Below are 113,446 nucleotides of genomic sequence, written 5' to 3'. Positions count from 1 at the left end.
TCGTGGAATCCCTGACGGGCCGCGTCGCGATTGAACATCTCTCCGAGAATACTCTTGGGTCCTTGAACCCCAATCAAGCCTATCTGACGCTGAAGCACGCCATCGATTGCATATTCGCGGTCGCCGTCTTGGTTTTGCTGTTCCCCTTCCTGCTCCTGGTTGCTGCTCTTATTTGTCTGGAAACGCGAGGGCCGGCTTTGTTTCTCCAGCAGCGCGTCGGATTCCACGGCAAAGTGTTCACCATCTATAAGTTCCGCACGATGCGTGCGGCGCCCGTGCCCGGCGCAGATGATCGAGAGCGTGCCATCACTGCCGATGGAGATCCGCGCGTTACCCGGATAGGTCGTTTCCTGCGGCGGACCCGGATCGACGAACTTCCGCAAGTTGTCAACATTCTGCGTGGCGAGATGAGCTGGGTTGGGCCGCGCCCTGAAGCCGTGCCGCTTTCGAAGTGGTATGAAGAAAAGCTCCCATTTTATCACTACAGACATATCGTCCGGCCGGGAATTACAGGGTGGGCACAAGTAAATCAGGGGCACGTTGCGCATGTTGAAGATGTAAATCAAAAACTTCAATATGATTTCTATTACATAAAGAACTTTTCTCCGTGGCTCGATATTGTAATTTACATAAAAACTGTCGTTACATTATTGAATGGCTTCGGTGCCAAGTGAAGTATTGGGGGTTGCTTTGAGCATTTTTCATGTGATCGGTCCGTCTAAAGGACCGGAAATTCGAGCCGGGCGAGCAATGGACCGCTTTGCGGACGCCGCTGTGATTGGCGCGGCATACCGGTTGGTCGGTGGCAACTGCCCGATGTCTTCAGGGAGTGCATTTTGATGAGGCTACTTGTGACAGGAGGGGCAGGGTTCATTGGATCGGCTGTCGTGCGCCTTGCCGTTTCCAGGGGACATTTTGTGATCAATGTCGATGCATTGACCTATGCGGCATGCCTGAAGAATGTGGAGTGCGTGGCCCGTAGCGCCCTCTATGCCTTCGAGCACGTCAACATCCTCGACAGGCCGGAGCTTGATCGCGTTTTCGAAACATACGAACCCGATGCGGTGATGCATCTGGCCGCGGAATCCCATGTGGATCGCTCCATCGACGGACCTGGTACGTTCGTCAACACTAACATTCTCGGTACTTTCAGCATGCTGGAAGCCGCCCGTTCCTACTGGGTGCGCAGCGGCAGGCCGAGCGATTTCCGGTTTCATCATATCAGCACGGACGAGGTTTTTGGTTCTCTTCCGGCCGATCCTGGCATCAAGTTCACCGAAAGCTCGCCGTATGAGCCACGCAGTCCCTATTCCGCATCAAAGGCAGCCTCCGATCACCTCGTGCGGGCCTGGCACGAGACCTACGGCCTGCCCGTCCTGATTACCAATTGTTCCAACAACTATGGCCCGTTTCATTTCCCGGAAAAGCTGATCCCGGTCGTCATTCTCCGGGCCTTGGCGGGTGAAAGCCTTCCGATCTACGGCGACGGCTCGAATGTGCGTGACTGGCTCTATGTCGAGGATCATGCCGATGCGCTGTTGACGGTGGTCGGAAAGGGCGACGTCGGCTCCAGCTACAATATCGGCGGCGCAAACGAGCGCACCAATCTCGAGCTCGTGCGTACACTGTGCGCCATTCTCGATGCGAAATGCCCGAAGGCGAGTGGCAGCTACGCCAATCAGATTGTTTTCGTCACCGACCGGCCGGGCCATGACGCCCGCTACGCTATCGATGCGTCGCGAATTCGCACGGCCCTGGACTGGGAACCATCGGTGACGATTGAGCAGGGACTGGAGAAAACGGTCCAATGGTATCTCGACAACGAAGCCTGGTGGCGACCGCTGCAGGCCCGCGGTGAGACGACCAGACGGCTGGGGATCGTCGCATGACCGAGGCTGCTTTCGCAAAGGCTGAAAGCCTGTCTCGCCTATTGCGCGACATCGAACCGGAGCGGTTTTCAAACGCAATCATTACATCGCTCGATTCTGGAGTGTTTTCATGACGCTACGTAAAGGCATCATCCTCGCTGGCGGGTCGGGCACGCGGCTCTATCCGATTACTGTCGGTCTGTCGAAACAATTGCTGCCGCTCTACGACAAGCCGATGATCTACTATCCCATTTCTGTGCTGATGCTGGCCGGTATCCGGGAAATTGCCATCATCACCACCCCGCACGACCGCGATCAGTTCCAGCGGGCCTTGGGGGATGGCAGCCAGTGGGGTGTTGAGTTCACCTGGATAGAGCAGCCATCGCCGGATGGCCTTGCGCAGGCCTATATCCTCGCCGAGGAATTCCTCAACGGCGCCCCGTCCGTGATGGTCCTGGGCGATAATGTGTTCTTCGGCCATGGACTGCCCCACCTGCTTGCGGAGGCTTCGGCCCAGGCCGGCGGCGCGACGGTCTTTGGATATCGTGTATCGGACCCGCAACGCTATGGCGTGGTGTCGTTCGATGCAGAAGACCGCGTCTCCAGCATCGTCGAAAAGCCGCAGAAGCCGCTGTCCGACTATGCGGTCACCGGGCTCTATTTCATGGACGGAACCGCTCCTGCCAAAGCACGCGCGGTAAAGCCTTCGGCCCGCGGCGAGGTCGAGATCATCTCAGTCCTTGAAATGTACCTCGCGGAAGAAACGCTGACGGTGCAGAAAATGGGGCGCGGTTATGCATGGTTTGACACCGGCACCCATTCCAGCCTGCTGGATGCGGGCAACTTCGTTCGCACACTGCAGAGCCGGCAGGGATTGCAGGTCGGATCGCCTGACGAGATCGCCTACGAACGAGGCTGGATCGACAGGGACGGGCTCGGCGCGCGCATCACGCTGTTCGGCAAGAACGACTACGGTGATTATCTCGCGGGGCTTCTGCAATGATCGTCGGGACGGAAGTCATTCCGGGGCAGGTTGATCGCCGTTCGCACACGCTGCTTGTCGCTGGCGAACCGCGAGGACTGCGGTGCGAGACTCTCTCACCAGCGGGAGATATGCGCACATGAGCCTGGGGCAGTCGAGCATTGCAGGACGGCAAGCCGCGGTTTCCGGGTCCGGAACGATCGAGACCTTGCACATGGATCGGGCTGGAAGCCAGCCGAAGACAAAAACGCGTTCGCTGGCGGCGAACACCCTGATCATGAGTCTGCGGACCGTTTTGACCATGTCCGTATCCCTCTATTCTTCGCGCATCGTTCTCGCCGAATTGGGTGCCGTTGACTATGGGATCTATTTTGCCGTGGCGGGCGTGACTCTCGTCATCTCGTTCTTGAATTCGGCGCTGGCAACCAGCACGCAACGTTTCCTGAACGTCGAACTGACCGGTCGGGATCACGAGCGCCTGCGTTCGGTTTTCTGCACGTCACTGCAGATCCATGTTGCCATTGCGCTGCTGACCATTCTGGTTTCGGAAATCGTCGGCCTGTGGTTGCTCAATACGTATCTGGTGATCCCCGGTGTGCGCATGGATGCGGCCAGGGTGGCGTTTCACTATGCGGTCTTTGCAACGGCTCTGACCATCATTCAGGTTCCCTATAACGCCACATTGGTGGCGTTCGAGCGGTTCACCGCCTATGCCGTCTTTGATATCCTGCACGCCGTGCTGCGCCTGTCGGTAGCGTGGATCTTGATCGCAGGAAGCGGTGACCTGCTGGAATTATTCGCAGCGCTGATGTTCGGCGTGACCTTGCTGGTGACCGTCGCCAAGGTGGTCTACTGCGTACAGGGCTTTCCTTCCTGCCGCTATCGCGTCTGCCGAGACCGTGCGCTTCATTCCAGTCTCAGCGGGTTTGCCGGCTGGAGTATTCTGGGCGCAGCCGCATTGGTACTCAATATCCAGGGCGTCGGCATTCTGCTTAACCTGTTTTTCGGCCCGCTTGCAAATGCGGCGCAGAATATCGCGTTGCAGGTGACCAATGCCACCTCGACGCTCGGTTCCAATCTTCAGATCACCTCCAATCCTCCGATCGTCAAGGCCCATGCGGCTGGCGATCATGAGCGATTTCATGCGCTTGTGGAGCAGAGTGCCCGTTACTCGTTCCTGCTCATGCTGGTGTTGACAGCGCCGATCATCTCAAGCGTCGAACTGGTGCTGGCATTCTGGCTGACGTCCGTGCCCGATCACGCTGGCGATATCACGCGCCTTCTGCTGCTGACTGCCCTGGTCAACAGCTTTTCCTTTCCGCTCATGGCTGCGGCCCAGGCCACCGGAACCATTCGCCTTTATCAGGCTCTGGTCAGTGCTGTGATGCTCAGTGCTATCCCTCTGGGCTACCTTCTGCTCACTTTCGGGGCCGGGCTGCTGTCGGTTTTCCAACTGCTGCTGGGTCTGTCCTGCCTCGCTCTTGGCGTTCGACTTGTCATTCTGCGCCGCCTCGTCGGGCTGGATATCGGACGCTTCCTTGGCGCCGTCGTGTTGCCTGCCGCGGCGATTGGCGCCGTATCCCTTTCCTCGGGTTGGGCCATACGGATTGTCTCTTCCCAGAGCCAATTGACCGAGTTCGCGGGCCTGGTGGCAACTGGCGTCGTCACGCTCGTAGCCGTTTATTTTTTCGGTGTGTCCGCCGTCGAACGAAGACAGATGAGACAGGCGATACGCAACCGGCTCAATGTCGGCGGGAGGCCTGCATGACCATCCACACGCCCACCATAGGCGAAAATCAAACGCCGGCTGCGAAGTCCTTCCTCAATCGGGTCTTCTCGACGCTGGAAAGCCGTCTCTGGCCATTCCGTGTCAGTTGGACCAGGACCGTGTATTTCAACCTGCGCAGCATGCCCGTCTCCGTCGCGGTGAAGCTGCCGGTCTACATCTATCGTCATACGCAGTTTTCCAGCCTGTCCGGCCGGGTCGAGATCGTCGGCCCGGTAAGGCGTGGCATGGTGCGGATCGGAAAGCGTGAAGACCGCGGACAGGGCGTTACCAATATCCGCAATCTCGGCCGCATCGTTTTCCACGAGGGCGTCACCATCATGCAGGGCTGCGATCTCTATATCGGTCCCCAGGGGCTGCTCGAGATCGGCGCGCGCGCCCGCATCCGCGAAAATGTCTTCATCTATGCCAGCCACTGTGTGCGTATCGGCGCGCTGACGGGTATCGCCTACCAGACGACGATAGCCGACGATGATTTTCACTATGTGCTCGATACGCAAACCGGCAGGGCTGGCGATTGCAAGGCAGCGATCATCATCGGTGCGCGGAACTGGATCGGCAGTCGCAGTGTGCTCAAGAAGGGCACGGTGACCCCCGACGACATCATCGTTGCGTCTTCCTACAGTGTGCTGTCCAAAGACTATACCGGCAGTGTTCCGCCATTCTCCGTTATGGGCGGCATACCTGCGCGCCTGTTGAAGACGGATGTCCGAAGGGTCTTCAACCGAGCATCGGAGACGGCGCTCCACCGTCATTACGCCAATGGCGGCGATGCTTTTGTGCTGGATCTCGAAACGCAGGATGTCGAAGCCTTCTGCGTTCGGAAAGCCGCCCAGGAGGCCTCATGCTCCTGAGCGAAACACCACGCAAGCGGCAGGGGCGCGTCTCGGTCGCCATGGCGACCTATAACGGTGCGGCCTATCTGCGTGAACAGGTCTACAGCCTGTTTGCCCAGACACGCTTGCCGGATGAACTTGTCGTCTATGACGATGCCTCCAGTGATGGAACCCAAGCCCTTCTCCGTCAGATCGCTGCTGAGGCACCGTTTGACGTGCAGATATTGGAGGGTGCCGACAATCGCGGTGTTAACGCGGCTTTTCAGGCGGCATTGGAGCATTGCCGCGGTGATACCGTCTTCTTTTGCGATCAGGACGATATCTGGCTTCCGCGCAAGATCGAGGCATGCCAGGACGTCCTCGACGCTCTGCCTCAAAGCGGGTTTGTGTTCTGCGACGCGTCCCAGTTCAGTGCACGGGCCGGCGATCTCGACACGTCGCTCTGGGAACTGGCGCGGTTTTCGCCTCGTCGGCGCGCAGCCTTTCGCCGCGATCCCCTCGGCACCATGTTGACCGGCGGCAATTTCGTCTACGGCATGGCCTGCGCCTTCCGGCGCGACGTCCTGACGCTTTTCCAGGAGATCGACTGCGACCCTGCCGGCATGACCCACGACACATGGTTTGCGCTGCATGCCTCGGCCTTGGGGCTGCCCGGCGTGGCGCTGCCCGAACAGTTGGTGCGCTACAGACGCCACGATCTACAGGCGAGTGTTGTGCTGGGCGGTGTTGATACCAACGCTCAGTCCCGCATGCTCAAGGCACAATCCAGGGCAGCGGCGCTGATCGCGGCTCTGCGAAACGTCCGGAATAACGTCCTGAGTGCCGCTTCGCTGACGGGACGGGACGTTACCATCTCGCTTGCTTGCTTCGACCGGAAGATCGCGTTTTTGGAAGCCCGAGAGAGCCTGCGCCGCGAGCGCAGCCTCAAGGGCATGCTGCGGGGACTCGTCGATCCGGATTACTGGGCTCTTGCCACCGGCCCGGCCAGTGCGCTGCGCGACTACAGGGGGATATGGTGAGCCTCGACCTGTATCTTTCCCAGCCATTGTCTGTCGGACCGTTCGAGGAGTTCCTCGGCGATATGGCGGCCGTCGGCGTTGTTCCGGTCACTGCCGGCGGTGTTGCGTATGGTTTGCTTAGAGCCCGCACCAATGCCCGCTGGTGGCTACTGCCAACCGCACAGGGACGCGCGTCCTGCGCCTCCATGGCCATGTACCAGCCGGCTTCGGCGAGTGCACGTTTGGCGCGGCTGTGGATCCGGACGGCGTTGCGCTTCGGCCTGACCGCCGGCTGGGCATCGGGCCAGATCCGTTTCGATCGCTTGCCCCGCCTGCCGGGCGGCGTGCTGCCGGCGCTGGCGACCTGTTCCTATTTTACCGGCACGGATGGTCCGCACCGCAAGACGGCCATCCAGCTTATGGACGCACATGGCGGCATCCTGGGATACGCAAAGCTCAGCCGTCGCGCGTCGGTCAGGCCATACCTGTCGCAAGAGGCGCGAATGCTCGACCGAATGGCGACGTTGCGATTGACCACCGCTGAAGTGCCGAAGCTGTTGGCCTTCGCTGACCCGGAGGGCGAAGAACCGTCGATACTGGTGACCGACAGTCGCAAGGTCGCCGGCGTAGCAAGTCCGATGTGCGTGGCAAGCGAGCATCTCCGTTTCCTTGCCGAAATGGTCCGGCGGACCGGCAACACGGGCGCCGAACGTGCCTATCGGGAGCTTCAGAGTATCGGCAGCGACCCCCGTCTGCCCGACGATTGGAAACGTCGTTTTGGCCGTGGTCTGGAGCGCCTGAAGCCTGTCGTGCCGATCATGCCGGTCGCACTTGCACATGGCGATTTCACCCCATGGAACAGCTTTATCCTGAGGGATCGCCTCTACGTGTTCGACTGGGAATATGCCGCCGAAGATCGACCCGTCGGTTATGATCTGGTGCATTACATGCTCGCAGCGCGGGGGGCCGAAAACCCTGGATTGATCCTTGATCCGCTGGTCGACCAGGTTGCCAGAGCCCTCCTGCAGGGCGACAGGGCCACGGCCCAGGCCTCCGTGTTGATGTCTTTGCTGCTTCACGCCGCCTTTTACCTTCATCGGGCGATGGAAAACGGCGCGGATGCTTGCAGCTGGGCTGACGCACCAGCGCGGGCACGCCTGATCGATGCTCTTTTGGACGCGAGAGGTTAGATGCCGATGTCGAGATTGGCTGCCGTCATCCTCACCTACAATAGCGACGACGATCTGCCGGCGTGCCTGGTGGGATTGTCTGCCCAAGAGGGCATTCAGCTTGACGTCATCGTCGTCGACAATGCGTCCGACGCCGCACGCCGAGAACGGATGCGCACTGCATTCCGTTCGGTGTTTCCGTCCGGCCACATGATTGAAGCCGGTGCCGCTCTGCCTGTCCTTTACCGTAGCGGCGACGGCCTTTTTGTCGAAAACGGCACGAATGCGGGCTACTCGGCCGGGAACAATATCGGGGCCAGGATTGCCACCGCGATTGGTTGCGCGGCCATTCTGATCATCAATCCCGATGTTCGCATCGCCGCACCCGATTATCTTGTGAATCTCTCCGATGCGCTCTTTCGAGATGACCGAAACGCGATCGCGGGCTCTTCCATCCGCAATCTTTCCGGCGCGAACGAGAACCCGATGTTTGAGCCGAGTTTCCTGCAGGAATTGCTGCTGCCGGCAAGAATGATTGCTGCAGCTTGGGGCATGGGCCGTGACCGGCCACGCGCAGCATCCAGCAGACGGGTCAACGTCACGAAGTTGAGTGGCTGCTGCTTTCTCATCCGCGGTACCTTCCTCCGGGATATCGGTTTTTTCGACCAGACCGTCTTTCTCTACTGCGAAGAGGCCATTCTGGCAGCCCAGGCCAACCAGGCCGGACAAAGGCTAGTCTACGTCGCCGATATCGAGGCCGTCCATGCCCATCGTCCTTCGAGCAAGGGCGATCCGGTGCGGCGTCAGCGGCTGTGGAGCCGAAGCCGCAGATATTATCATGCCCGTTATCTCGGATATGGCGGCATACGCCGGGCTGCTCTTGCCGCGTCACATGGCCTGATCATTGCTCTGACATGGGCGCAAAGCCGGGTCTTGGGAGGGGTATGATGATGCGCTCCTATCCTTATATGGCCGTAGCCGCTCCGCAGCAGGCTTGGCATCATGACGATCATCGGTTGCGTGTGTCGCGGCAGTGGGTGACTGCCTGCATTATTCTTGTCGTGTTCGGCACGGCGCTTTCGCCTTTCATCCTCAGTGACCAGCGCAATGTGCTGGTCATCCTCGTGGCAGCGTTCGCCCTGCCGGTCATCGTCATGCTCCGCCTGCCCATGGGCAATGATCTCGGATGGTCGGCGGCAGTGGTTGCGTACCTGATCGTCGTCGAGCTTTTTCATGGCGGGGCGAGCAATTTTTCGAGCCTTGGCTACACAGGCATGTTCGTTCTTGCCTACATTGCCTTTTGCGGGACCCTTTGTTCGGGGGCGGTGACGCGCCAGCGGCTTCTTCTTCTGCTGCGGCGGCTGGTCCAGGCCTATGCCTTGGTGTCGGTGCTACAGCTGGCTTGTTCCCGCCTGGGCCTTCCGGTCCCGAACCACATTCTGTCCAAAGAGGCGTGGAGCTACAATTCGCTCGGTGTCGAGCCGTCGCATGCCGCCCGTGCGGTGGCCTTCACCTTGCTCGCCTACCTCATCCTCGCCCGCTGGAACGGTCCGGCACCAAGCGTCGGAATGATATGGCGACGCGAAAAATCGACAATTCTCGCATTTGCGGTATCGCTCCTGCTGACCGGAAGCTCCCTGGCGGTCGCGATCCTGCCACTCACGATCGTGATGGCGCTACGATTGCGCTGGCTGCTGGTCGGCAGCGTCATACTCGCACTGGCCTGGCCCTTCCTACAGACAGTCGAGGTCGAATCCATTCATCGCGTGATTGCGTTCCTCACCGCACTGCCGAGTATGGATATCACTGCGATGGTGCATGCCGATCATAGCGGTGCACTGCGTGTCATGCCGCTTATCATCTTCCTTCAGAGTGCCAGCCTGGGCGATCCCTCCGTCTGGTTCGGTGGCGGATATGAGGCTATCACCCACTATATTCAGGGCAATCTGGTCGGTGTCGCAAAAGATGTCGCCGTGGCCGGGTTCATCCCTGGCTATGTGATGGTCTGCGGCATCTTCGGAGCGGCGTTGTTTTGTCATGCCTTTCTGTTCCGTTTCATGAACAGACAGACCATGCCGCTGATCCTGCTGTGGATTCCCATTCTGGCGAACTCCGCGTGGAACAGCCAGATCTTCTGGTACAGCCTGGTCCTGTTGCGGGCTGTCTATCATTTCAGCCAGCAGCCTTCATCCCCTCGGCAGCCTGTCATTGCGAGGTTCGGCCGATGAAGATTCTGGTGTCGGCCTATGCCTGTGAGAGTGGAAGAGGCGGCGAAGGCGAGATCGGCTGGCGCTTGGTGCACCATATTGCCGAGCATCACGAGGTCTGGGTCATCACCAGAGCCAATCTGCGCGCCGCCCATGAAGCCTTGTTCCGCAATGAAGCCAAGCCCTTGCGGCTGCACTTTGTCTATTTCGACCTGCCGTGGATTTTCCGCTTCTACAAGCGCGGAAAGCGCTTCTTCCTGGTCTATTACTACCTCTGGCAGATCGGCGCCGGGCTGCTTGCGCGACGACTCAGGACCACGGAGAGGTTCGATCTTTCCCACCATCTGACGGGTGGAATGGATTGGATGCCTGCCGGCGTCGCATTGTGCGGCGGCCCACTTCTCTGGGGGCCGGTCGGCAGCGAAGATACGCACCCTGTCATCCTTGGCAAACTGGGCCTGGCGTCACGGGCGAAGGACCGGCTTCGCACTTTCGTCCGCAGTGCCATGCGGCATGTCGATCCATTGGTGCGGTTGTCCGGAAGGCGCGCCTGCACCGTTCTCAGTCATACGCCGGAGACGATGCCGCGCCGTCTGGCGAGCAAGCTGCAGCCATTTACGCAGACAGGCATTGAGAACGTTCCCGCCCTTGCGCGTCCGAAGACGGATATCGCCCGACACGGCCCGCTCCGCATTCTTTTCGCTGGCGAACTGAAAGACTGGAAGGGTGCTCTTTTGGCACTGCAAGCGACGCTGAACTATTTCGAACGGGGCGACCTCTCTGCCGTCATGAGGATCGTCGGTGATGGTCCGTTGCGGCTTGAAATGCAGGCCATCATTGCAGCCCATCCGCAGGGGCACCGCGTGGTCATGATGGGCCGCGTGCCGATGGAAAGCCTCGTTGACCTGATGCGGGAAAGCGATGTCTTCCTCTACCCGTCCTTTCATCACGGGCTCGCGACCGTTGTCCTGCAGGCCATGCTGACGGGCTTGCCCGTGGTTTGCTTGGAAGGGGACGCGACGGGCCGAACCGTGGGGCAGGAGGCCGGCATAACGGTTTCGCTTCGCCGGGAGCGCGATCCGGTCGCAGACCTCGCCGACGCCCTCGAAACGCTTGCCGGTGACGAGTCCCTTAGGCAGACGCTTGCTCGCGAGGGGCAGCGGATGGCGCGCGAGCAATACACCTATGCGGCGCTCGCCGGGGCAATCGAACAGGCCTACCAGACAATCCGGAGTGATCCACGATGACCAGCACAAGTGCCGTTTCTTCACCCCTGCCGATTACGGTTGTCGTGTGCTGCTACAATGCCGAAAGCACAATCGCCGAAACGCTATGGACACTTCAGGACCAGACCTGCCCGGCGCAGGAAATTCTTGTCATTGATGACGGTTCCCAGGACCGGTCCATCGAGATTGTCTCGCAAGTTGCTGCGGGTGCCAGCCATATCCGGTTGATCCGTAACGGGGCCAATCGCGGGACCGCCTACACGCGCCATCGCGGTCTGCAGGAAGCCAATACGGAGGCTGTCATGTTCTTTGACGCGGACGATCTGGCCGAGCCTCGCCTGCTGGAAAAACAGGGACGGATGCTGGCTGAAAACCCGGATATTCTGGGTGTTGGATGCCACGCCTATTATGTCAGTGAAAACGCCGGGCAGCAAAATCTCGGCAGGCAATGCGTGGGGCCGACCGACCGGAATGCCGCATTGCAGCAGTTCCGCTCCAATAAGCTGACCTTCATGCCGCCGGTCACTCTGTTCTGGCGACGCGATGCGCTGGCCGTGGGCGGCTACCGGCAGCGGATCATGCCGAATGCCGAGAATATTCGCTACGAGGACTTTGCGGAGGATCTCGATCTGTGGTGCCGCATGTCCGATTTCGGTTCGCAAGGCCGCCATTTCCTCACCATAGCGGAGCCTCTCTTTCGCTATCGCAAGCCCGCCGGTTCTCTCTCGACCCGAAATGTTCGCATGATGCAGTTGAAGATGCGGTGGATCAAGGATTGCCTGCTGCGCCGGCGCAGCGGTGAGGTCGAGCGAAGCCTTGCCGATTTCATCGCCTCGCGCAGCATTCTGGACCGCGTCAATGACTGGCGCTCGGACAAGGCCGCGGGCTTCTACAAGCAGGCTGGGTTCTCATACAGCTCCCGACGCTACGTCAGGCTGGGCGCCTTCCTGCTTCTGACCGCACTCGCCTCTCCCAAACTGATCCGCCAAAAACTCAAGACCCAATCGGTGCGCCCATGAACGTCGTTTCGTCAGCCGCAGCACCGCTCACGTTCGAAGCTGAGGTGTTGTCCCGCTTTTTTGGTGAACTTACCCGTGCCGATCTTGGGTATGCCGTGTTGCGCAATCACGAGCACCTGCCGTTCCGGCTCGGAGCCAGGGACATCGATATTGTCGTCTTGCCTGAAGACTTGCCAAGGGCAATCGACATTGTCGTTCATCTGGCGCGCGATTTCGGTTGCCTCTTCGCCAATCACTACGAGGACGAGCGTATGACCCAGCTGGCTCTCTTCAGCCGAAGGGAGAATGGCGTTTTCGACCTCAAGATCGACTTTTTCACGTCCAGTCAGGTTTTCGGGATCAAGTTGATGTCGGCCCGGGACATGCTTCGCGATCTTCGCTGGCATAACGGCATCCCGGTGGTTTCCGAGGTTGTTCTGCTGCTCGACAAATGGCTTTTCCACCTGGTCGTCGGAAAGCCCCTCCACCCGAAATATAACGGGCTTTTCGGACGCATCGCGCGCGAACAGGCACCCCGCTTGAGGGAAGCGGTCGCCCCTTTGCTCGGCGATGCGGATGCACACGCGCAGCTTACGGCAATCGCTGCAGATGGCGCGTCGCGGATCGCGGTTTTGTCTGCCGGCCGCCGGCTACGCCTGCTCAGCCGAATGTGGAAAGGGCAGGGGGTGCGAGGGCTTTCCCTCATGGCGCGTTTTGTCATCGAACGGCTTCGTAACCGGCTTTGCCCGCACGGACTGCTGGTCTCGGTCAGCGGACCCGACGGCTCCGGCAAGACGACGGTCATCGATCTGGTCCTGGCGCAACTGCGCCAGGGCTATGGTGCCGATAGTATCGAATACCATCACTTCCGTCCCACCGTGTTGCCGCGCATCGCCGAAATGGCCAAAGCGACCGGTGCCGTCGGGGCGGTGGACACCGACTATTCCCGTCCTCACCGCGCCGCGCCGTCGGGTCTCCCGGGTTCCCTTGTGCGGCTTGGCTACTACGGCATGGACTACATGCTGGGCTATGTCCGCAGGGTTCGGCCTGCCCTGATCGACCGCAAGATCGTTGTTTTCGATCGCTATTACTACGACATGATCTGCGATCCCGGACGCAGCCGGATTCGCCTGCCCGGCTGGTGCCTGCGGGCAGTGGGGCGCCTGCTGCCGCTGCCGAAGTTTGCCTTCTTCATCCGGGTGGAGCCCGCAGTCGCCCATGCCCGCAAACAGGAACTGACGCGTGACCAGATCGCGATGCTCAACCTGCGTTATGGTGATCTTGTGCGGCGGGGCTGGATGATCGAGATCGGCAATGATGGCCCGGCGGAACATGCCGCTACCGCCATCGTCGACCATATCGTCGCACACTATGACAAGGCGGCCCGTCGGGCGCTGGGGGCGGCAATCCGATGATCGTCTTCTGCCATCTCCTCAACGATCGATCCGGTAGTCCGCGTGTCCTGTGCAGTGCGATCGAGGTGCTCGATGCGACAGAACGGTGCAATCTGCTGTATGTTGGATCGCAGGGCCGGGGTCTGCTCGAGAACGCGGCGGCGTCGAAGCGCCGCTACTGGTACAGCCGCAGCCGGTTCCGGATCGTGACGCTGTTCAATCTGCTGGTCAGTCAGGTCGGGCTTTACCGGGAGCTGAGCCGGGCGACGGACATCTCGTCTGACGCGATCGTCTATATGAACACGTTGCTCCCCTTCGGTGCGGCGATCTGGGCAAAGCTTAACCGCCGGCTCTTGATCTGCCACGTTCATGAGGTCTCCATATCGCCTGCGCCGCTGCGCCGGTTTCTGACCAGTGTTGCCGCACGCACAGCAGACCTGCTGATCTACGTCTCTGCCGATCATCTGAAGAGACTGCCGATTGCCGAGCGACGCGCCGTGGTGCTGGCCAATCCGATCACGCGCACCCTTCAGGAAAAAGGTCGAACGACGCCTTTTTCCCCGCGGCGCAGTGGCCAGTTTGAGGTGTTGATGCTTGCCTCAGCTCGCGACTTCAAAGGTGTGCCGGAATTTCTCAAACTTGCCCAGGCAATGGGTGACCGCTCCGACATCGTTTTCAAGCTCGTGCTTAATGCGGACGGGCCTGAGATCACGCGGTATCTCAAGCGGTTGACCGTTCCTGTGAATGTCCGGATCTATTCTCGCACGGACGATCCTGCTTCGTTTTATGCCTCAGCCGATCTGGTGGTGAATCTGTCGCGCGTCGATCTGTGGATCGAGACCTTCGGGCTGACGCTCGTTGAAGCCATGTGCTTCGGCATCCCGGTGATCGCGCCGCCTATCGGCGGGCCGGTAGAGGTCCTGGACGGCGGCGTGGAGGGTTTCCTGATCGACTCGCGCGACCTTGCGGCCCTGGCCGCGGCCGTCAGGTTGCTGGCTGACAATCCCGCGCTTTGCCTGAGGATGTCGGCGGCGGCCCGAAGACGGGCGGAACGATTCAGCCAGGAGGCTTTTGCCGCTGGTCTGCAGGGCCATGTCGATGCCGTGCGGAAGGGAGGTAAATGCTGATGAAGATCGCTATTCTGGGAACGGTCGGTGTGCCGGGTCGTTACGGCGGCTTTGAGACCCTTGCTGAGAATCTGGTTCGCCAGCACCATACAGGCCGTTGGGACGCCGGACTAACCGTTTATTGCAGTGCCGAGGCCTATCCTGATCGCGCGCCGCGCTATCTCAGCGCCGATCTGCGATATTCGCGGTTCAGGGCGAACGGTATCCAGAGCATTCTCTACGATGCATTCACCTTGCTGGATTGTGCCCGGCGTGGCCACGATGCCGCCTTGCTGTTGGGCGTGTCCGGTGCGGTCGTTCTTCCCTTTATTCGTCTGTTTTCGTCGATGCGGGTTGTGACCAATGTCGACGGGATCGAATGGCGCCGCGACAAGTGGACAGGAGCCGCGCGACATTTCCTGCGTCTGTCGGAATGGATGGCCGTCCGGTTCTCACATCAGGTCGTCGCCGACAACCAAGGCATCGCCGACCATTTGCAGGAGGCCTACGGTGTCGAGGCCGCCGTCATCGCCTATGGCGGAGATCACGCGCTGGATTCTGCCGGACAGGTGCCGGACGATGATCAGGCCGCGACTTTGCCGCCTGGCTATGCCCTCGCCCTCTGCAGAATCGAACCAGAGAACAATATCGCCATGATCCTGGAGGCGTTTGCCTGCGCCGGCAAGCAACTGGTCTTTGTCGGCAACTGGGACAATAGCGAATACGGACGCACGCTCCGGGCGCAATACTCCACGCAGAAGAATATCCTGCTTCTGGATCCGATCTACGAGGCCGCGGCGCTTTATCGCGTCAGGGCGGGGGCGGGCCTTTATGTCCATGGGCATTCGGCGGGCGGAACCAATCCCTCCCTGGTCGAGATGATGCATTTCGGGGTGCCGATCCTGGCGTTTGACTGTGTCTACAACCGCTACACCACGGAGAACCAAGCCAAGTATTTCCGCACGGCTGGTGACCTGGCTTGGATTGCAGGCCTGCCGACCGAACCGCCGGACATCGGGGCCAGGCTTCGCGAGATCGCCGAGAGGGCCTACACCTGGAATCGCATTGGGAAAGAATATTTCACAATTTTGGGAGCTGACGCCGAATTTATGGAGTTTGGCGAAGTATCTCATGGAGAAAAAAGTTATATTTATTGAAATGAATAATAGAAATGAAGATGAATTTCACTGAGTGATTAGTCTCGGATGAACCTTGATTTACTTGCAAAGGAGAATGCTATGAGAAGATTATATGCCGCGTTGGGCTTGAGCCTTATCGCGTTTGTTCCGATTTCTGTGACAGCGGCAGATCTGGTGATGCCGACTTGCGCCTGCAACGTGACTGATGAATCGGAGGGGCTGGTGCGGACCGTTCTTGGAACGGTGTTCGTTTCTCGGGAAACCGGGCTGGCGCCGGCGCATGCGGAGACCCGGTTCAGCCTGCCTGGCCGTGTTCTCGTCGGGCCGCGCTCGTCATCGACAGTCGAAATCGGTGCGGGGTGCAGGATCTCGATTGCGGCAAATCAGTCCCTGGAAATCGACAAAGATTCCGGAAACTGGTGCGTGCAGGTGGTCGATGGTCAGGTTGCTCCCGTCGCAGCCCCGGCAACTGCAGCCGCAGCCGCAACCGGTACTGCGACTGCCGGGGTTATCGCCCCGATTGCCGTAGGCGGTCTGGCGTTGGGCGCGGTGGTGATTTCGATCGCGCGGGAAGACGATCGGGTCAGTCGATAGGGTGACATCGATGCCGATCATCCTGGCTGCCAGTATTCCTGCGCGGGTGGGGCGAGCCGTGCCTTTTCGGATATCGCATGATGGTTGCGGTGAAGTGAACCGAGTTTCGCAATGAGCCTTTTTGTATGATCGATCTTCATTCACATATACTGTTCGGTCTCGATGACGGTGCCGACACACTGGATACCTCTGTCGAAATGGCTCGAATGGCTGTTGCGGACGGCGTCACCCATATGGCGTGCACGCCTCATGTCTTGCCGGGCCGTTACCCCAATTCGAGTGCCACCATCCTGCCGGCCGTCGCGGCCTTTCAATCGGTCCTGCAGGCTTGCGGCATACCCCTGACGCTGGTTCCTGGAGCCGATGTCCACATCGCCTGGGACTTGCCCGCCAAGCTCGCGAAAAACGAAATACCGACGCTCAATCGAACCCGCTATTTCCTGCTTGAGCCTCCTCACCAGTTCCTTCCCCCCAGGCTGGAAGATCTGGTGCGGCGCTTGTTGCGCTGCGGCTTCATCCCGATCATCACGCATCCAGAGAGGCTGGGATGGATCACCAGGCATTACGACATCGTACGTCGTCTGAATGCGATCGGATGCCCGCTTCAGATCACGGCCGATTCTCTTCTCGGGCGCTTCGGTTCGGAAGCAAAGGAGGCCGCCATACGCATCCTTGATGACGGCCTGGATTGTTTTGTTGCGAGCGACGCACACGGAACCGGACGACGTAATCCGGTGATGTCTCATGCCATGCGGATCGTGGCGGAGAGGTGGGGGGAGGATGCCGCTGACAACATGTTCGTGACGATTCCCGGGATCATTCTGGCGAACGGCGATCTGCCGATATCCCCGGAGAAACGGGAGCTCCGGCGACCTGTCCGGCCGCATCGCGAGGGGATGAAAAAACTGGTCGAACTGCTGCGTGCGGGGCATTGAGATGAATTACTTCAAAGGCATTGTCCGGGTCATCGCTCTGTTTGGGCTGGCTTTGTCCACCGGTGCATGCAGCAGTTCGCGAACGCCACAAATGCTCTCCGCGCAGAATTCGGCGGCCGGCTTCGGCAACCTGCGGATCGTGGATGTTCTTCCTCCTCCGGCAAACAGCGATGGTGGCCTGGAACAACCGCTGATGCCGGGCGATGTTCTGGCTGTCGACGTATTTCAGGCAGACCAGCTCAGTCGCACGGTGCAGATCGACTCCAGGGGGCGGCTATCCCTACCGCTGATCGGCACCGTCCTTGCTGCCGGCAAAACGGTGCGGCGCCTGGAACAGGAGATCAAGGAGCTCTATGGCGCACGCTATCTTCAGAACCCGGATGTGACGGTATTTCTGAAGGAATCCGCGGGCCAGCGCGTCACGGTCGACGGTGAAGTGGCGAGAGCGGGACTTTTTCCCGTTTCGTCCAATACGACGCTGTTGGACGCGGTGGCGTTGGCGGGCGGCTTTCGCGAGCTCGCTGATCAGAAGAAAGTCTACATCTTCCGCTCCGTCGGCGATCAGAGACTGGTGGCCAATTACGATGTCGCCAGCATTCGCGACGGTCGCGCAGCAAACCCAAGCATTTATGGCGGCGACGTCGTTGTGGTGTTCACGTCGAAAAGCCGTGTCGCGATGGACAACCTCAAGGACGCGCTTGGCCTGTCGGCACGTGTCGCAGCCGGAGCCGCGGCTCTCTGAGGGCCGAGACTTGGAGGAAACAATGAACGGATACATACATGTTTGATCGCAACCAGCAGTTAGCGTCAGGACAAATGTTCTCTCCGTCCGCGCCAGGAGACGGCTATTACGGCGGCTATTATGCAGGCTCCGAATTCGGCTACGATTCGGCTCGGCGCGCAGGGGCTATCGACGCGATTGGTCTGCTTTTAAGAGTGCTTGAATACCGTTGGATCGTCGGCACTATCGTGGCTGTCGGCCTGATCGTCGCGCTTTTTACAACGCTGCTTCAGACACCCAAATATCAGGCCACAGCAAAGCTCGAGGTTGTGGTTCCCTCTGCAAGGGTCTTCGAGGATATCGAGGTTACCGTTGAGAGCAGCGATATTCGCGCCTTTCAGACGGCACGCGAAAAGCTGAAAAGCCGGGCATTGGCACAGCGTGTCGCCTTCGATCTCAACCTCATGGAACGCGATGACTTCCTGTTTCCGCGAAAGACGTTTTCGCCGGAAAACCTTTTTTATCGTGCCTTTGGTGCTGGTGGCGCCGTCCAAAAGAGCGATCTTCCGCAAGAGACCCGGATGCGTATCGCGACAAGCCGGATCATGGCCAACCTGAAGGTCGATCTCGTTCCGAACACGAGTCTGCTGACCATCGATTATCGTGATCAAAACCCGACATATGCCCGCGATATCGCCAATCAGTTGGCTCAAAGCTTCATAGACCAACGGGTCGATCAGAGCGGCAAGACCTCGTCTCAAGCCCGCCAGTTCATTCAGGAACAGGTCGTGCAGGTCAAGGATAAGCTGCAGGAGTCGGAAAAGGCTCTCGTTGAATATGCAAAAGCGGCCGGCATTACCGTCACCGGAACCGAAAACTCTCTGATCGGCTCGAATCTGACCGACATCAACAAGGCGCTCTCGACTGCAATCCAGGAGAATTTGGACTACGAACGGCTGGTCAAGCAGATCGACGCGGGCCAAGGCGCCAGTCTGGAACAGGTTCTGCAGAGCCAAGGCCTCGACAAGCTTCGCGGCATGCTCGCAGAGGTCAAAGGAGCATATCAGCTGAAGCTCCTGCTCTACAAACCCGATTTTCCGGAAATGCGGCAACTGCATTCGCAAATGAACGAAATCCAGAAACAGCTCGATCTGGGCGTCTATGCAATCACGGACTCGATCAAGCTCAAATATGAGGAGACGGTATCGAAGGTTGAAGATCTTCGGCGGAAATTGTCAGAACTGGAGTCCGATCAGGCCGCATATCAGGACAAGAGCATCAAGTACACGATCCTGAAACGGGAAGTGGATTCCAACCGTGCCCAATATGACAGCCTCATTGGAAAGCTCAACGAGGTTGCCGTCGGCGCCGAACTCAAGATGCAGAACGCAGCCGTTGTGGATCTGGCAGTGGTTCCGTCCGATCCGTATTCCCCGAAGCTGCCGATCAACCTGGCGATCGGCTTGGTGATCTCGTTCGCTTTTGCCGGGGCCGTCATCTACGTTCTTGAACTCGTCAACAACGCTTTCGGTAACCCTGACCAGGTCGAAAGCGAATTGGGCCTGACCATTCTTGGCATTCTTCCATTGGTGGAGGACGGCGAGTTGGAACAGCAGCTGAGCAATCCGCAATCCGCACTGTCGGAATCGTACCTGTCGCTTCGAACATCGCTCCAGTTCTCCGGCGTCAATGGAGCGCCCGCCACGCTGCTCATTACCAGCGCCGAGGCATCCGAAGGAAAATCCACAACGGTGATCAAGCTCGCGGAGGATTTCGCTTCGCTCGGTACCAAAGTCCTCATCATCGACGCCGACATGCGCAAACCCAGCGTCCATCGGATCTTTAACGAAGACAATGCTGTGGGATTGAGCAATCTCCTGACGAATACGGCGCGCAGGGAAGATCTGCCGCGGCTCATTCGTCCGGGAAAGACGCCGAATGTCTTTTTCATGTCGGCGGGAACCGTTCCGCCCAATCCCGCCGACCTGCTTTCATCGGCCCGGATGAGCATGATCGTTTCCAATCTCAAGAAACGCTACGACATGATCATCATCGATGCGCCACCTGTCATTGGCATTGCAGATGTACCAATTCTAAGTCGGCTGACAGAAGCGACGATGCTTATAATCTCAACCAACAAGGTAACTCGGAAGAGTGCGAGTATGGCTCTAAAGAGACTGAAGTCGGCTGGGGCAAATATAGTTGGCGTTGCCATGACAATGTTTTCTGTCGGCAAATTTGATTACAATTATAATTACGGACACCTTCGTTACAAATATTACACGTATGCCGATCCGGCCCTAAAACTGGCGGATGCGGCCGAGAGCGTGGGAAAGCAAAGCAGATATGTCTCGAATGGGCCTTTTGATTCTGTCGTTTCTGGCCTTCGGCGCTATCTCGGCAATTTCGTTGATCGGCTTAAGCCGGTACCTTGAGCAGGACAATCCCGAAATGGCCCTGGATCTCTTTCCGTTCAATGTCGAGGCATTGCTCAACACGGCGTCGAAGCAGTTCGCGGCGGGCGCCTCTCGTGGTGCGCTCGATGTCCTGGAGAAACAGGCAGTGCGACTGCTTTCGTTCAATGCCGGCGACGCGCGTCTCTATAGTCTCCTCGGAGAGCTGGAAATGCGCAAGGCATCGCCTGACACGGCGATGGCAGCCTTTGAGAAAGCTTTGGCATTGGCCCGAACCGAGATCCATGCCTCACAACGGGTATTGTTCCACGCGGTGGAGAGCGGAAATACAGCCGACATACTGGACCGTCTCGATGCATTGTTCCGGCGCTGGCCGGATCGCATTGCTGCATATGCGCCGTTGATTCCCCAGGTATTTTCGCAGCCTGAACAGTACGAGATGTTGGTTCGCCGCGTCAATGCGCGCCCCCCCTGGACGAGCACGCTGATCAGCAAGCTTGCTGACAACGAAGAGACTTTGCCGTTTTCGGCGCAGCTCATCCAGGATCTTGCTGCGACTGCATTTCCTCTTCGGCTTGAGGATATATCAAATGTGACCAATGGCTTGATAAATGCCCAGCAATATGACCTGGCTTATCGGACGTTCTTTTTGACGCTGTCGCCCAAGCAACAAGACCTGATGGGGTATGTCTACAACGGGCGTTTCCGGTCCGCTCCGACCGGACGACCTTTTGACTGGCAGATACGCAGCCATCCCGGTGTCGTTTTTTCCTATCCGGCCACGGAAAACGATGCTTCGACCCATGGATTGGCCCTGGAATTCCAGCAGGCTCCGGTGCGGGATCTGCAGGTTCGACAATATCTGCTTTTGCCGGCCGGACACTATTCCTTAAGTCTGCGCGCCTCGGCCGTTGCTGCCCGTTTGCCGAAAGGGCTTTTCTGGAACGTTCGCTGCGTCGACTCCAATGCTCGTCTTGCGCAAATACCCCTGAAGGATGGCACCTATCGGGACATCGCGTTTAAGGCCGATATCACCGTCCCGCCGACCAGGTGTCCCCTTCAGTCGCTGCATCTCTCGACAAGCGCCCTTTCTGAGAGCTGGAACGACCGGTACGGCGGCACCATGGTTTTCGATGATATTGAGATCACGGAGCGATCCCAATGACCCGGATTGAGGCAGCCGATTGCCGGTTTCTACTGGGTGCCGCGACGTTTGCTTGTCTCGTCATGGGCGGGGGCACCGTGAGGGGGGTAGCGATCGACGCGCTCCTGCAGATTTTCATCATCTGCGCGGCAACATATACGATCATAAGGTTACGGAAGTCGCAGACTTCATGGCTTGGCGTGACACTCTTCGTCCTGGTGCTTTGCGCCGGTCTTGTCCAGGTCATTCCGATTCCAACAGAGCTGATTCACAGCCTGCGGCCCGAGATATTCCTGCCCTATCTCCCTGACAGCCAGATGGAGCAATCTCTTTCTACCATAAGCCTTTCAACGTCTCGCACGCTGCCAGCGATCATCATCGTTTTGAGCGTGATCTCCATGTTTATTGCGTTCTCCAAACTGTCTGAGAGAGACATCGCCGGGATATTGCCTTTTTATATACTGGGGCTGGTCGTCATCATGATCGTATTGGTTTTGAGATATTCCAATGTAATATCAGATAAGTCTGATCATTATCTTGGATATTTCGCCAATCTCGGTCTTTTTGCGAACGAAAATCATTTATCTATTTTGCTTTGCGCCAGCATTCCGCTTTTGGTTTACTTGGCATTTTTTCGAACACGGTCGTATTTTCCGGTTTTTTTGGTCGCTTTTGTTTTGCTATGTTTGCTTGCGATCGGATCCAGGGCGGGAATCCAGATCGGATTTGCGGTCCTCGTGATGTCTATTTTCGTGCTTGCCCGGCGCGCACGCCTGGCCGGCAGCGTTATTCTCGGCTTACTGATCACGCTCGTCGTCTATGGCTATGGCGCGTTCGTCAGGATAGGCGGGGACGAGGTACAGACAGGGTTGGAGCGTCGCGACTTCGCACTGACGACATTGCGTGGCATTGGCGACAACTGGATCCTGGGAACCGGATACGGGTCCTTCGATCTCATATATCCGCATTACGAAAGGCTGGAGGACGTCTACTCCCCCTATGTAAACCATGCCCATAACGACGTCCTCGAGATCGTTCTGGAAGGGGGCGCCATGGGGGCTTTCATTGTCCTCTTCTACCTTATGGCACTTCTGCTCCGGCTCGCGAGAAGCCAAGCTAACCAATTGCAATTGCTATCGTTTCTGTCAATCGGCGTGATCCTGGTTCACTCCACCGTCGATTACCCCCTCAGAACTATGGCCGTTGCTGCCTCCTTTGCATTTTTCAATGCCATTTTCTTCGCAAGGCTAAGTGCCGTGCGGCCGGTTTTGCCGTCTGGGACGACTGAGGACCACGGGCAGGCGGGAGTGGCTCCAGGCTGATTAGAACCAGCCCGTGAATTTCTGAAAACAGCATTCCTGGATCAAGGCGGCCTGGCGGCCGGGATGCGGATACGAACAGGCTGGCGTGAACGAAAAAGGGAATTAAGATGTGTGGAATCCTGGGGATCGTCGGAAATGTCGATGTGGCTCCGCTGATCGTGGACGCATTGAAGCGGCTGGAATATCGCGGTTATGACTCCGCCGGTGTCGCCACTCTTTCCAATGGCACGCTTGACCGGCGCCGAGCCGAGGGCAAGCTGGTCAATCTCCAACGCAAGCTGCAGGGCGCGCCGCTGGGCGGCCATATCGGGATCGGCCACACCCGCTGGGCAACCCACGGGGTTCCCAGCGAAACCAATGCACACCCGCATTTCTCCGCGGGCGTGGCTGTCGTACACAATGGTATCATCGAGAATTTCGCCGAACTGCGCGAAGACCTCAAGCGTGACGGATATGGTTTTGCTTCGCAAACCGACACCGAGGTGGTCGCGCATCTGGTGGCGCGGGAACTTGGGTCTGGAAAGACGGCTTTGGAGGCTGTGCAGGCGGCGCTTAAGCGGCTGCAGGGCGCCTTTGCGTTCGCAATCCTGTTCAAGGACGATCCTGATCTGATTATTGCGGCTCGCAATGGGCCACCCCTGGCGATCGGTCATGGCAAAGGCGAGATGTATCTCGGCTCCGACGCCATCGCATTGGCGCCGTTCACAGACATCATCACCTATCTGGAGGATGGGGACAGTGCGGCGGTACGCCGCGCCGGCATGCAGATTTACGACGTCGACGGCAACCCTGTTGAACGTCGCTGCCAGAGATCGATCGGTACCGGCTATCTGGCGGAGAAGGGCAATCATCGCCACTTCATGGAAAAGGAAATCCATGAACAGCCGGAAGTGATCTCCCGCACCCTGTCGCATTATCTTGATTTCGCCAATGACGCCTTGCGCCCTCTGAACCTGCCGTTGGATTTTGCCGGAATTGACCGTATCGCCTTATCGGCCTGCGGCACTGCCTATCTCGCTGGATTGGTGGGTAAATACTGGTTCGAGCGCTATGCGCGACTGCCGGTGGACATCGATGTCGCTTCGGAGTTCCGCTATCGCGAGATGCCTCTATCGCGGAACAGCATGGCTTTGTTGATTTCCCAATCGGGTGAGACGGCCGACACCCTGGCCTCGTTGCGCTGTTGCCGCACACAGGGGGTGCCGATTGGCGCCATCGTCAACGTGCAGGAATCGACCATTGCCCGGGAATCGGATGTGACCTTGCCAACGCTGGCCGGTCCTGAAATCGGCGTGGCCTCAACGAAAGCCTTTACCTGCCAGCTTGCCGTGCTGGCATCACTGGTGCTCCACGCCGCAATTCAGCGTCGGACACTGACGCCGGACAAGGCCCGTGACCTGATCAGGACGCTGTCCGAAGTGCCGCGTTATGCAAGTGAGGTATTGAAGCTGGACTGCAAGATCGAGAAGCTCGCACGGACGCTGGCAAACTATAAGCATGTGCTTTATCTCGGCCGCGACACGAATTTCCCGCTCGCCATGGAAGGCGCGCTGAAGCTCAAGGAAATCTCCTATATCCACGCCGAGGGCTATGCGGCCGGTGAACTCAAGCACGGGCCGATCGCGCTGATCGATGAGAACATGCCTGTGATCGTGATCGCGCCCCACGATCGCATCTTTGAAAAGACAGTTTCGAACATGCAGGAAGTCGCGGCGCGGGGCGGCAAGATCATCCTGATTACCGATGAAAAGGGCGCTGCCCGGACGACCATTCCCACCTTGGAAACCATCATGCTTCCAGATGTGCCGGAGTTCATTGCGCCTATCGTCTATGCCCTGCCGATTCAGATGCTGGCCTATTTCACGGCTGTTCACACGGGCTCCGACATCGATCAGCCTCGCAACCTGGCCAAGTCGGTCACGGTCGAATAGGGCGCGATGTCTTATCCTCCCCGCTTGGCGTTCTCCCAATGGTTACCTCTGGGAGTTCCTGAGCATCAATCCACTCAAAGCAGAAGCAACGGAGACAAGGCGATGCCAACCGAGCTCAGGCGAGACCCCCTGATACTGATAGCGCATATCGTGGCTGCCTATGTGGCCAATAACCGGCTTTCGGCCAAAGAGCTTCCCGCATTGATCGCCAGCGTTCGTGCATCCATGCGTGATTCCGGGAGTCGAGTCCCGGAGATCTCGGACCTCTCTGTCCCCTCGATACCCGCTGTCAATCCCAAGAAGTCAATCCATGAGGATTACCTCATATGTCTGGAGGACGGCAAGAAGTTCAAGACGCTCAAGCGGCATCTCGCCGTCCGCTATAACCTTACGCCCGAAGGGTACCGGCAAAGATGGGGCCTGCCGAAAGACTACCCCATGGTTGCATCCAGCTATGCGGCACGCCGATCGGCATTGGCGAAAAAATCCGGGCTTGGAAAGCGAGAGACCGATCGTGGAGCAAAGCATTCCTCAGCGTCAAGACGCCGCGCGGCCGACGCCCAATAGCCGACATGCGCCGATGTGGCTGGACCTTCCATTTGTCTATTGAGATTGAAAAGGAGTTACGATGCAGTTCGAGCGGCTTGCCATTGCGGACGTTATATTGATCACGCCGAGCCGGTTCGGGGACTCCCGCGGCTATTTTATGGAGTCGTTCCGGCAAGACTTGTTTAGCGAGAATGTCGGCGACTTCACCTTTGTCCAAGACAATCAGTCTCTTTCGGCTGATCGCGGTACGGTGCGCGGGTTGCATTTTCAGCTTGAGCCCAAGGCTCAGGGAAAGCTGGTGCGTTGTATTGCCGGCGCTATACGCGATGTCGCGGTCGATATCCGTGTCGGATCACCGTCCTTTGGGCAGCATGTGGCTGCCGAACTCAGCGAGGCCAACGGCAGTATGCTTTGGATTCCCCCGGGTTTCGCCCATGGTTTTTGCACGCTTACCGAAAACACCCTCGTCAGCTACAAGGTCACCGACTATTACAGCCCGGCGCATGATCGGGGGCTGTTGTGGAACGATCCTGCGCTTGCCATCAACTGGCCGGTTGAGGACAATATCGTGGTCCTCTCGGAGAAAGACCGCCGTCAACCGCGTCTCGCGGACTTGAAGGAAAGCTTCGCATACGATCAGAGCGATGCGACGAAGGTTCGGTCATGAGCGCGCGGCCGATGCGCATCCTGGTGACCGGATGCAGGGGACAGGTCGCCATGTCGCTCATCGAACGTGGCGCGCTTCATAACGATATCGAGATCCTTCCGCTCGGCCGACCCGATCTCGATCTTGCCGAAACGGACACGATCGCTGCCGCCATCATGGCGGCAGAGCCCGACGCGATAATCTCGGCAGCGGCCCATACCGCGGTCGATCTCGCCGAAACGGAGACGGAAGCTGCAGCAAGGATCAATGGGTTCGCCCCCGGTGAAATCGGCAGGGCCGCCGCGGTGCTCGGGGTGCCGGTCGTACATCTGTCGACCGACTATGTCTTCGATGGCAGCAAGCCGTCGCCCTATGTGGAGACTGATCCGGTTGCCCCCCTTGGCGTCTATGGCCGCACCAAGCTCGACGGTGAGCGGTTGCTCGCCGCCGCCACAGGCAACCATGCAATTCTGCGCACTGCCTGGGTTTACAGCCCTTTCAGCAAGAACTTCCTCAAGACCATGCTGTCTCTTGCGGTGCAACGGAAACTGCTAACGGTCGTCGGCGACCAGGTCGGCAATCCGACATCTGCTCTCGACATTGCCGACGCGGCCATTGCGGTTGCTCGTAACCTCTTGTTCGATTCCGATCCGAACATGCGCGGCGTCTTCCACATGGCGGGAACCGGACGGGCGAGCTGGGCCGATTTCGCAGCCGAGATCTTTGCTATCTCACGCACTTTTGGTGGCCCTTCGGCGGAGGTCAACCCTATCCCGACCAGCGGTTATCCGACGCCGGCAAAGCGCCCTGCCAACTCACAGTTGGACTGTACGAAATTGGCAGAGGTGCACGGCGTGCAACTGCCCGATTGGAAGGTTTCGACCAAAGACGTCGTGCGCAGAACCCTCGCCCAGGAAGGAGGGGCGGGTGCCCTTGGACGACAGTCGGATGGCCTGACCTAGCGCAGCATGAAACCGGCCGGGCTATAGACGCCGCGTTTGTCGCCGAAATCGCCCGGCGAGGTCCAGTTGCCGACGTCACGCCGTTGACCTCCAGGAAAATGTCGGAGGGCCAATCCGCCGCCGTATCGGGCACTTCGGAACTGAGCTCCATCGAGAACTCAAGCGCCCGCGGCCTGGCCTTCTGGCTCTCCGTGATGATCAGCCCCACATCCTCCAGGATCTGCAGATTGGCGGACACGGTGGACTGCGGCTGCCCCGAGTTCCTCGGCGATCGTGTTGACATTCTTGGCGCTCCAGAGGATCGATTGCGAGAACTTTTCCTGTCATATTCCTGAACCATTCCGCCATTCGGACATGAATATCGGGAAATCGGATGGAAACGCAATTGCGATGACACTCTCGTATAAGCGAACCCTCACTTTCGCGGCGATGTCCGCCGCGCCGTACAGACTGCGTGCATTTTGGAACTTTCCCAGCGGAAATATCTTATGAAGTTCGGCCGCAACAATTGCGGTCACCGCAGTTGCCCGGGTCGCGGCAACACAGCCTGCAGGACAAGACATGGCCTTTTCAACCACCGTTTCGCTGACCGTCAATGGCGAGCGCCACGATCTTGATATCGACAACCGGACGACCCTTCTCGATGCCCTGCGCGAGCATCTGCACCTGACCGGCACGAAGAAGGGTTGCGATCATGGCCAGTGCGGTGCTTGCACCGTGATCGTGAGTGGCCGTCGCATCAATTCCTGCCTGACGCTGGCTGTCATGCATGACGGCGATGATGTCACGACGATCGAAGGTCTGGGCAAGCCGGGACGGCTGCATCCGATGCAGGCTGCCTTCGTGAAGCATGATGGCTTCCAGTGCGGCTATTGTACCCCGGGGCAGATCTGTTCCTCCCTGGCCGTGCTGGAGGAGATCAAGGCCAATATTCCGAGCCATGTTACTTCTGATCTTACCGCAAGGACCGAGGTGACGCCTGAGGAACTGCGCGAACGCATGAGCGGCAATCTCTGTCGATGCGGCGCCTATTCCAACATTATCGATGCGATAACCGAGGTTGCGGAGATGGACGCATGAGGGCCTTCAGCTACGAACGTGCGATAAGTGTCGAGGCCGCAGCGAAGGCCGTTTCGGCCAATCCCGACGCCAAGTTTATCGCCGGCGGGACCAATCTTCTCGATCTGATGAAGCTGGAGATCGAGACGCCGACGCATTTGATCGACGTCAACGGCCTGGCGCTCGACACGATCGAGACGATGTCCGATGGCGGTCTGCGCATCGGCGCGCTGGTGCGCAACACCGATCTTGCCGCCAATGAGACTGTGCGGCGGGATTATGGCCTGCTGTCGCGCGCTTTGCTGGCCGGTGCATCCGGCCAATTGCGCAACCGGGCGACGACGGCGGGAAACCTGCTGCAGCGGACGCGCTGTCCCTATTTCTACGACCCCAATCAGCCCTGCAACAAACGCGAGCCCGGCACCGGCTGCTCGGCCATTACAGGCTTTTCGCGCCAGCATGCGATCGTCGGCGCCAGCGATGCCTGCATTGCCACCCATCCCGGGGACATGGCGGTCGCCATGCGTGCCCTGGATGCCCGGGTCGAGACCGTCACTGCGGAGGGCCGCACGCGCTCCATTGCGATTGCAGACTTCCATTGCCTGCCCGGTGATACGCCGCATATCGAGACGGTGTTGGATAGGGGCGAATTGATCATAGCGGTCACGCTGCCGGCACCGATTGGCGGGCGACAGATCTATAAGAAGGTGCGCGACCGCGCCTCCTATGCTTTTGCGCTTGTCTCGGTCGCGGCGGTCATTCAGCCGGATGGCAGCGGAACGGTTGCTATCGGCGGCGTGGCCCACAAGCCGTGGCGGATCGAGGCCGCGGACGACGTGCTTCGCGATGGTGCAAAGGCCGTGGCATCTGTCCTTCTGGCCGATGCAAAGCCTACCGAACAAAACAGCTACAAGGTCGATCTCGTCGAGCGCACGCTTGCCGCCGTGATCCGAGACGCTAGGGACTGACATCATGCAATTCGACACACCAGCCACCACAAATCCCATCGACCAGCTCAAGATTGTCGGCAGGCCGGTCCGCCGCATCGACGGCGAACTCAAGGTGACGGGCAGGGCGACCTACGCCTATGAGGGGCGCGAGCCGAACCTGCACTATGCCTATGGCTATCCGGTCGGCTCTGCCATCGCCAAAGGCCGCATCACGGCAATGGATGTCACCGCCGCGCAGGATGCACCCGGCGTGCTCGCCGTTGTCACGACGCTGTCGGCGGGTGAGGGCGAGAAGGGTGAGTACAATACCGCCCGGCTTTTCGGCGGCGACAGGATCCAGCACTATCACCAGGCGATCGCCGTTGTCGTGGCCGAGACCTTCGAGCAGGCCCGCGCGGCAGCCGCTTTGGTGAAGGTTGATTATGCGCGCGAAGAGGGGAGCTATTCCCTTCACGACGTAAGACAAGCGGCCGTCAAGCCTGAGGATGCCGGTGGTTCAGAGCCGGATACCGCGGTTGGTGACTTCGAGGGTGCTTTTCGTGCTGCGGCGGTGACGCTGGACGAGGACTATACCACGCCCGACCAATCCCATGCGATGATGGAGCCCCATGCCTCGATCGCCGCCTGGAGCGGTGACGAGCTGACGGTCTGGACCTCGAGCCAGATGATCGACTGGTGGCGCTCGGACTTGGCCAAGACGCTCGGCATCGACAAGGAGAAGATCCATCTGATGTCGCCGTTCATTGGCGGCGGCTTTGGCGGAAAGTTGTTCCTGCGGGTCGACGCGGTGCTGGCCGCGCTTGGCGCCAAGGCCACCGGGCGCGCGGTCAAGGTGACGCTGCCACGCCCGTTCGTGGCCAACAACACCACCCACCGGCCGGCGACGATCCAGCGTATCCGCATCGGCGCCGACAGTGACGGTGCGATCACGGCGATCGGCCATGAGAGCTGGTCCGGCGACTTGCCGGGTGGTGGACCGGAAACCGCCGTCATGCAGACGCGGCTGCTCTATGCCGGCACCAACCGGATGACGGCCATGCGGCTTGCGACGCTCGATCTTCCCGAAGGCAATGCCATGCGCGCACCGGGCGAAGCGCCTGGATTGATGGCGCTTGAAATCGCCATGGATGAACTGGCCGAGAAGCTCGGCATGGACCCCATCCAGCTCCGGATCTTGAATGACACGCAGGTCGATCCCGAGAACCCCGAACGGCCCTTCACGCAGCGCGATCTCGTCGGTTGTCTGACGCTTGGTGCCCAGCAATTCGGCTGGGACCAGCGACGCCCTCCGGCGTCGCGTCGCGAGGGCAACTGGTTGATCGGCATGGGCGTTGCGGCGGCCTTTCGCAACAACATGTTGATCTCGTCCAGCGCCCGCGTCCGGCTGGACCATGCGGGCATGCTGACCGTCGAGACGGACATGACCGATATCGGCACCGGCAGCTACACCATCATTGCGCAGACGGCGGCGGAAATGCTTGGCCTTCCCGTCGACAAGGTTTCCGTCAAGCTGGGCGATTCCCGCTTTCCGGTGTCGGCGGGTTCGGGAGGGCAGTTCGGCGCCAATTGTTCGACATCGGGGGTCTATGCTGCCTGCGTCAAGCTGCGCGAGGCGGTCGCCGCCAAACTCGGCTTCAATTCGGACGATGCGGTCTTCGAAGGCGGCGTGGTGTGTTCAGGCAACCGGTCGATCGCGCTTGCCGAGGCCGCCGGTCCCGAGGGGCTTGCCGGTGAAGACAAGATCGAGTGGGGCGATCTTTCGGATAGCCATCAGCAATCGACCTTCGGCGCACATTTCGTCGAAGTAGCAGTCGATCTGGCCACGGGCGAAACGCGCATCCGGCGGATGCTGGCGGTCTGCGCCGCCGGCCGCATCCTCAATCCGCTGACAGCCCGCAGCCAGGTCATCGGTGCCATGACCATGGGCGCCGGCGGGGCGCTGTCGGAGGAGCTGGTGGTCGATACCGCCAGGGGCTATTTCGTCAACCACGACCTTGCCGGCTATGAGGTGCCGGTGCATGCGGATATTCCGCATCAGGACGTACTGTTCCTTGATGAAACGGATCCCTATTCCTCGCCGATGAAGGCCAAGGGGATCGGCGAACTTGGCCTCTGCGGCGTATCGGCGGCCATCGCCAATGCGATCTACAACGCGACGGGCGTCCGGGTCCGACACTACCCCATCACCCTCGACAAACTCATCGGCGGTCTTCCAGGGCTGGCATGAGCGACGCCCATGATAGTGCTGCGCTTTTCAGATGAACGGCCTGCAATCGACGTGATCGCCTGCTTGCGCAAACCCGGCATGCCCGAACAGACACATGACAGGGCAAGGTCGATCCTCCAATCGGCAAGTGGTAAAACTCCTGGGCAATGATTGCGGCGGACTTGCTTTAAGGGTTTGACACTGAACCAAACCTGCGCTGATCCGTTACCTTGCAGGTTGTCCCGATCAGATGCTCGTGGATCTACGATTTTGGCTGGGGGATTGGGCACGGATGGATAGTTCAAAGAAAAGTGGTCTCGACCCCATCGGCAATCTGCCCCGCAGTAAGACGGTGGCGACCGCCAAGGTTTCCGGTTTCACCATCCTGATCCTGATCGGTATTGCCGTGATCCTGCGCATTGGCCAAGAGGTTCTCGTTCCTCTCGCTCTGGCGCTGCTGCTCACCTTCGCGCTGGCACCCATTGTGTCTTTCCTGCGCAAGCGATCCGTTCCAAAAGTCGTGGCTGTGCTTTTCGCAGTCATCTCGGCCTTTTCGGTGATCGCCTTGTTCAGCGTCCTGGTCGCCACCCAGGTGGCGAACCTTGCGGAAAACGTACCAACCTACCAGCGCAACATCGTGGCAAAGGTCCAGGCTCTCAGCCAGGCAGGATCCGGCAACGGGCTGCTCAGTCACCTGAGCAAGGTCGTCGAGCGGGTCGGCTCGGAGATGCAGACGAGCGCGGCGGTCAGCCAGGATCCCTCCGCCTCGCTGCCGCGTGACCCGTTGCCGGTGGAGATCGTGACGCGGTCCAATCCGATCCAGACCCTGGGCAATTTCATTCTTCCGTTGATCAGTCCCTTTGCCACGGCGGGCCTGGTCGTCATTCTGGTGATCTTCATGCTCTTCGAGCGCGAAGATCTGCGGGATCGGTTCATCCGCCTGGTTGGCCTGGGGGATCTGCATCGCACCACGGCGGCGCTCCAGGACGCCGGAAAGCGCGTCGGAAAATATCTGCTTATGCAACTGGTCGTGAATACGCTTTACGCGGTGCCGATTGCCTTGGGCCTCTGGATGCTCGGCATCCCGAACGCCATTCTCTGGGGCTTGTTGACGCTCGTCCTGCGTTTCGTCCCCTATATCGGGCCGGTGATCGGCATGGTCCTGCCGCTGTTTCTGGCGCTGGCGATCGCCCCGGGCTGGTCCCTGGTGCTCTGGGTCATCGCCCTGTTCGCGACGATCGAACTGATCAGCAACAATGTGATCGAACCCTGGCTTTATGGCGCACATACGGGCCTGTCGCCGCTCGCCATCATCATCTCCGCTATCTTCTGGTCCTGGCTGTGGGGTCCGCTCGGCCTGATCTTATCGACGCCGCTCACCGTTTGCCTGGTCGTGCTTGGTCGCCATGTTCCGCAATTCGGTTTCCTCGACGTCCTTCTTGGCAATGAGGCGGTTCTTGAACCCCATGAGAAGCTTTATCAGCGACTGCTGGCCGGCGATCCCAGCGAGGCAACGGACAATGCCGAAGACTATCTGGAGGATCAGTACCTCGTCGAATATTACGAAAAGGTCGGCCTGCCAGCCTTGATGCTCGGCGAGATCGATCGACAACGCGGTGTCATGACGGAAGAGCAGATCGGCCTTTTCGCCTTGAGCTGCCGGTCCCTGGTGGAAAACCTCTCTGATATCGCGGAGGAAGAAGAGGCCGACGATACTGAAACGACCGAGGACGTCGGCGGCAGCGAGCCAGGCGGGGCTGTCGAACTTCCTGATGGTGAGGGGCGATCTGTCCTCTGCGCCGGCGGTCGCGGCGAAATGGACAATGCCGCGGCGGCCATGCTGGCGCAGGTGCTGGCGGTTCAAGGTGCGACGGTCAGAACCGCGTCCTATGCGCAACTTGTCGCGCGGGCGCCTGTCCCGCTGCCGTTGGAGGATATCGAAACTGTCATCGTCGCCTATCTGAATGGCAATTCCAGATCGCATGCCCGTCTTCTGGTCCGGCGGATCAAGCGGATGAAGCCCACTCTGCGCGTCGGGCTGTTTGTTCCGGCGGCAAACGGACTTGATTACCCGCTGATCGAGGCAACGGCCATGGGCGCGGATTTTGTTTGCCAGAGGGTCTCGGAAACGATCATCGGCGCCTTGGCGATTGCCCCGCCGACATCAATCAAGGCGCCGGTCCGAAAGGTCCTGCGCCCGCGGCTGAAACTGGCCGATGTGGCCAGCTGACCGGATTGATTTGCGCAACGGAACGGGGCATTTCCCATCAGCCTTTGAACTCGCCTTCGTTTACCTTGCGATCCTTGTGGTTCACCTCCCTTTCCTTGCCGAGAGCTTTCTGTCCTGGCGGCGTCTTGTGGTCTCACGGTCGCTGAGCGTCCGACTCTAAGGTCGGGGCAGCTCACGGGTGGATGTTCGGACATGCGTCGCCACGTTCTGCAGGATCAGGGTTGTATTTCCCTTTTTGAGAGGCGTGTCATCATCGACCTGACAGCGATCCGCTTTCATATCTTTGAAACGCCCTATGGATTCTGCGGTCTCGCCTGGAGCGCTGCCGGGGTGACGCGGTTCCAGCTGCCCTCGGAAGGCGCTGATGCCACCGAACGGCTGCTGCTGCGCCGGTTGGCGTCTGCCCGAAGCGCTGAGCCGACGCCCGAAATGGCGGCGGTCATCGCGGCCGTCCAGCGCTATTTCTCGGGGAATAAGATGGATTTTTCCGAAGTCCGGGTCGACCTGGGTGTCCAGGACGCATTCTTCACACAGGTTTATGCGGCAGCCCGGCAGATTGCCTGGGGCCAGACCACGACCTATGGCGCGCTGGCCCGCCAACTGGGTGCCGGGCCGGAGGCAGCCCGCGATGTCGGGCAGGCCATGGCCAAAAATCCGGTGCCGCTGATCATTCCCTGCCACCGCGTGCTGGCAGCCGGCGGCAAGATTGGCGGCTTTTCGGCTCCCGGCGGTTCAAACGCCAAGCTGCGCATGCTGGAGCTTGAAGGGGTTCGGATGGCGCCACCCGAACCGCTGCAGCAGTCCCTGTTCTAGCCTCAGCCGTTCAGCTTCGCAGGCCCGGCGCTTCATGGCCGGTGCGGGCCACATATTCCGTATAGCCGCCGCCATATTGGTGGATGCCATCGGGCGTCAGTTCCAGCACGCGATTGGAAAGTGCTGCGAGGAAATGCCGGTCGTGGGAGACGAACAGCATGGTGCCCTCGTATTCGGACAGGGCCTTGATCAGCATTTCCTTGGTGTCGAGGTCGAGATGGTTGGTGGGCTCGTCCAGCACCAGCAGGTTGGGTGGGTCGAACAGCATGATCGCCATCACCAGCCGCGCCTTTTCGCCGCCGGACAGAACCCGGCATCGCTTTTCAACGTCGTCGCCTGAGAAGCCGAAGCAGCCGGCAAGCGAGCGCAGCGCTCCTTGCCCTGCCTGCGGAAAGGAGTCTTCCAAGGACTGGAAGACGGTGCGCTCGCCATCGAGCAGGTCCATGGCATGCTGGGCGAAATAGCCCATCTTGACGCTGGCACCCAGCGCCACGCTGCCCTGGTCGGGATCGGTGCTGCCGGTCACCAGCTTTAAAAGCGTGGATTTCCCGGCGCCGTTGATGCCCATGATGCACCAGCGCTCGCGTCGGCGCACCATGAAGTTCAGCCCTTCATAGATGCTGCGGCTGCCATAGCTCTTGTGGACGTTCTTCAGGTTGACCACGTCTTCGCCGGAGCGCGGCGCCGGCTGGAATTCGAAAGCGACCGACTGGCGGCGCTTGGGCGGCTCGACCCGGTCGATCTTTTCCAGCTTCTTGACCCGGCTCTGCACCTGGGCGGCATGGCTGGCGCGCGCCTTGAAACGCTCGATGAACTTGATTTCCTTGGCCAGCATGGCCTGCTGGCGCTCGAACTGCGACTGCTGGTGCTTTTCGTTCAACGCCCGCTGCTGCTCGTAAAATTCGTAGTCGCCGGAGAAGGTGGTCAGCGTGCCGCCGTCGATCTCGATGACCTTGGTGACGATGCGGTTCATGAATTCGCGGTCGTGCGAGGTCATCAGCAGGGCGCCCTCATAACCTTTGAGGAACTGCTCGAGCCAGATGAGGCTTTCGAGATCCAGATGGTTGCTCGGCTCGTCGAGCAGCATGACATCCGGTCGCATCAGCAGGATGCGGGCGAGAGCGACGCGCATTTTCCAGCCGCCCGACAGCTTGCCGACATCGCCGTCCATCATCTCCTGGCTGAAGCTCAGGCCGGCCAGCACTTCGCGGGCCCGTCCCTCCAGTGCATAGCCGTCGAGTTCCTCGTAACGGGCCTGCACTTCGCCGTAGCGCTCGATGATTTCATCCATCTTGTCGAGTTGGTCGGGATCGACCATGGCCGCTTCCAGTTCGCGCAATTCGGCGGCGACAATGCTGACGGGGCCAGCGCCATCCATGACCTCGGCGACGGCGCTCTGGCCTTCCATCTCGCCGACATCCTGGTTGAAATAGCCGATCGTCACGCCCTTATCGACGGAGACCTGTCCCTCGTCGGGATTTTCCTGGCCGGTGATCATCCGGAAGACGGTGGTCTTGCCGGCACCGTTGGGGCCTACAAGGCCGATCTTCTCGCCGCGGTTGAGGGCTGCGGAGGCCTCGATGAAGAGAATCCGGTGGCTGAGCTGCTTGCTGATATTCTCGATACGAATCATGTGGTGACGGGTCCAAAACGTTGCGGCGCCCTTATGCCACGGGTCGTGCAGCCTGTCGCAGATTTTTCAGCGGCGCGCCAGCGCCACGGCTTCCTACATGTATTTGGTCGGCAGGGCCGTGGTGAACTTCATCTCTTCCATGGAGATGGAGGCGCTGAGGTCTGAAAATTCGATGCGGCTGATCAGGGTCTTGTAGACCTGGTCATAGACGTCGATATCCGGCACGACCGTGCGCAGCAGATAATCCTTCTCGCCGGTCAGGCGATAGGCTTCGACGATTTCCGGAATGTTCTGGATCTCCTTTCGGAACGTGTTCAGCCATTCCGAGGTATGGCGCGGCACCTTGACGGAAATGAAGACCGACATCGGCACATTGGCCATGCGGCGATCGACCAGGGCGACACGGCTGCGGATGAGGCCCATGTCCTCCATGCGCTTGATCCGCCGCCAGCATGGCGTATGGGACAGGCCGACCGCCTCGGCGATATCGACAACCGACCGATCGGCATTCACCTGCAGGATTTCGATGATCTTGCGGTCTATCTCATCGAACATTTTTGATTCCGTCATTGCTGGTTTCCTCTTGTCCTGCCGCTGCGCCGGATTGTCGGAGCGGTAGTCGACGATATCTCGCTATCTCGATTATTCATCCTACTAGGTTTCATCATAATAGGATAAATCCTCATAATCTACGTTTTCAGCGCACAAAAACGCAAAACATTCGCCTGTTCCTGCCGCTACAATCCTTTCCAACATCGCAAGAGAACAATCGAGGACGGGAACATGAAGCGTATCGGCATGATTGGCGGAATGAGCTGGGAAAGCACCGCGGTCTATTACAAGCGGGTCAACGAGCAGGTGCGGGACGCGCTGGGCGGCCTCAATTCTGCCGATGTGGCGCTGCGCTCGGTCAATTTCGAGGAGATCGTCACGCTGCAGAAGGCCGGGGCCTGGGACGAGGCCGCGGCGGTGCTGGGTGCTGTGGCGGTCGAGCTGGAACAGGCCGGGGCAGAGATGATCCTGATCTGCACCAACACCATGCATCTGCTGGCGGACCAGATCCAGGCCGCGGTCGGCATTCCGCTCATCCATATTGCCGACGTGACGGGCAGAGCCGTGCGCGATGCCGGATGCCGCCGTCCGCTGCTGCTGGCGACGCGCTATACGATGGAGCAGGATTTCTATCGCAACCGCGTCGAAACCAGCTTCGGCCTTGAGGTGCTGGTGCCGGATGCGGCCGACCGCCAGGATGTGCACGACATCATCTTCAACGAATTGTGCTGCGGCATTGCCAAGGCGTCGTCGCAGGCGCGCTACAAGGAAATTGTCGCCAAGGGCGTGGCGGCAGGTGCCGACAGCGTCATTCTCGGCTGCACGGAAATCGGCCTGCTGGTGAATGCCGGCGACTTTGACATCCCGACCTTCGATTCGACCTTGCTGCATGCCGATGCGGCCGTCCGCCTGTCGCTGCAAGCGGTTCTGCCGAGGGTTGCCGCCGTCGCCTGATCTTTGAAGATCGTACCATCGCCGGTCTGCAGCCGGCGATGGTGCTTATGGGTAAGGCTAGGACCAGATCTGCACGAGGACGATCTTGCCATCGCTCTCGTTGTTGACGAGACTTGGACTGTCGCTCCTGTCGCAGAGAGCCATGTCATAGCGCCCGAGCGATACGGGCCCCTGCTGCATTTCGAGAGTGATCGGCTCCAGAGCCAGAAACATCCGCAGATCGGCGTCGGTGTCGGGCTGCAGCAAGTCTGACAGATGGCCGCGGACGACACGATGCCGGCTGTTGCGGCGCGTCATGACGTTGAAGTCGACGATCGGCCCTTCGGATAATGTCGCATGGACAGCAACATCGCCGGGAAACGCCATGGGGTCTGAGGTGCTGCCAAGGTGCACCATGCCCATGCCGGCGATCTCCAGGGTCATGCCCTGGCCCTCCAGCACGGTCAGGGTCCGATCGATGCCGGCAAAGGCCGAGAACGGCCCATCGGTTGCCACCGTCGCCATGCTGATGCGCCAATCGAAATCTTCGACAGAAGACCCGGTTGGCGAAACCGCGATCTCCACGGTTTCGCCACCGCCGTTCTTCCACGGCATGCGTTTGCAATCGGCAATGCGCACCACCTTCATCGGCTAATTCCCGAGAATGCCGGGGAGCCGCAGCCCTTGTTCCTTGGCGCACTCGACAGCAATGTCATAGCCGGCATCGGCATGGCGCATGACGCCGGTGGCCGGATCGTTCCAAAGCACGCGCTCGATGCGGCGGGCTGCATCTTCCGTGCCGTCGCAGCAGATCACCATGCCGGAATGCTGGGAGAAGCCCATGCCGACGCCGCCGCCATGATGGATCGACACCCAGGTGGCGCCGGAGGCGGTGTTGAGCAGCGCGTTCAGCAGCGGCCAGTCGGAGACCGCATCCGAGCCGTCCTTCATCGCTTCGGTCTCGCGGTTCGGCGAGGCGACGGAGCCGGAATCCAGATGGTCGCGGCCGATGACGATCGGCGCTGACAGTTCGCCATTGGCAACCATTTCGTTGAAGGCAAGGCCCAAACGATGGCGATCGCCGAGACCCACCCAGCAGATGCGGGCCGGCAGGCCCTGGAAGGAGATGCGCTCGCGCGCCATGTCCAGCCAGTTGTGCAGATGGGTGTTGCCGGGGGTCAGTTCCTTGACCTTGGCGTCGGTCTTGTAGATGTCCTCCGGATTGCCGGACAGGGCGGCCCAGCGGAACGGACCGATGCCGCGGCAAAACAGCGGGCGGATATAGGCCGGCACGAAGCCCGGGAAGGCGAAGGCGTTTTCGAGGCCCTCGTCCTTGGCGACCTGGCGGATATTGTTGCCGTAGTCGAGCGTCGGGATGCCGGCGTTCCAGAAATCGACCATGGCGGCGACATGCACCTTCATCGAAGCGCGGGCAGCAGCTTCGACCGCTTTCGGATCGCTTTCCTGTTTGGCGCGCCATTCGGCAACCGTCCAGCCGAGCGGCAGATAGCCATGCAGCGGATCATGGGCCGAGGTCTGGTCGGTGACGATATCGGGGCGCACGCCGCGCTTGACGAGTTCCGGAAAGATCTCGGCGGCATTGCCGATCAGTGCGATCGACTTGGCCTCTCCGGCCTTGGTCCACTGGTCGATCTTTGCCAGCGCCTCGTCGAGGCTGTCGGTCTTCTCGTCGACATAACGGGTGCGCAGCCGGAAATCGGCGCGGGTCTCGTCGCATTCGACAGCCAGGCAACAGGCGCCGGCCATGACGGCGGCAAGCGGCTGGGCGCCGCCCATGCCGCCCAGGCCACCGGTCAGGATCCACTTACCCTTGAGGCTGCCATCGTAATGCTGGCGGCCGGCCTCGACGAAGGTTTCATAGGTGCCCTGGACGATGCCCTGGGCGCCGATATAGATCCACGAGCCGGCGGTCATCTGGCCGTACATGGCCAGGCCTTTCTTGTCGAGTTCGTTGAAATGGTCCCAGGTGGCCCAATGGGGCACCAGGTTCGAATTGGCAATCAGCACGCGCGGCGCATCCTTGTGGGTGCGGAATACGCCGACGGGCTTGCCGGACTGAACCAGCAGGGTCTCGTCGTCGTTCAAGGTTTTCAAGGTGGCGACGATCGTGTCGAAATCGGCCCAGGTGCGTGCCGCACGGCCGATGCCACCATAGACCACCAGTTCGTGCGGCCGTTCGGCGACATCTGGATCGAGATTGTTCATCAGCATGCGCATCGGCGCTTCGGTCAGCCAGCTCTTGGCGGTGATCTCGTTGCCGGTGGCGGCGCGGACATCGCGGATATTGTGGCGCGGATCGGTCATGGCAGGTTCCCCTTATCGTTTCTTGTCGAGCGCAAATGTCTCGATGCGCGTGAGAATGTCTTTCAGATGCGCCCGAAGCGTCTCGGCCTTCCCCTCATCATAGGCAAAGGGCGGCGCTTCGGTCGTCAGGTGGGTGGACTGGGCCAGTTCCATCTGGATGGTATGCACGCCGCTGTCCGGCCGGCTATAGTGGCGTGTCGTCCAGCCGCCCTTGAAGCGGCCATTGAGGACGCTGGAGTAACCGGCGGCGGCAGCGGTGGTCTCGACGACGGCGCGTTCGATCGCCGGATCGCAGGTTCTTCCGCCGTCGGTGCCAATGTTGAAATCCGGCAATCTGCCTTCGAAGAGAAACGGGATATGCGAGCGGATCGAATGGCAATCGTAGAGGATGACGATGCCGTGAATGGATTTCACCCGCTCGATCTCGGCGGCAAGGGCTACATGATATGGCGCATGAAAACGCTTGAGCCGCTCGGCAATATCCGCCTGCACCGGCTCGGCGCCGGTTTTCCAGATTGCAAGCCCGTCGAAATCGGTTTCGGGGATCAGGCCGGTGGTGTTCTGGCCGGGATAGAGGCTGGTGCCCGCCGGATCGCGATTGGCGTCGATGCAGTAGCGATGGAATGTGGCGCGCACCGTGGTCGCATCCGGCAGCAGGCCGGCATAGAGCTCATGGATATGCCAGTCGGTATCGGCCAGCACCTGTCCAGTGTCGTTCAGCCGGCCCCAGATCTCGGGCGGCACCGAGGTGCCGGTGTGGGGGAAGGCGAGGATGACGGGGGAGGCGCCTTGGGTGATTTCGAAGGTATCGGTCATGATGCATTTCCTCGGGTTTTCAGCGCGTCGTGGCAAGTGGCACCCCCCTCTGTCCTGTCGGACATCTCCCCCTCAATGGGGGAGATCAGGGATGCGCCCGTTCGGCCAAAACCTATCTCGCCTACTGCGGAAAACCGCCGCAGAAACCTAGCCGTTGAAGCGAATGGTTTCGATTGTCCGATCTCCCCCCTTGAGGGGGAGATGTCCGGCAGGACAGAGGGGGGTATGGCAGGAAAGCAGGTCCGCATCATCCTCACCCCTCCAATCCCGGCAACAGCCCGGCCGAAACGCTGGCGTTCAGCGCCCCGCTCGCCACGAGATCCGTGGCAGCGGCAAGGTCAGGGGCCATGTAGCGGTCGACGTCGAGCGTCGGCACCACGGCGCGAAGTGCTGCGATGGCCTGCTGCAATTGCGGGCTGGTGGTCAGCGGTGCGCGGAAGTCGATGCCCTGTGCTGCCGTCAGCGCTTCGATGCCGATGATCGAGAACAGATTGTCGGTCATCTGCAGCAGGCGGCGGGCGCCGTGGCAGGCCATGGAGACATGGTCTTCCTGGTTGGCCGACGTGGGCGTGGAATCGACAGAGGCCGGATGGGCCATCTGCTTGTTTTCCGACATCAGGGCGGCAGAGGTCACCTCGGCGATCATCAGGCCGGAATTGAGGCCCGGTTTCTTGGCCAGGAATGCTGGCAGGCCATAGGACAAGGCGGGGTCGACCAGCAGCGCGATGCGGCGCTGGGCGATGGCGCCGATCTCGCAGATGGCAAGGGCGATCTGATCGGCGGCAAAGGCTACCGGTTCGGCGTGGAAATTGCCGCCGGAGACGACGGTGTCATCGGACAGAACAAGCGGATTGTCGGTGACGGCATTGGCCTCGATTTCGAGCGTCCGCCCGACCGCGCGCAGCAGATCGAGGCAGGCGCCATCGACCTGCGGCTGGCAGCGGATGCAATAGGGATCCTGCACGCGCTCGTCACCGTCGAGATGGCTCTGGCGGATGACCGAGCCGTCCAGCAGGCCGCGCAGCGCCGCGGCGGTGTCGATCTGGCCCTTATGGCCGCGCAAGGAGTGAATGTCCGGGTGGAACGGCGCCGACGAGCCCATGGCGGCATCGGTGGAGAGGGCCCCGGTGATCAGCGCGCTCTGGGCGGCGCGATGGGCGCGGAACAGGCCGGCCAGCGCGAGAGCGGTGGAGACCTGCGTGCCATTGATCAGGGCCAGGCCTTCCTTGGCGGCCAGCACGACCGGGGTCAGTCCGGCCTTTTCGAGGGCAACGCGGCCGGGCAGTTTCTCGCCGCCATAAAAGGCTTCGGCCTCGCCCATCATTACCGCTGCCATATGGGCAAGCGGGGCCAGGTCGCCCGAAGCGCCGACGGAGCCTTTTTCGGGGATGACCGGTGTCACGCCTTTTTCGAGCATGGCCTCGATCAGGCGGACGACTTCGAGCCGCGTGCCGGACGCGCCGCGGCCGAGCGAAATCAGCTTCAGCGCCATGATCAGCCGGACGATGTTCTCTGCCAAGGGTGCCCCGACGCCGCAGCAATGGGAGAGGATAAGATTGCGCTGCAGGGTGGCGACATCGGCAGCATCGATCCTGATCGACGCCAGCTTTCCGAAGCCCGTATTGATGCCATAGACCGGCTCATTGCCGGCCGCGATCTGGGCAATGCGAGCAGCCGCCTTTTCAATGCCGGCATCATAGCTGCGGTCGAGCCTGGCGGCGGCGCCTGTCCAATAGATCTGCGCGAGTTCGGACAGTGGCACACGGCCGGGGTGGAGGGTGATGGTCATGGGCGGACTCCTGACGCGTATGAGAATGAGATGACCCCCCTCTGCCCTGCCGGGCATCTCCCCCTCAAGGAGGGAGATCGGTCCGGGGTAGGCGGACTGCGTCCAATCTCCCCCCTTGAGGGGGAGATGTCGGCGTAGCCGACAGAGGGGGGTACCAGTGGAGCGATCCTCACATTCCCCTCCAGACACGGGTGTGCAGCGGGTTGAAACCCATGCGGTAGACGAGTTCGGCCGGGTCCTCGATGTCCCAGATCGCCAGGTCGGCCCATTTGCCGGGCTCCAGCGTGCCGGTTTCATCCTGCAGCCCGAGGGCGCGGGCGGCGTGCCGTGTGGTGCCGGCGATGCATTCGTCGACCGTCAGGCCGAACAGGGTTGCGGCCATGTTCATGGTGAGGAGCAGGGAGGTCAGCGGCGAGGTGCCGGGATTGTTGTCGGTGGCAATGGCCATGGCCACGCCATGCTGGCGGAACAGGTCGATGGGCGGCTTTTTCGTCTCGCGGATGAAATAGAAGGCGCCGGGCAGGATGACCGCAACGGTTCCGGCCTTGGCCATGGCAATGGCGCCAACCTCGTCGGTATATTCCAGATGGTCGGCCGAGAGGCCGCCGAATTCGGCGGCAAGGGCGGCACCATGCAGGTTCGACAATTGGTCGGCATGCAGTTTCACCGGCAAGCCAAGCGCGGCGGCTGCCTCGAAGACGCTGCGGATTTCCGTGACGGAAAAGGCGATGCCTTCGCAAAAACCGTCGACCGCGTCGGCCAGACCAGCCGCATGGGCGGCCTTGAGACCGGGCAGCACGACCTCGCGGATGAAGTCGGCGTTGCGGCCCTTGTATTCGGCTGGCGTCGCATGGGCGCCGAGATAGGTGGTGCGGATGGTCACCGATCGCTCGTCGGCCAGCCGGCGGGCGGCGCGCAGCATCTTCAATTCGTCGTCGACGGTCAGGCCGTAACCGGATTTCACCTCGATTGTCGTCACGCCCTCGGCCATCAGCGCATCGAGCCGGGGTAGGGTTTCGGCCAGGAGTTCCTCTTCGCCGGCGGCGCGGACCTGACGCACCGAAGAGATGATACCGCCGCCGGCGCGGGCGACTTCCTCATAGGTCGCGCCGGCCAGGCGCATCTGGAATTCCCTGGCGCGGTTGCCGGCATGGATCAGATGGGTGTGGCAATCGATCAGGCCTGGCGTGATCCAGCGGTTGCCACAATCCACGATCTCGGCGCTTTCAAGCAGATCGGCCGGCAGGTCGGCCTCGGGTCCTGCATAGAGGATGCGGCCGTTGCTGGCGGCAAGCGCGCCGGATTCGACGATGCCGAGGCCCGAAAACTCGGCCCTCAGAGTGGCCAGACGCGCGTTGCGCCAGATGCGATTTGCTTCAGCCATGGCAGGTTCGTTCCCCGATTTCCCGCATTGCGTCCATGTTATTTTGCCATTATGTATATACTTAATGAAGCGGGACGCAAGTCCAAATCAGGTGAGCCGGATCGGGGGAGTTGGAGCGATGAAGACAATCCATGCGGAAACGGCGCTGCTGCCGGATGGCTTTGCCAGGGATGTGCGGCTGACACTGGTCGGCAACCGGATTGCCTCGGTCGAGACCGGCGTCGCGGCGTCTCCTGAAGACGAACGCCATGGCATGATCCTGCCGGGTATCGCCAATCTGCACAGCCACGCTTTTCAGCGCGGCATGGCGGGGCTCGCCGAAATGCGCGGACCGACCGACGACAGTTTCTGGAGCTGGCGCACGGTGATGTATCGCTTTGCGCTCAGCATGAACCCGGAGCAGATGGAGGCGATTGCCGCCCAGCTCTATGTCGAGATGCTGGAGACGGGGTTCTGCCGGGTCGGGGAATTTCATTACCTGCATCACGATCGCAACGGGCAGCCCTACGACAACCCTGGTGAAATGTCCGAGCGGATCGCCGCGGCGGCATCGACCGCCGGCATCGGACTGACGCTCCTGCCGGTCTTCTATGCGCATTTCAGCTTTGGCGGCGCAGATCCGTCGCCGGGCCAGCGCCGGTTCATCCATGATGTCGAACAATTCTCGCGGCTGCTGGAGGCCTGCCAGGCGCTGCATGTCCAGGTTCCGGGAATGGTGACCGGCATCGCCCCGCACAGCCTGCGGGCGGTCACGCCGGATGAGATACGGCAATTGCTCGGCCTGCCTTTCGATGGGCCGATCCATATCCATGTCGCCGAGCAGGTGAAGGAAGTCGAGGATTGTGTGGCGTGGTCCGGCGCGCGGCCGGTCGAATGGCTGCTCGACAATGTCGGGCTCAACGAGCGCTGGTGTCTGATCCACGCCACCCACATGACCGCCGACGAGACCACGCGCATGGCAAAGACCAGGGCCGTTGCCGGGCTTTGCCCGATCACCGAGGCCAATCTCGGCGATGGCATCTTTGCGGCCGAAACCTTCCTGGAACATGGCGGGCGGTTCGGCATCGGCTCGGACTCGAATGTCCTGATCGGCATTTCCGACGAATTGCGGCAGCTGGAATATGGGCTGCGTCTGGCGAAAAGGGCGCGCAATGTCATCGCGGTGCCGGGCGGCTCGACTGGACGGCATCTGTTCGAAGGCGCCCTTGTCGGCGGGGCGGCGGCCCTTCAGTGCGATGCGGGCCTCACCGCCGGTCAATCGGCCGACTTCTTCAGCCTGAAGCCGCATCACGACTATGGCCTGACCGCTGACAGCCTGCTCGACAGCTGGATCTTTGCCAGGGGGGCCAGCGTCGATTGCGTCTGGTCGGCGGGTCAGAAACAGGTCGAAGGCGGCCGGCATCGGCATGCAGAAGTCGTTGGTGCGCGGTTCCGCAAGGTGATGCGGGAGCTGATTGCCGCCTTCTAAAGGTTCGTGATTACTTACCTTCGCGGGCTGCGACATACCGATTGACGGGCATCGACAGGCCGAGATTTTCGCGCAATGTCGTGCCCTCGTATTCCTCGCGGAACAGACCGCGGCGGCGCAGTTCCGGCACGACGAGTTCGACGAAGTCGTTGAGGCTGGCCGGCAGGGTCGGGAACATCAGGATGAAGCCGTCGGCGGCACGGGCCTCGAACCATTCCTCCATGAAATCGGCGATTTCCACCGGCGTTCCGGTAATGCCGTTGCCGGTACTCTTCTCTGCATAGTGGCGGATGAGATGGCCGAGCGTATGGCCCTGCTTGATATAGTCCTTGAGTTCCTCGAAAAGGGCCTTCGAGCCCTTCGGCTCGGCAGGAAGGCGCTCCATCGGGAAGGGCTTGTCGAGCGGCGCGCCGGACAGGTCGGTCTCGAGAAATTCGCCGAGCATCCAGCGGCCGACATCGGGGTGCAGATTGTCGATCAGGAAATCGACGCGGGCCTGCGCCTCGGCGCGGGTGGCGCCGACATTGACGACCACGCCCGGCATCATCTTCAGATCGTCGGGGGAGCGACCGAACTTCGGCATGCGGTCCTTGACGTTGGTGTAGAAGGCCTGATTGCGCTGCAGGTTTGAGGCGAGGCTGAAGACGATTTCCGCTGTGCGGGCGGCCAGTTCCATCCCGGCCTCCGAGCCGCCGGCCTGGGCGATGACTGGCCGGCCCTGCGGCGAGGCGGCGATGTTGAGCGGCCCGCGAACCTGGAAATGCTTGCCCTTGTGGTCCAGCGTGTGCAGCTTGGTCTTGTCGTAATAGAGGCCGCTCTGACGGTCGAGCAGCAGGGCGTCCGGCTCGAAACTGTCCCAGAGGCCGAAGACCACATCGACGAATTCCGCACCGCGCTCGTAGCGCAGCGCATGGGGCGGCAGGCCTTCCATGTTGAAATTATAGCCGGTTTCGTCATGGTCTGATGTCACCACGTTCCAGCAGGCACGGCCGCCGCTCATATGGTCGATCGAGGCAAAGAGACGGGCGACGTTGTAGGGCTCGTAGTAACTGGTGGAGGCCGTGGCGACGAAGCCGAGGCGTTCGGTGAGCACGGAGAGAGCGGTGATCAGCGTCAGCGGCTCGAAGCGATTCATCTTGGTGGGCGAACGCGACAGGGCATCGGCATCGCCGATGGCGGAGGCCGGCGAATCCGCGACGAACATGAAGTCGAATTTGGCGGCTTCGGAGATTTTCGCCACGTTGAGCAGATGGCCGATATCGTTGGCGCCGTTGACATCGCTGTCCGGATGCAGCCAGGCGGCCGGATTGAAGCCGAACGTATAGACAAAGGTGCCAAGCTTCAGTTTCTCGTCGCGGGCCATGGCCAAGCTTCCTTCTTATTACCGCTCTAAACCAGTTTCTGAGATGGTGTGAACCGCGCCGTCAGCGCGTGGCTGCCGCCGGGATAGGTGAGGCGCACATGGGTGACCGTCTCGTCCAGCCGCCAGGTCTGGCGTTCGACGACCAGAACCGGCGTGCCAACGGCAATCGAAAGCGTCCGGGCCGCCGTCTGGCCGGCGCCTTCGGCGGCGATCCGGTGCTCGGCGGCGTTCCACGGCACATGATCCAGAAGCCAGGGGCCGGGCGACAGCTTTGAGAAATCTTCCGTCTCGGCCTCGGGCACCACACCGAGATTGATCAGGCGTTCCTCAAGGCAGAAGGGGGCTTCGCCTGCATAGTGCAGGCAGGTGATGGCGGCGACCCGCCGCCTTGGCGCCAGGCTCAAGCTGCCGCGCTCGATTTTTGTCGGGGGACGGATGCTTTTGTCGAGAATCTCGTGGCGATAGGGCAGGTTGAGCGCGTTGACCTCGTCGCGGATATTGTAGATTTCCAGGATCGCGCTCTGGGAATTCTGCGGCATGACAATGCTGCCGGTCTTGCGACGGCGCAACACCAGCCCGGCCCGGGCGAGTTGCGTCAACACCTTGTTGACGGTCATGCGGGAGCATCCGTATTCCTCGCCCAGAAGCTGCTCCGACGGGATCTTGTGGCCCGGCGGCCAGCGACCGCTGACGATATTGTCCTGAATGTCATCCAGAATGCGTTGATGCAGGGATTTCGGCGGGTTTTCGCCGATCTCCATGGGTCGTGGCGCAATCATACCAGCATCGAGGCTCCGCGATCGAGATAGGTGTCGAGAAACTGTTCGAGGCGTGGATGGCGCGGTTTGGCAAAAATCTCCGATGGGGCGCCGGTGAACAAGAGCTTGCCATGATCGAGGAAGCTGATCTGCTGGCCGACGGTGGCGGCAAAGCCGATCTCGTGGCTGACGACCACCATGGTCATTCCTTCGGCCGCCAGATCGCGCATGACGTTCAGCACCTCGCCGGTCAGTTCCGGGTCAAGCGCCGATGTCGGTTCGTCGAACAGCATGATCTTGGGCTGCAGGGCCAGCGCCCGGGCAATCGCTACGCGCTGCTGCTGGCCGCCCGACAGCTGCGCCGGATAATGGCCGGCGCGGTTTTCAAGGCCGACCTTTTTCAGCTGGGCCATGGCGCGTTCCTCGGCATCGCGCTTTGGCAATTTGTGCACGGTCTTCAGGGCTTCCGAGACATTGCCGAGCGCCGTCATGTGCGGCCAGAGATTAAATTGCTGGAAGACCATGCCGATCTGCGAGCGGACGCTGCGGATCTGGGCCATCGGCAGACGTTCGCGCCCGCCGTTGGCGTTCTCGTAAAAGCCGAGTGCTTCGCCATGAACGGTGATCATGCCTTCGCTGGTTTCCTCCAGAAAGGCCAGGCAGCGCAGAAGCGTCGACTTGCCGGAGCCCGAAGGGCCGATCAGGCAGGAAACCTTGCCGTCGGGAATATCCAGATTGATGTCGTCCAGTACGGTGCTGGTGCCGAACCGTTTGACAAGCTTGCTGACGGCGATTGCAGGTAGGGTCATGTCGGGGAAAACCTCAGGCGTGACAGGCGGGTTTCGGCAAGCCGGCCGAGGCGGCCGGTGATTTCCACGAGAACCCAGTAGATGATGGCGAGCAGGAAGATCGATTCCAGGAAGGCATATTGCTGCGAACCGATGGCGCTGACGGTGAGCGTCAGTTCCGGCACGGTGATGATCGACAGGATGGCGGTTTCCTTCATCAGGATCACCGACATATTGACCGAAGGCGGCAGCACGAGAAGCGCCATTTCCGGCAGTAGGATGCGGCGGATGATCTGTATCCTGGTGAGCCCCAGGCATTCCGCCGCCTCGATATGGCCGGCGGGAACCGCGGCAAAGCCGGCCCGAAAGATCTCGCTGTAATAGGCCGATCCATAGACCAGCAGGCCCAGAAGACCGCAGGGCAGCGGATCGAGGGCCAGGCCGATGAAAGGGCCGCCGTAATAGAGCAGGAAGATCTGGATCAGGAACGGCGTGCCGCGCAGGATCTCGACGACGACGCCGAGCCCCCAGTTGACCAGCCTGCCGCCGTACTTGCGGGCGGTGGCAACGAGGAAGCCGAGCATGACCGAGCCGATCGTACCTGCGATCCACAGGGCAATGGTGACGCCGAGACCGCTCAGGATTTCCGGCAGCTTTTCGATGATGACATTGATATCGAAGATCATCGCGGCACTCCTGGAAGCGAGCGCTCGATCAGCCCGCCAGTGCGGGCCACCACGAAATTGATGACCAGGTAGAGGAAACCGGCGGCAGCGAAGATCTCAAGCGGCTTGAAGGTGCTGCCGGCCAGATCCTGCGCCATGCGGGTAAGCTCGACGATGCCGACCACCGACATCAGCGAGGATGCCTTCAAGATGAGGATCGCCTCGTTGACCAGGGCCGGAAAGGTCAAGCGGAGAGCGATCGGCACCTTGATGCGCATAAAGGCCTGAGCGGGCGTCAGGCCGAGCATTTCGGCGGATTCGATATAGCCATGCGGGACGCTGGCGAAACCGCCGCGCAGGTTTTCCGCCTGATAGGCGGCGGTACAGAGCGACAGGCCGACAATGGCCGCGACGATGCTCGGCACGTTGATGCCGATGACCGGCAGGAGATTGTAGATCAACAGCAGTTGCACCAGCAGGGGAACGCCGCGGAAGAAGCTGACGAACAGGTTTGCCGGGAAAGAGAAGAGCCGGCTTTTCGACAGCATGGCGCCGGACAGGCCGATGGCAATCGCAAAGCCGATCAGGATCGATACGAAACTGATCGCGACCGTGTAGATCGAAGCCTGGACGAGAAGTTCAAACAGTTTGAAAGACATCGGTCAACGTTCCGTCGGCTTGGTGTGCTGGGACACCGGCGCGGTCTTGATCTGGAGGAACGGGCTGCGCGCCTTACGGTGCCGCGCGCAGCCAAGATCGGGACTGCCGGTGCTTAGAACGCCGGGTCGGTGACCGCGTCCGGCGTGTCGAAGCTGGCGCCGAACCACTTCTTCTGGGCTTCGGCCAGGCGGCCATCACCCTTCATCTTCAAAAGTGCTGCGTCGATGGCATCCATCAGCGTCGCGTGATCGGCATCCTTCGTGCCGATGAAGCCGAAATAGGCCTTCTTGCCGAAGGGCGGCAGGACGACTTCAAACGTGTCGGGGCGCTGGCTGGCCACGAAAGCGATATTGGGCAGCGAGTTGGCGACACCGGCGATACGGCCGGCGGCGAGGTCGGCGTAGGATTCGGTGAAGGCCGGATATTCGCGGATGTCGACCTTGGCCGACAGGGTGGCCGAATATTCGGTCAACTGGGCGAGCTGCGATGTGGCCTTGCCGACGCCGATCGCCTTGCCGGCAATGTCTTCCGGCTTGCTGATCGAGGTGTCGCCGGCCTTTTTCAGAACGGCAACGGTTGCCTCGGCGATCGGCGGGGTGAAGCGGTAGCGCTCCATGCGGGCCTTGGTGATGGTGGCCGGGCCGGCGACCATGTCGAACTTGCCGGCTTCCAGGCCCGGGAAGACGCCTTCCCAGGGCAGGGCGATCCATTCGATGGAGACGCCGAGTTCCTTGCCGATTTCGGCAAAGAGATCGACGTTCAGGCCGGCATGGGTGCCGGCATCGATGAAGTCGAACGGGGCAAATGCGGTTTCGGTGCCCACTTTCATGGTGCCGGCCGCCTTGATGCGCGCCAGCGCATCTTCGGCGTGAGCCGATAGGGTGGCACCGAAAAGAAGAGCGGCGCCAAGGGCTGCCTTCAAGAAAAGTCGCTTGTGCATGGTGATGTCTCCAGTTTACCGTTCAATCCCGCGAGGGGCGCTGTTCCCGTTTATTCGGCCGATGAGTAAGGATCCCGGCCGTTAATTGACTATACAAATAGACAGAGCTTCGCCGACGGAGTCAACGCAAAATCCGAGGATCTGTTCGCAGGTGCGGTATGGCTGGCATTGGTCGGGACGGCGAGGCGTGGCCGATCATCCGCGTGCGATTTGCACGGTGACGTTTGCAATGGTGCAAACACTGGGTCTTACATAGAGCTGTGACCGGCGGCCGGAAGGCCGTCGGTCGCAATGGCGCACAGTCGGGAGTTCAGATCAGCTTTTGCGAGCTTTGCGGTTGGCATAACGCCGGTCGCGCTCGGCCTTGCGGGCCGCTTCGTCTTCGATGACGCGCGAGATGCGCTCCTTGTCGGCGGCTTCGCGATGCTCGGCTTCGGCCCGTGCTTCGGCATCGGCCGCTTCGGTCCGGGCCGCCGCTTCGGCGAGCTCACGCTGGTGTTCTTCTGCCTTGGCGCGTTCGCGCTCGGCCCGACGCTCTTCGCGGGCGCTGGAAATGGCTGCGCGCTCGGCAAGCTTTGCCTCCAATGCGGGTGCATTAGCGGCCTTGGCCGCCTTGAAGCCCTCCAGTAGGGCCTTCTTTGCATCAATTGCTGCCTGGCGACGATCGGACAGGCCATTGTCTCTCGTGTTTTTCAAATCTTTGGTTCCGCTTTGGACATTTTGGAAGAGTAGAAGTCAGACGGGCCAGGCTTCAGCTTGCGCAGAGCCAGGCGATGCCGTCTTATCGATGTGCCGTCAATCCAGATTAGCGCTTGGTAGCGCGTTTGGCGACGGGGGTGGCGGGGACGGAGGCCAGATCAATGGCTTCCTTGGCCATCCGCAATTCGCGCAGGCGGACGGTTTTTTCGTCGCGAGCCTGCACGACTGCATCCTGCTCTGACACAACGCGGCTGCGGGCCAGAAACTGGGACTGTGTTTTTCCGAAAGCCGACTCGGCGTGCTCTCGGGCCTTGCTGGGGGTGTCTGTCAAATCCGGTATCCTGAGTGTTGGTCGCCGGGAAGCGATTGACCGATGTAGAAAAGGCCAGGCATGTTGCCTGGCCCTCTGATGGTGCTTATGCCCTCGACGATGCCAGTACATCCGTGGTCACCGGAGAGCACAAGACCGATTAGGCAGCCTGGAGCTGGCAAGCGGACATTTTGCCCGACTTGTTGTCGCGTTCCATCTCGTAGCCGATCTTCTGGCCTTCGACGATTTCGCGCATGCCGGCCCGTTCAACAGCAGAGATGTGGACGAATACGTCCGCGCCGCCGTTGTCAGGCTGAATGAAGCCGAAGCCCTTGGTGGAATTGAACCATTTTACTGTGCCAGTGGTCATAACGAACCCTTTCATAGCGATTGCATAACCGACGCACGGATGTGCGCGGATTGAAGTCTCGATTTTTGAAGGGGAAGTTCGTCCAGGGCGCGTTGTCAACGCGCAATAACAAAAGTCAAGCAAGCAAATATCGACAACCAGTAGATAGGCAAAAACAGACGGAATGTCAACTTTTAGTTTTTTCAGGATGGCTTATTCCTCTGGAGGTAGTGACGAGGAGCGGCACTCGCCTCGTCGCGATCGCCGATGTGCCCCGCCGGCGCTTTCCTGGCAAGCGGCCAGTTGACAGAGATTATCGGCTCCGCTATCGATGATTAATCGTTTAATCATGTGGGGCGGCCAGACATGGCAATCCAGCGGCCGGGAGCCAATTTGGGCAATATCGCGAAGGCGCTCGGCGTCTCTGTCGCGACCGTGTCCAATGCGCTGTCGGGCAAGGGACGGGTGTCGGCAGAACTGATCGAGCGGGTGCGCGCCAAGGCGGCCGAGCTCGACTATACGCCGAGCCTTGCCGGACGGGCCTTGAGAACCGGACGTAGCGGCGTGCTGGGTCTCGTTCTTCCCGACATTGCCAATCCGTTGTTTCCGCAGATCGCCCAGGCGATCGAGTTCGCGGCAACCAATGCCGGCTATGGCGTGCTGATCGCCGATTCGCGCGGCAGCGTGTCGATGCAGACGGAGGCGATCAATCGGCTCATTGAGCGGGGCGTCGATGGCATCGTCATTGTGCCGCGCCGCGGAACGCGCATCGCAGATATCGGCTGCCCGGTGGCGGTGATCGACAGTCCCTCGACGCCGGGCAACACAGTCTCGGCCGATCACTGGCAGGGTGGTCAGGTCGTTGCCGAGCATCTCGTGTCGCTTGGTCATCGCAAGCTACTGCTGATCGGCAACAATTCGGCGTCCAACGTTCAGAACGACCGTATCGGAGGCATGAAGTCACGGCTGCCGGTCGGTGGACAGGCGGATGTGCTTTGGATCGAAACGCACGAACAGCGTCATGGCAAGGGTTGCCTGCTTGGCTTGAGGGCTTTGGTGGAAGAAGGGTTTACCGCCTTTGCTGCCGTTTCCGATCTGCATGCGCTGCGGGCGCTCACGGAACTGCAAAGCGCCGGCATCTCGGTTCCGGGCGATGTCAGCGTGACCGGTTTTGACGATCTTGTCTGGTCTTCGGTCGTCACCCCAAGCCTGACGACAGTGCGCATGGATATGGCGGCGATTGCCGAAATCGCCGTGGCGGCCCTAGTGCGCGTTATCGAGGCCGAAGGCGGGGGCGGCGATGGAGACCCGCGAACCACGACCGGCACGGTGGTTGCCGCCGACCGGACCAGCGTACCGATGGAACTGGTCGTTCGTCAGACATCCGCAGCGCCCAAGACTTCTTTCCGTGAAGACCCCAAAAAACCGACCAAAGGAGAACGCATATGACCAAGACAATGCTGGCCTCGGCCACCGCGCTGGTGCTGACCATGGGCGCTGCGCAGGCCCAGGAAAAGACCCTGACGATTTCCGTCTATGCCTTTGCGCAGGACGAGTTCAAGGAAATCGTCTACGATCCCTTTGAAGCCAAATGCGGCTGCAAGCTGGTGGTCGAGACCGGCAACAGCGTCGAGCGGCTTGCCAAGATCGAGGCCAACAAGGCAAACCCGGTTATCGACATGGCGGTCGTGTCCATGGCAGATGCGCTCTCGGCATCGCGCGGCGATCTGATCGAGAAGATCGATACCGCCAAGCTCAGCAATTTCGACAAGCTCTACGACATCGCCAAGGATCCGAACGGCGACGGCATGAGCATCGGCTATACCTTCTATGCCACGTCCATCGTCTACCGCACCGACAAGATGAAGATCGAATCCTGGGCCGATCTGTTGAAGCCGGAATATGCCGGCCATGTCGCCTTCCCGAATGTCACGACCAACCAGGGGCCGCCGTCGCTCTACATGCTCGGCCAGGCGCTCGGCACCGATACGCCGGATCTGAAGGGTGCGATCGAAGCCGTCGGCGCCAAGAAGGACGAGATCGTCACGTTCTATGTGAAGTCCTCGCAGCTCGTGCAGCTCATGCAGCAGGAAGAAATCTGGGCAGCGCCGATCGGTCGCTTCTCCTGGGCGCCCTTCACCAAACTCGACCTGCCGCTCGGCTGGGCGACGCCCAAGGAAGGCCAGACCGGCGGCATGAATGTCATGGTCGTCACCAAGGGTTCGAAGAACCAGGACCTGGCGCTGGAATTCATGGATTTCTGGCTGTCGACCGAGATCCAGACCAAGCTGGCCGAAAAGCTGATCGACAGCCCGGCCAACAAGGATGTGAAGGTGTCCGAAGAGGTCGCCAACAACATCACCTATGGCGAAGAGACCGCCAAGAGCCTGAAGCTCATCCCGTCGGCCGTTGCCCTCGACAACCGCGATGCCTGGTTGTCCGAGTGGAACGCCAAGGTCGGCCAGTAAATCTGGTCTACGAATGCCTCCCAAGGCAAGGGGCGCGGCGTGCGGACTTCGGTTCGCGGTCGCGCCCCGACTGATCACTGCAAACCGTTCATCAAGGACGAGATCCTATGTTCAACAATCGGGCCGAAGCCCTGGCGCTTGCGCTGCCGGCGGCCATTTTTGCCGGGGTGGTATTCCTGCTACCGGTCATCCTGTTGTTGTCGGAAGGGTTCCGCTCGGCCGATAGCTGGACGCTTTCGGCCTATGGGAATTTCTTTTCCGAGCCGCTGAACCGCACCGTGTTCCTGCGTACGCTCAGGCTTGGCGCCCTGGTGACCGTGGTTGCGGCGGTGATCGGCTATGCGGCGGCCTATGCGATTGTCAGCCTGTCGCCGGGGGCCAAGGGCCGGATGATCGGCCTGGTCGTTCTGCCGCTGATGATTTCGCCTGTCGCCCGCACCTATGCCTGGATCGTCATTCTCGGGCGTACCGGCATCGTCAATCAGGCGCTGATGGCGGTGGGTTTGAGCGATGAGCCGTTCCGCATCCTGTTTACCGAGACAGCTGTGTTCATCGGCCTGCTGCAGCTTTTCCTGCCGCTGATGATCATCTCGCTGGTCAGCGCGCTTGAGAACCTGCCTAGAGATGCGGTACCGGCGGCCCGGGTGCTCGGGGCGAACTGGTTTCAGGTGTTCTGGAAGGTCATCCTGCCGCTCACCAAGGAGGGCCTGGTTGTCGGCGGAACGCTCGTCTTCACCGGGTCGATGACCGCCTATATCACGCCCGCCATTTTGGGCGGCTCCAAGGTGCTGATGCTGGAAACCCTGCTCTACCAGCAGGTGACGGTTGCCAATAATTTCGTCTCGGCCAGCGTCATCGCCTTCATCCTGATCGTCATGAGCTTTGCCGCCAATATTCTCCTGAAGCGCATCGCAACGGCGAGGAACAAGACATGATCCAGAGACTGTTTGCGCCGATCACGCTTGCTCTCGTGCTGATCTTCCTGATCGGGCCCTTCCTGATCATCGTCGCCGCATCCTTTTCGGCCGGCGACACGCTGGCCTTTCCGCCGCAGGGCTTTTCGTTCAAGTGGATCCTCAAGGTCTTCACCGTCGAGAGCTTCCGCGAAAGCTTCGTGATGTCGATGGTTCTGGCAATCGGCGGCACGTTCACGGCGCTCGTGCTTGGCATTCCGGCGGCCTATGCCATGTCGCGCTACAGGCTGCCCTTCGCCGAGACCGTGCGCACCGTCGTCTCGGCGCCGATCATCGTTCCCGGCATCATCGTCGGCCTGGCGCTGTTGCGCTATTTCGTCGTGCCGATCGGCCTGTCGATCACGCTGGCGCTGTTCCTTGCTCATACCGCTCTGGTTCTGCCCTATGCGGTGCGGGTGGTGTCGGCCAGCCTCAACAACCTGCGCTCGGATATCGAGGAGGCAGCCGTGCTGCTCGGTTCGTCGCGGCTGGGCGCCTTCTTCCGCGTGGTGCTGCCCAATATTCGCGGCGGTATCCTGTCGGCTTTCATTCTGGGCTTCGTCACCAGCTTCAACCAGGTGCCGGTCTCGCTGTTCTTGTCCGGTCCCGGCGTGCGCACCCTGCCGATCGACATGATCGGCTATATGGAGATCGTCTTCGATCCTTCGGTCGCTGCCCTGTCGTCGCTGCTCGCCTTCCTGTCCATCGGCATCGTTTTTGCGGCCGAACGTTTTCTGGGGTTCTCCCGTTATGTCTGACACATCCTTTCTGACACTCGACAAGCTGTCGCTCGCCTATGGCAATACGGTTGCCGTCAGGGATCTCGACCTTGAGATCCGCAAGGGCGAACTGCTGGCACTGCTGGGGCCGTCCGGCTGCGGCAAGACCACCACGATGCGCTCGATCGCCGGGCTGATGACCCCGGTCGGCGGCCGGATCCGTCTCGATGGCGTGGATATCACCCGCGTGCCGGCCAACAAGCGGGCTGTCGGCCTGGTCTTCCAGTCCTACGCGTTGTTTCCCCATCTGTCGGTGTTCGAGAATGTCGCCTTCGGCCTGAAGCTGAAGGGCATGCGTGGCGCCGAACTGGAGGTCAAAGTGGCGGCCGGCCTGAAGTCTGTCGGGCTGTCCGCCTTTGCAAGCCGCAAGACACCGGAGCTGTCCGGCGGCCAGCAGCAGCGCGTGGCGCTGGCCCGCTCCATGGTGATGGAGCCGAAAGTGCTGCTGCTTGACGAGCCGCTGTCCAATCTCGACGCGCGGCTACGCCTGGAAATGCGCACTGAACTGCAGCGCGTGCAGAAGGAAAGCGGCGTGACGATGATCTTCGTCACCCATGACCAGGTCGAGGCGCTGGCTCTGGCCGACCGGATCGTGGTGATGAAGGGCGGTGCCATCGAGCAGATCGGCACGCCGGAAGAGATCTACAACCACCCGGTGTCGAGCTTCGTTGCCGATTTCGTCGGGTTCGAAAACATCTTCGCCATCCGCAACGGGAATCTGGTGACGGCAGGCGGCGAGATCACCCTTTCAGGCAAGCTGCCCGTGGCGGCGGGACTTGCCTGGCGTCCGCGCGCGATCACCTTGGGGGCTGGGCCTCTGATGGGGGTCGTGCGCGGCGTTTCCTTTGCCGGCGGCACGCGCGAATATGTGCTGGAGACAGCGCTCGGCGTGATTAAGGCGGAAGTCGATGCGGCAAATCCTGCCCATGCGCTGGGCACTGAGGTCGCCTTCGACCTGCCGGTCGAGGGCGCCGCTCCTCTCAAACGGTTCGGGTGAACGATCATGGGTGTCTGGATCGATACGGATATGGGGTTCGACGACATTGCCGCCATTCTGGTGGTGATGCATGCGGGCCTTGAGATCGACGGCGCATCGCTGGTGTTCGGCAATACCCCACTGGACCAGGTGCTGCGCAATACGGCCGGCGCCGCAGAGGCCTTTGGCTGGCGCTTTCCGGTCCATGCGGGACGGGCCAAACCTGTGATGGGTGCCTTGGAGACGGCACAGCAAATCCTCGGCGATACAGGCATCCCAACGGCCGGACTGACATTGCCCGAGGCGGATGCTCTGCCGGCCGGCAATGCGTTTGCAGCGCTCTGCGCCTGGTTGGAAACCGCACCGGCGCCGCGCCGTATTCTCGCGCTCGGTCCGCTGACCAATATTGCGGCTTTGGCCCTGGCCCGGCCGGATCTGGCCGCGCGCATCGAGGATCTGACCTGGATGGGGGGCGGGCTGACCCGCGGCAACCACACGGCATCGGCCGAGTTCAACGCGCTGGCCGATCCGGAAGCGGTTGCCATCGTGCTGGCCCATGGTCTGCCGCTGCGCATGGTCGATCTCGACTTTTGCCGAAAGGTTCTGGCCACGCCGGACGAGGTCACGCCGATCCGCAATGCCGGCGGACGGAATGCGGCGCTGATCGCCGACATGCTGGCGGGTTTCATCGATATCGCCACCAGCCGCGGCCGGCCGGCCATGGCGCTTTACGATCCGGCCGCCGCCGCCGCCTTCGTGCGCGGCGATCTGATCACCGTGCAGCCGGCCCGCATCGACATGGAATGCGGCAGTGGACTGACCCGCGGGCGGACTGTCGTCGAGACGCGCGCGTCGCATGGTGCGTTCAATGCGGAATTCGTGGCCGATTGCGATGCCGCGGCCATCAAGGCGATCGTGCTTGGCGCCTTACAATGGGAGGCGGCCAAGTGACGTCGCGAACTTCGAGAGAACCCGCGGATATCAACGATGCGGATCTGCGCAGGCGCGCCATTGCGGCGGCCCGGGGTGCTGCACCGTTTGATCGGTTGATCGTCAACGGCACGCTGGTCGACATGGTGACCGGCGAGCGTCGCGCTGCCGATATCGGCCTGGTCGGAGCGCTGATTGCCAGCGTTCACGCGCCGGGCGCCAGGGCAGATGCCGTGGAGATCATCGATGCAGAAGGTGGCTTCGTGACGCCGGGCCTGATCGATACGCATATGCATGTCGAAAGCTCGATGGTGACGCCGGAGAATTATGCCAAGGCAGTTCTGCCGCGCGGCGTGACGACCATTGTCTGGGATCCGCACGAGTTCGGCAATGTGCACGGGGTGGAGGGCGTTCGCTACGCTGCCGAGGCTTCTCGGGCGTTGCCGCTCAGGATGATCCTGCTGGCGCCGTCCTGCGTGCCGTCGGCACCGGGACTGGAACTGAACGGCGCCGATTTCGATGCGGCGGTGATCGCCGATCTGCTCACATGGCCAGAGATTGGCGGCGTGGCGGAGGTGATGAACATGCGCGGCGTGATCGATGGCGATCCGCGCATGAGCGCCATCGTCCAGGCGGGGCTTGCGTCGGATAAATTGATCTGCGGCCATGCCCGCGGGCTGAAGGATGGCGATCTCGCAGCCTTCATGGCGGCGGGCGTCAGTTCAGATCATGAGCTGGTCTCCGGCGACGACCTGATGGCCAAGCTCAGGGCCGGCCTGACCATCGAGCTGCGCGGCTCGCATGATCATTTGTTGCCGGAATTCGTCGAAGAACTCAACCGGCTCGGCCATCTGCCGCAGACGGTGACGCTCTGCACCGACGACGTCTTTCCCGACGATCTCCTGCAGGGCGGCGGGCTCGATGATGTGGTGCGCCGGCTGGTGCGCTATGGCCTGAAGCCGGAATGGGCGCTGCGGGCCGCGACGCTGAATGCCGCTCAGCGGCTTGGACGCGCCGATCTCGGCTTGATCGCGGCCGGCCGAAGGGCCGATCTCGTCGTCTTCGACGATCTGGCGGATCTGCAGGCGCGGCTGGTGATCGCCAATGGTGTTGCGGTGGCCCGTAACGGCGAACTGCTTCAAACGCCAGCAACCGTCGATCCTTCGGTTCTCACGCAGTCGATGAAGATCGAGCTGTTGACGGCTAACGATTTCCGGGTGGCCTCGAAGGGCAAATCCGTCCGGATCGCCACCATCAACCGGCCGCGGTTCACCGAATGGGGCGAGCGGCAGGCAAAAGTGGAAGACGGTTTCGTGGTGCCGCCGGAGGGCACCACGCTGATTGCGGTCGCCCATCGCCACGGGCGCGGCGACAGTCGGCCGCGGGTGGGATTCCTGGAAAACTGGGGCAAGTGGCGCGGCGCCTTTGCGACCACGGTGTCCCATGACAGCCACAACCTCACGGTGTTCGGCAGCGATCCGGAAGACATGGCGATTGCCGCCAATGCGGTGATTGCGGCGGGCGGCGGCATGGCGGTGGTCTCCAACCGCTGGATCGATGCGATCCTGCCTTTGCCGCTGTCCGGTCTGGTGTCGGATGCGCCGCTCGAGCATGTGGCGCGCGATTTCGCGGCCGTCCGTTCGGCCATGGACCGCATTGTCGAATGGCAGCCACCCTATCTGGTGTTCAAGGCCTGCTTCGGGGCGACGCTTGCCTGCAATGCCGGCCCGCACCAGACCGACCGCGGCATCGCCGATGTCGGCACCGGCCGGCTGCTGGAAAGCCCTGTTCTGGCGGAGGCTTAAAAGCAATCGACCGGACGGGTCAGGCAGGTGCCAGTTCCTGCTCGACCAGCGTGCTCCAGAAGCTGACGCCGGGACCGATAGCCGCGTCGTTGAAATCATAGGCGGTGTTGTGATGCAGCGCGCCGTCGACCGCCGGGCCATTGCCGAGCCAGACATAACAGCCCGGCGCCTCTCCGGCGAAAAACGAGAAATCATCGCCGGCCGTCGAGGGCGGGAAGGCGGTGCGGACCTTTGCGCCGAACACGGACCGGGCGGCGGCAAGCGCCCGGCTTGTGGCATCGGCGTTGTTGACGACAGGCGGAATGCGGCGCTGGAACTGGTAGTCCACGGATATGCCGTACATGGCGGCGGTGCCGTTCGCCAGCCGGCCGATTTCCGTTTCGAGTTGGTCGCGGACATCGGGCGAATAGGCGCGTGCCGTGCCGCCGATCTCGACGGTATCGGGAATGACGTTCAGGGCCTGCGGATTGCCTGCCTGGACCGAACAGGCGCTGACGACGGCGGGCTGCAGCGGATCGACGACCCGGCCGACAATGGTCTGCAGCGAGGACAGGAAAGTGCCCGCCGCGGTAATCGGATCCTTACCGAGATGCGGCTTGGCGCCGTGAGTGCCGGTGCCGCGGAAGGTGATGCGCCAGCTGTCGGAGGAGGCGAGTTGCGGGCCTTCGACCACGGCGATCTCATCCGGGTCCAATCCCGGCATGTTGTGCAGGCCATAGACCGCGTCGCAGGGGAATTTTTCAAACAGGCCGTCCTCGACCATGCGTCGCGCCCCGCCGCGGCCCTCTTCGGCCGGCTGGAAGATGAAATGCACCGTGCCGGAGAAATTGCCGGTCCGGGCCAGATGGCGTGCGGCGCCGATGAGCAGGGTGGTGTGGCCGTCGTGGCCGCAGGCATGCATCTTGCCGTCGATCTTCGATTTATAGGGCCGGTCGGCCAGTTCCGGCATGGCCAGCGCGTCCATGTCGGCGCGAAGTCCGATCACTCGCGTGCCGTTGCCCACCTGCAATGTGCCGACCACGCCGGTGCCGCCAAGTCCGAGCGTGACCTTTATCCCGGCTTCCTCCAGCAATCTTACGACGATGGCGCTGGTGCGCTCCTCCTCGAAGCCGAGTTCCGGATACTGATGCAGATCGCGGCGAAGTTCGGTCAGGAAGGCAAGGTCGGCGGCGATGTCTGGCTTGATCTGCATGGATTTTCGGTGTCCCGGTCGGTGGAGGAGATGAGCTTCGCCAAGTGCCGCTTGTGCCTGGTTCGGTCGCTCAGAAAGGTTACAATCGTCAGGCGCTTGGTATAGAGGGAAAACCGTGCGATTTGAACCGTTTCATTGTGCCTGCGCGCGGTTTGCCATTCCGGCGCGCCTGGCCAACGAGGACCACGATATGCAGCCCCATGATTTCTGGCAGGAGATCCATCCGCCGGCGAGTTTCGATCCGAAAGGCGGGCATTCGAACTTTTATCCAGCAACGCTTGCCGACGGGCGGCAGATCCGGCTGCCGATCCGGCCGCTTTCCGATGGACGGCATGCGCTGGCCTCGCTGATCGTCAATCAGGCCAGTTTCGCGGTGCTCGATGCGCTGGCAGAGGATCTCGCCGGGCAATTGTCGCTGCTGCGCCCCGATGTCGTGGTCGGCCTGCCAACGCTGGGGCTGACGCTCGCCTCCGTAGTGGCGCAGAAGCTTGGGCATCGCCGTTACGTGCCGCTCGGGACCTCGCGAAAGTTCTGGTATTCCGACGAATTGTCGGTGCCCCTATCGTCGATCACCACGCCGGAGCAGCAGAAGCGGCTCTATGTCGATCCGCGCATGCTGCCGCTCCTGAAGGACTGCCGGGTGGCGCTGATCGACGACGTGATCTCCAGCGGCACATCGATCCGGGCCGGGTTGTCGCTGCTGCAATCTTCCGGTGTCGAGCCGGTGGTGGTCGGGGCGGCCATGCTGCAGTCGGATCGCTGGCGAAAGGCGATGGCCGAGGAGGGCGCGCACTGGCCGGAGCGGGTGCGCGGCACTTTTGCCACGCCAATGCTGGTCAAGGGGGAAGATGACTTGTGGCACGCGCCGCAAGACGCGTGAGGGAGCGTCAGATCTCGAAGATCTCGAGGTGAATATCGGCGGGGCGGGAGTTCTCGATAATGCGTTTGCCGTTCGGCAGGTCGTTGCCGTAGAGCTTCCACTCGATGCCGGCTTCATCAAGGCCATAGTGGATCCAGCGCTGGCGCAACCGCTCCTCCAGCACCTCATAGGATGGGCCAACGAACAGCGTCATGTCGAACAGGCCGTCCAGCCTGTTCCACGGTGCCTCATCCAGCAGCAGGTAATTGCCTTCGACCAGCACGAAGCGGGTGTCGGTCGCAACCGGGCGAGCCGAGGCGATCGCCAGTTCTCTTGATCGATCGAAGACGGGTACCAGCACCTCCTCGTCGGCTGCTTTCACTGCCTTGAGGATGTCAACGAAACCACGCACGTCGAAGGTTTCAGGTGCGCCCTTGCGCTTCAACAGACCGCGCTCTTCGAGAATGCCGTTGTCCATGTGGAAGCCGTCCATCGGCAGGACTTCGGCGCGTTCGCCGCGGCGGATCAGTTCGTTGCGCAGGGCATCGGCAAGCGTCGACTTGCCGGCCCCGGGAGGGCCGGCAATGCCGGGTATGAAGCGTGTCCTGCCTTCGGCACGTCGGATGATCTCGTCGACAATGCTTGCAACAGTCAGACTCATGCGGCGAGCGCTTCCGCCGGCGGTGCCTTGGCGCCGGTCATGAAGGCGACCGCGTCGGACATTGTATAGTCCTTCGGGTTGACCACGCAGAGGCGCCGGCCCAGCCGGTGCACATGAATGCGGTCGGCCACCTCGAAGACATGCGGCATGTTGTGGCTGATCAACACGATCGGCATGCCGCGGGCGCGCACATCGAGGATCAGTTCGAGAACCTTGCGGCTTTCCTTGACCCCGAGGGCGGCGGTTGGTTCATCGAGAATGATGACCTTGGAGCCAAAGGCGGCCGCCCGCGCCACGGCAACGCCCTGACGCTGGCCGCCCGACAGGGTTTCCACGGCCTGGTTGATGTTCTGGATGGTCATCAGGCCCAGTTCGGACAGCTTGTCGCGGGCGACTTTCTCCATCGCCGGACGATCCAGCATGCGAAACACGCTGCCCATGATGCCCGGCTTGCGCAGTTCGCGGCCGAGAAACATGTTGTCGGCGATCGACAAAGCCGGCGACAGCGCGAGGTTCTGGTAGACGGTCTCGATGCCGGCCTTGCGGGCTTCGATCGGCGAGCGGAAGTTGATCGGCTGGCCGTCGAGGCGGATTTCGCCTTCGTCGGGCGATACCGCGCCGGAGATCGCCTTGATGAGCGTCGACTTTCCGGCGCCGTTGTCGCCGATCACGGCGAGGATTTCGCCGGGATAGAGGTCGAAATCGGCATTGTCGAGAGCGGTGACCCGGCCATAACGCTTGACCAGACCGCGTGCGGTGAGAATGGGTTCGTGTGCCATCAGCCTGCTACCTTTCTGATCCACTGGTCGATTGCGACGGCGCTGATGATGAGCACGCCGATCAAGAGATAGGTCCATTGCGGGTCGGTGCCGATGAGGCGAAGCCCCAGCGAGAAGACGCCGACGATCAGGGCACCGAAAATCATGCCGAGAATGGAGCCGCGGCCGCCGAACAGCGAGATGCCGCCGATCACCACGGCGGTGATGGATTCGATATTGGCGAACTGGCCGGCCGTCGGGGACACGGAGCCAATGCGGCCGATGAGGGCCCAGCCGGCCAGGGCGCAGATCAGTCCGGACAGGGTATAGACGGAGATCAGCATGCGCTTGACGTTGACGCCGGCCAGTTCCGCTGCATCCGGGTCGTCGCCGACCGCGTAGACATGGCGGCCCCAGGCCGTGTTGTTGAGCACGTACCAGAGAAGCGCCACCAGCAGCACCATGAAGATGACACCATAGGTGAGGACCGCGCCGCCAAGGCGCAGGTTTTCGCCGAAGAACTGCAGGATTGGCGCACTCTTTTCAATGTCCTGGCTGCGGATGGTCTCGTTGGCGGAATAGAGGAAGTTGGAGGCCAGGACGATCTGCCACATGCCGAGCGTGACGATAAACGGCGGCAGTTTCATGCGGGCCACCAGAATGCCGTTGATGAAACCGCAGGCCGCGCCGACGGCCAGGCCGCAGAGCACTGCGAAGGTTGGCGGCAGGCCGTAGCGGAAGGTGAACTGGCCCATCACCACCGATGACAGCACCATGATCGCTCCCACCGACAGGTCGATGCCGGCCGTCAGGATGACCAGCGTCTGGGCCGCGCCGACGATACCGACGATCGCCACCTGCTGCAGGATGAGGGTCAGTGTAAAGGCCGAGAAGAACTTCCCCCCGAGGATGATGCCGAATATGGCCAGCGACAGCACCAGCACGATCAGCGGCACGGCCGCGGGGCTTGAATGCAGGAAATGCTGGAAGCGTTGCAGCGGGGTCTTGTCGTTCGTATCGAAAGACGCGACCTGCTTCGAGCTTTCGGACAGAACTTTTTCGTAGTCATGATGGGGTGTTGTGGCGGATTGCGGTTCGCTCATTTTTATTCCTCCCGACGGCCTCTCCCAAGGCTCGCACGGCGCGATGATACCGCATGCGGAGATCGGACTCCATGCGAATTACCGGCACGCAGGCGGTGCGACCTCAAGTCTGGGCAAAGCGTTCCAATGGTCCCCTGTTGGGGAGAAGGGCGGCCGGGCCGCCCTTCCTTGACTTTCAAGCGTGGGATCCCTTCGCGGATCAGCCCCAGCACTTGTCCTTGCCGGCCTTGGTGTCGATCGACTCGACGCCGGCGGCCGGCTTGTCTGTGACGAGGGCAACGCCCGTGTCGAAGAAGTTCTTGCCTTCGGTGGCCGCAGGCTTTTCGCCGCTATCGGCAAACTTCTTGATCGCCTCGATGCCCATGGAGGCCATCAGCAGCGGATACTGCTGCGAGGTGGCGCCGATGACGCCTTCGGCGACGTTCTGAACGCCCGGGCAACCGCCGTCGACGGAGACGATCAGCACGTCCTTCTCACGGCCGACGGCCTTCAGCGCTTCATAGGCGCCGGCAGCAGCCGGTTCGTTGATGGTGTGCACGACGTTGACGGTCGGATCCTTCTGCAGGAGGTTTTCCATGGCGGTGCGGCCGCCTTCCTCGTTGCCGTTGGTGACGTCATGGCCGACGATGCGCGGATCGGTTTCGTCGCCGATCTTGTTGATGTCGACGACATCGATGCCGAAGCCCTTCATGAAGCCCTGGTTGCGCAGGACGTCGACCGACGGCTGCGACGGGGTGAGGTTCAGGAAGGCGATCTTGGCGTCCTTGGCCTTGTCACCGAGCGTGGCAGCGGCCCATTTGCCGATCAGCTCGCCGGCCAGCAGGTTGTCGGTGGCAAAGGTCTGGTCGGCAGCATCGAGCGGCTCAAGCGGGGTGTCGAGGGCGATGACCAGCAGGCCGGCGTCGCGGGCCTTCTGCACGGCCGGCACGATGCCCTTGGTGTCGGAAGCGGTCAGCAGGATACCCTTGGCGCCATCGGCAATGCAGGTCTCGATGGCGGCAACCTGGCTTTCGCTGTCGCCGTCAACCTTGCCGGCGTAGGTCTTCAGCGTCACGCCGAGTTCCTTGGCCTTGGCGGTTGCGCCTTCCTTCATCTTGACGAAGAAGGGATTGGTGTCGGTCTTGGTGATCAGGCAGGCGGATACGTCGGCGGCCGAAGCGGGCGACGTGAAAACGACGCCAAGCGCAAGCGCGCCGAGAGCGGCGGTGATCAGATTGGTCTTCATGTAATCCTCCCAAGGACAAAAAATGGATGCACCCTCCTCGGGCCATCCGGTTACAGATCGCGACAGCGTCTCCTGCGCTGGCAAATGCTGCTTCCGCTTATGAAAGAAACACCAAATGAAATGCCTGTCAATAAATAAATCGAATTGAATTATTAATTAAATGTGGCATGCTTCGGATACGGGAGATGTGGCTCTTGAGTGAAATCGTATACGTAGGGGGCTGTCTGGGCAACACTTACGGAACGTATCGTTGAATGCATGCCGGGCGAGGCGGCGGGCAATCGATGATCTGGGAGGAGACGAAATGTTGGAGAAAGCCGGAGCGGCACAGGCAGCGCCGGGCGCTGTTCTGGAGACCAGCGGCGGCGCCAATCAGGTCCGTGTGCGGGCTTATAACGAACGGCTTGTGATGTCGCTGGTGCGGCGGCATGCCGGTTTGTCGAAAGCCGATATCGCAAGACGCAGCGGCCTTTCCGCCCAGACGGTGACCGTCATCATGCGCGCGCTGGAAGGTGAGGGGCTGCTGATCCGCGGCACGCCGGTGCGTGGCAGGGTGGGCCAGCCCTCGGTCCCCATGCGCCTCAATCCCGATGCCGTCTTTTCCTTCGGTTTGAAGATCGGCCGGCGCAGCGCCGATCTGGTGCTGATGGATTTCGTCGGCCGGATTCGAATGCAGGTGCATCGCACCTATCCCTATCCTATGCCCGGCTTTCTGCTCGCCTTCATTGCCGAAGGAATAGCCGAGATCGAAGCACGGCTGACACCCGAAGAACGCGGCAGGATCGCCGGCATCGGCATTGCCGCGCCTTTCGAGCTGTGGAGCTGGGCCGAAGAAGTCGGTGCGCCACAGTCAGACATGAACCAATGGCATGGCGTCGACCTGCAGGCGGAAATCGAGGCACGGGTTGCCTATCCGGTGTTTCTGCAGAACGATGCCACCAGCGCCTGCGCGGCGGAACTGGTGTTCGGCGTGGGGCCGCACTATCCGGATTTCATCTATTTCTTCATCGGCTCGTTCATCGGCGGGGGCGTCGTCCTGAATTCCGCGCTGTTTTCCGGCCGCACGGGCACGGCCGGCGCCGTCGGCTCGCTTCCTGTCCAGCGCCGCGACGGCAAGACCGTGCAGCTTTTGAAGATCGCCTCGATCTTCGTGCTGGAAAACCTGCTGCGCGAGCACGGCATCAATCCGGAAACGCTGTGGTATTCCGCCGAGGATTGGGTCGATTTCGGCGAACCGCTGGAAATCTGGATCCAGGATACGGCGGCGGCCCTCGCCCAGGCGATCGTCGCCTCGGCCTCGGTGATCGATTTCTCGGCGGCCGTCATTGACGGCGGCTTTCCGGCCTGGGTGCGCGAGCGGGTGGTTGTCGCCACGCGGGCGGCGGTCAAGCAACTCGACCTTCAGGGCGTCGTCCTGCCGGAGATCGTCGAAGGTGCCGTCGGCAGCCAGGCCCGATCGGTCGGCGGTGCCAGCCTGCCACTGTTTTCCCGTTATCTTCTCGACCAGAATGTGCTTTTCAAGGAGCTTGCGTAATGCTGAAAGGGATCGATCCCATCCTGAACCCCGAATTGCTGGCTACGTTGCGGGCCATGGGGCACGGGGACGAAATCGCCATCGTCGATGGCAATTATCCGGGCCTCGAGCATGCCCGTCGGCTTGTCCGTCTGGATGGCGTGCCCTTGATCCCGGTGTTGAATGCCATCCTGTCCGTGCTGCCGATCGACGATTTCGTGCCGGAGGCCATCTTCCGGTCGACCTTCAAGGCAGAGCGTGATCGGTTGGAGCCGGTGCATTCGGAGATCATCGCCTGCTGTGCCGCCCATGAGCCGGAGCGCACGGTGACACCCCTGCTCGGCCCCGATTTCTATCCGCGGGTGCGCGCCGCCCACACGGTGGTGCAGACCGGCGAGCCGCGGCTCTATGCCAATGTCATCCTGCGCAAGGGTGTCATCTATCCCTAAAACTCTTTGCGCGGAATCAAGTGACAGCTTGCGATAACCTTGTAGGATGAACGCCAAGGGTCGCGTCAGACGACCCCGTACACTTTGACTGAAACGGGGAAACACCAAGACATGAAGCTCGCCACACTGAAAGATTCCACCCGCGACGGCAAACTCGTCGTGGTTTCCAAGGATCTCACGCGCTGCTCGGAGGTCGGGCATATCGCCCGGTCGCTGCAGGCCGCCCTTGATGATTGGGCCCATGTCGGGCCGCGGCTGGCGCGGGTTGCCATCGGCATCGAAACCGGTTCGCAGCCGACCCTGCGCTTTCACGAACACGATGCCGCATCGCCCCTGCCGCGGGCCTTTCAGCGGCTGGAGCATTCTGCCGGTGCGGTGGTGCAGCTTGCCTCCGACAGCATGGTGCCGCCGCGCAGCCCTATCGACATTCCGGCCGATATAGCGGCGGTGACATCCGGCGTCGAAGTTGCCGTCATTCTCGGCGATGTGCCGATGGGCGCCACGAAAGCCGAGGCGCTGGCTTCGATCCAGCTGGTGATGCTGGCCAATCATCTGAGTGTCGGCGGAACTGCCCTGTCACCGTCCTATTCGCCGGTGGCCGTGTCGCTGGATGAACTTGGCGAGAGCTGGAAGGATGGCGCCCTGCACCTGCCGTTCAATCTGAGTATCAACGGCAAGGCTGTCGTTGCGGCGAATGCCGCAGTTGCGACCGGTTTTGCGGATGTCATCGTTGAGGCAGCCCGGACCCGTCCGCTCAGCGCCGGCACGATCGTTGAACTGGCCTCGAGCGGCGAAGGCCAGTCGATCACTGTGGGCGATGTGATCCGCATTTCCATGAAAGATCCTGCCGGTCACAGCATCTTCGGGGCGATCGAGCAGACGGTCGCCAAGGCCGGCGCGCTTTAGCGCATCACGCCAGACGGGCGCGAGTACTGCGCGGTGTGGAGAGGATCAGGCTCGTCTCGCTGCCGGTGATGCCGGGAACGAGGCGGACCCGGCGCAGCACCGCATCGAAATCGGTCAGTGTTGCCGCGCCCAGTTCGACGATCAGATCCCATCGGCCATTGGTCGAATGGATCGCTGCGATCTCGGGGAATCCGCCCAGCAGGCGGATGACCCGGTCGGTGACATGACCCTCGATCTCGATCATCATGATGCCGCGCACCGGCAGGTCCACCGTGTCGGCACGCAGGATCACAGTGTAGCCAAGTATGGTGCCGCCCGCCTCCAGCCGTTCCAGCCGGGCACGCACCGTCGCCCGCGAAGCGCCTGCTTCAATCGCCAGATCGGAGATGCTGCGCCGGCCGTTGTGGCGGAGCAGGGTGATCAGCTTTTCGTCCAGCGTGTCCATGGCGATGATCCCCGATTTTCCAATTTGGGCAATTGATCTGCTGAAATGATAGGTCATTTCAAGATAATTGCCAATCTATCCTGTTCATTCCGCCAGTCGGACATGCTCCAATCGCCAAACGATTGAACAGGAGATGGCGGGCCATGCATTGCAAACTGATCGGGGTGCCCCTGCAGGTCGGCGCGAGCCGGCTCGGATGCGAGATGGGGCCGAGTGCGCTGCGGATCGCCGGTCTCGGCACGGCGCTAGCGGAACTCGGTCACGAGGTGACCGATATCGGCAATGTCACGCACACGCCCTTGCGGGATGTCACCCATCCCAACGCCGCCGTTCATCACCTGGCCGAGACGATCGGCTGGATCGAAACCCTCAGCGAGGTTGCCTATCTTGAAAGTGCCGACGCCATGCCGATCTTCCTCGGCGGCGATCATGCGCTGTCGGCAGGCACGGTGGCCGGCCTGTCGCGTCGCGCGGCGGAAGAGGGGCGGCCGCTGTTCGTGCTGTGGCTCGATGCCCATACCGATTTTCATACGCTGGCAACGACCGAAAGCGGCAATCTGCACGGAACGCCGGTCGCCTATTTCTCCGGCCACGAGGATTTTCAAGGGTACTATCCGCCGCTCTCCCATCCGGTTGATGGGCGGAACATCTGCATGATCGGCATTCGCAGCGTCGATCCCGCCGAGCGGGCGTCGCTGAAAAAGACCGGGATCACCGTGCATGACATGCGGATGATCGACGAACATGGGGTTGCCGTCCTGCTACGGGATTTCCTGGCTCGGGTCGAGGCGGCCCATGGCCTGCTGCATGTCAGCTTCGACGTCGACTTTCTCGACCCGTCGATCGCGCCGGCGGTCGGTACCACGGTTCCGGGCGGCGCCACGTTCCGCGAGGCGCATCTGGTGATGGAAATGCTGCATGACAGCGGCCTGGTCTCCAGCCTCGATCTGGTCGAGCTCAATCCGTTTCTCGACGAGCGCGGCCGCACCGCCACCTTGATGGCGGATCTGACGGCCAGCCTGATGGGCCGGCAGGTGATGGACCGTCCGACCCGCGATTTCTCAGGGAGCGTCAAATGACCGGAGCCAACCAAAATCTGAATATCGTGCCTTTCGTCAGCGTCGATCACATGATGAAGCTGGTGCTGAAGGTCGGCGTCACCACTTTCCTCACCGAGCTTGCAGCGGTGATTGAAGAGGATTTCCGCCGCTGGGAGAGCTTTGACAAGACGCCGCGCATCGCTTCGCATTCGGCGGAAGGCGTCATCGAACTGATGCCGACCAGCGACGGCACACTCTACGGCTTCAAATATGTCAACGGCCATCCGAAGAATATGCGCGAAGGCCGCCAGACGGTGACGGCTTTCGGCGTGCTGGCCGATGTCGGCAACGGATATCCGATGCTGCTCAGCGAAATGACCATTCTGACGGCACTACGCACCGCCGCGACCTCGGCGGTCGCCGCCAAATATCTGGCGCGCAAGGATGCGCGGACCATGGCGATCATCGGCAATGGCGCGCAGAGCGAATTCCAGGCGCTGGCCTTCAAGGCACTGCTCGGTATTGACACCCTGCGGCTCTACGATCTGGATCCCGCCGCAACCGAGAAATGCCGGCGCAATCTCGACGGGCTCGGCTTTACGATCACCGCCTGCACCTCGGCGGAAGAGGCGGTCGAGGGAGCCGATATCATCACCACCGTCACCGCCGACAAGCAATGCGCGACGATCCTCACCGACAACATGGCCGGCCCCGGCGTGCACATCAACGCTGTCGGCGGCGATTGCCCCGGCAAGACGGAACTGCACCGCGATATCCTGCTGCGCTCGGACATTTTTGTCGAATATCCGCCGCAGACCCGCATCGAGGGGGAGATCCAGCAATTGCCTGGGGACCATCCGGTGACCGAGCTGTGGCAGGTCATTCTGGGGCAGGTTCCGGGCCGCAGGAACGAAGGCCAGATCACCCTGTTTGATTCAGTCGGCTTTGCGACGGAGGATTTCTCGGCGCTGCGTTATGTGCGCACCAAACTGGCTGAAACCGGCCTTTTCGCCGAACTCGACCTGTTGGCAGATCCGGACGAACCGCGCGATCTGTTCGGCATGCTGCTGCGATGCCAGGCTGCATCCGCGCTTTGACAACGGATGCAGCCTCTGTCGTGGGACTACGCTTGATCAGACGATGCCGCCGCTGCCGCCTTTGACGGCAGGGCGTTCGCCGGCGACCTTGGCGCGATAGCCGCTGGCGCGGTAGGCGGCGACCGGATCGATGGCGCCGCCGGTGCGGCGGCGGGCTTCGGCCAGGATCGCCTCGACATCGGTGCGGTAGGCACGCTTCAGGGTTTCGGATGCCATCAGCGCATCGTTGTCGTTCTGAAAGCCTTCGAGCGCCACCCGATCGACGATTAGCGCCTGGGCATAGGCACGGCGGATTTCGTTGGCGCTGGAGATCAGGCTTTCGATCGGGTCTGTCACATTGTGGCTCTGGTCGATCATGTGAGCGGGGTGGAAGCCCTTGACGCCGCGATGCTCGGCATCGACCAGTTCGTTGAACACCAGGAACAGGCGGTAGGGTTCGATCGCGCCGGCATCCAGATCGTCGTCGCCGTATTTCGAATCGTTGAAATGGAAGCCGCCGAGCTTGCCGAACTGGATCAGGCGGGCGACGATCATCTCGATATTCGTATTCGGCGCGTGATGACCAAGGTCGACCAGGCAGAAGGCCTTGGGCCCGAGGGTCTGGGCGATCAGCAGATTGGTGCCCCAGTCCTGAACCACGGTCGAGTAGAAGGCCGGCTCGTACATTTTGTGCTCGGAGAAGATCCGCCAGTCATCGGGCAGCTTCTTGTAGATCTCGCCCATGGCGGAGAGATAACGCTCGAAGCTCCTGGTGAAATTGGTCTGGCCGGGGAAGTTGGAGCCATCGCCGACCCAGACCGTCAGGGCCTTGGAGCCAAGCGCATGACCGATCTCGATGCATTCGATATTGTGCTCGACCGCCTGGGCGCGGGTTGCCGCATCCACGTGGCTGAGCGAGCCATATTTATAGGAATGGGCCTGATCGGCGGCATCGGAAAAGGTATTGGAATTCATCGCGTCGAAGCCGAGGCCGAGGGCATCGCCCTTGGCCTTCAGGTCCTTCGGATCGGCCTTGTCCCACGGGATATGCAGCGAGACCGTCGGCGTGGCGCGGGTCAGTTCGTTGATGACCGAGCAGTCTTCCAGCTTGTCGAAGATATGGCGCGGTTCACCCAGGCCGGGGAAGCGGGCAAAGCGCGTGCCGCCGGTGCCGACACCCCAGGAGGGCACGGCAACGAAGAATTCGGCGACCTTGGCTGTGATCGCCTCGATATCGACATTGCCACGGGCGAGCTTTTCGCCGAGGGCGGCGTAATCACTCTTGAGCGCTGATGCGCGCTTGTCGTTTTCGGCGTCGATCAGGTCAGGCGCAATCTTACTGTTGGTCATTATTTTTTCCTCCCGTCCGCGAACGATTTTGGCCGCTCTGCGTTGTCAGTGAATTCGATCATTCTATTCAGAGGCATTCATGGACGTCGTACGAATCTTGCTCGCCATCATCCTGCCGCCGGTTGGCGTCTTTCTTCAGGTGGGCATCGGCCTGCATTTCTGGCTGAATATTCTGCTGACGCTGTGCGGCTATCTGCCCGGTATCATCCACGCCATCTGGGTCATTCTGAGAAAGTAACGGTCACCGCCACGGCATTCGCGCCGTGGCGGGCTTGGGAGCTCTGATCAGCGCGTGAAGCTCTGGGCGTTGCCGGCATCGACGTTGATAATGTTGCCGGTCGATTTGGCGGAAGCGTCGGAGGCGAGGAAGTAGATCGCTTCGGCAATGTCTTCCGGAAACACATTCAGCTTCAGCATCGACCGCTTGCGGTAATGTTCCTCAAGGTCGTCCACCTCGATCTTCGACGATGCCGCACGCTGTTCGCGCCATTCGCCGTTCCAGATCTTGGAGCCACGCAGTACCGCATCCGGGTTGACCGTATTGACGCGGATGTCGGCGTCGGCGCCTTCCAGAGCCAGGCAACGGGCGAGATGAATTTCGGCCGCCTTTGCCGTGCAATAGGCCGATGCGTTGGGCGATGAGGCAAGCCCGTTCTTCGAGGCGACGAAGACCACATTGCCGCCAATCGCCTGACGGCGGAACAGGCGGAACGCTTCGCGTGAGACGAGGAAATAGCCCGTCGCCAGAATGCTCATGTTCTTGTCCCACATGGCAAGCGTCGTGTCTTCCACCGGAGCAGACGAGGCGATGCCGGCATTGGAGACGAGAATGTCGACGCCGCCAAATTCGACGCAGGCTTCTGCAAAACTCGAAATGACCTGCTCTTCACTGGTGACATTCAGATTGACGCTGCGCACGCTGTCGGCGCCGTAGCGCTTGGTGAAATCGGCAAGCGTGTTGGTCAGCGCATCGGCGTCGATATCAGCCAGAACCACGCAGGCGCCTTCCGACATCAGTCGTTCCGCCGTGGCGCGGCCGATGCCGCCGGCACCGCCGGTGACGAAGGCGACGCGGCCGGCCAGGCTCTTGGGCTTGGGCATGCGCTGCAGCTTTGCTTCCTCCAGCAGCCAGTATTCGATATCGAAGGCTTCCTGTTCGGGCAGGCCCTGATACTGCGAGACCGTCGAGGCGCCCTTCATGACATTGATGGCGTTGACGTAGAATTCACCGGCGATGCGGGCGGTTGCCTTGTCCTTGGCAAAGGACAGCATGCCGACGCCCGGCACCAGGAAGATGACCGGGTTGGGATCGCGCATGGCAGGGGAATTGGCATGCTTGCAGCTATCGTAATAGCGCTTGTAGTCGGCGCGATAGGCTTCCAGCGCCTTGTCGAGACCGGCGACCACAGCGTCCGCATCCGGCTTGGCCGGATCGAAATCGACGATCAGCGGGCGGATCTTGGTGCGCAGGAAGTGGTCGGGGCAGGAGGTGCCGAGCGCGCCAAGCGCCTGCAGATCCTTGGAGTTGACGAACTCGAGCACGGCATCCTGATCGTCGAAATCGCCGAGCTTTCGTTCGGCCTTGCCGATGCGGCCGCGGATTTCCGGCATCAGCTTGGCGGCGATGGCGCGGCGCTGTTCGGCCGGCAGGCTTGATGTTACTGCACCGCCGAAGATCGTCTTGCCCTCGGTCTGCTTGGCGAACCATTCGATCGCCTTGTTGATGATCTCAAGGGTCAGCAGATAGCAGTCCTTGGCATCATCAGCCCAGGTGAACAGGCCATGGCTTTCGAGCACAACGCCCTTGGACTTCGGATTGGCGGCGACATAGGCGCCGAGGTCGAGGCCGAGCTGGAAGCCTGGGCGGCGCCAGGGCAGCCAGCCGATATCGCTGCCGAAGATCTGCTGGGTAAGCTCTTTTGAATTCTTGGAGGCGGCGATCGCGATGATCGCGTCGGGATGCATATGGTCGACATGGGTGAACGGCACGAAGCCGTGCAGCGGCGTGTCGATGGAGGCGGCGCGCGGATTGAGGTTGAAGGTGCAATGGGGCAGGAAACCGACCATGCGGTCTTCGTCTTCCACGCCCTTGTAGATGCCCTTCAGCGCTTCCAGCTTGTCCATGTAGAGGGTCGCAAAGCCGTCGAGCTTGATGGTGCCGACATCGCCGCCCGAGCCCTTGACCCACATGACGCGGGCTTTTTCGCCGGTCAGCGGATCGGTTTCCAGGACCTTGGCGGAGGTGTTGCCGCCGCCGTAATTGGTGATGCGCTTGTCGGCGCCCAGAAGATTGGACCGGTACAACAGCTTGCCCGGCTCATCGAGCTTGGCCGCGTAAGCATCGTCCCAACGGTTTTCGAGAAGGCGGGTTTGGCCCGTCATTGCTTTCCTCCCAGGTCTGTCGATTCATGAACAGCAAAGTGGCCGCCCATCTCCTTCTGGGGACGATATCGCGCAAGCTCGGCGCCAATGTCAATCAAAATCGATCATAAAATTGCATGTTGCGGCGCAACATAAACTATTTTGATCGTTTATGATTGACAGGTTAATCGTTATCCGCCTAAATCCCGATCAGGAGGAGCCCATGCACGAACGTGAACGCCATCGCATCATATTAAGCGCGATCCAGGAAAAGCCCGTGATCACGGTGCAGGATATCGCCGAACTGACCGAGGCCTCGGAAGCCACGATCCGGCGTGATATCGCGGCCCTGCATGTGCAGGGCAAGCTTCGGCGTGTGCGTGGCGGAGCAGAAGCGGTGCATCCGCCGCAGCTCGGCAATCTGGCAGCGAGACCGTTTCGGGTGTCCGAATCCGTCAATATCGATAAAAAGCGCGCAATTGCCCGCGGCGCGGTCGATCTCTGCGAAGAGGGCGATTCGATCATCATCAATGGCGGCACGACGACGTTCCAGATGGTGCATTTCATGTCGGCGCGGCGCCTACAGGTGATGACCAATTCCTTTGCGATCGCCGAACATCTCGTCAAGCATTCCAAGTGCACAGTCAGCATTCCCGGCGGCGCGATTTATCGCGACCAGAGCCTGATCCTGTCGCCCTTCGACAATGACGCCATCCGCAATTTCTATGCACGACGGATCTTCATCGGTGCGCAGGGCGTCAGTTCGCATGGGATCATGGAATCGGATGCGCTGGTCATTCAGAGCGAGCAGAAGCTGATGCGCCAGGCCGACGAACTGATCATCATGGTCGACTCGAGCAAATTTTCGAAACGCTCGAGCATGATCCTGTGCCCGCTCGACAATGTCTCGACGATCATCACGGACGACAAAATTCCGGAGGAGGCAGCGGCCATGGTCGCTGATGCCGGCATAAAGCTCATAACGGTCAAGCCCATCGCTTCGGCCGAGAAGGAGGATACCTCTTCGGTCGCATAGAATACGGCTGTCGGGGGGAGTGGGACTGTCAATCAACTTTGGGAGGAAGCTGACATGAAACTATCCAAGAAACTGCTGATGGGCGTGGCTTTTGCCGTCGCTGCCATGACCACCGCTGCCGAAGCCGCCGACATGAAGATCGCTTTGGTCGTCAAATCGCTCGGCAACGGCTTCTTCGAAGCCGCCAACAAGGGCGCCGAGGAAGCGGCCAAGGAACTCGGCGGCGTCGAGATCATCTATACCGGTCCAACGACGACCACGGCCGAAGGCCAGATCGAAGTGATCAACTCGCTGATCGCCCAGGGCGTCGATGCCATCGCTATTTCCGCCAATGACCCGGATGCCGTCGTGCCGGCCTTGAAGAAGGCCGCGCAGCGCGGCATCAAGGTGATCTCCTGGGACAGCGGCGTTGCTGCCGAAGGCCGCATCATGCATCTCAATCCGTCGTCCAACGAGCTGATCGGCAAGATGTGCCTGCAGCTGGCCGCAAGCCATCTGCCGGACGGCAAGGGCGATTTCGCCATCCTGTCGGCCACCACGACCTCGACCAACCAGAATATCTGGATCGAGGAAATGAAGAAGCAGCTCAAGGATTTCCCGGGCCTCAACCTGGTGACCACCGTTTACGGCGATGACCTGGCCGACAAGAGCTATCGCGAAGCCAATGGTCTCCTGACCTCGCAGGCGAGCGTCAAGGTCATCGTCGCCCCGACGACCGTCGGCGTTCTGGCAGCCTCGCAGGCGGTCAAGGATGCGGGCAAGATCGGCGACGTCTTCGTGACAGGCCTTGGCCTGCCGTCTGAAATGGCCGGAGCCATCAAGTCGGGCGCCACCAAGGAATTCGCGATCTGGAACCCGATCGACCTTGGCTACTCCGCAACCCAGATCGCCTATCACCTGGTCAAGGGCGATACCGATGGCGCTCCCGGCTCGGACATCGAAGCCGGCCGCATGGGCAAGATCAAGGTCGGCGACAATGGCGAAGCCGCCATGGCTCTGCCCTTCGTCTACGACAAATCGAACATCGACGAGTTCTCGAAGATTTTCTGATCTTTTGTCGTGAGCGCGAGCGGTGCCACCCCCCTCTGCCCTGCCGGGCATCTCCCCCTCAAGGGGGGAGATTGGGGTTTGGCCGGCGCCTCGCCATTGTGAAGGACGGTGCGGCTGAATTGTCGCGCTGTCAGTTGCGCAAATGAAGGGCGAGACATCGCTGCTTGCCGATCTCCCCCCTTGAGGGGGAGATGCCCGGCAGGGCAGAGGGGGGTGCAGCGCCTGCTTTCATGATTGACCGGTAAAGCCTGATGATGACTGTCCAATCCCAAAAGCTCGACGCTACGCTCCTGCCGACCGACACGCCCATTCTCGAAATGCGCGGCATTTCGCAGATCTTTCCGGGCGTCAAGGCACTGGATGGGGTCAGCATTGCACTTTATCCCGGACAGGTCACGGCCCTGATCGGCGAAAACGGTGCGGGCAAGTCGACGCTGGTGAAGATCCTGACCGGGATCTATCGCCCCAACGAAGGCGAGATCCTGATCGACGGGCAGGTCGTTAGCTTTGCCAGTGCGCAGGCTGCGATCGATGCCGGCGTCACGGCGATCCATCAGGAAACCGTGCTGTTCGACGAATTGACAGTCGGCGAGAATATCTTTCTCGGCCATGCACCGCGCACCCGGTTCGGCCTGATCGACTGGAAGACCATATACGCCAAATCGCGCCAACTGCTGCTGCAGCTCGAAAGCACGATCGACCCGACCATCCGCCTCAAAGACCTGTCGATCGCCCAGCGGCATCTGGTGGCGATTGCCCGGGCGCTGTCGGTGGAAGCGCGCATCGTCATCATGGACGAGCCGACCGCGGCTCTGTCGCGCAAGGAGATCGACGACCTGTTCCGCATCGTCGAGGGCCTGAAGGCTCGCGGCAAAGCCATCCTGTTCATCAGCCACAAGTTCGACGAAGTCTATGAAATCGCCGAAAACTTTGCCGTGTTCCGCGATGGCCGCATGGTCGGCAGCGGTCGGCTGAAGGAAACGCCGCAGGACGAGATCGTCCGCCTGATGGTCGGGCGCGATGTGCATGACGTCTTTCCGAAGACTGAGGTTGCCATCGGCAAGACCGTTCTGTCGGTCGAGAATTACTGCCATGAGACCGAATTCCGGAACATTTCCTTCGAGCTGAGGCAGGGCGAAATCCTCGGGGTCTACGGGCTGATCGGCGCCGGGCGCTCCGAGCTGTGCCAATCACTGTTCGGCATCACCCGGCCGGCTTCGGGCACGTTGACGCTGGAGGGCCGGCCGATCGAGATCCGTTCGCCGGCCGATGCGATCGCCGCCGGGATCGTCTATGTGCCGGAAGAGCGCGGGCGCCATGGGCTGGCGCTGGAGATGCCGATCTACCAGAATATCTCGCTGCCATCGCTGGCGCGGACGTCTGCGCGCGGTTTCCTGCGGGTGATCAACGAGCTGGCGCTGGCGCGCAAATATGCCGAGCGGCTGGACCTGCGTGCCGCGGCCCTGTCGGTGCCGGTCGGCACCCTGTCCGGCGGCAACCAGCAGAAGGTGGTGATCGGCAAATGGCTGGCGACGGCGCCGAAGGTGATTATTCTCGACGAGCCGACCAAGGGCATTGATATCGGCTCCAAGGCTGCCGTGCATGGCTTTATCAGCGAACTCGCCAGCGAAGGCCTGTCGATCATCATGATCTCGTCCGAACTGCCGGAAATTCTCGGCATGTCGGATCGCGTCATGGTGATGCATGAAGGCCTGGCCGGCGGCATCTACCCGCGCGAGGGCCTCACCGCCGAGACGCTGGTGCGCGCCGCGACCGGCAATGCGTAAGGAACAGAACATGCAACGGCTCTTCAAACATCGCGAACTGCTGCTGGGTCTGATCATCGTCGCGATGATCCTCGGCTTTTCGACGCGCGCGCCGAATTTCGCAGCGCCTGGAAATCTCGCCACGATCTTCAACGATACCTCGATCCTGATCATCCTGGCGCTCGGCCAGATGACGGTCATCCTGACGAAATCGATCGATCTGTCGGTTGCCGCCAATCTCGCCTTCACTGGCATGGTCGTGGCGATGACGGATGCGGCGTTTCCCGGCATGCCGCTTGGCCTTCTGATCGTCATGGCGATCGCCATCGGCGCGCTGCTCGGCAGTCTCAACGGGTTCCTGGTCTGGGCGCTGCAGATCCCGCCGATCGTCGTGACGCTTGGTACGCTGACCATCTATCGCGGCATGGCCTTCGTGCTGTCGGGCGGCAGCTGGGTCAATGCCCATCAGATGTCGCCGAGTTTCCTCAATTTCCCGCGCATCAGCGTGCTTGGCATGCCTATCCTCTCGTGGGTGGCGATCGCCATCGTCCTTGCCATCTGGTTCGTGCTGACCCGCACGCCGTTCGGCCGCTCGGCCTATGCGACGGGCGGCAATCCGACAGCCGCGATCTATGCCGGCATCGATGTCGGGCGGGCGCGGTTCCTCGCCTTCGTGCTGTCCGGTGGGTTGGCGGGCCTCAGCGGTTATCTCTGGGTGTCGCGTTATGCGGTTGCCTATGTGGATATCGCCGCCGGCTTCGAGCTCGACAGTGTCGCGGCCTGCGTGATCGGCGGCATCTCGATTGCCGGTGGCATTGGTTCCGTCATCGGCACGGTGCTGGGCGCGCTGTTTCTTGGCGTCATCAAGAATGCCCTGCCGGTGATCGGCATATCGCCTTTCGCGCAGATGGCGATTTCCGGTGTGGTGATCGTTCTGGCCGTGGTGTTCAATGCAAGGGCCGAGCGCAAGAAAGGCCGGATCATCCTGCGCGACCGCGCCGCCAAGGACAAGACCAACGAGGTGATCGCATGACGCTTGCAAAGACCGAACCCCGCGAAAAGCGCGCCATTCCCGATCGCCTCGGCACGCCCTTCACACGTGTCATGGCGAGCTGGGAAGTGCTGCTGTTCGGCGTGGCGGTGCTGATTTTCATCGCCAATTCCCTGGCTTCACCCTATTTCCTCGATGCCTGGAACCTGTCCGACGCGACCTTCAATTTCACCGAGAAGGCGATGATCGCCTTCGCCATGGCACTGCTGATCATATCGGGTGAAATCGACCTGTCGGTGGCGGCCATCATCGCGCTGGCCTCCACCGCGATGGGGTATGCCGTGCAGATGGGCGTTGGTACGCCGGGGCTGGTGGCGATCGGCATCGCCGTCGGACTGCTGTGCGGCGCGTTCAACGGCCTTCTGGTGGCCGGGCTGAAACTGCCGTCGATTGTCGTCACCATCGGCACGATGAGCTTGTTCCGCGGCATTTCCTATATCGTGCTGGGCGATCAGGCCTTCGGCAAATACCCGCCGGACTTTGCCTTCTTCGGCCAGGGCTATGTATTCTGGGTGTTTTCCTTCGAGTTCGTGCTGTTTCTGGTGATTGCCGCCCTGTTTGCCGTGCTGCTGCACAAGACCAATTTCGGACGGCAGGTTTATGTGATCGGCAACAATCCCTTTGCCGCACGCTTTTCAGGTATCCCGGTCGAGAGGGTCAAGTTCATCCTGTTCCTGCTGACCGGCCTGATGAGCGGCATCGCGGCGGTCTGCCTGACCTCCCGGCTCGGCTCGACACGCCCGTCGATCGCGCAAGGCTGGGAGCTGGAAGTGGTGACCATGGTCGTGCTCGGCGGCGTGTCGATCCTCGGTGGTGCGGGAACCATTGTCGGCGTGGTGATCGCCGCCTTCGTCATGGGTCTCGTGACCTTCGGCCTTGGATTGCTGAACGTGCCCGGCATCGTCATGTCGATCTTCATCGGCCTGTTGCTGATCATCACCATTGCCCTGCCGATCGTGGCGCGGCGCATCAAGAATTCGAGGGCCGGTTGATGGTTGACCTGGAAAAACATGCCTTCAAGATGCAGCTTCATCCCGGCATGGAAGCGGAATACCGCAAGCGTCATGACGAGATCTGGCCGGAGCTGGTGGCGCTGCTGCGGGAGGCCGGCATCTCGGACTATTCGATCCATCTCGACCGGGAGACCAATGTCCTGTTCGGCGTGCTGACCCGGCCGAAAAACCATGGCATGGCCGATCTGCCCGATCATCCTGTCATGAAGCGCTGGTGGGCGCATATGGCCGATATCATGGAAAGCAATCCGGACAATTCGCCGATTGCCACCGATCTCGTCACGGTCTTTCATCTGCCATGAGCGCCGCGTCGCTGGAACGGGTCGCCGTCTTCGATATCGGCAAGACCAACGCTAAGCTGGTGGTGCTGGATGTGGCGACGGGCGCGGAGATTGCCGCGCGGCGCATGCCGAACCGCGTGCTGCCCGGCCCGCCCTATCAACACTACGATATCGATGCGCTCTGGGCATTCTTGATGGACGCCCTGCAGGCCTTTGCAAAGGTGCCGGGGTTCGATGCGATTTCCATCACCACTCATGGGGCGAGCGCCGTTCTGCTGGCGGAGGATGGCGGCCTTGCCCTGCCGGTGCTGGATTACGAGCAGGAGTATCCGGACGAGATCCGCACCGCCTATTATGCCATCCGGCCGGATTTCACCGAGACCTTTTCGCCGCGCCTGGCCATGGGTCTCAATGTCGGTGCGCAACTGCATTATCAGAAGACCGCGTTTCCCGATGCTTTCGCGCGGGTCGCGACGATCCTGACCTATCCGCAATACTGGGCCTTCCGCCTGACCGGCATCGCCGCCAACGAGGTGACGTCGCTCGGCTGCCACACCGATCTCTGGCGTCCGGAAACCAGCGACTATTCTGCGCTGGTCGATCGTCTCGGCATTCGCGACAGGATGGCGCCGGTGCATTCGGCCTTCGAGGCGCTGGGCTCGGTGCTGCCGCATATTTCCGCGCAGACTGGCATTTTCGGCGACATGCCTGTCCATTGCGGCATTCACGATTCCAATGCCTCGCTGCTGCCGCATCTGATCCGTCGGCAAGCGCCGTTTTCGGTGGTCTCGACCGGTACCTGGGTGGTGAGCTTTGCGGTCGGCAGCCCGATCGTCGGGCTCGATCCGGCCCGCGATACGCTGGCCAATGTCGATGCCTTCGGCAAGCCTGTGCCCTCGGCGCGCTTCATGGGCGGGCGGGAGTTCGAGATGCTGACGAGGGATATCGAGGCCCCCGATCCGGCAGAGGTGGATACGGTCGCCGCCGGCGTAATCGGGCGCTCGCTGATGGTGTTGCCCAACGTGGCGGAAGGATCGGGGCCTTATCCTGGGCATCGCCTGCAATGGCTGGGCGCGCCGGCCGGTGCGGCTGAGCTTTATGCGGCCGCCTCGCTTTACGTGGCGATGATGACCCATGCCTGCCTCGACCTGCTGCATGCCGATGGGCCGATCGTGGTCGAGGGGCCGTTCAGCGGTAACAGCCTCTATCTGAGGGCGCTTGCGTCGATCGCCGGCCGCGATGTGATCGTGCTGGCCGATGGTGCACCGACCGGAACGGCGCAGGGTGCGGCTCTGCTGACCGGCTGCAGGCCGCCGCCCGGTCGCGATCGCCGCATCGCACCGTCCTTGGATCTCGCCGCCTATCACCGGCAATGGCAGCAGGCCGTTGCCGCCGCTTCGCCTGCGCGCTAGCCGACCGCCTGCCTGACCCAGGCAAGGCTTTCTTCGAGGGCGGCTTTTGGTGCCGACAGAGCGTGGACACTTTCGGCGAAGGGCTCGAAAGAGTAGGGGCCATCAAAACCTGCCGACAGCAGATGCCGGATCTGGGCGATGTTTTCCAGCCTGTCGTCGCCGTCGATCAGGATGCGGTGGGCGTCGAGCATGTCCTCGACACGGACGGCTGGATCGGCCACGCCGGAGATGTGAACGAGCCCGGTCCATTCGGGGAAGAATTCCGTTTCTCCGGCCAGATGGTGGTGGAAGGTGTCGTGCACGAGCTTGTAGGTCTTTTCGCCATCGGCTGCCTTGATCGCTTCGACGGCTTTTGCCTTCAGACGCAGCGAGGAGACCGGAAAGCCGAGCGGCTCGACCAGGCCGGTCAGGCCGTGGTCATCGAGGATCGGCTTCATTTGCCTCAGAGCCTCGACCAGATCACCGTCGGCCACGGCTCGGCCATCGTTGAGCGGGCACATGACCAGAGCGCGGGCGCCGCAGCGGGCGGCATAGTCTGCCATTGTCCTTGCCCGCTCGGGAAGATCACCCGACCAGACATTGAACGGATAAAGCGCATTGATCGAGATGATGGTAAGGTCATTGTCTTGCGCCGCCGCCTTGACCGCGTCCGGTTCCATCGTGCCGACGATGTCTGGAATGTCATTGCGGATCTCGACCTCGCTCATGCCGAGCTGTCGGGCAAGGTGTAAGAAGGATGCCAGCGACAGGCGCGGCGCGACGATGTGATTAAGGGCAAAACGCATGGGTGCTCGCTCGGGCTGAGGGTAAACCTCTCAAGGCATAGCAGACTGCCGCGGCCTCTGAACAGACCTGTGCACACGCTGCAAACCGGCTGCGAGGAAGAGAAATAGCTGAGAAGCCGTTGTGCATCATCGGCGCATTCGTCTATCTCGACGGCTTCCGCAGCTCGTGTTTTTCGTCCAATACTGTCCTTGGCAACAGTTGCCGAAGAGCGGTGCGGTCGGTTCACGGGGGGCCGATCGATTTATGAGAAATGCGACAGATCAGGCATGACCATGGCGAAGAAATCGGCTGATAAGGCAGACTACCGGCGGAAAGTCTGGCCTGATCATGCCACATTGCCCTTCGGTGCAACACCCAAACCGGCAATAACCGTCTTTGCCACCTTCGGAGCGCATCGGCCACGCTACCGTCGGGCGGCGTTTCGGCTCGCCACAGAAGCGCTTTCCTCCGCCTGGTTCGACAAGGTCGTCCTGCAGCTGGATACAGGCGTCGCCTCGGACGAGGTGGTTCCAGACGGCCTGACGATCATGCCGCCCGACTGGTCCGAAACGGATGCCGCCTTCATTCGGGGCAATCCGCGGGGCTTCGGCTATTGGCTGTGGAAACCGCTGCTCATCAAGGCTCTCCTTGAGGAGATGGAAGACGGTAGCCTGCTGGTCTATGCCGATGGCGGCTGCGAGCTGTCGTCGCGCGGTGGTCCGCGGCTGCTCGATTATCTGCAATCTGCATCGACGACCGGCGGCCTGTTCTTCTCGCTCCCCTTTGCCGAGGCCGAATATTCCAAGCAGGAATTGCTGGACCATATGCAGGCGACCCCCGAGGAGGTCGAGACCACCCAGGTCCAGGGCACGATCCTCGTCCTTTGCAACAGGGCCGACACACGCGTCTTGGTGGACCAATGGATCGCCCTTTGCCGCGAAGATGGCTACCGGCTCTTGAACGATGATTGCAATCCCGGCCGACAATCCTCCCGCTTTCGGTCCCACAGGCACGATCAGGCCATCCTGTCGCTTCTGGTCAAGCGCAGCAGCTTCGCGGTCATCCCTTGGGAAGACAATTACGACAAACCGCTCTACCGTATCCTCAACAGCTGGATCTACCTGTTCCCCATCCATGCGCGGCGTGCGCAACGTCGGCGCATTCTCTGGTGGCTGAGCGGATGGTCGAGCGACCGCGGATGCCTGGCGGCGGCACAGGGCTCCTTCGGCTTCCGGCTGCAAAAGACGGTCGCCGACATTCTCAGCCTGCGGTTTCTGAAATCCCCGTGACCAATACCGCTAAGAACCGGCAGGCAGATGCGGCGCAAGGGCGCGCTGGAAGGCCTCTTCGGCAAAGCCGCCTTTCCTGCCGATCTCGACCCAGCCGGAAAGCGGCGGCCGCGGGAACCTGTCATAGATCACCAGTCCGTCTGAATAGAGGCCGGCATCGTAGCTGAACGTGCTCTTTGCGGTCATCAGCACATCGGCCTTCTTGATCGCTTCGAATGTCTCAAGCGCGCCCAGGTCGAGATGCAGCCGCATGCCGTGGTTTGCAAAGGCAGAAAACTCGGCCGCGTCGCCATTGCTGTAAATGTGGATATCGCATTCGAAGCCGGCGGCTGCCAGGGCCTTTTCCGCCGCGATCGCCGTGGAAAAGATCCGGTCGGCACTGACATAACGTTCGCTGGTCATATCCGGAGAGACGTCGCCGCGCCGCACGTGGACAGCGAGGGTCAGGCGCGGACTTGTGAATTGCCTGACGGATCGTTGCGGACGCACGACATCACGCAGCAGATCCGGATATCGGTCACAATGTTCGTACAAATGCGAGAACTCGATCATATGCGGGTGGGCCCAGAGATCCGGCCGGAGCGCGTAATCACGGAAATCCACCAAGGGGAGATCGACCTCGTCTCGGCGTCTCAGGCCTTCTCCGAGATTGAAGGCAGCCTCGCAGCGTGCGCTCCAGGTGTCCGGATCGCCCTCGCTGTGTGCAATGTGCCCGAACGGCGTGTGGACATAGTCGACGCCGATGTCGCGCGCCGTCGCCTGGATCGTCAGGCGGGACAAAACCTGCGACCCGAATCCGTCCCGGCGGGCAATCGCTGTGAAAACGGTGCCGGGATGAATACGGCCTGCGCGCACGCCGCGGATGATACGGGCGCAGAAGTGCTTCTTATCGCCCTTGACCGGCAGATGCAGCGTTCGCTTGAGTTCTACCAAAGCGTAACGGCTCAGGTAATAGAGGTGCTCGTTGATCATTATCGTTTTGCCGTCGTCAAAAAAATCTGATGGCGCCGCCTATCACAGCCCGTGCCTGAAAGCATCGTGAATCATGACCGCCGCGACCTTCCATCCCAGGCAACGCATGATAGGGACGCCGTGCAAAAGGACTGTATCAGACGGCGCCCGTGCTCAGGACCGACCTTGTTCCCAGCCAGTGCGGACACTCACTCTTGATATGCTTGCTTACCATCTTTTAGCAAGTGGTCCCGCGCCGCCTTTCGGTCGCAGCCAAGTCCGGTCTTCCGGCCTGATCCAGTTCAACGCCGAACAGGGCTCCGGCGTCCGCCACGCTATAACGGCCCAGGCGCACGTCTTCGGCCACGGCCTGCGGGTCACGGGTCAGCGGATCGCCATAGCCGCCGCCGCCGGGTGTCCGCACGCGCACCCGATCACCGGGTTTCAAGGGAATGTCCTGCGCCTTCGACAGATGTTCCGGCGTCATCGCAATTCCGTCGCGCCAGACGGTCACGGTATTGGGCTGGCCATCCTTGCCGCCGAGAGCGCCCGGCGGGCCGAAGCGGCCGTGGTCCATGACGAAGCTCGCCGTGGCATCGCCGCGCCGCAGTTCGATTTCGTAGTCGAGGCCGAAGCCGCCGCGATGGTGGCCGGCACCGCCGGACCCTTCGCGTAGCGCATAGCGATGGTAGAGAACGGGGAACTGCTGCTCCATGATCTCGACCGGTGGTGCCTTGGAAATGCCGATGGTCGAGCAGCCATTGGCCAGACCGTCGTGATCGGCATTGCCGCCGTAACCGCCGCCGGAGATCTGGTACATGACGTAGCCGCGATTGCGGTCCGGATCATGGCCGCCGAGCGCGAAATTGCCGGAACTGCCGGCCGGCGATGCGGTGACGCGATCCGGCAGGGCTTCGACCAGGGCGGCAAAGACGGCTTCGGCGATCCGCTGGCTGACTTCGGCAGCACATCCCGAGACAGGTCGGGGATATTGCGCATCCAGGAAGGTGCCTTCCGGCCGCTTGACCTTCAGGGGCTCAAAAGCGCCGGCGCTGATCGGCACATCGGGGAAGATGTGGCGCATGGCGAGATAGACGGAGGACAGGGTCGTTGCCAGCACGGAGTTCATCGGGCCGATGCAGGGTTTTGACGAGCCGGTGAAATCGAAATCGAGTTCGCCGTCCTTGGCCTTGATGGCGAGGCGGATCTCCAGCGGTTCGTTGACCACACCGTCGCTATCGACATAGGCGGTCGAGTGATAGGTCCCCTCCGGGATAAGCTTGATATTGGCCCGCATCTGTTCGGCGGCGCGCACCCGCAATTCGGCGATCGCCTCCGTCACGGTGTCGTCGCCGTAACGGTCGAGAATGCGGGCGAGGCGCTGTTCGCCGACCAGCAGCGCCGCGGCCTGGGCCTTCACGTCGCCGATGCGCTGCTCCGAGACGCGGATGTTGGAGCAGATGATCGCGTAGATTTCGGTGTCGAGCTTGCCCTGCTTGAAGAGGCGAACCGGCGGCAGGCGCAGGCCTTCCTGTTCCACCGAGGTGGCCGAGGCCGAAAAGCCGCCCGGAACGGCGCCGCCGGTATCGGGCCAATGGCCGGTATTGGACAGCCAGCAGAAGATCTTGCCATCGCGGTAGACCGGCATGGCGAAGCGCACATCCATCAGATGGGTGCCGCCGAGATAGGGATCGTTGACGATATAGATGTCGCCCGGTTTCGGTTCGGCGGCCTTGCCGGCGGCAATCATCTCGATCAGCGTGCGGGTGGAATATTGCATCGTGCCGACGAAGACCGGCAGGCCGGTCAGCCCCTGCGCGATCAGCGATCCATCGACGGCGGAATAAATGCCGTCGGAGCGGTCATTGGCCTCGGCAATCACCGGCGAGAAGGCGGCGCGCGAAAAGGTCAGGTCCATCTCGTCGCAGACCTGCTGCAGGCCGGACTGGATGACGGAGAGGGTGATCGGATCGATGCTCACAGGCGGCCTCCGATGGTGATGATGATATTGCCGTCGCGATCCTGGGCGGCACTGTCGCCAGGCTCGATCAGGATGGTGGTGTCCATCTGCTCGACGATCGCGGGTCCTTCGATCACTGCATCGAGCGGCAGGAAATCGCGCCAGTAGATCGGCGTCTGATGCCAGGCGTCGAACCAGACGGAGCGGGTGCCGGTTTGCGCCTCGGTTAGTGTCTGCTTACGTCCTGTCGGATCGATCAGCAGCGACAGATCGATCTCAGCGCGACGGCCGATGACCGAGGTGTTGACATTGACCAGGCTGGCGCGGATCTCCGGCAGTTCGACATGGAAGCGCTGAAAGTAAGCCTCTTCGAAGCGCGTCTGGAGCTCATTGAGGGTCGGCACCGGTCCGGGCAGGGGAACGCGCAGCAGGTGGGTCTGGCCGATGAACTGCATGTCTACCGAGCAGATCTCGCGGATTTCGCGGATGGCGACGGCTTCCTTGTCGATCAGCCGGCGGCCCTCTTCCGACTGGCGGGCAAAGAGCGCATGCACCGCATCGATATCGACGACGGAGAGCGGGCGGTTGACCGTATTGACGAAATCGTGGCGCAGATCCGCCACCACGCAGCCGAGCGCATTGGTGATGCCGGGGCGCGACGGCGCCAGTACCTTGGGAATGCCCAGTTCACGGGCGATCGCCGTTGCATGCAGCGGACCGGCGCCGCCAAAGGCAAAGAGCGCGAAGTCGCGGGGGTCTTCGCCAAGGCTGACGGAAACCATGCGCACGGCATCGGCCATGCGGGCATTGGCGACGCGGATGACGGCCGCAGCCGCAGCTGTCGCGTCCAGCCCGAGCGGCGCGCCGAGATCCCGTTCGAAAATGCCTTTGACATGGTCAAGCGACATGCCGCCCGGAACGGAATTCAGCCGGCCGGGATCAAGGCGGCCGAGCAGCAGGTTGGCATCCGAGATGGTCGGCCGGGTGCCGCCGCGGCCGTAGCAGATCGGGCCGGGCGAGGCGCCGGCGCTGTCGGGGCCAACCTGCAAAAGACCGGCTGCGGTGATCCGGGCAATCGAGCCGCCGCCGGCGCCGACCGTGCGCACATCGACCATCGGCACATGGATCGGCATGGCATATTCCACCTCGATCTCGTTGGAGACGGCGGGCTCGGCGTTGCGGATCAGCGCCACATCCGTTGATGTGCCGCCCATGTCATAGGTGATGAGATCCGGCATGCCGGCGCGCCGGCCGGTATAGGCGGCCGCCATGACGCCGGAGGCCGGGCCGGACATCACCGTCTTGGCGGCTTCATTTGCCACATGGCGGGCCGAGACCATGCCGCCATTGCCGTTCATGACAAGAACGTCGTGGCGATAACCGCGGCTGGCCAGTTGATCGGCAAGCCGCTCGACGTAGCGGCGCAGCAGCGGCTGGACGGAGGCATTGACGGCAGCGGTCACGCCGCGCTCGAATTCGCGGCTTTCCGACAAAAGGGCATGGCCAAGGGTGATATTGCCGTTCGGCCACATTTCTTTCGCGATCTCGCCAGCGCGCAATTCATGGGCGGGGTTGGCGTAGGCATGCAGGAAGTGGATGACGAGGGATTCGCAGTCCTTGTCGATCAGGACCTGTAGCGCGCCGCGCAAAGCGTCCTCATCGAGCGTCACCAGCACTTTGCCGCTCGCATCCATGCGCTCGGGGATTTCCAGCCTGAGGTCGCGGGTGATGATCGGCTTGAATTCGCCTTTCATGCCATAGGGCTGCGGCCGGGTGCGGCGGCCAAGCTCCAGCACGTCGCGGAAGCCCATCGTTGTGATCAGGCCCGTCTTGCAGAGATGGCGCTCGAGAACGGCGTTGGTCGTCGTCGTGGTGCCATGCACGATCAGGTCGAGGGCTGCGATATCGGCTTGCGCTGCGTCGAGGGCATTCAGGACCCCGGTCGCCTGATTGTCGAGGGTCGTCGGAACCTTGGCAAGGCGCACGGTGCCGTTCTCCGCATCAAACAGCACCAGATCGGTAAAGGTGCCGCCGACGTCGATGCCGGCCACCTGCGACTGGATTCCGGGCGTATTCTCGTTTTGCTCAGACACTGCGGTTCCCGTTTTTATTGTTTGTGTACGAACGATTATGAGCGCAAGTTTTGGCCTGTCAACGGTTTTGCTGTCAGCGCAGCCCGTCCTTGCCTTCGATCTCCGAGGCTTTGAGCCCGCCGACCCTGGCCAGTGGCCGGCCGCTATCGGTCACGACCACTGCGACCATGATCTCGTTGGCACGCGGCGCATCGTTGAGCGTCACTTCCATGCCGTCGAAATGGGAGCGCACGAAGGCTGCATCCTTGTGGCCGAGCGGGATGTCGAGAACCTGCCCCGGTCCGCCGCGTTTCTTGGAGGAGGGCACCAGGGCTGCGCCGTGATGCACGGCTTCGCGCAGCGGCTTGCCCATGCTAGGGTGGAGGAGGGCTGCGGCATGTTCCAGCTCGCCATTCTCGCCGACCATGGCCGCCTTGCCATAGCTTTCGGCGGTCTCAGGCGCGATGCCGAGCGCGGCGACGCAACGGCGGCCGAGCAGATCGCCCAGTTCCGCGCCCATCTCCATCAAAAGCGTCAGGTCCTCGACATAGGTGCCGGCGAAGGGGTTGCGGATGACGGCAACGGCGGCGGCCTTGCGGGTCGGCGGCGAGACGGGGCGTCCCATCTCGCTATGGACCTCTTCAACGAAGGTGGCGAGCTTGCGGATTTCCGCCTTCACCGCAGGCCGTCCTCGCCCTTGATATCGTCGGCCTTCAACCCACCAACGCGGGCATGAACGCGGGCGCCGGTGGTCATGACCAGGGCGAGGATGATCTCGTTGGCGCGCGGCGCATCCGGAATGCCGACTTCCATGGCGTCGAAATGGCTGCGCACATAGGAGGCGTTGATATGGGTGACGGGCACATCAAGCCGTGTGCCGGGAACGCCGACCTTCTTGGTGGAGGGCACGATGGCCTTGGCATCGCCCAATGCTTCGCGCATGGCATAGCCGCCCGGCACATGCCAGAGCGCGCCATGTTCCAGCTCGCCGGCCTGGCCGACAATGGCGCCCTTGCCATAACCCTGGATATCGGTTTTGTCGCCGCCGAGCGCCTCGATCAGCCGGTTGGCCATCATCAGGCCGAGCGGCTCCAGATCCTTCATGAAACCGGCGATCTCTTCGTGATAGCTGCCGGCAAAGGGGTTCTCGATGACGGCGAGGATCGCACCGCGCTTCAGGGGCGTTTCGACCGGCTTGCCGCCTTCGTGATAGATGTCCTCGGTGATGGTCAGGAATTTGCGGATCTTCGGTTCAGGCATAACGTTTGCTCTCCAGAAGGGGACCGGACCGAGCCGGCATGGCAATGGTCTCGAGATCGGCGGTGACCAGATGGCCCTGGGATTTCAGGAACAGCCCGGCGCGATGCACCAGTCCCTGCGTCATCAGGCTCTGTGCCTTGGCGCCACCGGCGTCGAGTGCCGCGGTCACCTCGGCATCGCTCAGATCGCCGCAATCGACGGTCACCAGCCGGGCGCCGAGATCGCTGTCATCGACAACCCGATTGGCCGGCAGGCGCTGCACGGCGGCATGGCCGGGCAGATCGACCGCGTTGGCAACGATCGTCGCGGCCGCATCGGCGGCGGCGGCATTCGATGCCAGCACCGTCACCGAATCGGCAATGCCCATCGACAGGCTGCGTCCGCCGCGGCCGCTGGTGGCGATGCCGCGGGTCGGGCTTGCGGCATCCACCGCGAAATCGCCGAGATGCGCGCCGTCTTCGCGCGCCATTCGGATACGAAAATCCGCCTGCTCATCGAGATGCAGGGCGATGTCGCCGCCATTGTTGACATAGATCCGCCGCGGCCGCTCCTGGCCGTCGAAGCTCGCCAGCATGGCGGCGAGGACTTCGTCTGCCACCGCACCGGCAACGGCTGCCATCGGCGTGATGAAGCCCGTGTCCGCAAAGGGAAGCACGGCTGTCATCATGCGCTTGGCGATCTGCCCTTGCGGCAAGGCACAGCCGGTCAGCGCCTGGCTTTTCAGCAGTGGCAGTTCTGCCATCAACTCGTCCAGAACCGTGCGAAAACGGCGGTTGGCATGGGCGAAGGCGTGGGCGCGAAAGTAAGCTTCCAGCTCCAGTGAAATGGCGCCATCGACGCCGATGATCAGGTCGATCGGCCCGTGCTGCAGATGCAGCCGGCCGTTCGGGTCATGGTCGATAAAGCTGGCTGTGGGGCCGGTCATGAAGGCTCGCGCGTCATCATGCGCCCCACCTGAAATTGCGGCCATCGGTCGGCCAGGCGCGGTCCGCGACCGGTGCCAGCTTGCGCTCGGCGAGGCTCAGCGCCTCTTCGATCGGCACGATGGCCTCCATATGACCGCCCAGCGCCTGATAGTCGGTGCGACGCATGGTGAATTCGATGGGGGCGACCAGGGCGGGGGTCGGCACATAGCCGAAGGAATTGCTGGGCATGTCCATCACATCCGCCATGACGGTGATGCCGCCACCCGGCCAGACATAGGCCGGTGCGCCGCCGCAGGAGACATGGGTAAGGGCGTCCTTGACTGAACGGGTAAGGCGGACCGGATTGGTGGTGACGCCGGCACGGAGGCTGCCGCCTGCACCGCCCATGAAGAGCACGGAGGCCAGCGCCGGTTCGCAGTTTTCGGCAATGATCTCGACCGATTGCTGCAGCGGGGCTGGCAGGGTCGATTGCAGGATGGGAACAAGATTTTCATCCAGCACGTAATAGCCGAACTGTTCGCCGGTGGTCGAGACCATCAGCATACGAAGGCCGGGATAAGCTGTCTTTTGATCAAAATCGCCGATGATCGACAGCGGATCGGAGATATTGGTGCCGCCCCAGCCGGTGCCGGGTTCGGCGACCTGGAAATAGCGGCCGGGCGTCGAGCGGCGCCCCTTGATCTTGATGCCGGTCGGCTGGACATTAAGCAGCTTGCCGGCCTGGTGTTCGGATAGTACGCCGGTGATATGATCGTCGACGACGACGACCTCGTCGACATGGCCAAGCCATTGCTTGGCGAACATGCCGATGGTGGCCGAGCCGCAGCCAACGCGCATGCGTTGTTCCTCGACACCATTGATGATCGGCGCGGTGCCGGCCTTGACGATGAGGCTTGACCCGCCGTCGATCGTCATTTCGACGGCTTCGCGATTACAGAGTTGCAGCAGAGCGTCGCAGGTGACGCGGCCTTCCTTCTTGGAGCCGCCGGTCAAATGATGGACTCCGCCAAGCGACAGCATCTGCGAGCCGTATTCGCCGGTCATCACATGGCCGATCGGCTCGCCCTCGACCCGGACGGCGGCTGATTCAGGGCCTAGGAAACGGTCGGTATCGATCTTCACCTTGGCGCCGCAATAGCTGAAAATGCCTTCGGTGACCACGGTCACCATGTCGATGCCGTCCTGTTTCTGCGAAACGATGAAGGGGGCAGGCTTGTAGTCGGGATAGGTCGTGCCGGCACCGACGGCGGTCACGAAATGCCGGGCGGAATGGACGATGTCTCCGTCCCATTCGCCCTGGCTGTCTGTCATGAACGGAACGACCTTGCCGCCGTCCGAGAGGGTGGCTTCGATCACCGTCAGCGGATCGACGCGGATCAGGTCTCCGGCGACATTCGCGTAACGGTCGCAGGCCCCTGACCGGCCATCGGCGATGTAGCACATGACGGGACAGGCATCGCAGCGGATCTTGCCGTTGATGGCGCTCTCGACATGCTGTTTGACCATCTGCAGCCTCCTGTCATACCCTTGGCTCGCGATCGTTGCGCGGCTTTGGGCTTGCGGGCGAAGTCGGCCAAGCTGGATTGCAAGCTGAAGGCCTATCGTTTGTATGCAAACGACTATCCGTCGGGATGGGGCAACTGTCAAGCCGGGCCGGGGCGTCGATCGGGCCGATATTGCCGGGGTTCCGTTGACAAACGGGCCGGCGCGGGTAAACCCGAATGCGGTGATTGGCCGGGACGGGCCAAGCCGAACAGGAAACAGACATGGCCCTGACTCAGGATTCCGATACGCCCATGGACAGCGACAAGCCGAGCGCCTCGGACTACCGGGTCGATCAGCAGATCGGCTTCTTCCTGCGCCAGGCCAACCAGCGGCATGTGTCGATCTTCGCCGGGTTGATGGGCGATCGGTTGACCACGACCCAGTGGGCGGCGTTGACCAAGCTCAAGGAAATCCAGCCGACCTCGCAGAACCAGCTGGGCCGGGAAACGGCTATGGATGTCGCGACCATCAAGGGCGTGGTGGACCGGCTGGTCAAGCGCGGCTTCATGAAGACTATGGCGGATGCCACCGACGGTCGGCGGCTGGTGCTGTCGCTGACCGAGGAAGGCCTCTCGGCGATCGACCGCAATATCGAAACGGCAATCGCGGTCAGCGAAGAGACGATGGCACCGCTCACTTCAGGCGAGCGGATGATGCTGGTCGAACTGTTGCGCAAGCTCTGCTGATGGCGGGTTCAGTTTCAGCCGACGCCGACGTAACGTTTCAGCAGATTCGGATCGTCCTTCAGGGCCTGCACCGGCAGGGTCGCCTGCACCTTGCCGTTTTCGACAAGGCAGATGCGGTCGGCCAGGGCCAGCACGGCCTCGACACGTTGCTCGACCAGCAGAATGGCCTTGCCGCGCTGGCGCAGTGTGATCACCACGTCGCGGATCGCCGCGATCATCGAGGGCATCAGGCCCTCTGTTGGTTCGTCCAGCAGGATGACGGAGGGATCGATGCAGAGCGCCCGCGCCGTTGCCAGCATCTGCTGCTCGCCGCCCGATAGCGTTCCAGACACCTGGTCCATGCGCTCGCGCAGCCGGGGAAAAAGCTCCAGCGATTCCTCCAGGATTTTCCGGTCGCTCTTGCGGGTCATCAGCCCGATCTCGAGGTTTTCGCGCACCGTCAGTTCGGAAAACAGGCGCCGGCCCTGGGGCACATAGCCGATGCCGCATTTCGGCACTTCATGGGGCTTGAGGGTGGTCAGCTCTTTTCCATCGAGCGTGATGCTGCCGGACCTGGCCTTCAGCAGGCCCATGATCGCCTTCAGCGTCGTTGTTTTGCCGGCGCCGTTGCGGCCGAGCAGGCACAGGACTTCGCCCGGCGCCAGGCTGAAGGACATGCCCTTCAGCGTCTGGCTGTTGTCGTGGAAAACATCGAGATCGCGGATGTCGAGCATCAGACGGCTCCCAGATAGGCAGCCTGGACCGCGGCGTTGGAGCGGATGTCCTCCGGTGTGCCGCTGGCAAGGATCTGGCCGAAGTTCAAAACGGTGATGCTGTCGGCAAGGCGCATGACCACCGGCATATTGTGTTCGATCAGCAGGATCGTCGCTGTCTTGGCGATATCCTTGACCAGGGCGCAGAAATTGTCGATTTCGCCATCCGACAGCCCCTGGGTCGGCTCATCAAGAATCAGCAGCTTCGGCTCCAGCGCCAGGCCCATGGCAATCTCCAGCAGCCGCTGGTGACCGTAGGACAGGGTGCCGGCCTTTTCCGCGCTTCGGCTTTGCAGGCCGACCTTGGTCAGCGCCTGTTCGGTCAGGGTCTTCAGACGCTTGCCGTCGATATGGCCGGACAGACCGGCGTCGCGCTGCAGGGCGCTCTGCACGGACAGCGCGACATTGTCGAATGCTGAAAGAGTTGGATACACGCTGGTGATCTGGAACGTATAGGCGATGCCCTGGCGCACCCGCTTGAAGGCGGGGTCGCGGGTCACGTCCCGGCCCATGAATTCGACGGTGCCGGCACTCGGCTCGATGCGGCCCGACAACAGCGAGACAAAGGTGGTCTTGCCGGCGCCGTTCGGGCCGATGATGGCGCGGATCTCGCCCGTCTTCAGCGAAAAATCGACATTGTTGACGGCTTTCAGGCCACCGAAATGGCGGCTGAGACCCTTGGTGGAAAGCAGTGTCACGGGATCCATGGGAACCACCTGTCGCGGATCGAGCCAAGGATACCCTTGGGGAAATAGAGGACGAGCAGCACAAGCGCGATGCCGGTGACCAGCAGGTAGGCCGTGGTGTATTCGCTGGCGATATCGATCATGTAGAACATCGCGGCCGTGCCGATCAGCGGCCCGAGAATGGTGCCCGCGCCGCCGAGCAGCGTGAACAGCAGCGCCTCTATGGAATACTGGATCGAGGCGAAGGTCGAGCCGATATAGCCGAACAGCAGCGCATAAGCCGCACCCGCCATGGCCGACAGGGTGCCGGAGGCGACCAGCGCGATCAGCTTCAGCCGGAAGGTGTCATAGCCGAGCATCAGGGTTCGCGGCTCGTTTTCGCGGATGGCGATCAGCACCCGGCCGATCGGCCGGCGTACGATGGCGAAAATGACCGCAGTCGTCAGCGTCAGTAGGAAGAGCGCGATATTGTAGCGGGTGGTCGGATCGGTCAGGTCGAAATGCAGGCCGGCCAGGTCGAAGCTGCGTGCCGTCGGTGGCATGGTCAGGCCCTCCTCACCACGGGTCCAGGTGGTGAGATAATTGGCGGTCAGATGGGCCACCTGCGCGAACATCATGGTGACGATCATGAAGGCGACGCCGGTGGTGCGCAGCGATATGACGCCGATGACCAGCGACGCGACGAAGCCTGACGCAATGCCGGCCAGGAAGGCGAGCGGCACGCTCCATTCGAAATAATAGGCGGTGAGGCCGGCGCCGTAGAGACCGGCCGCGAAGAACATGGCATGGCCGAGGCTGAGCAGGCCCGTGTATCCAAACAAAAGGTTATAGGCCATGGCGAAGACTGCCAGCACCATGATGCGGGTCATGGAGAGATAGTGATACTCGGGCAGCACGAATTGCAGGCAGAACAGGATGACTATGGCAAAGGCCAACAGGCCGGTGGATTTGGAAAGACTCATGCCGCTCATCGCTGTTTTGCTCCGAACAGGCCTTCCGGCTTGAAGACCAGGACGAGCGCGACCAGCAGGGTCGAGATCATCTTGGCAAGCGTCGGGGAGAAGAAGACGGAAATGATGCCATCGCTAAGGCCGATGATCAGGGCGGCGACCACCGTGCCGCGAATGCTGCCGAGACCGCCGATGATGACGACGATGAAGGACAAGAGCAACGGATCGAGCCCCATCAGGTAATGCGCCTGGCGGATCGGCACGATCAGCACGGCGCCAATGGCGGCCAGCATGGCGCCGGCGGCAAAGACGAAGGCATAGACCCGATCGATCGGGATGCCGAAGGCCTGTGCCGTTTCGCTGTCGAGTTGGGTGGCTCGCATGATGAGCCCGATGCGGGTGCGGGTCAGGACGAACCACACCACCAGCAGCATGACGGCGGCGGCGAAGATGACGAACAGGTTATAGGCGGAATAGCCGAACCAAGGCAGTTGGATGCGGTAATAAAAGGGCGGGGCAACGGGCCTTGCATCCGGGCCATAGGCGAGCAACACCGATTGCTGGATGATGTAGAGCATGCCGATGGTCGCGACGATGGTCGATTCCGGATTGTAGTTGAGCCGCTTGAGGATCAGCCGTTCGCCGGCGAAGGCGACGCCGCCGACCAGAAGCGGGCTGACGATCAGCGCCAGAAAAAAACCGGCGGCGGGATGGATGCCGACCATGGTGGTGACCCACCAGGCAAGCACCGCCCCGAGCATGTAGAATTCGCCGTGGGCGACATTGACGATCCGCATCACCCCGAAGACGAGCGACAGGCCGAGCGCCGTCAATGTCAGGACGGCTGCCTGAAGCAGGCCTTCCAGGGTGGCGAGCAGGAAAAAGGGGCCGAATGCCAAATCGGTAGTCCTTCAGTCAGGTATGGCGGAGGGACACTATCCCTCTCCGCCGACAAAGCGCAACCGCGGCCGGGACGGTGGATCCGGCACTTCGGAACTTCGAATGGTATCGTGGAAATCCGCCTGACGGCGTTTGCCGCGGCTCCCGATCCGGAACCGCGGCAGACCGATATCAGAGCGCCATCTTGGTGTAGTCGCCGGTCACCTCATAGGCGCCGTCTTCGATGGACGTCTTGTGAACCACGTTCAGCTTGCCGTCTTCGACCTTGGAAATGTACTGGTGGCCGTAGACCTGGTGGTTCTTGCCGTTGAAGACCTTGTCGCCCTGCGGATGCTCGCGGCCTTCGTCGAATTTTTCCAGCGATTCCATGGCTTCGATGAAGGCAGCCTTGTCCTTCGGGCCGGTATAGTTGGCCTTTTCCATCGCCTGCTTGATGACGAACAGGCTTTCCCAGCAGCCGAACATATGGGCGTAGGTGGAGATGTCCTTCGGATCGGCAAGGCTTGCGCCATTGTCATCAACGCCAACGGCGGCGCGGTAGAACTTGTCCCATTCGGTCTGGTCCTTCTGGGCATAGCGCGGCATGCCTTCCCAGAAATAGGTGCCGTTCAGGAAGTCGAGCTGCGGCGTGGCCAGATCGACGGCCTCCAGGCTGTCGATGAAGCCGAAGATTTCCGGACGCTGCGAGCCGTAGAACTGGCCGAGTTCGGTGACGAAGGTCAAAACCGCCGGGCCGACCATGACGTGGTAGAGCACTTCGGTGTCCGATGGGATGCGCGGCAGGTAGCGGGTGAAGGAGGATTCCGTCGGCGGCACGGCGATCAGTTCGAGGATCTCGCCGCCCTGGGCCTTCATCGCGGCGGAGAAATAATCGCGATGATCGTGGCCGAAGGCGTAATCCGGGAAGATCATCGTTGCCTTCTTGCCAAGGTTCTTGGAGACCCATGGCGCCATGGCGGTGACCTGCGAGCGCACGTCGGTGATCCCCGGCTGGAAACAGTAGCGGTTGAGCTTGCCCGACGCGACGTGGAAGCCTTCCGATACCACGACATAGGGCATTTTCAGCTCGCCGGCGCGGGGGGCGGCCCCCATGACGACATGCGAAAACAGCGTGCCGAAGGTCACGTCGACCTTGTGCTGGGTGGCGAATTTCTCGACCACTTCGGCGCCGCGCTTCGGGTCGGTGCCGTCATCCTCGACGATGATCTCGACCGGGCGGCCGTTGATGCCGCCTTCGTCGTTGATGATCTTGACGGCGGCATTGGTGACGCGCTCGTACCAGCGGCCATAGGAGGCGCCGATGCCGGTACGGTGCAGTTCAAGGCCGATCTTGATCGGCTCGGAGGTCTGGGCCTGGCTGTAACGAACGAAACCCGGCGCGGCCGACGTAATGATGCCGGCGCCGGCGGCAGCGCCCATCCCCAAAAGGGTGGAGCGACGCGTCAAGGCTGATTTGGGCTTGATAATAGTGTCGGACATTAAAATTTCCCCTCTTGTGGAAATGACGTCTGCCTTTGTTTTGTTGATGTGGCAGATCGTTCGCCTACTAACAAAACATGAGAATTTCGAAATGACAAGTGGCGGGGATTGCCGAGATTTGTTGACGTCTCGACCCCATGCCCCTTGTGGTGGTTATAGTTCGCGAATGAGAGCAGTCTGTTCAACTGTCTTTTCCGCCGATTGGGATCAATCGTTATGCAAGGAGCCAGATTTTACGGTTTTTGCGACTGTTTTTTAGGCATTTTCTCAGGGGCAACATCACAGCTTGGAAAATGATGCGGATGTTTCGGTCGCCCAGCCAATGGTCCGCCGGTCATATTTATTCCCGTAGGCGATTGCAGGCGTGGACAGCGGCGGTTTCTCGATGTTTGTATACGAACGATAGCGACGGGGGTTGGCGATGACGGACCGGCAGGATGATGGCGGAAAATGGCGGCTGACGGCGGGTTGTTTCCTGCCAGGCGTCGGCGCGGTTCCGGCGTTCGTCGCGGTCGCCGTGGCGTTGTTTTTTTTCTCCAGCGATGCCTTCGCCCATGGCGCCGAACGGGGGCTGGCGATGCTGCTGCCGAATACCTATGCGCGCACCGGCGGTGGTCTGGCGGTGCTGGTGTCGTTTCTGGCGCTGGCGATCGTGCCGGCTGGCTGGTTTCGTCGGATGGAAGGTGCCCGCCTGCGGCTGCTGCCGGCTATGCTCGTGCCGGCCGTTCCTGTCAGCCTTTTGTCCTTCGCGGTGATGGTGGTGCTGATCCTGTCCGGCTTCCTGTCGGTGTCAGATCCGCTGACCAATCCGCTACCGCTGGTGATCTGGACGCTGTGGTGGGTGATGTTTACCCTGCTGCAGGCGGTTGTGGGCAATCTGTGGGTCTGGCTCAATCCCTGGACCGGGCCGCTGGCACTGGTGCGCCTGGCGATCCGCCGGCCTATCGGCACCACGCCACTGGTCCACTTGCCGCAGCGGCTCGGTTATGGACCGGCCATCCTGCTGTTCTTCCTGTTTGCCTGGTTCGAACTGGTGTCGCTGGCGCCGGAAGACCCTGAATTGCTGGCCAAGGTGGTGCTGGGCTACTGGCTGTTCACGCTGGCGATGATGGCGTTGTTCGGGGAGGCGGAATGGGTCAGGCGCGGCGAGCCGTTTTCGGTGTTTTTCCGGATGATCGGCCTACTGGCGCCGATCTTCGTTGAGAGACCCAAGGGGAATGGCCAATGCGCCTGGATCGCGCTGACCTGGCCGGGCCAGCGCTGCCTGGATGCCGAGCCCATGCCGATCAGCGGCATTCTGTTCATTCTGCTGACGCTCGGCACGGCGTCGTTCGACGGATTTTCGGAAACCTTTACCTGGCTCGGCTTCATCGGCATCAATCCGCTGGAATATCCCGGTAGAAGCGCGGTCACGGTCGCCAATACATGGGGATTGCTGGCAGCGCCTACGGCGCTCAGCCTGCTGTTCCTGGGCTCCGTTGCGCTCGGCGCCTGGGTGGCCGGGGAGAGGTCGGCGGCGAACATCCTGCGGCTTGCCGGCCATCTGGTCTATTCGATCATCCCGATCTCGATCGCCTTTCACGCTGCCCATTACCTGACGCTGATGATGGTCAATGGCCAGTATCTCTACATGGTGATTTCCGATCCCTTCGCATTGGGCTGGGATCTGTTCGGCACGATCGACCACCATGTCACGGCGTCCTTCATGAACACGATCGAAGGCGTGCGCGTCATCTGGGTGGTTCAGACACTGATCATCGTCGCCGGCCACGTGGTCGGTATCGGCCTCGCCCATATGATTGCCATGCGCTATTTTCCAAGTTCGGCGAAGGCGGGACTCAGCCAGATCGGCCTGGCGGCGGTCATGGTATTTTATACGGTGTTCGGTCTCTGGCTGCTGTCGACGCCCTCGGCGGGATAGGCTTTGCGTCAATGACCCGCGGCGGCTGTTCTGGCCGTCGCAGTCGCTTCGGCCACGCCCTGCCATGCCGGTTTGTCGGGTGCGAAGCGGGCGCGCAGATAGGCGGTGAGGTCGGCGATCTGACGGTCGCTCAGGCTCTTGGCAAAGCTCGGCATGGACATCACCTCCAGATCCCTGGCCGTTGCCTGCGCCGTCAGATGGGCGGGGGCCTCCACGCCTTGCAGAAGGGATTGCAGCACATTGTCCGGTCGGGTGCTGTGCAGATTGCTGTTGAGCGCCAGACTGGCCAGCGGCGAGGTTTCGCTGTGGCAGGCGGAACAGGCGCCTTCGAAGATGCGGGCGCCTTCCGGGGAAATCATCATGGCCGCTGCCGTTGCGCTCTGCGACGCGGCGATGGCTGCCTGCTTCTGTGCGGTGGCGGCCTCCTGCGACACAGGCGTCCCAAGGCTTGCCAGATAGGTCGCCATGGCGCGGATATCGTCATCCGGCAGGGGCGACAGCGATTTGACCACTGCCGCCATCGGTCCGCCGGCGCTGCCGTGGTCGGGCGAATGGCCGGTGCGCAGATAGTCGTAGAGCGCCGTCTCGCTCCAGCCGACCGGGCCGGGCCCGTTGCCGGCGATGGCATGGGCCTGCCAGCCGTCGGCAAAACCGCCCGCCAGATGGGCCAAGCCGGTCTTCTCCGCGCCGACGACGTTGCGGTCACTATGGCAGGCGGAACAGTGGCCGAGGGTTTCGACCAGATAGGCGCCACGGTTCCAGGCGGCACTTTGGGTCGGTTGCGCGGCCAGCGGCATGGCTTTGAGGAATAGGGCGTTCCAGCCGGCCATCAGCCAGCGCTGGTTGAACGGGAAGGCGAGCCTGGTTTCGGGCACGGAAGAGGCGACGGGCGCTTGGGTCATCAGGAAGGCATAGAGCGCCTGCAGGTCGGCATCTTCGGCCCTGGCAAAGGACGTGTAGGGATGGACCGGGTAGAGATGATGCCCGTCGCGCGCGACGCCCTGGCGCATGGCGCGCTCGAAGGCCGGATAGGACCAGGCGCCGATGCCCTTGATGGCGTCAGGCGAAATATTGGTGGCATAGACCGTGCCGAACGGTGTTTCGAACGCCCGGCCGCCGGCAAAGGCTTTTCCATCGCTGCCTTCGTGACAGACATTGCAGGCGCCGGCTGCAGCCGCCAGGCGGCCCCGCTCGTTGGTCGCTGGGCTGTACGTCGCAGGGTCTGGTCGGGGGATTTCCGGATAGGCGGATCGCCACGGCGAGGAGAGGGTGATGCCGCCGGCCACCGCACCGGCCATGCCGGCCAGGGCCAGGCCGAGCCGCCAGCGGCGCTTGGGCGGTTCCGGGGTTGGCGGCGAAGGCAGAGACGTGCCGTCCGCCTGCTGCAGGGCGGCCAGCACCTTGTCCGGCGTCAGCGGCAGTTCGCGAAAGCGGATACCGGTCGCGTCATAGACGGCGTTGACGATGGCGGCCGCACTGGGAACGGAGGCGGATTCGCCGGCGCCGCGCGGCTCCTCGTTCTGCCGGGGCAGCATCAGCACGTCGATCTCGGGTACCTCAGGGAAGGTGATGATCGGATAGCCGCCCCATTCGACGCTTTCGACGGCGGTTTGCGTGAAGTTGACCTTTTCTTTCAGCACGCGGCTCAGCGACTGGATGACATTGCCGTGGATCTGGTGGCGCACACCGTCCGGGTTGACCATCATGCCGGTGTCCTGGCCGACGGTGACGCGGGTGACGGCAATCTCGCCGGTCCGCCGGTTGACCGCGACGTCGGCCACCCAGGCCGACCAGGCGGCCGGCACGCCGGGGAATTTGCCGTGCACATAAAGCGCATAGGCAAAGCCGCGGCCGTAGAGCACGTCGCCCTCGCGGCCGGCGGTACCGGGCCGGGTGCGCGGCGTCCATTGGGCCTTTTCGGTGACGGCGCGTACCAGGTCGATGGCGCGCGGGTCGGTCATGTAGCGCAAGCGATATTCGACCGGATCGACGCCGGCGGCAAAGGCCAGTTCGTCGATGAAGCTCTCATGGGCAAAGGAATTCGGCATGGCCGAGACGCCGCGGAACCAGGAGGCGCGGGCGATCGGCGGCATGTCATGCACGGTGACGCGCATTGGCGCAAAGGCATAGGGCGGGATGGCGGTGCGGTCACCCATCTCGGCGACATCCGGTGTGCTGGAGATTTTTCCCGTCAGGATCAGCGCCAGCGTCGGCGAGAGGTTCGAGGGATAGCGGGTCTCGAAATCATAGGCGACCGGCCCGCCGTCGAGGTCGAGCCCGCCGCGCACGTCGATGACCTGGGCGGCCCCCTTGGGCTCCCAGGCATGTTCCTGCTCGCGGCTCAGTTGCACCCGTACAGGGCGGCCGACGGCGCGGGACAACAGGGCGGCATCGGCCGTCACGTCATCGGCACAGTTGCGGCCGTAACAGCCGGCCGCTTCCAGCCGCTCGACAGTGATGACCGCTTCCGGCATGTCGAGCAGCAAAGCGAGATCGCGCCGCATCGGATAAGGATTCTGGGTGCCGGACCATACGGTGAGGTGGTCCGGGTGCCAATCGGCCACCGCGCAGGACGGGCCGATCGAGGCATGCATCTGGTAGGGCCAGACATAGGTGCGGTCCATGCGCGGCGATGCGCCTTCGAGCGCCAGATCGACATTGCCCTGATCGCGCAGGATGCGGGCTTTCGACGGATTGTCGCGCAGCGGCTGTTCGGGCCGGTTGAGATCGGGCAGTTTCGGTGGTGGCCGCCATTCGACGCGCAACCGGTCAGCCGCTTCGATCGCCTGCTCTTCGCGCTGCGCAATAACGCCGACGAAATCGCCGACGACAACGATCTGGACCACGCCGGCCAGATCCGCGATCGAGCTTTCGTCAACCGATATCAGGCTGTTGCCGACATGGTCGCCCTGGTCGAAGCCGGCATGCGGCGGGCGGATGACCCGGCCATGCAGCATATCGGGCACGCGAACGTCATGCACATAGGTCCAGGTGCCGGTCGCCTTGCCGGCAATGTCGTTGCGCGGCTGCGATTGCCCGACGATGCGGTAGTTGGCGACGTCCTTGACCGGCACATGCGTATCGATCTCGAGGCGGACATGCCGGCCGGCGATCAGGTCGCCAAAAGACAGCGTCCAGTTGGAGGTTTCGCCGTGGCGGATGATGCCGTCGTCGATGGTCAGGTCTTCGACGGGCACGCCCTGCCGGCGGGCGGCTTCGGCGAGAAGGTAGCGCCGGGCGGTGGCGGCCGCCTGGCGCAGCGGGATGGCGGTGACCTGGATGGTTTCGCTGGCAATGGTCGGTCCCTGGTCCGGCACGGCCGTCGTGGTGCCGAGCACCATGGAGACCCGGTCGAAGGGCACGTCCAGTTCTTCCGCGACGATCTGCGCCAACGCCGTGCGGATCCCGGTGCCGAGATCGACATGACCGTTGAAGGCGCTGATCCGGCCGTCCGGGTGCAGCGCCAGGAAGGGGTCGGGATTGCCTGCCGAGCCGGGCCGGATGACAAGCAGGATTTCCGCCGCATCGAGATAGGCGGCGCGCGGCGTTTCGGTGGGCTCGGTCATGGAGAAACCTCCAGACCAAGGTTTTCGGCGGCGGCTTGGCGGACGGCGGCAAGGATTTCCATATGGGTGCCGCAGCGACAGAGGTGATAGCGCAGCGCATCGCGGATCTCGGCCTCGTCAGGATGCGGATTGCGGGTCAGCAGCGATGTCGCGGCGATGATCATGCCGTTCATGCAATAGCCGCACTGGGCGGCCTGATGGTCGATAAAGGCCTGCTGCACCGGGTGGAGGCGATCGGGCGTGCCGAGCCCTTCGAGCGTGACGATGGGCCGCGAACCGATGGTCCTGACGCTGACCGAGCAGGACCGCACGGAACGACCGTCGACCAGCACGGCGCAGGCGCCGCATTCGCCCAGGCCGCAGCCGAATTTGGGACCGTTCAGTCCCAGATCGTTGCGCAGCACATAGATCAGCTTCGTATCGGGCTCGATCTCCAGGGTGTGCCTTTGCCCGTTGACGGTCAGGGAAACGGCTTGCACGGTCATGCGGCAAAGCGCTCCAGCCCTAGAGAATGGCGGCTGCAAAGGCACAAAGCGATGGATCCCGGCATGGTGCGGCCGGGTTTGTCACTGAACACTGCGGTCCCCTTTGGTTTTCTTGGTCAGCGCTCGTTGGAAGGCTAGAATAGGCAAAATTTGTTGGCATGCAAATGAATTTCGCCGCGATCCGCATGGATACACCGTGCCCTGTTCAGAGCTGATTTTCACCGGCGCGGACCTCTGGCGCGATCCGAAATTCGCCCTATCTTGTGAAGCATGATGAAGCCGGAGACGTTGCTTTTCCCAGGCCCCGAAGGCCTTTATTGTCCATCCGGCGACTTCCATGTCGATCCGGTGCGGCCGGTGCCGCGTGCTCTGATCACCCATGGCCATTCCGACCATGCCCGCGCCGGACATGGCCAGGTTCTGGCGACCCGGCAGACGCTCGACATCATGCGGCTTCGCTATGGCGAGGACTTCTGCCGCGAGGAACAGGCCGTCAACCTGGACGAGGTGGTCGATATCAATGGCGTCAGGGTCAGTTTTCACCCCGCCGGCCATGTGCTGGGATCGGCGCAGATCGCGGTTGAAAAGGGTGGTCTGCGGATCGTCGCATCGGGTGACTACAAGCGCGGCGCGGATCTGACCTGCGCACCTTTCGAGCCGGTGCCCTGCGATGTGTTCATCACAGAAGCGACGTTCGGCCTGCCGGTCTTCCATCACCCCGATCCGGCCGGCGAGATCGGCAAATTGCTGCGCTCGCTGGAGCAATTTCCCGACCGCAGCCACCTGGTCGGTGCCTACGCGCTGGGCAAGGCGCAGCGGGTCATCTCGCTGCTGCGGCAAGCGGGTTATGACAGACCGATCTACATTCATGGCGCGCTTGTCAAGCTGTGCGACTATTACATCAGCCAGGGTGTCGACCTGGGGGATCTGCGGCCAGTCTCGGCGGAGGGCAGCGACACGTCGGTCTTTCGCGGCGCGGTCGTGGTCGGGCCGCCATCCGCCTTCAACGATCGCTGGGCGCGGCGGTTTCACGATCCGGTGGCAATTTTTGCCTCGGGCTGGATGATGGTGCGCCAGCGGGCCAAGCAGCGTGGCGTCGAACTGCCGCTGATCATTTCCGATCATTGCGACTGGCCGGAACTGACCGCCACCATCACCGAGATCGCGCCGCAGCAGGTCTGGGTGACCCATGGCCGCGAGGAAGCACTGGTGCGCTGGTGCGAGCTTGCTGGTATCGCGGCGCGGCCGCTGCATCTGGTCGGCTACGAAGACGAGGGCGATTGACATGCAGGCTTTCGCCACTCTGCTGGATCGCCTGGTGCTGACGCCGAGCCGCAACGGCAAGCTCAAGCTGCTGACGGACTATTTCCGCAGCACGCCGGATCCGGACCGCGGTTATGCGCTGGCGGTGCTCGCCGGCACTCTGGAGATCAGAAGCGTCAAACCGTCGCTGTTGAAGGAACTGGTGCTGGAGCGCATGGACGAGGTGCTGTTTCGCTATTCCTACGATTATGTCGGCGATCTGGCCGAGACCATCGCGCTGGTCTGGGATACCGACCGAGATGCGATCCCGGCGCAGGCCCAACCGCGTCTCGGGACCGTTGTCGAGCTCATGCAGGGGCTCGGCCGGACGGAGGTGCGTGGTGCTGTGCGGGATCTGATGGACCGGCTTGATCCGTCGAGCCGCTTTGCCTTCCTGAAGCTCGTGACCGGTGGATTGCGGATCGGCGTTTCGGCACGGCTTGCCAAGCAGGCCCTGGCGGATCTTGGCGACCGGGATGTGACCGATATCGAAACGCTGTGGCATGGCCTGACGCCGCCATACGAGACCCTGTTTGCCTGGCTTCAGGGGGCTGAGGAAAAGCCCGCACTCGCAACTCCGGCGATTTTCCATTCGGTCATGCTGTCGACGCCGATTGCCGATAGCGATCTGGAGAACCTGGATCCGGCGGATTTCGCGGCGGAATGGAAATGGGACGGCATTCGCGTCCAGCTGTCGCATTTCGGCGGCACGCGACGGCTCTATTCCCGCTCCGGAGACGATATTTCCAACGCCTTTCCCGATGTGCTGGAGGCCGCCGATTTCGAGGGAGTCATCGACGGCGAACTGTTGGTCGGCGGCACGTCGCGAAGCAACCGACCGACGCGAACCTTTTCCGACCTGCAGCAACGGCTGAACCGCAAGACCGTGTCCGCCAAGATGCTGGTCGAGTATCCAGCCTTCATCCGTGCCTATGATGTGCTGTTCGAGGGGGCCGAAGATGTTCGTGGCCAGAGTTTTCTGGAGCGTCGAGACCGGCTGTCGCGCCTGGTGGAGGCGGCGGCTCCGGATCGCTTCGATCTGTCGCCCCTCGTGCCCTTCTCGTCCTGGGCCGACCTCGATGTGCTTCGCGCCGATCCGCCGGATCCGGTTATCGAAGGGGTAATGCTGAAGCGATTCGACAGTGTCTACCAGGCAGGCCGCGCCAAGGGGCCGTGGTTCAAGTGGAAACGCAATCCGCTCAATGCCGATGCGGTGCTGATGTATGCGCAGCGCGGGCACGGGAAACGGTCGAGCTACTATTCGGATTTTACCTTCGGCTGCTGGACTGCGACGCCGGAGGGCGATCAGCTGGTGCCGGTCGGCAAGGCCTATTTCGGCTTTACCGATGCCGAACTCGAGGTGCTCGACAAGTTCGTGCGCAACAACACGGTGGAACGGTTCGGCCCGGTCCGGGCTTTGCGGGCCGAGCGGGACTATGGGTTCGTTGTCGAGGTTGCGTTCGAAGGCATCAATCGATCGAGCCGGCACAAATCCGGCGTGGCGATGCGTTTTCCGCGCATTTCGCGGCTGAGAATCGACAAGCTGCCAAGGGATGCCGACCGGCTGGAGACGCTGATGGCGCTGATCAACTGAAATTCCATGCAAGGGACTGATTCGAGAACAAAAAACGGCGCTGCTCGATCATCGCGCAGCGCCGTCTCGTTGGCAACGTCATGTCGCCAGAAGGGTCAGCTCTTGCCGAGCCAGGTGTCGATTTCACGTTCGGATTCTTCTTCGGTCTTGCCGTAGACTTCCTGGATGCGGCCCGCGAGCTGCTTGCGGTTGCCGGCGATCACGTCAAGATCGTCACCGGTAAGCTTGCCCCACTGAACCTGAGCCTTGCCCTTGAATTGCTCCCAATTGCCTTCAATCTGATTCCAGTTCATATCGAACTCCTTCTGGTTGATGGTAGTGCTTGGTATCAAGTCACCTGGCCTGATAACGCGCGGCGAGCGAAGGGGTTCCGCAAAAAATGCGGGTTCCGTTGCTCAAAAAGGAGGTCAGCGTGCTCCTCACGCGGACGGGATTCATCTCAACCGCGTGGAACATATTGCCGCCTTCGTGCGTTGACGCCTCGAATCCTGTTTCAACTGGAGAATTTTCCATGGCCAATCCAAACATCACAGACAAAATCTCGGGAACAAACGGCGCGTCCGCAAGTGCCAGCGATATTGAAGCGCAGCTTGAGCAGTTGCGTCTCGATCTGGCCGAATTGACCCGCACGGTTGCCTCCTTCGGCAGCGGCAAGGTGCAGGAAGCTACAAATCGTGCAGCGCGAATCGGCAATGAAGTGGCTGAAGCCTCGGCCGAAGTCATTCAGTCCGCCCGCAGTTCGCTCGTTTCGGCGGAAGAAGATCTGGAAGCGCATATCCGCAACAAACCACTGCAGTCGATCTGCATTGCCGCTGGCGTCGGCTTCCTGGCAGCATTGATGACACGGCGTTAATTATGGGAAAGCTTGCCGAACAGCTTGCCTTCATGGCGATGCGGGGTTTTGGCCCGCGGGTCGAGGAAATCCGGCGCAATACCTTTGGTTATATGATCGCTGGCGTGATGTTTGCCACAGCCTATGTGGGGATCATCGTGGCGTCGTGGTTCTTTCTCACCCCGGAAGTGGGGCCGGCATGGGCCGCGCTGATCGTCTCGGGCGGTGCCATTCTGGTCGGCTTGCTGGTGCTGGGCTGGGTCGCGCTTGCCAATCGTCGTGCTGAGCGTCTGGCTATGCTCCGGCGTGCCAGCCTCACCGTCGATCCCTTAAGTTCGGGCCTGGCGATGGAATTGCCGGGGCTGCTGCGCAACAATCCGATCACCACCGTTGCATTGGTCTCGGGCTTTGCGTTCCTGATCGCCCGCAATCACGGTTTCGGTCGATCGCCAAAGCAGGATTGACGTGAATTTTTGGGATGTATTGCCGGATTGCGCCCGTAGGCGCCGTCCGGCGAACGCGTTGACACACCGAAGACGTTCCGACTGATATCCGCCTATTTGGCCTTATGCTTGCGTTCAGCTTCGTCGAGGCGCTCAAGAAGATCCAGGAAATGATCGGGCGTGCCTTCTTCCACGATGCTCTCATAGTAGCCGCGCAGTTTGGTGGCGATCAGGGTGCTGGCATTTTCTTTCTGAGCATCGGTTGTTTTTGTGTGCTTTTTGTGGCCTGTCTTGTCGCCCGGCATGGTCATTATGTCCTGATCAACCCATATACGGTGTCATCATTATCCTGCTAGAATAAAGTAATAGCAAAAATGTTCCGCAGGTTGGGAACATTTTTTTCCAGCGTGCGTTTGTAGTCGAGTTTGCATCTGATGATGTGCCCAATTGGAGAAGCTGCATGTCCCTTACTGCCCGCGTTGCCGTCCACATTCCCTATCTGCGGCGGTATGCCAGAGCCGTTACCGGCTCACAAACATCCGGAGATGCTTATGTAGCAGCAGTTCTTGAAGCTCTCATTGCGGATCTTTCCGTCTTTCCAAAAGCCAGCAGCGACCGCGTCTCGCTCTATAAACTGTTTGCCACCATATTTGGTTCAACAAATATCGAAGTTCGCCCCGTTTCTTCGCCCTTTGCTTGGGAGCAGCGGGCTGCCTCCAACCTGGCGGCCGTGCCGACACGGGAACGTCATGCCTTTCTGCTGATCTCCGTGGAAGGCTTCACGCCAGAAGAAGCGGCCGAAGTGCTCGACGTCAGCGACGAGGAATTCCGGGTCATCTTCAACCAAGCCTCCACCGAAATCTCCAAGCAGGTGGCCACCGATATCATGATCATCGAAGACGAACCGTTGATCGCGCTCGATATCGAACAGATGGTCGAGGATCTCGGCCACCGGGTCACCGGCATTGCCCGCACCCACAAGGAGGCCATCGATCTTTATGGCCGCACCCATCCGAAAATGGTGCTGGCCGATATCCAGTTGGCCGATGGCAGCTCCGGAATCGATGCGATCAACGACATCTTGAAAGTGGACACGGTTCCGGTGATCTTCATCACAGCCTTTCCCGAGCGCTTGCTGACCGGCGAACGTCCGGAACCCGCTTTCCTGGTCACCAAGCCATTCAATCCCGACATGGTGAAGGCCCTGATCAGCCAGGCCCTGTTCTTCAACGAGCAGACTCGCCAATAGACTGCGCTGGAGGTGGCGCGTCCATCAGGACGTCGATCGATCTATAAGTTCTCGAAATTTGCCGCTGCATTGAGGTTTGGGAGCGGTGCAGCAGGCGGTGCGGACAAGGCGCCCGGCGGAGTGGCACATTGGTACATCGGCTGACATGGTTCGAACCTCAGCGCGGAGATGCGCAACTGCGCGAGTTTTTCGTCTCCGCGTTGTTGGACATGGGGGCCAGCTTGATTCTGCAGGATGCTCAGGGCAAGTATCTCTGTATTACAACATTGCCGCCCCGCTGGTCGCTCACTCCCGATGTGGAGCCGAGCGACGACGGCATATTCGGAACCGAGATCGGCTCGAGGCTCAAGGAACTGAAATCCGGACTGATTGAGGCTGGCGACGGCGGCGACGTGGAGATCGAACTGCCGGATGACAGCGTCTTCGAGTTCAGGTGCCGGCTGGTGGAGACCTCCAAGAACAATCTTTGCATGATGACCGTCGTCGTTGACCGCACGGAAGAGCGGCGGCGCGAGCGCCTGCTGCGGGCGCTGCTGCGGGAAGTTAGCCATCGCTCCAAGAACCTGTTGGCGATCATTCAGAGCATCGCTTTCCAGACGGCCCGCTATTCCGGGACGCTGGAAGGCTTTCTGACGAAATTCCGGGGGCGCCTTCATGCCTTGTCGCTGTCCCAGGACTTAGTGACGGATTCGAGCTGGCGTGGTGCCTATTTCCGCGAGTTGCTGACCCAGCAGGTCGAGAAATACGTCCCGGAGAATGCCAATCTCATCCAGGTGTCCGGCGACAATGTCCTGTTGTCGCCGAATGCCTCCTTGCATATCGGTCTGGCATTGCATGAACTGGTGGTCAATGCCGTCAGCCACGGCGATTTCGTCAGCCAGCGAAAGACAATCCGCGTCACCTGCGAGCGACTGACGCAGCCGCACGGCGATGAAATCCGGGTGACCTGGTCGGAGCCGCTGACCTCGCCGATCGACGAAGAGGGCCAGCGGTCGCGCGGTCGTTTCGGCAGCACGGTGCTCGAACGGGTCGTGCCTGCCTCGGTCAATGGCCGGATGGCCCATACGCTCGATGCCCGGGGCGTGTATTATGAACTGGTCTTTCCGGTCGAAGCATCGGATTAGGGTTGCCGGCTATCCTCGTCATGGGTTGCTCTACGCGAGGGAGGCGGGCGGAACCTTTCGGGTTTCCGTGCGTTTCTGAAGCCTTGCCTTCCCGGCGGTGATCGCCCTCAAGGGGCTATCGTTGTATTTCACCCGCTCCCTTCCTTGGAGATTATGGATGCGTCTCTTCAGCTGTTCCAATTGCCGGAGCACAGTGCATTTCGACAATAGCGCATGCCTGACCTGTGGATCGGGACTGGGCTATCGGCCAAGTTCCTTTGAAATGGTCGCGATGGATCCTTCCGGGAATGTTATCGGCGACAGCGCCGGAAGTCCTTACGAGGCGCGCCTCTGCAGCAATTCGTCGGCTGCGGCCTGCAATTGGCTGGTGGAGGATGATGAGCCGGGTGGCTTTTGCCTGGCCTGCCGCCACAATACGACAATCCCTGACCTTGGCGACCTCACCAATGCCGAAAACTGGCGCAAGATCGAAGCGGCCAAACGGTATCTTTTCTACTCGCTGATGCGATTTAGACTGCCGCTGATCACCCGTACGCAGGATCCGCAAGAAGGTCTGGCTTTCGATTTTCTGGCCGACAATGCCGGCGCGAATGATGCGGCGCCTGTTCTGACCGGTCACGACTCCGGCCTCATTACTCTCAATATCGCCGAGGCATCCGATGCCGAGCGGGAAGCACGACGCGTCTCGCTGGGCGAACCGTTCCGGACCCTCGTTGGACATTTCCGGCACGAGATCGGCCATTACTATTGGGATCGGTTGGTCCGCGATGGCGGCCATCTCGACCAGTGCAGGGCGGTGTTCGGAGACGATAGCCAGGATTATAATGGTGCCCTGCAGCAATACTATGCCAACGGTCCGCAACCGGGCTGGGACCAGGCCTTTATCAGCGCCTATGCTTCGTGCCATCCCTGGGAGGACTTCGCCGAGACCTGGGCGCATTATTTCCATATCGTCGATGCGCTGGAGACCGCTCATGCCTTCGGCTTGCGAACCCAGCCGGAAACGGACAGCGAGGGGTTGGCGCTTCGCGTCACATTCGACCCGTACAAGGCGTTCAACGCGACCGTGCTGGTCAATGCCTGGGTGCCGCTGACCCTTGCGGTCAACAGCATCAACCGCAGCATGGGCCAAAGAGATCTCTATCCGTTCGTGCTTTCGGTACCGGTTGCAGCAAAGCTCGAATATATCCATCAGCTCATTCACGGAGCAGAAGGCCCGGAGACTTAAACGTCCCGCAGGAGCCAGTACCGGCGTGTTTGGAACCTTAGCGACATTGGCGCGTTCTTCTTCGCACAAGGAGAGCGACAATGATGAGCTTTGCTGCGATTATGGTGCTGGTCGCCTGCCAATCCGATCAGGCATCCTGTGTTCAGGAGCCGGTTGTCGTCATTTCCTATGTTGATTCGAAGGCCTGCAGGGCCGATCTCGACCATGAGATCCGCAAGGCCGAGAGGCTCGCTGCTCTGATCTATGGTGACTGCATTCCAGTCGATCCGTACCTCTTGGCCGGACGCGTGGCCATTCGCCAGGAAATGTCCGCCGAAAAACTCGCCGCTCTGATGCCGCAGAAGGCGTCGCCGGCCAAAGGTCTTGCGATGGCGCTGGTCGCAGCCCCGCTCTCCGTTCCCATGCCGCTGGAGCGGTATGAACGTCGATAGAGATTTTCTCTCAAGCGCCGCAGTCCCCGCAATGCCGCAGTGTTTTTGTCATGTCCGTCTTGTGCCAAACGAAAAAACCCGGACCTGAGCCCGGGTTTTTTGTCGAAAGGCGAGCTTTATCAAGCGCGGCGGAAAAGCCTGCTTGCAAGCGAGAGCAGAAACAGCACGATGAAGATGAAAAAGAGGATCTTCGCAATTCCTGCAGATGCGCCGGCGATGCCGCCGAAGCCAAGGGCACCGGCAATCAGGGCCACAACCAGGAACACCAAGGTATAGTAAAGCATGAAGGATCTCCTATTTGACGAATGATGCCTTTAACGTGGAGATCTGGAAAAAGTTCCATTGGCCGTTCCGCAGTAGTTCGCCAAGCGGCATGGGCCAGAAAAATACCGTATTGAGGGAACCTTATCGGCGGCATGCCGTTCCCTTGCACAATGCTTTCAAACTCGTTGGATCAGTATGACGAAACATCATGACATAGCCGATACCGGAGCTGATGAGGGCGCCTTGACGGCAGGGCCTTATTCCACCATCTCGTCCAAGTTGCGTGAGTTTTACCAATCCGTTCAAGAAGAAGACATTCCCGATCGGTTTGTATCGTTGCTGGAGCGGCTGGACCAAGCCGAAAAGACGGCGGGATGCGGTGTGGGCATGAAGGACAACACTCAATGAGCGTTGAAAAAGAAGCGAATGATCGCAGTTTCAAGAGAGATCTGCTGGCGGCCTTGCCGAATCTCCGGGCGTTTGCCGTGTCTCTCACGGGTCGGCATCACGTTGCCGACGACCTCGTTCAGGACACCATCATGAAGGCCTGGGCCAAGCAGGACCATTTCGAGCCGGGCACCAACATGAAAGCCTGGCTTTTCACCATCCTGCGCAACGAATTCTATTCACAGATGCGCAAGCGTGGGCGTGAAGTGTCGGATTCCGATGGTATCTTTACCTCGCAGCTGTCCGTTCATCCGCAGCAGTATG

The 113,446-nt window shown here is 61.4% G+C and carries 106 protein-coding genes and 2 pseudogenes (2 of these 108 only partly in view); 65 read left to right on the top strand and 43 right to left on the bottom strand.

Annotated elements, in window-relative coordinates; translation table 11 throughout:
• The 24 genes from HGO38_RS21665 to rfbD all read left to right on the top strand — a co-directional run.
• Positions 1-674 carry the 3' portion of a sugar transferase gene (locus HGO38_RS21665; protein WP_250957981.1) on the top strand. The gene continues 610 nt to the left of window position 1, outside the view, so only the last 674 of its 1,284 coding nucleotides appear in the window; its start codon lies off the left edge, out of view; its stop codon occupies positions 672-674.
• Positions 675-839: 165 nt separating this feature from the next.
• The gene (gene rfbB / locus HGO38_RS21660) at positions 840-1,889 is read left to right on the top strand and encodes a dTDP-glucose 4,6-dehydratase (protein ID WP_250957980.1); all 1,050 of its coding nucleotides are present in this window, start codon (positions 840-842) and stop codon (positions 1,887-1,889) included.
• A 109-nt stretch (positions 1,890-1,998) separates the two neighbouring features.
• A complete protein-coding gene (rfbA, locus tag HGO38_RS21655; RefSeq protein ID WP_250957979.1) occupies positions 1,999-2,871 on the top strand; it encodes a glucose-1-phosphate thymidylyltransferase RfbA in 873 nt (290 codons plus the stop codon).
• Positions 2,872-2,989: 118 nt separating this feature from the next.
• Complete coding sequence (locus tag HGO38_RS21650) at positions 2,990-4,618, top strand: lipopolysaccharide biosynthesis protein (protein ID WP_250957978.1); 1,629 nt, start codon at positions 2,990-2,992, stop codon at positions 4,616-4,618.
• Positions 4,615-5,490, top strand: a complete 876-nt coding sequence (locus tag HGO38_RS21645) for an acyltransferase (protein WP_250957977.1) — start codon at positions 4,615-4,617, stop codon at positions 5,488-5,490. Before HGO38_RS21650 ends, HGO38_RS21645 begins: the two co-directional genes overlap by 4 nt.
• Complete coding sequence (locus HGO38_RS21640; RefSeq protein ID WP_284739505.1) at positions 5,481-6,491, top strand: glycosyltransferase; 1,011 nt, start codon at positions 5,481-5,483, stop codon at positions 6,489-6,491. The genes HGO38_RS21645 and HGO38_RS21640 overlap by 10 nt, the downstream gene beginning before the upstream one ends.
• Positions 6,488-7,660, top strand: coding sequence for an aminoglycoside phosphotransferase family protein (locus HGO38_RS21635; RefSeq protein WP_250957975.1), 1,173 nt, complete (start codon positions 6,488-6,490; stop codon positions 7,658-7,660). Before HGO38_RS21640 ends, HGO38_RS21635 begins: the two co-directional genes overlap by 4 nt.
• Before the next feature lie 6 nt (positions 7,661-7,666).
• The gene (locus HGO38_RS21630; protein WP_250957974.1) at positions 7,667-8,587 is read left to right on the top strand and encodes a glycosyltransferase family 2 protein; all 921 of its coding nucleotides are present in this window, start codon (positions 7,667-7,669) and stop codon (positions 8,585-8,587) included.
• Complete coding sequence (locus HGO38_RS21625; RefSeq protein ID WP_250957973.1) at positions 8,587-9,867, top strand: hypothetical protein; 1,281 nt, start codon at positions 8,587-8,589, stop codon at positions 9,865-9,867. The genes HGO38_RS21630 and HGO38_RS21625 overlap by 1 nt, the downstream gene beginning before the upstream one ends.
• Positions 9,864-11,093, top strand: a complete 1,230-nt coding sequence (locus HGO38_RS21620; protein WP_250957972.1) for a glycosyltransferase family 4 protein — start codon at positions 9,864-9,866, stop codon at positions 11,091-11,093. The genes HGO38_RS21625 and HGO38_RS21620 overlap by 4 nt, the downstream gene beginning before the upstream one ends.
• Positions 11,090-12,091: a glycosyltransferase family 2 protein gene (locus HGO38_RS21615; protein ID WP_250957971.1), complete on the top strand. Its 1,002-nt coding sequence runs from the start codon at positions 11,090-11,092 to the stop codon at positions 12,089-12,091. The genes HGO38_RS21620 and HGO38_RS21615 overlap by 4 nt, the downstream gene beginning before the upstream one ends.
• The gene (locus tag HGO38_RS21610; protein ID WP_250957970.1) at positions 12,088-13,485 is read left to right on the top strand and encodes a hypothetical protein; all 1,398 of its coding nucleotides are present in this window, start codon (positions 12,088-12,090) and stop codon (positions 13,483-13,485) included. The genes HGO38_RS21615 and HGO38_RS21610 overlap by 4 nt, the downstream gene beginning before the upstream one ends.
• Positions 13,482-14,591, top strand: a complete 1,110-nt coding sequence (locus tag HGO38_RS21605; RefSeq protein WP_250957969.1) for a glycosyltransferase family 4 protein — start codon at positions 13,482-13,484, stop codon at positions 14,589-14,591. Before HGO38_RS21610 ends, HGO38_RS21605 begins: the two co-directional genes overlap by 4 nt.
• A complete protein-coding gene (locus tag HGO38_RS21600; RefSeq protein ID WP_250957968.1) occupies positions 14,585-15,727 on the top strand; it encodes a DUF1972 domain-containing protein in 1,143 nt (380 codons plus the stop codon). Before HGO38_RS21605 ends, HGO38_RS21600 begins: the two co-directional genes overlap by 7 nt.
• 48 nt (positions 15,728-15,775) lie before the next feature.
• On the top strand, positions 15,776-16,303 hold the full coding sequence (locus HGO38_RS21595) for a hypothetical protein (protein ID WP_250957967.1): 528 nt from the start codon (positions 15,776-15,778) through the stop codon (positions 16,301-16,303).
• A 125-nt stretch (positions 16,304-16,428) separates the two neighbouring features.
• Positions 16,429-17,238, top strand: a complete 810-nt coding sequence (locus HGO38_RS21590) for a tyrosine-protein phosphatase (protein WP_250957966.1) — start codon at positions 16,429-16,431, stop codon at positions 17,236-17,238.
• The gene (locus tag HGO38_RS21585; RefSeq protein ID WP_250957965.1) at positions 17,225-17,980 is read left to right on the top strand and encodes a polysaccharide biosynthesis/export family protein; all 756 of its coding nucleotides are present in this window, start codon (positions 17,225-17,227) and stop codon (positions 17,978-17,980) included. Before HGO38_RS21590 ends, HGO38_RS21585 begins: the two co-directional genes overlap by 14 nt.
• 38 nt (positions 17,981-18,018) lie before the next feature.
• On the top strand, positions 18,019-20,394 hold the full coding sequence (locus tag HGO38_RS21580; protein ID WP_250957964.1) for a GumC family protein: 2,376 nt from the start codon (positions 18,019-18,021) through the stop codon (positions 20,392-20,394).
• Entirely contained in the window at positions 20,315-21,538 is a 1,224-nt protein-coding gene (locus tag HGO38_RS21575; RefSeq protein WP_250957963.1) for a tetratricopeptide repeat protein, read from the top strand. Before HGO38_RS21580 ends, HGO38_RS21575 begins: the two co-directional genes overlap by 80 nt.
• On the top strand, positions 21,535-22,839 hold the full coding sequence (locus tag HGO38_RS21570; RefSeq protein WP_250957962.1) for an O-antigen ligase family protein: 1,305 nt from the start codon (positions 21,535-21,537) through the stop codon (positions 22,837-22,839). Before HGO38_RS21575 ends, HGO38_RS21570 begins: the two co-directional genes overlap by 4 nt.
• Positions 22,840-22,946: 107 nt before the next feature.
• Positions 22,947-24,770: a glutamine--fructose-6-phosphate transaminase (isomerizing) gene (glmS, locus tag HGO38_RS21565; protein ID WP_250957961.1), complete on the top strand. Its 1,824-nt coding sequence runs from the start codon at positions 22,947-22,949 to the stop codon at positions 24,768-24,770.
• 102 nt (positions 24,771-24,872) lie between these two features.
• On the top strand, positions 24,873-25,337 hold the full coding sequence (locus HGO38_RS21560) for a Ros/MucR family transcriptional regulator (RefSeq protein WP_250957960.1): 465 nt from the start codon (positions 24,873-24,875) through the stop codon (positions 25,335-25,337).
• Positions 25,338-25,398: 61 nt separating this feature from the next.
• Positions 25,399-25,986 carry a dTDP-4-dehydrorhamnose 3,5-epimerase gene (gene rfbC, locus HGO38_RS21555; RefSeq protein ID WP_250957959.1) on the top strand — a complete coding sequence of 196 codons (588 nt, stop codon included), beginning with the start codon at positions 25,399-25,401 and terminating at the stop codon, positions 25,984-25,986.
• Positions 25,987-25,997: 11 nt separating this feature from the next.
• The gene (gene rfbD, locus HGO38_RS21550) at positions 25,998-26,927 is read left to right on the top strand and encodes a dTDP-4-dehydrorhamnose reductase (protein ID WP_250958004.1); all 930 of its coding nucleotides are present in this window, start codon (positions 25,998-26,000) and stop codon (positions 26,925-26,927) included.
• A gap of 2 nt (positions 26,928-26,929) precedes the next feature.
• Here rfbD and HGO38_RS21545 read toward each other — a convergent pair.
• Positions 26,930-27,096, bottom strand: a pseudogene (locus tag HGO38_RS21545) (transcriptional regulator); the annotation flags it as partial.
• A gap of 319 nt (positions 27,097-27,415) precedes the next feature.
• On the opposite strand from HGO38_RS21545, the pseudogene paoA reads away from it, so the two are divergent.
• The 5 genes and pseudogenes from paoA to HGO38_RS21520 all read left to right on the top strand — a co-directional run bounded on the left by paoA (position 27,416) and on the right by HGO38_RS21520 (position 34,185).
• Positions 27,416-28,007 (top strand): annotated as a pseudogene (gene paoA / locus HGO38_RS21540) (aldehyde dehydrogenase iron-sulfur subunit PaoA).
• Positions 28,004-28,954, top strand: coding sequence for an FAD binding domain-containing protein (locus tag HGO38_RS21535; protein ID WP_250957958.1), 951 nt, complete (start codon positions 28,004-28,006; stop codon positions 28,952-28,954). The pseudogene paoA and the gene HGO38_RS21535 overlap by 4 nt, the downstream one beginning before the upstream one ends.
• A gap of 4 nt (positions 28,955-28,958) precedes the next feature.
• The gene (gene paoC, locus HGO38_RS21530; protein WP_250957957.1) at positions 28,959-31,163 is read left to right on the top strand and encodes an aldehyde oxidoreductase molybdenum-binding subunit PaoC; all 2,205 of its coding nucleotides are present in this window, start codon (positions 28,959-28,961) and stop codon (positions 31,161-31,163) included.
• 271 nt (positions 31,164-31,434) lie between these two features.
• Entirely contained in the window at positions 31,435-33,372 is a 1,938-nt protein-coding gene (locus HGO38_RS21525) for an AI-2E family transporter (RefSeq protein WP_250957956.1), read from the top strand.
• Between the two features lie 192 nt (positions 33,373-33,564).
• Positions 33,565-34,185 (top strand): methylated-DNA--[protein]-cysteine S-methyltransferase, encoded by a 621-nt coding sequence (locus HGO38_RS21520; RefSeq protein WP_250957955.1) that lies wholly within the window; start codon positions 33,565-33,567, stop codon positions 34,183-34,185.
• 10 nt (positions 34,186-34,195) lie between these two features.
• Here HGO38_RS21520 and HGO38_RS21515 read toward each other — a convergent pair whose 3' ends face one another.
• The gene (locus HGO38_RS21515; protein ID WP_250957954.1) at positions 34,196-35,818 is read right to left on the bottom strand and encodes an ABC-F family ATP-binding cassette domain-containing protein; all 1,623 of its coding nucleotides are present in this window, start codon (positions 35,816-35,818) and stop codon (positions 34,196-34,198) included.
• Between the two features lie 93 nt (positions 35,819-35,911).
• Positions 35,912-36,388, bottom strand: a complete 477-nt coding sequence (locus HGO38_RS21510; protein ID WP_250957953.1) for an Lrp/AsnC family transcriptional regulator — start codon at positions 36,386-36,388, stop codon at positions 35,912-35,914.
• A 213-nt stretch (positions 36,389-36,601) separates the two neighbouring features.
• Between HGO38_RS21510 and HGO38_RS21505 the strand changes: the two genes are divergently transcribed.
• Positions 36,602-37,324 (top strand): aspartate/glutamate racemase family protein, encoded by a 723-nt coding sequence (locus tag HGO38_RS21505; RefSeq protein WP_250957952.1) that lies wholly within the window; start codon positions 36,602-36,604, stop codon positions 37,322-37,324.
• 57 nt (positions 37,325-37,381) lie between these two features.
• On the opposite strand, the gene HGO38_RS21500 is transcribed toward HGO38_RS21505, so the two are convergent.
• The 5 genes from HGO38_RS21500 to hutI all read right to left on the bottom strand — a co-directional run bounded on the left by HGO38_RS21500 (position 37,382) and on the right by hutI (position 43,617).
• Positions 37,382-37,951 (bottom strand): HutD/Ves family protein, encoded by a 570-nt coding sequence (locus HGO38_RS21500; protein WP_250957951.1) that lies wholly within the window; start codon positions 37,949-37,951, stop codon positions 37,382-37,384.
• Positions 37,952-37,954: 3 nt separating this feature from the next.
• Positions 37,955-39,628 carry a urocanate hydratase gene (gene hutU / locus HGO38_RS21495; RefSeq protein WP_250957950.1) on the bottom strand — a complete coding sequence of 558 codons (1,674 nt, stop codon included), beginning with the start codon at positions 39,626-39,628 and terminating at the stop codon, positions 37,955-37,957.
• Positions 39,629-39,640: 12 nt separating this feature from the next.
• A complete protein-coding gene (gene hutG / locus HGO38_RS21490; protein ID WP_250957949.1) occupies positions 39,641-40,444 on the bottom strand; it encodes an N-formylglutamate deformylase in 804 nt (267 codons plus the stop codon).
• A 253-nt stretch (positions 40,445-40,697) separates the two neighbouring features.
• A complete protein-coding gene (gene hutH, locus HGO38_RS21485; RefSeq protein ID WP_250957948.1) occupies positions 40,698-42,233 on the bottom strand; it encodes a histidine ammonia-lyase in 1,536 nt (511 codons plus the stop codon).
• Between the two features lie 169 nt (positions 42,234-42,402).
• Entirely contained in the window at positions 42,403-43,617 is a 1,215-nt protein-coding gene (gene hutI / locus HGO38_RS21480; protein ID WP_250957947.1) for an imidazolonepropionase, read from the bottom strand.
• Between the two features lie 118 nt (positions 43,618-43,735).
• On the opposite strand from hutI, the gene HGO38_RS21475 reads away from it, so the two are divergent.
• Entirely contained in the window at positions 43,736-45,085 is a 1,350-nt protein-coding gene (locus HGO38_RS21475) for a formimidoylglutamate deiminase (protein WP_250957946.1), read from the top strand.
• 10 nt (positions 45,086-45,095) lie between these two features.
• Here HGO38_RS21475 and HGO38_RS21470 read toward each other — a convergent pair whose 3' ends face one another.
• The 9 genes from HGO38_RS21470 to HGO38_RS21430 form a co-directional block, all read right to left on the bottom strand.
• A complete protein-coding gene (locus HGO38_RS21470; RefSeq protein ID WP_250957945.1) occupies positions 45,096-46,448 on the bottom strand; it encodes an LLM class flavin-dependent oxidoreductase in 1,353 nt (450 codons plus the stop codon).
• A gap of 26 nt (positions 46,449-46,474) precedes the next feature.
• Positions 46,475-47,227: a histidine utilization transcriptional repressor HutC gene (gene hutC / locus HGO38_RS21465; RefSeq protein WP_250957944.1), complete on the bottom strand. Its 753-nt coding sequence runs from the start codon at positions 47,225-47,227 to the stop codon at positions 46,475-46,477.
• Positions 47,224-48,015: an amino acid ABC transporter ATP-binding protein gene (locus tag HGO38_RS21460; RefSeq protein ID WP_250957943.1), complete on the bottom strand. Its 792-nt coding sequence runs from the start codon at positions 48,013-48,015 to the stop codon at positions 47,224-47,226. Before HGO38_RS21460 ends, hutC begins: the two co-directional genes overlap by 4 nt.
• Positions 48,012-48,680 (bottom strand): amino acid ABC transporter permease, encoded by a 669-nt coding sequence (locus tag HGO38_RS21455; protein ID WP_250957942.1) that lies wholly within the window; start codon positions 48,678-48,680, stop codon positions 48,012-48,014. The genes HGO38_RS21460 and HGO38_RS21455 overlap by 4 nt, the downstream gene beginning before the upstream one ends.
• Entirely contained in the window at positions 48,677-49,318 is a 642-nt protein-coding gene (locus HGO38_RS21450; RefSeq protein WP_250957941.1) for an amino acid ABC transporter permease, read from the bottom strand. The genes HGO38_RS21455 and HGO38_RS21450 overlap by 4 nt, the downstream gene beginning before the upstream one ends.
• A 113-nt stretch (positions 49,319-49,431) precedes the next feature.
• On the bottom strand, positions 49,432-50,259 hold the full coding sequence (locus tag HGO38_RS21445; protein ID WP_250957940.1) for a transporter substrate-binding domain-containing protein: 828 nt from the start codon (positions 50,257-50,259) through the stop codon (positions 49,432-49,434).
• Positions 50,260-50,574: 315 nt separating this feature from the next.
• Positions 50,575-50,955 (bottom strand): DUF6481 family protein, encoded by a 381-nt coding sequence (locus tag HGO38_RS21440; RefSeq protein ID WP_250957939.1) that lies wholly within the window; start codon positions 50,953-50,955, stop codon positions 50,575-50,577.
• A gap of 109 nt (positions 50,956-51,064) precedes the next feature.
• Positions 51,065-51,289 (bottom strand): hypothetical protein, encoded by a 225-nt coding sequence (locus HGO38_RS21435; RefSeq protein ID WP_250957938.1) that lies wholly within the window; start codon positions 51,287-51,289, stop codon positions 51,065-51,067.
• Between the two features lie 139 nt (positions 51,290-51,428).
• Positions 51,429-51,653 carry a cold-shock protein gene (locus tag HGO38_RS21430; protein WP_284739504.1) on the bottom strand — a complete coding sequence of 75 codons (225 nt, stop codon included), beginning with the start codon at positions 51,651-51,653 and terminating at the stop codon, positions 51,429-51,431.
• A gap of 330 nt (positions 51,654-51,983) precedes the next feature.
• On the opposite strand from HGO38_RS21430, the gene HGO38_RS21425 reads away from it, so the two are divergent.
• The 7 genes from HGO38_RS21425 (at position 51,984) to HGO38_RS21395 (ending at position 59,528) form a co-directional block, all read left to right on the top strand.
• Entirely contained in the window at positions 51,984-53,066 is a 1,083-nt protein-coding gene (locus HGO38_RS21425; protein WP_250957937.1) for a LacI family DNA-binding transcriptional regulator, read from the top strand.
• The gene (locus HGO38_RS21420) at positions 53,063-54,085 is read left to right on the top strand and encodes an ABC transporter substrate-binding protein (RefSeq protein ID WP_250957936.1); all 1,023 of its coding nucleotides are present in this window, start codon (positions 53,063-53,065) and stop codon (positions 54,083-54,085) included. Before HGO38_RS21425 ends, HGO38_RS21420 begins: the two co-directional genes overlap by 4 nt.
• 107 nt (positions 54,086-54,192) lie before the next feature.
• Complete coding sequence (locus HGO38_RS21415; protein WP_250957935.1) at positions 54,193-55,020, top strand: ABC transporter permease; 828 nt, start codon at positions 54,193-54,195, stop codon at positions 55,018-55,020.
• Positions 55,017-55,796, top strand: coding sequence for an ABC transporter permease (locus tag HGO38_RS21410; RefSeq protein WP_250957934.1), 780 nt, complete (start codon positions 55,017-55,019; stop codon positions 55,794-55,796). The genes HGO38_RS21415 and HGO38_RS21410 overlap by 4 nt, the downstream gene beginning before the upstream one ends.
• Entirely contained in the window at positions 55,789-56,814 is a 1,026-nt protein-coding gene (locus HGO38_RS21405; protein WP_250957933.1) for an ABC transporter ATP-binding protein, read from the top strand. Before HGO38_RS21410 ends, HGO38_RS21405 begins: the two co-directional genes overlap by 8 nt.
• A gap of 6 nt (positions 56,815-56,820) precedes the next feature.
• Positions 56,821-57,744: a nucleoside hydrolase gene (locus HGO38_RS21400; RefSeq protein WP_250957932.1), complete on the top strand. Its 924-nt coding sequence runs from the start codon at positions 56,821-56,823 to the stop codon at positions 57,742-57,744.
• On the top strand, positions 57,741-59,528 hold the full coding sequence (locus HGO38_RS21395; protein WP_250957931.1) for an adenine deaminase: 1,788 nt from the start codon (positions 57,741-57,743) through the stop codon (positions 59,526-59,528). The genes HGO38_RS21400 and HGO38_RS21395 overlap by 4 nt, the downstream gene beginning before the upstream one ends.
• A 19-nt stretch (positions 59,529-59,547) precedes the next feature.
• On the opposite strand, the gene HGO38_RS21390 is transcribed toward HGO38_RS21395, so the two are convergent.
• A complete protein-coding gene (locus HGO38_RS21390; protein WP_250957930.1) occupies positions 59,548-60,720 on the bottom strand; it encodes a M20 aminoacylase family protein in 1,173 nt (390 codons plus the stop codon).
• A gap of 190 nt (positions 60,721-60,910) precedes the next feature.
• On the opposite strand from HGO38_RS21390, the gene HGO38_RS21385 reads away from it, so the two are divergent.
• The gene (locus tag HGO38_RS21385) at positions 60,911-61,600 is read left to right on the top strand and encodes a phosphoribosyltransferase (RefSeq protein WP_250958003.1); all 690 of its coding nucleotides are present in this window, start codon (positions 60,911-60,913) and stop codon (positions 61,598-61,600) included.
• Between the two features lie 7 nt (positions 61,601-61,607).
• Here HGO38_RS21385 and HGO38_RS21380 read toward each other — a convergent pair whose 3' ends face one another.
• The 4 genes from HGO38_RS21380 to HGO38_RS21365 form a co-directional block, all read right to left on the bottom strand.
• Positions 61,608-62,240 carry a nucleoside triphosphate hydrolase gene (locus HGO38_RS21380; RefSeq protein WP_250957929.1) on the bottom strand — a complete coding sequence of 211 codons (633 nt, stop codon included), beginning with the start codon at positions 62,238-62,240 and terminating at the stop codon, positions 61,608-61,610.
• A complete protein-coding gene (locus tag HGO38_RS21375) occupies positions 62,237-63,019 on the bottom strand; it encodes an ATP-binding cassette domain-containing protein (RefSeq protein ID WP_250957928.1) in 783 nt (260 codons plus the stop codon). Before HGO38_RS21375 ends, HGO38_RS21380 begins: the two co-directional genes overlap by 4 nt.
• A complete protein-coding gene (locus HGO38_RS21370; RefSeq protein ID WP_250957927.1) occupies positions 63,019-64,101 on the bottom strand; it encodes an ABC transporter permease in 1,083 nt (360 codons plus the stop codon). Before HGO38_RS21370 ends, HGO38_RS21375 begins: the two co-directional genes overlap by 1 nt.
• Positions 64,102-64,300: 199 nt before the next feature.
• Positions 64,301-65,326: a sugar ABC transporter substrate-binding protein gene (locus HGO38_RS21365; RefSeq protein WP_250957926.1), complete on the bottom strand. Its 1,026-nt coding sequence runs from the start codon at positions 65,324-65,326 to the stop codon at positions 64,301-64,303.
• A 304-nt stretch (positions 65,327-65,630) separates the two neighbouring features.
• On the opposite strand from HGO38_RS21365, the gene HGO38_RS21360 reads away from it, so the two are divergent.
• The 3 genes from HGO38_RS21360 to HGO38_RS21350 all read left to right on the top strand — a co-directional run bounded on the left by HGO38_RS21360 (position 65,631) and on the right by HGO38_RS21350 (position 68,194).
• Positions 65,631-66,860, top strand: coding sequence for an ROK family transcriptional regulator (locus HGO38_RS21360; RefSeq protein ID WP_250957925.1), 1,230 nt, complete (start codon positions 65,631-65,633; stop codon positions 66,858-66,860).
• Positions 66,860-67,288 (top strand): RbsD/FucU family protein, encoded by a 429-nt coding sequence (locus HGO38_RS21355; protein WP_250957924.1) that lies wholly within the window; start codon positions 66,860-66,862, stop codon positions 67,286-67,288. Before HGO38_RS21360 ends, HGO38_RS21355 begins: the two co-directional genes overlap by 1 nt.
• Positions 67,289-67,399: 111 nt before the next feature.
• Positions 67,400-68,194 (top strand): fumarylacetoacetate hydrolase family protein, encoded by a 795-nt coding sequence (locus HGO38_RS21350; protein WP_250957923.1) that lies wholly within the window; start codon positions 67,400-67,402, stop codon positions 68,192-68,194.
• 4 nt (positions 68,195-68,198) lie between these two features.
• Here the strand turns inward: HGO38_RS21350 and HGO38_RS21345 are convergent, their stop codons facing one another.
• Entirely contained in the window at positions 68,199-68,639 is a 441-nt protein-coding gene (locus HGO38_RS21345) for an Lrp/AsnC family transcriptional regulator (protein WP_250957922.1), read from the bottom strand.
• A gap of 143 nt (positions 68,640-68,782) precedes the next feature.
• Here HGO38_RS21345 and rocF point away from each other — a divergent pair, with 143 nt between their 5' ends.
• Positions 68,783-69,718 (top strand): arginase, encoded by a 936-nt coding sequence (gene rocF / locus HGO38_RS21340; protein ID WP_250957921.1) that lies wholly within the window; start codon positions 68,783-68,785, stop codon positions 69,716-69,718.
• Positions 69,715-70,776 (top strand): ornithine cyclodeaminase, encoded by a 1,062-nt coding sequence (ocd, locus tag HGO38_RS21335; protein ID WP_250957920.1) that lies wholly within the window; start codon positions 69,715-69,717, stop codon positions 70,774-70,776. Before rocF ends, ocd begins: the two co-directional genes overlap by 4 nt.
• Before the next feature lie 36 nt (positions 70,777-70,812).
• Here the strand turns inward: ocd and rhaI are convergent, their stop codons facing one another.
• The gene (rhaI, locus tag HGO38_RS21330) at positions 70,813-72,105 is read right to left on the bottom strand and encodes an L-rhamnose catabolism isomerase (RefSeq protein ID WP_250957919.1); all 1,293 of its coding nucleotides are present in this window, start codon (positions 72,103-72,105) and stop codon (positions 70,813-70,815) included.
• A 79-nt stretch (positions 72,106-72,184) separates the two neighbouring features.
• Between rhaI and HGO38_RS21325 the strand changes: the two genes are divergently transcribed.
• Positions 72,185-72,343 carry a YqaE/Pmp3 family membrane protein gene (locus HGO38_RS21325; protein ID WP_168474012.1) on the top strand — a complete coding sequence of 53 codons (159 nt, stop codon included), beginning with the start codon at positions 72,185-72,187 and terminating at the stop codon, positions 72,341-72,343.
• 47 nt (positions 72,344-72,390) lie between these two features.
• Here HGO38_RS21325 and HGO38_RS21320 read toward each other — a convergent pair whose 3' ends face one another.
• Positions 72,391-74,487, bottom strand: a complete 2,097-nt coding sequence (locus HGO38_RS21320) for a bifunctional rhamnulose-1-phosphate aldolase/short-chain dehydrogenase (RefSeq protein WP_250957918.1) — start codon at positions 74,485-74,487, stop codon at positions 72,391-72,393.
• Between the two features lie 202 nt (positions 74,488-74,689).
• On the opposite strand from HGO38_RS21320, the gene HGO38_RS21315 reads away from it, so the two are divergent.
• The 7 genes from HGO38_RS21315 to HGO38_RS21285 all read left to right on the top strand — a co-directional run bounded on the left by HGO38_RS21315 (position 74,690) and on the right by HGO38_RS21285 (position 82,075).
• A complete protein-coding gene (locus tag HGO38_RS21315; RefSeq protein WP_250957917.1) occupies positions 74,690-75,502 on the top strand; it encodes a DeoR/GlpR family DNA-binding transcription regulator in 813 nt (270 codons plus the stop codon).
• Between the two features lie 54 nt (positions 75,503-75,556).
• Positions 75,557-76,552, top strand: coding sequence for a rhamnose ABC transporter substrate-binding protein (gene rhaS, locus HGO38_RS21310; protein ID WP_250957916.1), 996 nt, complete (start codon positions 75,557-75,559; stop codon positions 76,550-76,552).
• A 251-nt stretch (positions 76,553-76,803) separates the two neighbouring features.
• Entirely contained in the window at positions 76,804-78,339 is a 1,536-nt protein-coding gene (locus HGO38_RS21305) for a sugar ABC transporter ATP-binding protein (RefSeq protein WP_250957915.1), read from the top strand.
• Positions 78,340-78,349: 10 nt separating this feature from the next.
• Entirely contained in the window at positions 78,350-79,351 is a 1,002-nt protein-coding gene (locus HGO38_RS21300) for an ABC transporter permease (RefSeq protein WP_250957914.1), read from the top strand.
• Positions 79,348-80,361 carry an ABC transporter permease gene (locus HGO38_RS21295; protein WP_250957913.1) on the top strand — a complete coding sequence of 338 codons (1,014 nt, stop codon included), beginning with the start codon at positions 79,348-79,350 and terminating at the stop codon, positions 80,359-80,361. Before HGO38_RS21300 ends, HGO38_RS21295 begins: the two co-directional genes overlap by 4 nt.
• Positions 80,361-80,684 carry an L-rhamnose mutarotase gene (gene rhaM, locus HGO38_RS21290; RefSeq protein WP_250957912.1) on the top strand — a complete coding sequence of 108 codons (324 nt, stop codon included), beginning with the start codon at positions 80,361-80,363 and terminating at the stop codon, positions 80,682-80,684. Before HGO38_RS21295 ends, rhaM begins: the two co-directional genes overlap by 1 nt.
• The gene (locus tag HGO38_RS21285) at positions 80,681-82,075 is read left to right on the top strand and encodes an FGGY-family carbohydrate kinase (protein WP_250957911.1); all 1,395 of its coding nucleotides are present in this window, start codon (positions 80,681-80,683) and stop codon (positions 82,073-82,075) included. Before rhaM ends, HGO38_RS21285 begins: the two co-directional genes overlap by 4 nt.
• Here the strand turns inward: HGO38_RS21285 and HGO38_RS21280 are convergent.
• Positions 82,072-82,860, bottom strand: a complete 789-nt coding sequence (locus HGO38_RS21280; protein ID WP_250957910.1) for a TIM barrel protein — start codon at positions 82,858-82,860, stop codon at positions 82,072-82,074. The genes HGO38_RS21285 and HGO38_RS21280 overlap by 4 nt on opposite strands.
• A 273-nt stretch (positions 82,861-83,133) precedes the next feature.
• On the opposite strand from HGO38_RS21280, the gene HGO38_RS21275 reads away from it, so the two are divergent.
• Positions 83,134-84,129 carry a hypothetical protein gene (locus HGO38_RS21275; RefSeq protein ID WP_250957909.1) on the top strand — a complete coding sequence of 332 codons (996 nt, stop codon included), beginning with the start codon at positions 83,134-83,136 and terminating at the stop codon, positions 84,127-84,129.
• A gap of 9 nt (positions 84,130-84,138) precedes the next feature.
• Here the strand turns inward: HGO38_RS21275 and HGO38_RS21270 are convergent, their stop codons facing one another.
• From HGO38_RS21270 to HGO38_RS21240, 7 genes are all read right to left on the bottom strand, one after another.
• The gene (locus HGO38_RS21270; RefSeq protein ID WP_250957908.1) at positions 84,139-85,101 is read right to left on the bottom strand and encodes a hypothetical protein; all 963 of its coding nucleotides are present in this window, start codon (positions 85,099-85,101) and stop codon (positions 84,139-84,141) included.
• A gap of 217 nt (positions 85,102-85,318) precedes the next feature.
• Positions 85,319-87,061 carry a hydantoinase B/oxoprolinase family protein gene (locus tag HGO38_RS21265; protein WP_250957907.1) on the bottom strand — a complete coding sequence of 581 codons (1,743 nt, stop codon included), beginning with the start codon at positions 87,059-87,061 and terminating at the stop codon, positions 85,319-85,321.
• Positions 87,058-89,133, bottom strand: coding sequence for a hydantoinase/oxoprolinase family protein (locus HGO38_RS21260; protein ID WP_250957906.1), 2,076 nt, complete (start codon positions 89,131-89,133; stop codon positions 87,058-87,060). The genes HGO38_RS21265 and HGO38_RS21260 overlap by 4 nt, the downstream gene beginning before the upstream one ends.
• Positions 89,134-89,206: 73 nt before the next feature.
• Entirely contained in the window at positions 89,207-89,791 is a 585-nt protein-coding gene (locus tag HGO38_RS21255) for an amino acid synthesis family protein (protein WP_250957905.1), read from the bottom strand.
• Positions 89,788-90,372 carry an amino acid synthesis family protein gene (locus HGO38_RS21250; RefSeq protein WP_250957904.1) on the bottom strand — a complete coding sequence of 195 codons (585 nt, stop codon included), beginning with the start codon at positions 90,370-90,372 and terminating at the stop codon, positions 89,788-89,790. The genes HGO38_RS21255 and HGO38_RS21250 overlap by 4 nt, the downstream gene beginning before the upstream one ends.
• The gene (locus tag HGO38_RS21245) at positions 90,365-91,297 is read right to left on the bottom strand and encodes a UPF0280 family protein (protein ID WP_250957903.1); all 933 of its coding nucleotides are present in this window, start codon (positions 91,295-91,297) and stop codon (positions 90,365-90,367) included. The genes HGO38_RS21250 and HGO38_RS21245 overlap by 8 nt, the downstream gene beginning before the upstream one ends.
• 16 nt (positions 91,298-91,313) lie before the next feature.
• Positions 91,314-92,804, bottom strand: coding sequence for a 6-hydroxynicotinate reductase (locus HGO38_RS21240; protein WP_250957902.1), 1,491 nt, complete (start codon positions 92,802-92,804; stop codon positions 91,314-91,316).
• 260 nt (positions 92,805-93,064) lie between these two features.
• On the opposite strand from HGO38_RS21240, the gene HGO38_RS21235 reads away from it, so the two are divergent.
• Positions 93,065-93,529: a MarR family winged helix-turn-helix transcriptional regulator gene (locus tag HGO38_RS21235; RefSeq protein WP_250957901.1), complete on the top strand. Its 465-nt coding sequence runs from the start codon at positions 93,065-93,067 to the stop codon at positions 93,527-93,529.
• A gap of 14 nt (positions 93,530-93,543) precedes the next feature.
• Here HGO38_RS21235 and HGO38_RS21230 read toward each other — a convergent pair whose 3' ends face one another.
• From HGO38_RS21230 to HGO38_RS21210, 5 genes are all read right to left on the bottom strand, one after another.
• The gene (locus HGO38_RS21230) at positions 93,544-94,242 is read right to left on the bottom strand and encodes an ABC transporter ATP-binding protein (protein ID WP_502941607.1); all 699 of its coding nucleotides are present in this window, start codon (positions 94,240-94,242) and stop codon (positions 93,544-93,546) included.
• Positions 94,242-94,988 (bottom strand): ABC transporter ATP-binding protein, encoded by a 747-nt coding sequence (locus HGO38_RS21225; RefSeq protein WP_250957900.1) that lies wholly within the window; start codon positions 94,986-94,988, stop codon positions 94,242-94,244. The genes HGO38_RS21230 and HGO38_RS21225 overlap by 1 nt, the downstream gene beginning before the upstream one ends.
• Positions 94,976-95,938 (bottom strand): branched-chain amino acid ABC transporter permease, encoded by a 963-nt coding sequence (locus HGO38_RS21220; RefSeq protein WP_250957899.1) that lies wholly within the window; start codon positions 95,936-95,938, stop codon positions 94,976-94,978. Before HGO38_RS21220 ends, HGO38_RS21225 begins: the two co-directional genes overlap by 13 nt.
• Complete coding sequence (locus HGO38_RS21215; RefSeq protein WP_250957898.1) at positions 95,935-96,816, bottom strand: branched-chain amino acid ABC transporter permease; 882 nt, start codon at positions 96,814-96,816, stop codon at positions 95,935-95,937. Before HGO38_RS21215 ends, HGO38_RS21220 begins: the two co-directional genes overlap by 4 nt.
• Positions 96,817-96,988: 172 nt before the next feature.
• Entirely contained in the window at positions 96,989-98,296 is a 1,308-nt protein-coding gene (locus HGO38_RS21210) for an ABC transporter substrate-binding protein (protein WP_250957897.1), read from the bottom strand.
• A 421-nt stretch (positions 98,297-98,717) separates the two neighbouring features.
• Between HGO38_RS21210 and HGO38_RS21205 the strand changes: the two genes are divergently transcribed.
• On the top strand, positions 98,718-100,217 hold the full coding sequence (locus HGO38_RS21205; RefSeq protein ID WP_250957896.1) for a hypothetical protein: 1,500 nt from the start codon (positions 98,718-98,720) through the stop codon (positions 100,215-100,217).
• Between the two features lie 8 nt (positions 100,218-100,225).
• Here HGO38_RS21205 and HGO38_RS21200 read toward each other — a convergent pair whose 3' ends face one another.
• Both HGO38_RS21200 and HGO38_RS21195 read right to left on the bottom strand, forming a co-directional pair.
• Positions 100,226-103,783: a molybdopterin cofactor-binding domain-containing protein gene (locus tag HGO38_RS21200; RefSeq protein ID WP_250957895.1), complete on the bottom strand. Its 3,558-nt coding sequence runs from the start codon at positions 103,781-103,783 to the stop codon at positions 100,226-100,228.
• On the bottom strand, positions 103,780-104,268 hold the full coding sequence (locus HGO38_RS21195) for a (2Fe-2S)-binding protein (RefSeq protein WP_250957894.1): 489 nt from the start codon (positions 104,266-104,268) through the stop codon (positions 103,780-103,782). Before HGO38_RS21195 ends, HGO38_RS21200 begins: the two co-directional genes overlap by 4 nt.
• A 273-nt stretch (positions 104,269-104,541) precedes the next feature.
• Here HGO38_RS21195 and HGO38_RS21190 point away from each other — a divergent pair, with 273 nt between their 5' ends.
• Both HGO38_RS21190 and HGO38_RS21185 read left to right on the top strand, forming a co-directional pair.
• Positions 104,542-105,552, top strand: a complete 1,011-nt coding sequence (locus HGO38_RS21190) for a ligase-associated DNA damage response exonuclease (RefSeq protein WP_250957893.1) — start codon at positions 104,542-104,544, stop codon at positions 105,550-105,552.
• 1 nt (position 105,553) lies between these two features.
• On the top strand, positions 105,554-107,164 hold the full coding sequence (locus HGO38_RS21185) for a cisplatin damage response ATP-dependent DNA ligase (RefSeq protein WP_250957892.1): 1,611 nt from the start codon (positions 105,554-105,556) through the stop codon (positions 107,162-107,164).
• A 95-nt stretch (positions 107,165-107,259) separates the two neighbouring features.
• On the opposite strand, the gene HGO38_RS21180 is transcribed toward HGO38_RS21185, so the two are convergent.
• Positions 107,260-107,457, bottom strand: a complete 198-nt coding sequence (locus HGO38_RS21180) for a CsbD family protein (RefSeq protein WP_250957891.1) — start codon at positions 107,455-107,457, stop codon at positions 107,260-107,262.
• Between the two features lie 218 nt (positions 107,458-107,675).
• Between HGO38_RS21180 and HGO38_RS21175 the strand changes: the two genes are divergently transcribed.
• Positions 107,676-108,017, top strand: coding sequence for an ElaB/YgaM/YqjD family protein (locus tag HGO38_RS21175; RefSeq protein ID WP_250957890.1), 342 nt, complete (start codon positions 107,676-107,678; stop codon positions 108,015-108,017).
• A 2-nt stretch (positions 108,018-108,019) separates the two neighbouring features.
• A complete protein-coding gene (locus HGO38_RS21170; protein ID WP_250957889.1) occupies positions 108,020-108,460 on the top strand; it encodes a hypothetical protein in 441 nt (146 codons plus the stop codon).
• A 92-nt stretch (positions 108,461-108,552) separates the two neighbouring features.
• Here the strand turns inward: HGO38_RS21170 and HGO38_RS21165 are convergent, their stop codons facing one another.
• Positions 108,553-108,744 (bottom strand): NepR family anti-sigma factor, encoded by a 192-nt coding sequence (locus HGO38_RS21165; RefSeq protein WP_250957888.1) that lies wholly within the window; start codon positions 108,742-108,744, stop codon positions 108,553-108,555.
• A 155-nt stretch (positions 108,745-108,899) separates the two neighbouring features.
• Here HGO38_RS21165 and HGO38_RS21160 point away from each other — a divergent pair, with 155 nt between their 5' ends.
• The 4 genes from HGO38_RS21160 to HGO38_RS21145 all read left to right on the top strand — a co-directional run bounded on the left by HGO38_RS21160 (position 108,900) and on the right by HGO38_RS21145 (position 112,471).
• Complete coding sequence (locus HGO38_RS21160; RefSeq protein WP_250957887.1) at positions 108,900-109,688, top strand: response regulator; 789 nt, start codon at positions 108,900-108,902, stop codon at positions 109,686-109,688.
• A 221-nt stretch (positions 109,689-109,909) separates the two neighbouring features.
• Positions 109,910-110,812, top strand: a complete 903-nt coding sequence (locus tag HGO38_RS21155; protein ID WP_250957886.1) for a sensor histidine kinase — start codon at positions 109,910-109,912, stop codon at positions 110,810-110,812.
• Positions 110,813-110,969: 157 nt separating this feature from the next.
• Complete coding sequence (locus HGO38_RS21150; protein ID WP_250957885.1) at positions 110,970-112,040, top strand: zinc-binding metallopeptidase family protein; 1,071 nt, start codon at positions 110,970-110,972, stop codon at positions 112,038-112,040.
• Positions 112,041-112,120: 80 nt separating this feature from the next.
• Positions 112,121-112,471, top strand: coding sequence for a hypothetical protein (locus tag HGO38_RS21145; RefSeq protein WP_250957884.1), 351 nt, complete (start codon positions 112,121-112,123; stop codon positions 112,469-112,471).
• Positions 112,472-112,590: 119 nt separating this feature from the next.
• Here the strand turns inward: HGO38_RS21145 and HGO38_RS21140 are convergent, their stop codons facing one another.
• Positions 112,591-112,755 (bottom strand): DUF1328 domain-containing protein, encoded by a 165-nt coding sequence (locus HGO38_RS21140; RefSeq protein ID WP_168475655.1) that lies wholly within the window; start codon positions 112,753-112,755, stop codon positions 112,591-112,593.
• A 175-nt stretch (positions 112,756-112,930) separates the two neighbouring features.
• Between HGO38_RS21140 and HGO38_RS21135 the strand changes: the two genes are divergently transcribed.
• Both HGO38_RS21135 and HGO38_RS21130 read left to right on the top strand, forming a co-directional pair.
• On the top strand, positions 112,931-113,143 hold the full coding sequence (locus tag HGO38_RS21135) for a NepR family anti-sigma factor (protein WP_250957883.1): 213 nt from the start codon (positions 112,931-112,933) through the stop codon (positions 113,141-113,143).
• Positions 113,140-113,446 carry the 5' portion of an RNA polymerase sigma factor gene (locus tag HGO38_RS21130; RefSeq protein WP_250957882.1) on the top strand. 260 nt of this gene lie beyond the right edge of the window, so the window shows 307 of its 567 coding nt (coding positions 1-307); it begins with the start codon at positions 113,140-113,142; its stop codon lies off the right edge, out of view. The genes HGO38_RS21135 and HGO38_RS21130 overlap by 4 nt, the downstream gene beginning before the upstream one ends.

The organism is Rhizobium sp. CG5, from assembly GCF_023701945.1.
Classification (GTDB): Bacteria; Pseudomonadota; Alphaproteobacteria; order Rhizobiales; family Rhizobiaceae; genus Allorhizobium.
This window is presented reverse-complemented; position numbering and strand designations above follow the sequence as displayed.

Excerpts from the sequence above, each read along its gene's own strand:
- HGO38_RS21570 (WP_250957962.1), top strand. The coding sequence starts at position 21,535 with ATGACCCGGATTGAGGCAGCCGATTGCCGGTTTCTACTGGGTGCCGCG.
- HGO38_RS21360 (WP_250957925.1), top strand. The coding sequence starts at position 65,631 with ATGTTGGAGAAAGCCGGAGCGGCACAGGCAGCGCCGGGCGCTGTTCTG.
- HGO38_RS21325 (WP_168474012.1), top strand. The coding sequence starts at position 72,185 with ATGGACGTCGTACGAATCTTGCTCGCCATCATCCTGCCGCCGGTTGGC.
- HGO38_RS21250 (WP_250957904.1), bottom strand. The coding sequence starts at position 90,372 with ATGCCTGAACCGAAGATCCGCAAATTCCTGACCATCACCGAGGACATC.
- HGO38_RS21150 (WP_250957885.1), top strand. The coding sequence starts at position 110,970 with ATGCGTCTCTTCAGCTGTTCCAATTGCCGGAGCACAGTGCATTTCGAC.
- HGO38_RS21575 (WP_250957963.1), top strand. The coding sequence starts at position 20,315 with ATGGGCCTTTTGATTCTGTCGTTTCTGGCCTTCGGCGCTATCTCGGCA.
- HGO38_RS21210 (WP_250957897.1), bottom strand. The coding sequence starts at position 98,296 with ATGTCCGACACTATTATCAAGCCCAAATCAGCCTTGACGCGTCGCTCC.
- HGO38_RS21355 (WP_250957924.1), top strand. The coding sequence starts at position 66,860 with ATGCTGAAAGGGATCGATCCCATCCTGAACCCCGAATTGCTGGCTACG.
- HGO38_RS21235 (WP_250957901.1), top strand. The coding sequence starts at position 93,065 with ATGGCCCTGACTCAGGATTCCGATACGCCCATGGACAGCGACAAGCCG.
- HGO38_RS21525 (WP_250957956.1), top strand. The coding sequence starts at position 31,435 with ATGGATAGTTCAAAGAAAAGTGGTCTCGACCCCATCGGCAATCTGCCC.
- HGO38_RS21270 (WP_250957908.1), bottom strand. The coding sequence starts at position 85,101 with ATGATCAACGAGCACCTCTATTACCTGAGCCGTTACGCTTTGGTAGAA.
- HGO38_RS21630 (WP_250957974.1), top strand. The coding sequence starts at position 7,667 with ATGTCGAGATTGGCTGCCGTCATCCTCACCTACAATAGCGACGACGAT.
- HGO38_RS21385 (WP_250958003.1), top strand. The coding sequence starts at position 60,911 with ATGCAGCCCCATGATTTCTGGCAGGAGATCCATCCGCCGGCGAGTTTC.
- HGO38_RS21500 (WP_250957951.1), bottom strand. The coding sequence starts at position 37,951 with ATGAAGGTGGTGCGCATTGCCGATTGCAAACGCATGCCGTGGAAGAAC.
- hutG (WP_250957949.1), bottom strand. The coding sequence starts at position 40,444 with ATGACCGATACCTTCGAAATCACCCAAGGCGCCTCCCCCGTCATCCTC.
- HGO38_RS21295 (WP_250957913.1), top strand. The coding sequence starts at position 79,348 with ATGACGCTTGCAAAGACCGAACCCCGCGAAAAGCGCGCCATTCCCGAT.
- HGO38_RS21315 (WP_250957917.1), top strand. The coding sequence starts at position 74,690 with ATGCACGAACGTGAACGCCATCGCATCATATTAAGCGCGATCCAGGAA.
- HGO38_RS21345 (WP_250957922.1), bottom strand. The coding sequence starts at position 68,639 with ATGGACACGCTGGACGAAAAGCTGATCACCCTGCTCCGCCACAACGGC.
- glmS (WP_250957961.1), top strand. The coding sequence starts at position 22,947 with ATGTGTGGAATCCTGGGGATCGTCGGAAATGTCGATGTGGCTCCGCTG.
- HGO38_RS21590 (WP_250957966.1), top strand. The coding sequence starts at position 16,429 with ATGATCGATCTTCATTCACATATACTGTTCGGTCTCGATGACGGTGCC.
- hutH (WP_250957948.1), bottom strand. The coding sequence starts at position 42,233 with ATGACCATCACCCTCCACCCCGGCCGTGTGCCACTGTCCGAACTCGCG.
- HGO38_RS21195 (WP_250957894.1), bottom strand. The coding sequence starts at position 104,268 with ATGACCGTGCAAGCCGTTTCCCTGACCGTCAACGGGCAAAGGCACACC.
- HGO38_RS21610 (WP_250957970.1), top strand. The coding sequence starts at position 12,088 with ATGAACGTCGTTTCGTCAGCCGCAGCACCGCTCACGTTCGAAGCTGAG.
- HGO38_RS21140 (WP_168475655.1), bottom strand. The coding sequence starts at position 112,755 with ATGCTTTACTATACCTTGGTGTTCCTGGTTGTGGCCCTGATTGCCGGT.
- HGO38_RS21450 (WP_250957941.1), bottom strand. The coding sequence starts at position 49,318 with ATGTCTTTCAAACTGTTTGAACTTCTCGTCCAGGCTTCGATCTACACG.
- rhaS (WP_250957916.1), top strand. The coding sequence starts at position 75,557 with ATGAAACTATCCAAGAAACTGCTGATGGGCGTGGCTTTTGCCGTCGCT.
- HGO38_RS21520 (WP_250957955.1), top strand. The coding sequence starts at position 33,565 with ATGCGTCGCCACGTTCTGCAGGATCAGGGTTGTATTTCCCTTTTTGAG.
- HGO38_RS21445 (WP_250957940.1), bottom strand. The coding sequence starts at position 50,259 with ATGCACAAGCGACTTTTCTTGAAGGCAGCCCTTGGCGCCGCTCTTCTT.
- rhaM (WP_250957912.1), top strand. The coding sequence starts at position 80,361 with ATGGTTGACCTGGAAAAACATGCCTTCAAGATGCAGCTTCATCCCGGC.
- HGO38_RS21300 (WP_250957914.1), top strand. The coding sequence starts at position 78,350 with ATGCAACGGCTCTTCAAACATCGCGAACTGCTGCTGGGTCTGATCATC.
- HGO38_RS21230 (WP_502941607.1), bottom strand. The coding sequence starts at position 94,242 with ATGCTCGACATCCGCGATCTCGATGTTTTCCACGACAACAGCCAGACG.
- HGO38_RS21185 (WP_250957892.1), top strand. The coding sequence starts at position 105,554 with ATGCAGGCTTTCGCCACTCTGCTGGATCGCCTGGTGCTGACGCCGAGC.
- rfbC (WP_250957959.1), top strand. The coding sequence starts at position 25,399 with ATGCAGTTCGAGCGGCTTGCCATTGCGGACGTTATATTGATCACGCCG.
- HGO38_RS21225 (WP_250957900.1), bottom strand. The coding sequence starts at position 94,988 with ATGGATCCCGTGACACTGCTTTCCACCAAGGGTCTCAGCCGCCATTTC.
- HGO38_RS21460 (WP_250957943.1), bottom strand. The coding sequence starts at position 48,015 with ATGACCCTACCTGCAATCGCCGTCAGCAAGCTTGTCAAACGGTTCGGC.
- hutI (WP_250957947.1), bottom strand. The coding sequence starts at position 43,617 with ATGGCTGAAGCAAATCGCATCTGGCGCAACGCGCGTCTGGCCACTCTG.
- HGO38_RS21280 (WP_250957910.1), bottom strand. The coding sequence starts at position 82,860 with ATGCGTTTTGCCCTTAATCACATCGTCGCGCCGCGCCTGTCGCTGGCA.
- HGO38_RS21170 (WP_250957889.1), top strand. The coding sequence starts at position 108,020 with ATGGGAAAGCTTGCCGAACAGCTTGCCTTCATGGCGATGCGGGGTTTT.
- HGO38_RS21190 (WP_250957893.1), top strand. The coding sequence starts at position 104,542 with ATGAAGCCGGAGACGTTGCTTTTCCCAGGCCCCGAAGGCCTTTATTGT.
- HGO38_RS21455 (WP_250957942.1), bottom strand. The coding sequence starts at position 48,680 with ATGATCTTCGATATCAATGTCATCATCGAAAAGCTGCCGGAAATCCTG.
- HGO38_RS21375 (WP_250957928.1), bottom strand. The coding sequence starts at position 63,019 with ATGGCACACGAACCCATTCTCACCGCACGCGGTCTGGTCAAGCGTTAT.
- HGO38_RS21240 (WP_250957902.1), bottom strand. The coding sequence starts at position 92,804 with ATGGTCAAACAGCATGTCGAGAGCGCCATCAACGGCAAGATCCGCTGC.
- HGO38_RS21145 (WP_250957884.1), top strand. The coding sequence starts at position 112,121 with ATGATGAGCTTTGCTGCGATTATGGTGCTGGTCGCCTGCCAATCCGAT.
- hutU (WP_250957950.1), bottom strand. The coding sequence starts at position 39,628 with ATGACCGATCCGCGCCACAATATCCGCGATGTCCGCGCCGCCACCGGC.
- HGO38_RS21405 (WP_250957933.1), top strand. The coding sequence starts at position 55,789 with ATGTCTGACACATCCTTTCTGACACTCGACAAGCTGTCGCTCGCCTAT.
- HGO38_RS21400 (WP_250957932.1), top strand. The coding sequence starts at position 56,821 with ATGGGTGTCTGGATCGATACGGATATGGGGTTCGACGACATTGCCGCC.
- HGO38_RS21430 (WP_284739504.1), bottom strand. The coding sequence starts at position 51,653 with ATGAAAGGGTTCGTTATGACCACTGGCACAGTAAAATGGTTCAATTCC.
- HGO38_RS21305 (WP_250957915.1), top strand. The coding sequence starts at position 76,804 with ATGATGACTGTCCAATCCCAAAAGCTCGACGCTACGCTCCTGCCGACC.
- HGO38_RS21595 (WP_250957967.1), top strand. The coding sequence starts at position 15,776 with ATGAACCTTGATTTACTTGCAAAGGAGAATGCTATGAGAAGATTATAT.
- HGO38_RS21245 (WP_250957903.1), bottom strand. The coding sequence starts at position 91,297 with ATGACCGGCCCCACAGCCAGCTTTATCGACCATGACCCGAACGGCCGG.
- HGO38_RS21135 (WP_250957883.1), top strand. The coding sequence starts at position 112,931 with ATGACGAAACATCATGACATAGCCGATACCGGAGCTGATGAGGGCGCC.
- HGO38_RS21620 (WP_250957972.1), top strand. The coding sequence starts at position 9,864 with ATGAAGATTCTGGTGTCGGCCTATGCCTGTGAGAGTGGAAGAGGCGGC.
- HGO38_RS21175 (WP_250957890.1), top strand. The coding sequence starts at position 107,676 with ATGGCCAATCCAAACATCACAGACAAAATCTCGGGAACAAACGGCGCG.
- HGO38_RS21515 (WP_250957954.1), bottom strand. The coding sequence starts at position 35,818 with ATGATTCGTATCGAGAATATCAGCAAGCAGCTCAGCCACCGGATTCTC.
- HGO38_RS21160 (WP_250957887.1), top strand. The coding sequence starts at position 108,900 with ATGTCCCTTACTGCCCGCGTTGCCGTCCACATTCCCTATCTGCGGCGG.
- rhaI (WP_250957919.1), bottom strand. The coding sequence starts at position 72,105 with ATGACCAACAGTAAGATTGCGCCTGACCTGATCGACGCCGAAAACGAC.
- HGO38_RS21205 (WP_250957896.1), top strand. The coding sequence starts at position 98,718 with ATGACGGACCGGCAGGATGATGGCGGAAAATGGCGGCTGACGGCGGGT.
- ocd (WP_250957920.1), top strand. The coding sequence starts at position 69,715 with ATGACCGGAGCCAACCAAAATCTGAATATCGTGCCTTTCGTCAGCGTC.
- HGO38_RS21420 (WP_250957936.1), top strand. The coding sequence starts at position 53,063 with ATGACCAAGACAATGCTGGCCTCGGCCACCGCGCTGGTGCTGACCATG.
- HGO38_RS21380 (WP_250957929.1), bottom strand. The coding sequence starts at position 62,240 with ATGAGTCTGACTGTTGCAAGCATTGTCGACGAGATCATCCGACGTGCC.
- HGO38_RS21505 (WP_250957952.1), top strand. The coding sequence starts at position 36,602 with ATGAAGCGTATCGGCATGATTGGCGGAATGAGCTGGGAAAGCACCGCG.
- HGO38_RS21320 (WP_250957918.1), bottom strand. The coding sequence starts at position 74,487 with ATGACGGGCCAAACCCGCCTTCTCGAAAACCGTTGGGACGATGCTTAC.
- rfbA (WP_250957979.1), top strand. The coding sequence starts at position 1,999 with ATGACGCTACGTAAAGGCATCATCCTCGCTGGCGGGTCGGGCACGCGG.
- HGO38_RS21365 (WP_250957926.1), bottom strand. The coding sequence starts at position 65,326 with ATGAAGACCAATCTGATCACCGCCGCTCTCGGCGCGCTTGCGCTTGGC.
- HGO38_RS21645 (WP_250957977.1), top strand. The coding sequence starts at position 4,615 with ATGACCATCCACACGCCCACCATAGGCGAAAATCAAACGCCGGCTGCG.
- HGO38_RS21535 (WP_250957958.1), top strand. The coding sequence starts at position 28,004 with ATGAGGGCCTTCAGCTACGAACGTGCGATAAGTGTCGAGGCCGCAGCG.
- HGO38_RS21370 (WP_250957927.1), bottom strand. The coding sequence starts at position 64,101 with ATGAGCGAACCGCAATCCGCCACAACACCCCATCATGACTACGAAAAA.
- HGO38_RS21285 (WP_250957911.1), top strand. The coding sequence starts at position 80,681 with ATGAGCGCCGCGTCGCTGGAACGGGTCGCCGTCTTCGATATCGGCAAG.
- HGO38_RS21410 (WP_250957934.1), top strand. The coding sequence starts at position 55,017 with ATGATCCAGAGACTGTTTGCGCCGATCACGCTTGCTCTCGTGCTGATC.
- rocF (WP_250957921.1), top strand. The coding sequence starts at position 68,783 with ATGCATTGCAAACTGATCGGGGTGCCCCTGCAGGTCGGCGCGAGCCGG.
- rfbD (WP_250958004.1), top strand. The coding sequence starts at position 25,998 with ATGCGCATCCTGGTGACCGGATGCAGGGGACAGGTCGCCATGTCGCTC.
- HGO38_RS21475 (WP_250957946.1), top strand. The coding sequence starts at position 43,736 with ATGAAGACAATCCATGCGGAAACGGCGCTGCTGCCGGATGGCTTTGCC.
- HGO38_RS21510 (WP_250957953.1), bottom strand. The coding sequence starts at position 36,388 with ATGACGGAATCAAAAATGTTCGATGAGATAGACCGCAAGATCATCGAA.
- HGO38_RS21580 (WP_250957964.1), top strand. The coding sequence starts at position 18,019 with ATGTTTGATCGCAACCAGCAGTTAGCGTCAGGACAAATGTTCTCTCCG.
- HGO38_RS21165 (WP_250957888.1), bottom strand. The coding sequence starts at position 108,744 with ATGCCGGGCGACAAGACAGGCCACAAAAAGCACACAAAAACAACCGAT.
- HGO38_RS21220 (WP_250957899.1), bottom strand. The coding sequence starts at position 95,938 with ATGAGCGGCATGAGTCTTTCCAAATCCACCGGCCTGTTGGCCTTTGCC.
- HGO38_RS21605 (WP_250957969.1), top strand. The coding sequence starts at position 13,482 with ATGATCGTCTTCTGCCATCTCCTCAACGATCGATCCGGTAGTCCGCGT.
- HGO38_RS21415 (WP_250957935.1), top strand. The coding sequence starts at position 54,193 with ATGTTCAACAATCGGGCCGAAGCCCTGGCGCTTGCGCTGCCGGCGGCC.
- HGO38_RS21640 (WP_284739505.1), top strand. The coding sequence starts at position 5,481 with ATGCTCCTGAGCGAAACACCACGCAAGCGGCAGGGGCGCGTCTCGGTC.
- HGO38_RS21560 (WP_250957960.1), top strand. The coding sequence starts at position 24,873 with ATGCCAACCGAGCTCAGGCGAGACCCCCTGATACTGATAGCGCATATC.
- HGO38_RS21180 (WP_250957891.1), bottom strand. The coding sequence starts at position 107,457 with ATGAACTGGAATCAGATTGAAGGCAATTGGGAGCAATTCAAGGGCAAG.
- HGO38_RS21350 (WP_250957923.1), top strand. The coding sequence starts at position 67,400 with ATGAAGCTCGCCACACTGAAAGATTCCACCCGCGACGGCAAACTCGTC.
- HGO38_RS21200 (WP_250957895.1), bottom strand. The coding sequence starts at position 103,783 with ATGACCGAGCCCACCGAAACGCCGCGCGCCGCCTATCTCGATGCGGCG.
- hutC (WP_250957944.1), bottom strand. The coding sequence starts at position 47,227 with ATGATTGCGCCACGACCCATGGAGATCGGCGAAAACCCGCCGAAATCC.
- HGO38_RS21625 (WP_250957973.1), top strand. The coding sequence starts at position 8,587 with ATGATGCGCTCCTATCCTTATATGGCCGTAGCCGCTCCGCAGCAGGCT.
- HGO38_RS21615 (WP_250957971.1), top strand. The coding sequence starts at position 11,090 with ATGACCAGCACAAGTGCCGTTTCTTCACCCCTGCCGATTACGGTTGTC.
- HGO38_RS21650 (WP_250957978.1), top strand. The coding sequence starts at position 2,990 with ATGAGCCTGGGGCAGTCGAGCATTGCAGGACGGCAAGCCGCGGTTTCC.
- paoC (WP_250957957.1), top strand. The coding sequence starts at position 28,959 with ATGCAATTCGACACACCAGCCACCACAAATCCCATCGACCAGCTCAAG.
- HGO38_RS21425 (WP_250957937.1), top strand. The coding sequence starts at position 51,984 with ATGGCAATCCAGCGGCCGGGAGCCAATTTGGGCAATATCGCGAAGGCG.
- HGO38_RS21600 (WP_250957968.1), top strand. The coding sequence starts at position 14,585 with ATGCTGATGAAGATCGCTATTCTGGGAACGGTCGGTGTGCCGGGTCGT.
- HGO38_RS21470 (WP_250957945.1), bottom strand. The coding sequence starts at position 46,448 with ATGGCCCGCGACGAGAAACTGAAGCTTGGCACCTTTGTCTATACGTTC.
- HGO38_RS21275 (WP_250957909.1), top strand. The coding sequence starts at position 83,134 with ATGGCGAAGAAATCGGCTGATAAGGCAGACTACCGGCGGAAAGTCTGG.
- rfbB (WP_250957980.1), top strand. The coding sequence starts at position 840 with ATGAGGCTACTTGTGACAGGAGGGGCAGGGTTCATTGGATCGGCTGTC.
- HGO38_RS21390 (WP_250957930.1), bottom strand. The coding sequence starts at position 60,720 with ATGCAGATCAAGCCAGACATCGCCGCCGACCTTGCCTTCCTGACCGAA.